The organism is Streptomyces sp. NPDC048254 (assembly GCF_043201895.1).
Classification (GTDB): Bacteria; Actinomycetota; Actinomycetes; order Streptomycetales; family Streptomycetaceae; genus Streptomyces.
Map to the genome: position 1 here is coordinate 457258 of NZ_JBICZJ010000004.1, position 115343 is coordinate 572600.

At 71.7% G+C, this 115343-nt stretch carries 93 protein-coding genes (2 of these 93 only partly in view); 61 read left to right on the top strand and 32 right to left on the bottom strand.

Annotated features, from left to right (window positions below; translation table 11 throughout):
- The 8 genes from ACGFZQ_RS14620 to ACGFZQ_RS14655 all read left to right on the top strand — a co-directional run.
- On the top strand, positions 1-6019 hold the end of the coding sequence (locus ACGFZQ_RS14620; RefSeq protein WP_393840653.1) for a type I polyketide synthase. 9872 nt of this gene lie to the left of the window's left edge; 6019 of the gene's 15891 nt are visible here — the last part of the coding sequence; its start codon lies off the left edge, out of view; its stop codon occupies positions 6017-6019.
- Positions 6019-11403: a type I polyketide synthase gene (locus tag ACGFZQ_RS14625; RefSeq protein WP_393840783.1), complete on the top strand. Its 5385-nt coding sequence runs from the start codon at positions 6019-6021 to the stop codon at positions 11401-11403. Before ACGFZQ_RS14620 ends, ACGFZQ_RS14625 begins: the two co-directional genes overlap by 1 nt.
- Entirely contained in the window at positions 11400-12896 is a 1497-nt protein-coding gene (locus ACGFZQ_RS14630; protein ID WP_393840654.1) for an FAD-dependent oxidoreductase, read from the top strand. The genes ACGFZQ_RS14625 and ACGFZQ_RS14630 overlap by 4 nt, the downstream gene beginning before the upstream one ends.
- Positions 12897-12944: 48 nt before the next feature.
- The gene (locus ACGFZQ_RS14635; protein WP_393840655.1) at positions 12945-14189 is read left to right on the top strand and encodes a cytochrome P450; all 1245 of its coding nucleotides are present in this window, start codon (positions 12945-12947) and stop codon (positions 14187-14189) included.
- A gap of 90 nt (positions 14190-14279) precedes the next feature.
- On the top strand, positions 14280-15512 hold the full coding sequence (locus tag ACGFZQ_RS14640) for a cytochrome P450 (protein ID WP_393840656.1): 1233 nt from the start codon (positions 14280-14282) through the stop codon (positions 15510-15512).
- A gap of 213 nt (positions 15513-15725) precedes the next feature.
- Complete coding sequence (locus ACGFZQ_RS14645) at positions 15726-16508, top strand: thioesterase II family protein (protein WP_393840657.1); 783 nt, start codon at positions 15726-15728, stop codon at positions 16506-16508.
- 50 nt (positions 16509-16558) lie between these two features.
- Positions 16559-17896 carry a crotonyl-CoA carboxylase/reductase gene (ccrA, locus tag ACGFZQ_RS14650; RefSeq protein ID WP_393840658.1) on the top strand — a complete coding sequence of 446 codons (1338 nt, stop codon included), beginning with the start codon at positions 16559-16561 and terminating at the stop codon, positions 17894-17896.
- A 99-nt stretch (positions 17897-17995) separates the two neighbouring features.
- Complete coding sequence (locus ACGFZQ_RS14655; RefSeq protein WP_393840659.1) at positions 17996-19240, top strand: ThuA domain-containing protein; 1245 nt, start codon at positions 17996-17998, stop codon at positions 19238-19240.
- A gap of 60 nt (positions 19241-19300) precedes the next feature.
- Here the strand turns inward: ACGFZQ_RS14655 and ACGFZQ_RS14660 are convergent, their stop codons facing one another.
- Complete coding sequence (locus ACGFZQ_RS14660) at positions 19301-20242, bottom strand: D-2-hydroxyacid dehydrogenase family protein (RefSeq protein WP_393840660.1); 942 nt, start codon at positions 20240-20242, stop codon at positions 19301-19303.
- Positions 20243-20490: 248 nt separating this feature from the next.
- On the opposite strand from ACGFZQ_RS14660, the gene ACGFZQ_RS14665 reads away from it, so the two are divergent.
- Both ACGFZQ_RS14665 and ACGFZQ_RS14670 read left to right on the top strand, forming a co-directional pair.
- Entirely contained in the window at positions 20491-20862 is a 372-nt protein-coding gene (locus ACGFZQ_RS14665) for a hypothetical protein (protein ID WP_351736813.1), read from the top strand.
- Positions 20859-21863 carry an RNA polymerase sigma factor gene (locus tag ACGFZQ_RS14670; protein ID WP_393840661.1) on the top strand — a complete coding sequence of 335 codons (1005 nt, stop codon included), beginning with the start codon at positions 20859-20861 and terminating at the stop codon, positions 21861-21863. Before ACGFZQ_RS14665 ends, ACGFZQ_RS14670 begins: the two co-directional genes overlap by 4 nt.
- A gap of 93 nt (positions 21864-21956) precedes the next feature.
- Here the strand turns inward: ACGFZQ_RS14670 and ACGFZQ_RS14675 are convergent, their stop codons facing one another.
- Positions 21957-22562, bottom strand: a complete 606-nt coding sequence (locus tag ACGFZQ_RS14675) for a GPP34 family phosphoprotein (protein WP_351736809.1) — start codon at positions 22560-22562, stop codon at positions 21957-21959.
- Between the two features lie 388 nt (positions 22563-22950).
- On the opposite strand from ACGFZQ_RS14675, the gene ACGFZQ_RS14680 reads away from it, so the two are divergent.
- On the top strand, positions 22951-23805 hold the full coding sequence (locus ACGFZQ_RS14680) for a PaaX family transcriptional regulator C-terminal domain-containing protein (RefSeq protein ID WP_393840662.1): 855 nt from the start codon (positions 22951-22953) through the stop codon (positions 23803-23805).
- A 2-nt stretch (positions 23806-23807) separates the two neighbouring features.
- Here ACGFZQ_RS14680 and ACGFZQ_RS14685 read toward each other — a convergent pair whose 3' ends face one another.
- Positions 23808-24221: a RidA family protein gene (locus ACGFZQ_RS14685; RefSeq protein WP_351736805.1), complete on the bottom strand. Its 414-nt coding sequence runs from the start codon at positions 24219-24221 to the stop codon at positions 23808-23810.
- 139 nt (positions 24222-24360) lie between these two features.
- On the opposite strand from ACGFZQ_RS14685, the gene ACGFZQ_RS14690 reads away from it, so the two are divergent.
- Genes ACGFZQ_RS14690 through ACGFZQ_RS14705 form a run of 4 tightly spaced genes read left to right on the top strand, consistent with a single transcriptional unit; the run spans position 24361 to position 29821 of the window.
- On the top strand, positions 24361-24843 hold the full coding sequence (locus ACGFZQ_RS14690) for a cupin domain-containing protein (protein WP_360496034.1): 483 nt from the start codon (positions 24361-24363) through the stop codon (positions 24841-24843).
- A complete protein-coding gene (locus ACGFZQ_RS14695; protein WP_393840663.1) occupies positions 24840-25739 on the top strand; it encodes an acyl-CoA thioesterase in 900 nt (299 codons plus the stop codon). The genes ACGFZQ_RS14690 and ACGFZQ_RS14695 overlap by 4 nt, the downstream gene beginning before the upstream one ends.
- 45 nt (positions 25740-25784) lie before the next feature.
- Positions 25785-27425: an AMP-binding protein gene (locus tag ACGFZQ_RS14700; RefSeq protein WP_393840664.1), complete on the top strand. Its 1641-nt coding sequence runs from the start codon at positions 25785-25787 to the stop codon at positions 27423-27425.
- 11 nt (positions 27426-27436) lie between these two features.
- The gene (locus tag ACGFZQ_RS14705) at positions 27437-29821 is read left to right on the top strand and encodes a bifunctional salicylyl-CoA 5-hydroxylase/oxidoreductase (RefSeq protein WP_393840665.1); all 2385 of its coding nucleotides are present in this window, start codon (positions 27437-27439) and stop codon (positions 29819-29821) included.
- Here the strand turns inward: ACGFZQ_RS14705 and ACGFZQ_RS14710 are convergent.
- The 3 genes from ACGFZQ_RS14710 to ACGFZQ_RS14720 all read right to left on the bottom strand — a co-directional run bounded on the left by ACGFZQ_RS14710 (position 29804) and on the right by ACGFZQ_RS14720 (position 33501).
- Entirely contained in the window at positions 29804-31141 is a 1338-nt protein-coding gene (locus ACGFZQ_RS14710) for a DUF3500 domain-containing protein (RefSeq protein ID WP_393840666.1), read from the bottom strand. The two genes, ACGFZQ_RS14705 and ACGFZQ_RS14710, sit on opposite strands and share 18 nt — an antisense overlap.
- Positions 31142-31288: 147 nt before the next feature.
- Complete coding sequence (locus ACGFZQ_RS14715) at positions 31289-32779, bottom strand: sensor histidine kinase (RefSeq protein ID WP_393840667.1); 1491 nt, start codon at positions 32777-32779, stop codon at positions 31289-31291.
- The gene (locus ACGFZQ_RS14720; protein WP_393840668.1) at positions 32776-33501 is read right to left on the bottom strand and encodes a response regulator transcription factor; all 726 of its coding nucleotides are present in this window, start codon (positions 33499-33501) and stop codon (positions 32776-32778) included. The genes ACGFZQ_RS14715 and ACGFZQ_RS14720 overlap by 4 nt, the downstream gene beginning before the upstream one ends.
- A 424-nt stretch (positions 33502-33925) precedes the next feature.
- Here ACGFZQ_RS14720 and ACGFZQ_RS14725 point away from each other — a divergent pair, with 424 nt between their 5' ends.
- On the top strand, positions 33926-34429 hold the full coding sequence (locus tag ACGFZQ_RS14725; protein WP_393840784.1) for a transglycosylase SLT domain-containing protein: 504 nt from the start codon (positions 33926-33928) through the stop codon (positions 34427-34429).
- Between the two features lie 13 nt (positions 34430-34442).
- Here ACGFZQ_RS14725 and ACGFZQ_RS14730 read toward each other — a convergent pair whose 3' ends face one another.
- Entirely contained in the window at positions 34443-35057 is a 615-nt protein-coding gene (locus ACGFZQ_RS14730) for a TetR/AcrR family transcriptional regulator (protein WP_393840669.1), read from the bottom strand.
- Positions 35058-35144: 87 nt separating this feature from the next.
- Here ACGFZQ_RS14730 and ACGFZQ_RS14735 point away from each other — a divergent pair, with 87 nt between their 5' ends.
- Entirely contained in the window at positions 35145-35801 is a 657-nt protein-coding gene (locus ACGFZQ_RS14735; protein WP_393840670.1) for an O-methyltransferase, read from the top strand.
- A 9-nt stretch (positions 35802-35810) separates the two neighbouring features.
- Here the strand turns inward: ACGFZQ_RS14735 and ACGFZQ_RS14740 are convergent, their stop codons facing one another.
- Complete coding sequence (locus tag ACGFZQ_RS14740) at positions 35811-37265, bottom strand: purine-cytosine permease family protein (RefSeq protein ID WP_393840671.1); 1455 nt, start codon at positions 37263-37265, stop codon at positions 35811-35813.
- Positions 37266-37504: 239 nt separating this feature from the next.
- Here ACGFZQ_RS14740 and ACGFZQ_RS14745 point away from each other — a divergent pair, with 239 nt between their 5' ends.
- Together ACGFZQ_RS14745 and ACGFZQ_RS14750 are read left to right on the top strand one after the other, a co-directional pair.
- Positions 37505-38311 (top strand): serine hydrolase, encoded by an 807-nt coding sequence (locus ACGFZQ_RS14745; protein ID WP_393840672.1) that lies wholly within the window; start codon positions 37505-37507, stop codon positions 38309-38311.
- Positions 38312-38418: 107 nt separating this feature from the next.
- The gene (locus tag ACGFZQ_RS14750) at positions 38419-39594 is read left to right on the top strand and encodes an AI-2E family transporter (RefSeq protein WP_393840673.1); all 1176 of its coding nucleotides are present in this window, start codon (positions 38419-38421) and stop codon (positions 39592-39594) included.
- Between the two features lie 15 nt (positions 39595-39609).
- Here the strand turns inward: ACGFZQ_RS14750 and ACGFZQ_RS14755 are convergent, their stop codons facing one another.
- On the bottom strand, positions 39610-41868 hold the full coding sequence (locus ACGFZQ_RS14755) for a nitrate- and nitrite sensing domain-containing protein (RefSeq protein ID WP_393840674.1): 2259 nt from the start codon (positions 41866-41868) through the stop codon (positions 39610-39612).
- A gap of 415 nt (positions 41869-42283) precedes the next feature.
- Between ACGFZQ_RS14755 and ACGFZQ_RS14760 the strand changes: the two genes are divergently transcribed.
- From ACGFZQ_RS14760 to purU, 3 genes are all read left to right on the top strand, one after another.
- Positions 42284-43627 carry an aminomethyl transferase family protein gene (locus ACGFZQ_RS14760; RefSeq protein ID WP_393840675.1) on the top strand — a complete coding sequence of 448 codons (1344 nt, stop codon included), beginning with the start codon at positions 42284-42286 and terminating at the stop codon, positions 43625-43627.
- Positions 43628-43700: 73 nt separating this feature from the next.
- Positions 43701-44573, top strand: a complete 873-nt coding sequence (locus ACGFZQ_RS14765; protein ID WP_393840676.1) for a methylenetetrahydrofolate reductase — start codon at positions 43701-43703, stop codon at positions 44571-44573.
- Positions 44570-45478 carry a formyltetrahydrofolate deformylase gene (gene purU, locus ACGFZQ_RS14770; protein WP_393840677.1) on the top strand — a complete coding sequence of 303 codons (909 nt, stop codon included), beginning with the start codon at positions 44570-44572 and terminating at the stop codon, positions 45476-45478. The genes ACGFZQ_RS14765 and purU overlap by 4 nt, the downstream gene beginning before the upstream one ends.
- A gap of 154 nt (positions 45479-45632) precedes the next feature.
- Here the strand turns inward: purU and ACGFZQ_RS14775 are convergent, their stop codons facing one another.
- Positions 45633-46532 (bottom strand): MBL fold metallo-hydrolase, encoded by a 900-nt coding sequence (locus ACGFZQ_RS14775; RefSeq protein ID WP_393840678.1) that lies wholly within the window; start codon positions 46530-46532, stop codon positions 45633-45635.
- Positions 46533-46682: 150 nt separating this feature from the next.
- On the opposite strand from ACGFZQ_RS14775, the gene ACGFZQ_RS14780 reads away from it, so the two are divergent.
- Positions 46683-47684, top strand: a complete 1002-nt coding sequence (locus ACGFZQ_RS14780) for a helix-turn-helix domain-containing protein (protein ID WP_393840679.1) — start codon at positions 46683-46685, stop codon at positions 47682-47684.
- A 6-nt stretch (positions 47685-47690) separates the two neighbouring features.
- A complete protein-coding gene (locus ACGFZQ_RS14785) occupies positions 47691-48707 on the top strand; it encodes a hypothetical protein (protein ID WP_393840680.1) in 1017 nt (338 codons plus the stop codon).
- On the opposite strand, the gene ACGFZQ_RS14790 is transcribed toward ACGFZQ_RS14785, so the two are convergent.
- Positions 48688-50025, bottom strand: coding sequence for a jacalin-like lectin (locus tag ACGFZQ_RS14790; protein ID WP_393840681.1), 1338 nt, complete (start codon positions 50023-50025; stop codon positions 48688-48690). The genes ACGFZQ_RS14785 and ACGFZQ_RS14790 overlap by 20 nt on opposite strands.
- 504 nt (positions 50026-50529) lie before the next feature.
- On the opposite strand from ACGFZQ_RS14790, the gene ACGFZQ_RS14795 reads away from it, so the two are divergent.
- Complete coding sequence (locus ACGFZQ_RS14795; RefSeq protein ID WP_393840682.1) at positions 50530-51153, top strand: lamin tail domain-containing protein; 624 nt, start codon at positions 50530-50532, stop codon at positions 51151-51153.
- A gap of 63 nt (positions 51154-51216) precedes the next feature.
- Here ACGFZQ_RS14795 and ACGFZQ_RS14800 read toward each other — a convergent pair whose 3' ends face one another.
- Positions 51217-52170, bottom strand: coding sequence for a ScbA/BarX family gamma-butyrolactone biosynthesis protein (locus ACGFZQ_RS14800; RefSeq protein ID WP_393840683.1), 954 nt, complete (start codon positions 52168-52170; stop codon positions 51217-51219).
- Between the two features lie 393 nt (positions 52171-52563).
- Between ACGFZQ_RS14800 and ACGFZQ_RS14805 the strand changes: the two genes are divergently transcribed.
- The 5 genes from ACGFZQ_RS14805 (at position 52564) to ACGFZQ_RS14825 (ending at position 56658) form a co-directional block, all read left to right on the top strand.
- Positions 52564-53295 (top strand): HAD family phosphatase, encoded by a 732-nt coding sequence (locus tag ACGFZQ_RS14805; RefSeq protein WP_393840684.1) that lies wholly within the window; start codon positions 52564-52566, stop codon positions 53293-53295.
- Positions 53292-54065, top strand: coding sequence for an SDR family NAD(P)-dependent oxidoreductase (locus tag ACGFZQ_RS14810; protein ID WP_393840685.1), 774 nt, complete (start codon positions 53292-53294; stop codon positions 54063-54065). Before ACGFZQ_RS14805 ends, ACGFZQ_RS14810 begins: the two co-directional genes overlap by 4 nt.
- Positions 54066-54206: 141 nt before the next feature.
- Positions 54207-54878: a ScbR family autoregulator-binding transcription factor gene (locus tag ACGFZQ_RS14815; protein WP_382538107.1), complete on the top strand. Its 672-nt coding sequence runs from the start codon at positions 54207-54209 to the stop codon at positions 54876-54878.
- 217 nt (positions 54879-55095) lie between these two features.
- Entirely contained in the window at positions 55096-55710 is a 615-nt protein-coding gene (locus ACGFZQ_RS14820; RefSeq protein ID WP_351736755.1) for a ScbR family autoregulator-binding transcription factor, read from the top strand.
- Between the two features lie 123 nt (positions 55711-55833).
- Complete coding sequence (locus ACGFZQ_RS14825; RefSeq protein WP_393840686.1) at positions 55834-56658, top strand: BTAD domain-containing putative transcriptional regulator; 825 nt, start codon at positions 55834-55836, stop codon at positions 56656-56658.
- Here ACGFZQ_RS14825 and ACGFZQ_RS14830 read toward each other — a convergent pair.
- Together ACGFZQ_RS14830 and ACGFZQ_RS14835 are read right to left on the bottom strand one after the other, a co-directional pair.
- Entirely contained in the window at positions 56642-57772 is a 1131-nt protein-coding gene (locus ACGFZQ_RS14830; RefSeq protein WP_393840785.1) for an MFS transporter, read from the bottom strand. The two genes, ACGFZQ_RS14825 and ACGFZQ_RS14830, sit on opposite strands and share 17 nt — an antisense overlap.
- Before the next feature lie 155 nt (positions 57773-57927).
- Positions 57928-59199: an NAD(P)-binding domain-containing protein gene (locus tag ACGFZQ_RS14835; RefSeq protein ID WP_393840687.1), complete on the bottom strand. Its 1272-nt coding sequence runs from the start codon at positions 59197-59199 to the stop codon at positions 57928-57930.
- 619 nt (positions 59200-59818) lie between these two features.
- Here ACGFZQ_RS14835 and ACGFZQ_RS14840 point away from each other — a divergent pair.
- Positions 59819-60676 carry a BTAD domain-containing putative transcriptional regulator gene (locus ACGFZQ_RS14840; RefSeq protein ID WP_393840688.1) on the top strand — a complete coding sequence of 286 codons (858 nt, stop codon included), beginning with the start codon at positions 59819-59821 and terminating at the stop codon, positions 60674-60676.
- Between the two features lie 316 nt (positions 60677-60992).
- Here the strand turns inward: ACGFZQ_RS14840 and ACGFZQ_RS14845 are convergent, their stop codons facing one another.
- A complete protein-coding gene (locus ACGFZQ_RS14845; protein WP_393840786.1) occupies positions 60993-62855 on the bottom strand; it encodes a glycoside hydrolase family 5 protein in 1863 nt (620 codons plus the stop codon).
- 107 nt (positions 62856-62962) lie between these two features.
- Positions 62963-63712, bottom strand: a complete 750-nt coding sequence (locus ACGFZQ_RS14850; RefSeq protein ID WP_393840689.1) for an alpha/beta hydrolase — start codon at positions 63710-63712, stop codon at positions 62963-62965.
- Between the two features lie 130 nt (positions 63713-63842).
- Here ACGFZQ_RS14850 and ACGFZQ_RS14855 point away from each other — a divergent pair, with 130 nt between their 5' ends.
- The gene (locus ACGFZQ_RS14855; protein ID WP_393840690.1) at positions 63843-64532 is read left to right on the top strand and encodes a DUF6215 domain-containing protein; all 690 of its coding nucleotides are present in this window, start codon (positions 63843-63845) and stop codon (positions 64530-64532) included.
- A 93-nt stretch (positions 64533-64625) separates the two neighbouring features.
- Here ACGFZQ_RS14855 and ACGFZQ_RS14860 read toward each other — a convergent pair whose 3' ends face one another.
- The 4 genes from ACGFZQ_RS14860 to ACGFZQ_RS14875 form a co-directional block, all read right to left on the bottom strand.
- The gene (locus tag ACGFZQ_RS14860) at positions 64626-65222 is read right to left on the bottom strand and encodes a hypothetical protein (RefSeq protein WP_351736741.1); all 597 of its coding nucleotides are present in this window, start codon (positions 65220-65222) and stop codon (positions 64626-64628) included.
- Positions 65223-65632: 410 nt separating this feature from the next.
- The gene (locus ACGFZQ_RS14865) at positions 65633-67666 is read right to left on the bottom strand and encodes an NAD(+) synthase (protein WP_393840787.1); all 2034 of its coding nucleotides are present in this window, start codon (positions 67664-67666) and stop codon (positions 65633-65635) included.
- Positions 67667-67849: 183 nt separating this feature from the next.
- Entirely contained in the window at positions 67850-68686 is an 837-nt protein-coding gene (locus tag ACGFZQ_RS14870) for a PaaX family transcriptional regulator C-terminal domain-containing protein (protein WP_393840691.1), read from the bottom strand.
- Positions 68687-68973: 287 nt separating this feature from the next.
- Complete coding sequence (locus tag ACGFZQ_RS14875) at positions 68974-69963, bottom strand: phospholipase D-like domain-containing protein (RefSeq protein ID WP_393840692.1); 990 nt, start codon at positions 69961-69963, stop codon at positions 68974-68976.
- 418 nt (positions 69964-70381) lie between these two features.
- On the opposite strand from ACGFZQ_RS14875, the gene ACGFZQ_RS14880 reads away from it, so the two are divergent.
- From ACGFZQ_RS14880 to ACGFZQ_RS14890, 3 genes are all read left to right on the top strand, one after another.
- Positions 70382-70765 carry a hypothetical protein gene (locus ACGFZQ_RS14880; protein ID WP_393840693.1) on the top strand — a complete coding sequence of 128 codons (384 nt, stop codon included), beginning with the start codon at positions 70382-70384 and terminating at the stop codon, positions 70763-70765.
- A gap of 190 nt (positions 70766-70955) precedes the next feature.
- Positions 70956-73340, top strand: coding sequence for an ATP-binding cassette domain-containing protein (locus tag ACGFZQ_RS14885; protein WP_393840694.1), 2385 nt, complete (start codon positions 70956-70958; stop codon positions 73338-73340).
- 125 nt (positions 73341-73465) lie between these two features.
- Positions 73466-73972, top strand: coding sequence for a MarR family transcriptional regulator (locus tag ACGFZQ_RS14890; protein ID WP_351736725.1), 507 nt, complete (start codon positions 73466-73468; stop codon positions 73970-73972).
- A 93-nt stretch (positions 73973-74065) separates the two neighbouring features.
- Here ACGFZQ_RS14890 and ACGFZQ_RS14895 read toward each other — a convergent pair whose 3' ends face one another.
- Positions 74066-74497, bottom strand: coding sequence for a universal stress protein (locus tag ACGFZQ_RS14895; protein ID WP_393840788.1), 432 nt, complete (start codon positions 74495-74497; stop codon positions 74066-74068).
- Between the two features lie 264 nt (positions 74498-74761).
- On the bottom strand, positions 74762-75985 hold the full coding sequence (locus ACGFZQ_RS14900) for a glycoside hydrolase family 88 protein (RefSeq protein WP_393840695.1): 1224 nt from the start codon (positions 75983-75985) through the stop codon (positions 74762-74764).
- A 241-nt stretch (positions 75986-76226) separates the two neighbouring features.
- Between ACGFZQ_RS14900 and mftR the strand changes: the two genes are divergently transcribed.
- Positions 76227-76856, top strand: coding sequence for a mycofactocin system transcriptional regulator (gene mftR / locus ACGFZQ_RS14905; protein WP_393840696.1), 630 nt, complete (start codon positions 76227-76229; stop codon positions 76854-76856).
- 50 nt (positions 76857-76906) lie between these two features.
- Here the strand turns inward: mftR and mftG are convergent, their stop codons facing one another.
- A complete protein-coding gene (gene mftG, locus ACGFZQ_RS14910) occupies positions 76907-78445 on the bottom strand; it encodes a mycofactocin system GMC family oxidoreductase MftG (RefSeq protein ID WP_393840697.1) in 1539 nt (512 codons plus the stop codon).
- 387 nt (positions 78446-78832) lie between these two features.
- Between mftG and mftA the strand changes: the two genes are divergently transcribed.
- The 6 genes from mftA (at position 78833) to ACGFZQ_RS14940 (ending at position 82785) form a co-directional block, all read left to right on the top strand.
- Complete coding sequence (gene mftA / locus ACGFZQ_RS14915; RefSeq protein ID WP_351736717.1) at positions 78833-78955, top strand: mycofactocin precursor MftA; 123 nt, start codon at positions 78833-78835, stop codon at positions 78953-78955.
- Positions 78956-78971: 16 nt separating this feature from the next.
- Positions 78972-79262 carry a mycofactocin biosynthesis chaperone MftB gene (mftB, locus tag ACGFZQ_RS14920; RefSeq protein ID WP_393840698.1) on the top strand — a complete coding sequence of 97 codons (291 nt, stop codon included), beginning with the start codon at positions 78972-78974 and terminating at the stop codon, positions 79260-79262.
- Complete coding sequence (gene mftC, locus ACGFZQ_RS14925; protein WP_393840699.1) at positions 79259-80497, top strand: mycofactocin radical SAM maturase; 1239 nt, start codon at positions 79259-79261, stop codon at positions 80495-80497. Before mftB ends, mftC begins: the two co-directional genes overlap by 4 nt.
- Before the next feature lie 89 nt (positions 80498-80586).
- Entirely contained in the window at positions 80587-81768 is a 1182-nt protein-coding gene (mftD, locus tag ACGFZQ_RS14930; RefSeq protein ID WP_393840700.1) for a pre-mycofactocin synthase MftD, read from the top strand.
- Position 81769: 1 nt separating this feature from the next.
- Complete coding sequence (mftE, locus tag ACGFZQ_RS14935) at positions 81770-82642, top strand: mycofactocin biosynthesis peptidyl-dipeptidase MftE (protein WP_393840701.1); 873 nt, start codon at positions 81770-81772, stop codon at positions 82640-82642.
- On the top strand, positions 82639-82785 hold the full coding sequence (locus ACGFZQ_RS14940; RefSeq protein ID WP_393840702.1) for a hypothetical protein: 147 nt from the start codon (positions 82639-82641) through the stop codon (positions 82783-82785). The genes mftE and ACGFZQ_RS14940 overlap by 4 nt, the downstream gene beginning before the upstream one ends.
- A 157-nt stretch (positions 82786-82942) precedes the next feature.
- Here ACGFZQ_RS14940 and ACGFZQ_RS14945 read toward each other — a convergent pair whose 3' ends face one another.
- From ACGFZQ_RS14945 to ACGFZQ_RS14960, 4 genes are all read right to left on the bottom strand, one after another.
- Complete coding sequence (locus ACGFZQ_RS14945) at positions 82943-83236, bottom strand: hypothetical protein (RefSeq protein WP_393840703.1); 294 nt, start codon at positions 83234-83236, stop codon at positions 82943-82945.
- Positions 83237-83256: 20 nt separating this feature from the next.
- Complete coding sequence (locus ACGFZQ_RS14950) at positions 83257-84300, bottom strand: glycoside hydrolase family 25 protein (RefSeq protein ID WP_393840704.1); 1044 nt, start codon at positions 84298-84300, stop codon at positions 83257-83259.
- Between the two features lie 95 nt (positions 84301-84395).
- Positions 84396-85301, bottom strand: a complete 906-nt coding sequence (locus tag ACGFZQ_RS14955; RefSeq protein WP_393840705.1) for a BTAD domain-containing putative transcriptional regulator — start codon at positions 85299-85301, stop codon at positions 84396-84398.
- A gap of 378 nt (positions 85302-85679) precedes the next feature.
- Complete coding sequence (locus ACGFZQ_RS14960) at positions 85680-87671, bottom strand: BTAD domain-containing putative transcriptional regulator (protein WP_393840706.1); 1992 nt, start codon at positions 87669-87671, stop codon at positions 85680-85682.
- A gap of 317 nt (positions 87672-87988) precedes the next feature.
- Here ACGFZQ_RS14960 and ACGFZQ_RS14965 point away from each other — a divergent pair, with 317 nt between their 5' ends.
- On the top strand, positions 87989-88687 hold the full coding sequence (locus tag ACGFZQ_RS14965) for an IclR family transcriptional regulator (protein ID WP_393840707.1): 699 nt from the start codon (positions 87989-87991) through the stop codon (positions 88685-88687).
- Positions 88688-88729: 42 nt separating this feature from the next.
- On the opposite strand, the gene sigJ is transcribed toward ACGFZQ_RS14965, so the two are convergent.
- Positions 88730-89713, bottom strand: a complete 984-nt coding sequence (sigJ, locus tag ACGFZQ_RS14970; RefSeq protein ID WP_393840708.1) for an RNA polymerase sigma factor SigJ — start codon at positions 89711-89713, stop codon at positions 88730-88732.
- Positions 89714-89871: 158 nt separating this feature from the next.
- Here sigJ and ACGFZQ_RS14975 point away from each other — a divergent pair, with 158 nt between their 5' ends.
- The 4 genes from ACGFZQ_RS14975 to ACGFZQ_RS14990 all read left to right on the top strand — a co-directional run bounded on the left by ACGFZQ_RS14975 (position 89872) and on the right by ACGFZQ_RS14990 (position 92880).
- Positions 89872-90501, top strand: a complete 630-nt coding sequence (locus tag ACGFZQ_RS14975; RefSeq protein ID WP_393840709.1) for an LUD domain-containing protein — start codon at positions 89872-89874, stop codon at positions 90499-90501.
- 531 nt (positions 90502-91032) lie between these two features.
- Positions 91033-91953, top strand: coding sequence for an NADP-dependent oxidoreductase (locus ACGFZQ_RS14980; protein ID WP_351736683.1), 921 nt, complete (start codon positions 91033-91035; stop codon positions 91951-91953).
- Between the two features lie 214 nt (positions 91954-92167).
- Positions 92168-92659 (top strand): DUF2975 domain-containing protein, encoded by a 492-nt coding sequence (locus ACGFZQ_RS14985; protein ID WP_393840710.1) that lies wholly within the window; start codon positions 92168-92170, stop codon positions 92657-92659.
- Positions 92659-92880, top strand: coding sequence for a helix-turn-helix domain-containing protein (locus ACGFZQ_RS14990; protein WP_393840711.1), 222 nt, complete (start codon positions 92659-92661; stop codon positions 92878-92880). Before ACGFZQ_RS14985 ends, ACGFZQ_RS14990 begins: the two co-directional genes overlap by 1 nt.
- A 53-nt stretch (positions 92881-92933) precedes the next feature.
- Here the strand turns inward: ACGFZQ_RS14990 and ACGFZQ_RS14995 are convergent, their stop codons facing one another.
- Positions 92934-93614, bottom strand: coding sequence for a lytic transglycosylase domain-containing protein (locus ACGFZQ_RS14995; RefSeq protein ID WP_393840712.1), 681 nt, complete (start codon positions 93612-93614; stop codon positions 92934-92936).
- A gap of 499 nt (positions 93615-94113) precedes the next feature.
- On the opposite strand from ACGFZQ_RS14995, the gene ACGFZQ_RS15000 reads away from it, so the two are divergent.
- The 3 genes from ACGFZQ_RS15000 to ACGFZQ_RS15010 all read left to right on the top strand — a co-directional run bounded on the left by ACGFZQ_RS15000 (position 94114) and on the right by ACGFZQ_RS15010 (position 97197).
- A complete protein-coding gene (locus ACGFZQ_RS15000; RefSeq protein ID WP_393840713.1) occupies positions 94114-94317 on the top strand; it encodes a hypothetical protein in 204 nt (67 codons plus the stop codon).
- Positions 94318-94349: 32 nt separating this feature from the next.
- A complete protein-coding gene (locus ACGFZQ_RS15005) occupies positions 94350-94532 on the top strand; it encodes a hypothetical protein (RefSeq protein WP_393840714.1) in 183 nt (60 codons plus the stop codon).
- Between the two features lie 268 nt (positions 94533-94800).
- The gene (locus ACGFZQ_RS15010; protein WP_393840715.1) at positions 94801-97197 is read left to right on the top strand and encodes a glycoside hydrolase family 65 protein; all 2397 of its coding nucleotides are present in this window, start codon (positions 94801-94803) and stop codon (positions 97195-97197) included.
- Positions 97198-97270: 73 nt separating this feature from the next.
- Here ACGFZQ_RS15010 and ACGFZQ_RS15015 read toward each other — a convergent pair whose 3' ends face one another.
- Positions 97271-97786: a CGNR zinc finger domain-containing protein gene (locus ACGFZQ_RS15015; RefSeq protein WP_393840716.1), complete on the bottom strand. Its 516-nt coding sequence runs from the start codon at positions 97784-97786 to the stop codon at positions 97271-97273.
- Positions 97787-97985: 199 nt separating this feature from the next.
- Between ACGFZQ_RS15015 and ACGFZQ_RS15020 the strand changes: the two genes are divergently transcribed.
- The 4 genes from ACGFZQ_RS15020 to ACGFZQ_RS15035 all read left to right on the top strand — a co-directional run bounded on the left by ACGFZQ_RS15020 (position 97986) and on the right by ACGFZQ_RS15035 (position 104822).
- Entirely contained in the window at positions 97986-98855 is an 870-nt protein-coding gene (locus ACGFZQ_RS15020; protein WP_393840717.1) for an alpha/beta fold hydrolase, read from the top strand.
- A 43-nt stretch (positions 98856-98898) separates the two neighbouring features.
- Positions 98899-99759: a DUF427 domain-containing protein gene (locus tag ACGFZQ_RS15025; RefSeq protein ID WP_393840718.1), complete on the top strand. Its 861-nt coding sequence runs from the start codon at positions 98899-98901 to the stop codon at positions 99757-99759.
- 34 nt (positions 99760-99793) lie between these two features.
- Positions 99794-100525 carry an SDR family oxidoreductase gene (locus tag ACGFZQ_RS15030; RefSeq protein WP_393840719.1) on the top strand — a complete coding sequence of 244 codons (732 nt, stop codon included), beginning with the start codon at positions 99794-99796 and terminating at the stop codon, positions 100523-100525.
- A 217-nt stretch (positions 100526-100742) separates the two neighbouring features.
- A complete protein-coding gene (locus ACGFZQ_RS15035; RefSeq protein WP_393840720.1) occupies positions 100743-104822 on the top strand; it encodes a beta-galactosidase in 4080 nt (1359 codons plus the stop codon).
- A gap of 24 nt (positions 104823-104846) precedes the next feature.
- On the opposite strand, the gene ACGFZQ_RS15040 is transcribed toward ACGFZQ_RS15035, so the two are convergent.
- Positions 104847-105752, bottom strand: coding sequence for an AraC family transcriptional regulator N-terminal domain-containing protein (locus ACGFZQ_RS15040; RefSeq protein ID WP_393840721.1), 906 nt, complete (start codon positions 105750-105752; stop codon positions 104847-104849).
- Positions 105753-106117: 365 nt separating this feature from the next.
- Between ACGFZQ_RS15040 and ACGFZQ_RS15045 the strand changes: the two genes are divergently transcribed.
- Positions 106118-106285 carry a hypothetical protein gene (locus tag ACGFZQ_RS15045; RefSeq protein ID WP_393840722.1) on the top strand — a complete coding sequence of 56 codons (168 nt, stop codon included), beginning with the start codon at positions 106118-106120 and terminating at the stop codon, positions 106283-106285.
- A 129-nt stretch (positions 106286-106414) separates the two neighbouring features.
- Here the strand turns inward: ACGFZQ_RS15045 and ACGFZQ_RS15050 are convergent, their stop codons facing one another.
- A complete protein-coding gene (locus tag ACGFZQ_RS15050; protein WP_393840723.1) occupies positions 106415-107296 on the bottom strand; it encodes a class I SAM-dependent methyltransferase in 882 nt (293 codons plus the stop codon).
- A gap of 343 nt (positions 107297-107639) precedes the next feature.
- Here ACGFZQ_RS15050 and ACGFZQ_RS15055 point away from each other — a divergent pair, with 343 nt between their 5' ends.
- The 6 genes in view from ACGFZQ_RS15055 to ACGFZQ_RS15080 are tightly spaced (at most 2 nt apart) and all read left to right on the top strand, a layout consistent with a single transcriptional unit that may run on beyond the window.
- Positions 107640-109223 (top strand): ABC transporter substrate-binding protein, encoded by a 1584-nt coding sequence (locus ACGFZQ_RS15055; RefSeq protein WP_393840724.1) that lies wholly within the window; start codon positions 107640-107642, stop codon positions 109221-109223.
- A gap of 2 nt (positions 109224-109225) precedes the next feature.
- Positions 109226-110182, top strand: coding sequence for an ABC transporter permease (locus ACGFZQ_RS15060; RefSeq protein WP_393840725.1), 957 nt, complete (start codon positions 109226-109228; stop codon positions 110180-110182).
- Entirely contained in the window at positions 110179-111078 is a 900-nt protein-coding gene (locus ACGFZQ_RS15065; protein ID WP_393840726.1) for an ABC transporter permease, read from the top strand. Before ACGFZQ_RS15060 ends, ACGFZQ_RS15065 begins: the two co-directional genes overlap by 4 nt.
- On the top strand, positions 111078-112832 hold the full coding sequence (locus ACGFZQ_RS15070; RefSeq protein ID WP_393840727.1) for a dipeptide ABC transporter ATP-binding protein: 1755 nt from the start codon (positions 111078-111080) through the stop codon (positions 112830-112832). The genes ACGFZQ_RS15065 and ACGFZQ_RS15070 overlap by 1 nt, the downstream gene beginning before the upstream one ends.
- Positions 112829-114838 carry a CocE/NonD family hydrolase gene (locus ACGFZQ_RS15075; RefSeq protein ID WP_393840728.1) on the top strand — a complete coding sequence of 670 codons (2010 nt, stop codon included), beginning with the start codon at positions 112829-112831 and terminating at the stop codon, positions 114836-114838. Before ACGFZQ_RS15070 ends, ACGFZQ_RS15075 begins: the two co-directional genes overlap by 4 nt.
- On the top strand, positions 114835-115343 hold the 5' portion of the coding sequence (locus ACGFZQ_RS15080) for a TetR family transcriptional regulator C-terminal domain-containing protein (RefSeq protein ID WP_351736645.1). The gene runs 160 nt beyond the window's last position; 509 of the gene's 669 nt are visible here — the first part of the coding sequence; the start codon lies at positions 114835-114837; the stop codon falls past the right edge of the window. Before ACGFZQ_RS15075 ends, ACGFZQ_RS15080 begins: the two co-directional genes overlap by 4 nt.

The following is a 115343-nucleotide window of genomic DNA, read 5'->3' on the forward strand; positions in this document are numbered from 1 at the left end:
CACGCTCGCCCTGCGCACCACCGGAGCCGTCGACGGCACCGACCTGGGCGCCGCAGCCGTCTGGGGCCTGACCCGCTCCGCCCAGTCGGAGAACCCGGGCCGGATCGTGCTCCTCGACAGCGACGGCAGCCTGCCCGACCCCGTCGGCATAGCCACCGGCGAGCCCCAACTGGCCGTCCGGGACGGCGTGGTGCGCGTACCCCGGCTGGTCCGCGCCGACGCCGGTGAGCCCGCCGTATGGCACCCGGAGGGCACGGTACTGATCACCGGCGGTACCGGCGCCCTCGGCTCGGAACTGGCCCGGCACCTCGCGGCCGAGCACGGCGTACGGCACCTGCTGCTCACCGGCCGCCGTGGCCTCGACGCCCCGGGCGCCGCCGAACTGGCCGCCTCTCTCGCCGAACTCGGCGCCACCGCCCGGGTGGTGGCCTGCGACGTCGCCGACCGGGACGCGCTGGCCGCGCTGCTGGCCGACATCCCCGAATCGCACCCGCTGACCGCGGTGGTGCACGCCGCAGGTGTGCTGGACGACGGGATGCTCGCCGCGCAGACCCCCGAGCGCATCGACCGGGTGCTGCGGCCCAAGGCGGCCGCAGCGCTGCACCTGGACGAGCTGACCCGCGGCCTGGACCTGGCCGCGTTCGTGCTGTTCTCGTCGGCCGCCGGGATCCTGGGCAGTCCCGGACAGAGCAACTACGCCGCCGCCAACGCGGTCCTGGACGGCCTCGCCGCCCGCCGCCGCGCGGCCGGCCTGCGCGCCGTGTCACTGGCCTGGGGCCTGTGGGCCGGGGGCATGGGCGACACGGCGGACGGCGCCGCCCGGCAGCGCATCGAACGCCTCGGTGTGGTGCCGCTCGAACCGGCCGAGGGCATGCGGCTGTTCGACGCCGCCGTATCCGGCGAGAGCGCCCTGGCCGTCCCGGTCCGGCTGGACCTGGCCGCGCTCCGCGAACAGGCCCGCACCGTCCCGCCGGCCCCGGTGCTGCGCGGCCTGGTCCGCGTCCCGGTCCGCCGCGCCGGCGGCACCGGCGCGCTCCAGGCGGCGTTCGCCGGACTCGACGAGGCCGCCCGCGGCCGACTGGTGCACGACACCGTACGCACCGCGGTCGCCGCCACCCTGGGCCACGGCAACGCGGCCGGCCTGGGCGACCGGCGCGCCTTCACCGACCTCGGCTTCGACTCGCTGACCTCGGTGGAACTGCGCAACCGGCTGGCCGCCGGCACCGGCCTCGCGCTGCCCGCCACCCTGGCCTTCGACCACCCGAGCATCGCGGCCACCGCCGACTACCTGCTGCGCAGGCTCACCGCGGCCGCCGCCCCGGCGCCCACCGCAGCCCGCCGCTCCGGACCGGCCGACGAGCCGATCGCCATCATCGGCATGGCCTGCCGCTACCCCGGCGGAGTGCGCTCCCCGGAGGACCTGTGGCGACTGGTGACCGCGGACGGCGACGGCATCTCGCCGTTCCCCGCCGACCGCGGCTGGCACACCGAACAGCTCTACGACCCCGACCCCGACCGCGCCGGGCGCACCTATCTCACCAAGGGCGGATTCCTGCACGACGCGGCCGAGTTCGACGCGGGCCTGTTCGGGATCTCACCGCGCGAGGCCCTCGCCATGGACCCCCAGCAGCGGCTGCTCCTGGAGACCTCCTGGGAGGCACTGGAACGCACCGGCATCGACCCGATGTCCCTGCGGGACACCGACACCGGCGTGTTCGTCGGCGTCATGTACCACGACTACGCCACCCGGCTCCCCAGCACCCCGCAGGACGTCGAGGGCTACCTCGGCGCCGGCACCGCGGGCAGCGTCGCCTCCGGCCGGGTCGCCTACACCTTCGGCCTCCAGGGCCCCGCGGTCACCGTGGACACCGCCTGCTCCTCCTCCCTGGTCACGCTCCACCTCGCGGCGCAGGCGCTGCGCGCGGGGGAGTGCTCGCTGGCGCTGGCCGGCGGCGCCACCGTGATGTCCACCCCCGGCACCTTCATCGAGTTCTCCCGGCAGCGCGGACTGGCCGCCGACGGCCGGGTGAAGGCGTTCTCCGCCGACGCGGACGGCACCGTCTGGTCCGAGGGCGTCGGCCTGCTGGTGGTGGAGCGGCTCTCCGACGCGCGCCGCAACGGCCACCGCGTCCTCGGCGTGCTGCGCGGCTCGGCCGTCAACCAGGACGGCGCCTCCAACGGGCTCACCGCCCCCAACGGCCCCTCCCAGGAACGGGTCATCCGCACCGCGCTCGCCGCCGCCCGACTGTCCCCCACGGACGTCGACCTGGTGGAGGCGCACGGCACCGGCACCGCCCTGGGCGACCCGATCGAGGCCCAGGCGCTGCTGGAGACCTACGGCGCCGATCGCGAACAGCCCCTGTGGCTCGGGTCGGTGAAGTCGAACATCGGGCACACCCAGGCCGCCGCCGGGGTCGCCGGTGTGATCAAGGTCGTACAGGCGATGCACCACGGGGTGCTGCCGCGCACCCTGCACATCGGCGAACCGACCTCGCACGTGGACTGGTCGGCCGGTGCGGTACGGCTGCTCACCGAGGCACGGCCGTGGCCGGAGCGCGAGGGGCCGCGGCGGGCGGCGGTGTCCTCGTTCGGGATCAGCGGCACCAACGCCCACGTGATCATCGAACAGGGCCCGGAGGTTCCGGCCCCGCAGCCGGCGCCCCGGCGGGTGGTGCCGGTGCCGCTGTCCGGCAACACCGAGGCCGCACTGCGTGCCCAGGCCGGCCGGCTGCGCACCTGGCTGGCCGCCGAACCGGCGCCCGCAATCACCGAGTTGGCCGCCGGGCTGACCACGGGGCGTACCGCGCTGACCCACCGCGCCGTGGTGGTGGCGGCCGACCACGAGGAACTCCTCACCGCACTGACCGCACTGGCCGCCGGGGACACCGCACCGCACATCGCCACCGGAACCGCCGGGGCCACCGGCCGCACGGTGTTCGTGTTCCCGGGGCAGGGGGCGCAGTGGACGGGGATGGCGGTGGAACTGCTGGACTCCGCGCCGGTGTTCGCGGAGCGGATGGCCGCATGCGCCTCGGCGCTCGGTGAGTTCGTGGACTGGTCGCTGCTCGGTGTGCTGCGGGGGGAGGCCGGACAGCCGTCCCTGGAGCGCGTGGACGTCGTACAGCCGGTGTCGTTCGCGGTGATGGTGTCGCTTGCCGCGTTGTGGCGGTCGTTCGGGGTGGAGCCGGACGCGGTGGTGGGGCATTCGCAGGGGGAGATCGCCGCCGCGTGTGTGGCGGGGGCGCTGTCCCTGCGGGACGCCGCGCTGGTGGTCTGCGTGCGGAGCGGGCTGATCGCGGGGCAACTGGCCGGACACGGCGGGATGGCCTCCGTGACCCTGCCCGCCGACGAGGTGACCGCCCTGCTGCCCCCGGGTGTGACGGTCGCCGCGGTCAACGGCTCCGCCTCGACGGTGGTCTCCGGCGACCCGGCGGCCCTGGACCGGCTGCTGGCCGACTGCGAGACGCGGGGCATCCGCGCCCGTCGTATCGCGGTGGACTACGCCTCCCACTCCCCGCAGGTCGAACGGATCCAGACGCGACTGGTCGAGGCGCTCGCGGAGGTGCGGCCGCGGGCGGCGGACGTGCCGATGTTCTCCACGGTCACCGCCGACTGGGCCGATACCGCCACGTTGGACGCGGGGTACTGGTACCGCAACCTCCGTCAGACCGTTCATTTCGAAGCAGTCGTACGCGCCTTGGCCGAGCAGGGCCACCGCGGCTTCGTCGAGGTCAGCCCGCACCCCGTGCTGACGCCCGGCATCGACCAGACGCTGGACGAGGTGACCGTCGTGGGCTCGCTGCGCCGCGACGAGGGCGGCCTCGAACGGTTCCTGCTCTCCGTCGCCGAGGCGCAGGTCGCCGGGCTCCCGGTACGGCTGACCGCCGCCTTCGACGGCACCCGGCCCGCCGCACCGGACCTGCCCACCTACGCCTTCCAGCGGCAGCGCTACTGGCTGGCCGCCCCGGAGCACACCGGCACCGACGCGGCGGACGGCACGTTCTGGGCGGCCGTGGACACGGCCGACCCCAAGGCACTGGCCGACCTGCTCGGCATGCCGGCCGAACCGCTCGCCGAGATCCTGCCCGCACTGGCCGCCTGGCGCACCGCCCAGGAGACGACCGCCACCACCGACAGCCGGCGCTACACCGTGGGCTGGCGGCCCGTCGAGGCCACCGACGCGGTGCTGAGCGGCACCTGGCTGGTGGTCGGCCCGGACGACCCGGCCCTGGCCGAGGACTGCGCCGCCGCGCTCGCACGCGCCGGGGCCGACGCCCGCGTGGCCGACCCGGACACCGTCGCGGCCGAGGCCGGCACGGCGACCGGGGTGGTCTCGCTGCTCGGCCTGACCGAGGGCCCGCACCCGGACCACCCCGCCGTACCCGCCGGACTGGCCGCCACCCTCGACCTGCTGCGCGCCCTGGCCGACACCGGTACCGCGCTGTGGCTGGTCACTTCCGGCGCGGTCGCCGCCACCCCGGCCGACCGGCTGCGCCACCCCGAGCAGGCCATGCTCTGGGGCCTGGGCCGCACCCTCGCGCTGGAGCAGCCGAAACTGTTCGGCGGCATCGTCGACCTGCCCGAGGACCCGGGCCGGGGACTCGACCGGCTCGCCGCGCTGCTGGCCGGCACCGAGGACCAGGCCGCCGTACGCGACACCGGGCTGCTGGTGCCGCGCCTCGCGCACGCCCCGCTGGGCGGGCGCACCCCGGCCCGGCCGTGGCAGCCCACCGGTACCGTACTGGTCACCGACGGCCTCGGCCCGATGGGGCTGCCGGTGGCCCGCTGGCTGGCCGCGGGCGGTGCACAGGCGCTGGTCCTCACCACCGAGGACCCGGCCGCCACCGCACCGGACGACCTCGGCGTCCCGGTCACCGTCAGCACCTGCGACCCGGCCGACGGGACCGCGCTCGCCGAACTGCTCGCCGCCGTCCCCACGGACACACCGCTGACCGCCGTGGTACACACCGCGGGCACCCTGCGCTCCGGCCCGCTGGCCGGCACCGACCTAGCCGAGGTCGCCGCCACCCTCGACGCCAAGGTGCGCGGCGCGGCCAACCTGCACCGGCTCACCGGAGAGCTGGACGCGTTCGTGCTCTTCTCCTCCGTCGCGGCCACCTGGGGCGGCAGCGAACAGGGCGCGTTCGCCGCGGCCAACGCCTACCTCGACGCGCTGGCTCAGCACCGGCAGGCCCGCGGGCTGCCCGCCACCGCCGTCGCCTGGGGCCCCTGGGAGGGCGCCGGGTTCGGCGCGGACGACGCCGGCACCGAGGCCCGGCGCCGGGAGGAACTGCGCCGCCGGGGCGTGCTGGCGCTGCCCCCGCAGGAGGCGCTCGCCGCGCTGGCCGAGGCGGTGCGGCACGCCGACACCACCGTGACCGTCGCCGACGTGGACTGGGCCGGCTTCGCACCCGCGTTCACCGCTGTCCGGCCCAGCCCGCTGCTGGGCGACCTGCCCGAGGTACGGGACGCGCTCACCGCCGTGACCGGCGAACCGGACGCCGCCGAGTCCCGGCTCGCCGACCGGCTCGGCGCACTGCCCGAGGCCGACCAGCAGCGCGAACTCGTCGAGCTGGTACGACGGGAGGTCGCCGTCGTCCTCGGGCACGGCGACCCGGAATCCCTGCCCACCGGACGACCGTTCACCGACCTCGGCTTCGACTCGCTGGCCGCGGTCAACCTGCGCAACCGGCTCGGCGCGGCCACCGGCGTACGACTGTCGGCCGGCGCCGTGTTCGACCATCCGACCCCCGCCGGACTCGCCGACCACCTGCGCCGGCAGCTGGTGGTGCCGGCCGCGACCGCCGTCGGCTCGCTGGACGAGGAACTCGACCGGCTGGCCGGAGTGCTGGCCGAGGTGTCCGGCGAGGACGACCGGCGGCGGGCACTGACCCGGCTGCAAGGACTGGTCGGCCGGCTGACCCCGCGCGCCGACGGCGGCCGCGAGTCGGTCACCGAACAGCTCGGGGCCGCCAGCGACGAAGAGATCTTCCGGTTCATCGACTCGGAGTTGAGCTGATCATGAGTGATGTCGACCGTCTCCGCGACTACCTGCGCAAGGTCACCGTCGACCTGCACGAGACCCGGCAGCGGTTGCGGGACTACGAGCAGCGCGACACCGAGCCGGTGGCCGTCGTCGGCATGGCCTGCCGCTTCCCCGGCGGCATCGCCTCGCCCGAGGACCTGTGGGAGGTGGTGGCCGAAGGACGGGACGTGATGTCGGCCTTCCCCACCAACCGGGGCTGGCCCCTGGACCGCCTCTTCGACCCCGACCCCGACCGGCCCGGCACCACCTACGTCAAGGAGGGCGGGTTCCTTTACGACGTGGCCGACTTCGACGCCACGTTCTTCGGTATCTCGCCCCGCGAGGCCCTCGCCATGGACCCGCAGCAGCGGCTGCTCCTGGAGACCTCCTGGGAGGCACTGGAACGGGCCGGCATCGACCCGCTGTCGCTGCGCGGCAGCCGGACCGGAGTGTTCGTCGGCAGCGGCGCCCAGGACTACGGGATGCTCGCCGCGCAGGCCGCCGAGGACCTGGAGGGCTACCTGCTCACCGGCAACGCGGTCAGCGTGCTCTCCGGACGGCTGTCGTACACCCTCGGCCTGGAGGGGCCCGCGCTGTCCGTGGACACCGCCTGCTCGGCCTCGCTGGTCGCCCTGCACCTGGCCCGCCAGTCGCTGGCCCGCGGCGAGTGCTCGCTGGCGCTGGCCGGCGGCGCGTCGGTGCTGTCCACCCCGGCCGGGTTCGTGGAACTGTCCCGGCAGCGCGGGCTGGCCCCGGACGGCCGCGCCAAGGCGTTCGCCGAGGCCGCCGACGGCACCGCCTGGGCCGAGGGCGCCGGGATCCTGGTGGTGGAGCGGCTCTCCGACGCGCGCCGCAACGGCCACCGCGTCCTCGCCGTGGTGCGCGGCTCGGCCGTCAACCAGGACGGCGCCTCCAACGGCCTGACCGCGCCCAACGGGCCCTCCCAGGAACGGGTCATCCGCGCCGCGCTCGCCGACGCGGGCCTGGCCGCCGCCGACATCGACGCCGTCGAGGCACACGGCACCGGGACCGCGCTGGGCGACCCCATCGAGGCCAACGCGCTGCTCGCCACCTACGGCCGCAACCGGCCCGTCGACCGGCCGCTGTGGCTGGGCTCGCTCAAGTCCAACCTGGGCCACGCCGGCGCGGCGGCCGGGGTCGGCGGCATCATGAAGACGGTGATGGCGCTGCGCGGCGACCGGCTGCCGCGCACCCTGCACGTGGACGCGCCCACCTCCGAGGCGGACTTCGCCTCCGGCGCGGTGGCGCTGCTCACCGAGGAGCAGCCCTGGCCGGAGACCGGCCGCCCGCGCCGGGCCGGCGTCTCCGCGTTCGGCATCAGCGGCACCAACGCACACGTACTGCTGGAACAGGCCGACGACTTCGAGGCGCCGGAGCCGGGAACGGCCGTGGCGGCCGACGCGACCGGCAGGCCCGGGCCGGTGCCCCTGGTCGTCTCCGCCCGCTCCCGCGAGGCCCTGCGCGCCCAGGCCGAGCGCCTATTGCCCCTGGTAGGGAGTGGTATCCCGCTGCCCGACCTCGCCGCGGCCCTGCTGCACTCCCGCGCCGCCCTCGAACACCGCGCCGTGGTCGTCGCCGCAGGTCCGGACACCGCCGCCGAGGGCCTGACCGCCCTGGCCGCGGGCCGGCCGCACGACACCCTGGTCAGCGCCACCGCCGCACCGGACGACCGGGTGGTGTTCGTGTTCCCCGGCCAGGGCTCCCAGTGGGCCGGCATGGCCGCCGAACTCCTCGACTCCGCCCCGGTGTTCGCCGCACACCTCGCCGAGTGCGACACCGCGGCCCGCGCCTTCGTGGACTGGTCCCTCACCGACGTGCTGCGCGGGGCGCCCGGCGCGCCCGACATGGAGCGCATCGAGATCCTGCAACCGGTGCTGTTCGCGGTGATGGTGTCACTGGCCGAACTGTGGCGCTCCTACGGCCTCACCCCGGCCGCGGTGGTCGGCAGCAGCCAGGGCGAGATCGCCGCCGCCTACACGGCCGGAGCCCTGTCCCTGCACGACGCGCTGAAGATCGTGGTGCTGCGCAGCCAGCTGTTCGCCGACGAACTGCGCGGCAACGGCGCGGTGGTGTCGGTGGCCGCGCCCGAGGAGCAGGTCCGCGCCCGGCTGGCCGCCCAGGGCGACGCGCTGCACATCGGCGGGGTCAACGGCCCGAACGCGGTCACCGTGGTCGGCGAGTCGGCCGGCCTCGATCGGTTCGTCGCCGAGGCCACCGCCGACGGGCTGCGCGCCCGGCTGGTCGCCTCCACCGTCGCCTCGCACTGCGACCAGGTGGACCCGCTGCACGACCGCATCGTGGACATGTTCGCGGACGTACGGCCCGCCGCCACCGAGGTGCCGTTCTGCTCCACCGTCACCGGCGCCTTGACCGACACCGCCGCCCTCGGTGCGGAGTACTGGTTCGACAACGCCCGTCGGCCGGTGGCCTTCGACCCGGCCGTGCGCACCCTGCTGGCCGCCGGGTTCCGGTACTTCGTCGAGGTCAGCCCGCACCCGGTGCTGGTCACCGCCGTGCAGGAGATCGCCGAGGACGCCGGGGCCGAGGCCGCCGCGGTCGGTTCGCTGCGCCGCGACCAGGGCGGCCTGGACCGCTTCCTGCGCTCGGCGGCCGACGCGTACACCCGCGGCGCCCCGGTCGACCTGGGCGCCGCCCTGGCCGGCCGGGACACCGCCTGGGTGGACCTGCCCACCTACCCCTTCCAGCGGCAGCGCTACTGGCCGGAGCCCGACCCCACCGCCATCACGGCGACCTCCGATCCGATGGAGTCCGGCTTCTGGGAGGCGGTCGAGAACGCCGACCTGGCCGGCCTCAGCGACGCCCTGGAACTGGACACGGCACCGCTGGCCGCCGTACTGCCCGCGCTGTCGGCGTGGCGGCGGCAGCGGCGGGAGCAGTCGGTCGTCGACTCCTGGCGTCACACCCTGGACTGGCGGCCGGTGCCCGACCCGGCGAGCGCCCGGCTGTCCGGGGACTGGCTGGTCGCCGTACCCCCGGGGCACACCGGTCCGGAAGCCGACGTCCTGGCCCGGCACGGCGCCCGGGTGATCCGGGTCGAGGTCACCGCCGGCCCGCCGGACCCGGAAGCCCTGCGCACCGCGTTGGCCGGCGCGCAACCCGCCGGTGTGCTCGCCCTGTTGGCCTGGCCGGCCGCCGTGACCCTGGTCCGCGCCCTCGTCGAGGCGGGCGTGGCCGCCCCGCTGTGGTTCACCACCACGCAAGCGGTGGCCCTGGACGCCGAGCCGGACGGCGACCCGGGCCGGGCCGGGCTGTGGGGCCTGGCCCCCACCGTGTCCCTGGAACACCCGGCCCTCACCGGCGGCATCGTCGACCTGCCCGCCGGGGCCGACGAACGGGCGCTGACCCGCTGGTGCGCGGCGCTGTCCGGGCGGACCGGCGAGGAACAACTGGCCGTCCGCCCCGCCGGGTTGTTCGCCCGTCGCCTGGTCCGCAGCCCGCTCACCGCCCCGGCGGGCGCCGTCTGGCGGCCCACCGGCACCACCCTGGTCACGGGCGCGGACACCGCCGTCGGCGCGGCCACGGCCCGCTGGCTGGCCGCCGCGGGTGCCCCCGCACTGCTGCTGACCGCCGACCCCGACACCACCGTGACCGCGGACCTCGTCACCGAACTGCGCGACCTGGGCGCCGAAGTACACACCGTGGCATGCGATCTGACGGACCGTGAGAAGGTCGCCGAGCTGCTCGCCGGGCAGCCGGTCACCGCCGTGCTGCACACCGCCGTACCGCTGACCGAGGCGCCGCTGACCGCCCTCGACGGCGGTGCCGCGCCCAACCCCGGGGTCACCGCCGCATGGCATCTGCACGACCTCACCCGCGACACCCCGCTCACCGCGTTCGTGCTGTTCTCCTCCGTGTCCGGCACCTTCGGCGGTGTCGGCCAGGCCGGCTACGCCGCGGCCGCCGCCGCACTGGACGCGCTGGCCGAACACCGCGCCGCCGCCGGGCTGCCCGCCCTGTCGGTGGCCTGGGCGCCCTGGGACGACCCGGCCGACACCACCGGGGTGGCGGCCACCCGCCGGGAACGGCTGGCCGGCCGGGGCATCGCGGTCCTCGACGAGCACCGCGCCCTGGCCGCCCTCGGCGCCGCGCTCACCGCCGGGGACACCCGGCTGCTGCTCGCCGACGTGGACTGGCCGCGGTTCCGCGCCGCGTACACCGTCACCGGACCGCGGCCGCTCATCGCCGAGTTCACCCCCGACCGCGGCCGCCGCGAGCCCACCGGCCCGGACACCCCGGACGCCGGCCGGCTGGCCGCCCTGCCCGCCGCCGAGCGGTACGGCGCGCTGCTGGCCGCGATCGCCGGGCAGGCCGCCGCCGTCCTGGGCTTCGCCGACGGCTCCGCGATCGACCCGGCCCGCCGCTTCCTCGAACATGGCTTTGACTCGCTGACCACCCTGGAACTGCGCAACCGGCTGTCGGCGGCCACCGGGTTACGGCTGACCGCGGCCACCCTGTTCGAGCACGACACCCCCGAGGCGCTCGCCCGGCACCTGCGGGGCGAACTCGGCCCGGACCCGGCCGCCACCCCCGAGACCGGGGTGTTCACGGGCCTGTGGCGTGCGGCGGCCGACGCCGGGAAGACCGGCGAGTTCGTCGAACTGCTCGGCGCCGCCGCCAAGCTGCGCACCACCTTCGGCTCCGCCGACGAGGCCGGTCCGCTGCCCGGACCGGTGGAGCTGACCGCCCACGACGACGGCCCGCTCCTGGTCTGCCTGCCCACCGTGCTGGCCACCTCCGGCCCGCACCAGTACGCCCGGTTCGCCGCCGGACTGCGTGGCCGGCGCGCGGTGTCGGCACTCGCCCTGCCCGGTTACCTCGACGGCGAACGGCTGCCCGCCGACCGGCCCGCCGCCATCGCGGCCGCCACCCGGCAGGTGGAGGCGGCGGCGGGGGAGCGGCCGGTGGTGCTGGTCGGCTACTCCTCGGGAGGCCTGCTGGCCGACGGCGTCGCCGCCGAACTGGCCGCGCGGGGTCGGGCCGCCGCCGGGCTGGTCCTCGTCGACACCTTCGTCTTCGGCCCCGAACTCCCCACCGAAGGCGCCGCCCTGTTCGAGCAGATGCTCGCCCGGCTGGCCGACAGCGGCGCGGTCACCGACGCCCGGCTCACCGCCATGGGCGGCTATCTCCGGCTGCTCACCGACTGGGAACCCGCCGACTCCGGCACGCCGGTCCTGGTGGCCCGCGCCACCGAGCCGCTCACCGGGTTCGACCGCCCGCCCGCCTCCTGGGCGTACCCGCACGACGTGGTGGAGCTGGCCGGCGACCACTTCACCGTCCTCGAAGAGCACGCCGACCGTACTGCCCAGGCGGTGCACGAGTGGTTGGAGAAACAGTGACACAACGACGCACCACCGTTCTGGTCGTCGGCGCGGGCCCGTGCGGCCTGGCCATGGCCGCTCAGCTCAGCCGGCTCGGCGTGCCGGTCACCGTGGTCGACGCGGCCGACCATCCGCACACCGGCTCCCGGGCGATCCTGCTCTGGCCGCCGGTACGGGAGGTGCTCGGCGAACTGGGGCTCGCCGAGCGGGCCGCCCGCGACAGCGTCCAGCCCGCCGCGCTCCACTATCACCTGGGCTCCGGCGGCAGCGTGCGCGTGCCGCTCAGCGAGGCCAACGCTCCCCTGGTGCTGCCTCAGGAGCACACCGGCCGGCTGCTCGCGGAGGCCCTGGCCGACCGGGGCGTCGACGTCGAGTGGGGCACCCGGGTCACCAAGGTCGCCCCGGACGCGCACACGGTCACCGTCACCGCGAGCCGCGCCGACGGCACCACCACCGAGATCGAGGCCGACTGGGTGGTGGGCGCCGACGGGCTGCACAGCCAGGTCCGCGCCCAGCTGGGCATCGACTTCTCCGGGGCCCGGTTCCCGGCCACCTTCCTGCTCGCGGAGGGACGTATCGCCGGCGAGCACGGCACCGCCGGGATCAGCACCGAGGAGATCCACTACTTCCTCGCCGACACCGGGGTCGCGCTGATCGCCCCGCTGCCCGGCGGCGAGTTCCGCATCTCCGGCGCGGTCCCGGACGGCACCGAGGCCACCGCCGAGCAGGCCCAGGCACTGCTGGACGAACGCGGGCCCGGCGGGCTCCGCTTCACCGAGGTGCGCACCGTGACCCTGTTCGCCAGCGACGAGCGGGTGGCCGGCGCGCTCCGCTCCGGCCGTTGCTTCCTCGTCGGCGACGCCGCCCACGTGCACAGCCCGATCGGCGGCCAGGGCCTCAACCTCGGCATCCCCGACACCCGCAACCTGGCCTGGAAACTCGCCGGCGTGGTGCACGGCCGACTCCACGAGTCGATCCTGGACACCTACGACCCCGAGCGCCGGGCCGCGATCGAGCAGACCCTCCAGGCCACCGGCCGGATGGCCCGGCAGGCCGTGGTCGGCCCGCTGGCCCGTCAGATCCGCAACCTCACCTGGCGGTTGCTCGACGCCACCGGCGTACTGGCCCGCGGCTACGCCCCGATGCTGGCCGGCTGGCGCAGCCACTACCCGGACGTGCTGTTCGGCGGCACGGAACGCGCCCGGCCGCGCCCCGGCACCCGGGACCCCGGGTGGATCCCCAAGCCGGCCGACGAACTGGCCGGCCGGTTCCAGCTGATCACCTACGGCGGCAAGGACACCCGACTGGCCACCGAGGCGGCGGAGTTGGCCGACCGACTGTCCGAACTGGTCGCACACTTCCCACTGGACGGCCCCGCCGAGAAGTACGTGCTGCTGCGCCCGGACGGCTATGTGGCCGCCGCCGGCCCCGCCGACCGGTTCCCCGGCGCCGCCGCGAAGCTCGCAGCACTGGTCCCCACCCTGTCGTCCCCGGCCGAGCCCGCCCGCTGACGGCCGAGCACCCCACGAGTCGAGCACCCCACGACGAGAGGACACGACATGCCCAACCCCGACGGCGCGCCGGCCACCGGCTGTCCCGTGCACGCCGACGCCACGGCGGCCCCCCGCCCCTGGGCGCCCGGACTGCCCGAACCCGGCCCGGTGGAGCAGCTGTTGCTGCCCGACGGCAACCCGGTCTGGATGATCACCCGATACGACGACGCGCTCGCCGCACTGAACAACCGCAAGCTCAGCAAGCACTTCGACAACGCGCTGCCCGAGCTGTGGCCCTCCGTGGGCTACGACGGCCGTAAGTCCATCCTCAACCAGCACATGAACCTCGCCGACCCGCCCGAGCACACCCGGCTGCGCAGACTGGTCTCCAAGGCGTTCACCCCGCGCCGGGTCGCCGACCTCGGCGAGCGGATCCAGCAGATCACCGACGAACTGCTCGACGCGGTCGCCGAGGCCGGCACCGCCGACCTGAAGGCCTCGTTCATCTCGCCGCTGATCTCCACGGTGCTCTACGAGATGCTCGGCGTGCCGCTCGCCGACGTCGAGGAGTTCGAGCGCAACACCTACATATTCGTCGGCCTCGGCAACTCCTCCAGCCCCGAGGAGGTCGTCGCCTCGGTCGGCTGGTTCGAGGAGTACCTGACCAAGCTGACCGCGCAACGCCGCGCCGACCCCGGCCCCGACCTCATCTCCGGTCTCGTGCAGGCCAACGAGGACGGCGACGCCCTCGCCGACCTGGAGATCCGCTCCACGGTCATGCTGCTGCTCCTCGCCGGTGCCGAGACCACCATCAACCTGCTGTCCAACGGGATCCTCGCGCTGCTGCGCAACCCGGAGCAGCTGGCCGAGCTCAAGGACGACCCCGAGGGCCTCGTCCCGGCCATCGAGGAACTGCTGCGGCTGACCAGCCCGGTGTTCACCGTGGTGTACCGCTTCGCCACGGAGGACATGGAGCTGGGCGGCGCACAGGTCAAGGCGGGCGAGCACGTGATGATCTCGCTGGCCGCGGCCAACCACGACCCGGGCCAGTTCAGCGACCCGGAGACGCTGGACATCCACCGTGACGCCTCCAAGCACCTGGCGCTCGGCCACGGCACCCACTTCTGCATCGGCGCCCCCCTGGCCAGGCTCAAGGCCCGGATCGCGCTGCGCACCCTGTTCGACCGCTTCGACGACCTCCGACTCGCCGTCCCCGACGAGAAGCTGACCTGGACCCCGAGCCTGGTGGCCAACAGCCTGGACCACCTGCCGGTGACGTTCACCGCGGTCACCCCGGCCGCCACGGGCTGACCTCTCCCGCGTATCCCTTGCCCCTCCCCATACCGAGACTCTTTTCCGCGCGGTGACCACCGTCCCCGCGCGGGGTTGGGAACGACAGCGATGACCGAGGCACCGATGCTCGACCCGGGCTTCATAGCCCAGCTGCTGCCCTTCGACCCCTTCGACCCGGCCTTCCTGGCCGACCCCTACCCGGTCTACGCGCAGATCCGGGAGAAGGGCCCGGTGACCCGCACCCCGCTGGGGCTGTGGGCGGTGACCGGGCACGAGGCCTGCTCGGCCGTACTGCGCGACCAGCGCTTCGGCTGGGGCGACGGCGCCACCGTCGCCGACCACTTCCGCACCGAGACCGACGGCACGGTGGTGCGGCCGTTCATCTTCTCCGACCCGCCCGAGCACACCCGGATCCGCGCCCTGGTGAGCAAGGCGTTCGCGGCCCGCCAGGTGGACCGGATGCGCAGCACCGCCGAACAGGTCGTGCGCGAGCTGATCGAGACCGCGCGCGCCGAGGCCGGCGACGGTCCGATCGACCTGATGAGCGCGGTGGCGCACCCGCTGCCCGGCCGGATGCAGAACGCGCTCCTGGACGTCCCGGCCGAACACGCGGCCCGTTTCGACGAGTTGTCCGGGGACATCGCCCGCGGCCTGGACCCGAGCTTCCTGCTCGGGCCCGAGGAGATCGCCAAACGCGACAACGCCCGCGCCGAGCTGTACCGGTACATCGGCGAGCTGGCCGAGGAGCGCCGGGCGAAGCCGGGCACCGACCTCATCAGCGAACTGGTCGCCGTTGAGGAGGGCGGCGACACGCTGACCCCGGAGGAGCTGGAGGTCACCTGCACCCTGCTGCTCTCCGCCGGGTACGCCACCACCGTGAACCTGATCGGCAACGGCATGCTCGCGCTGCTGGGCCGCCCCGACCAGCGGGACTGGCTGCGCGCCCACCCCGGCCAGGTGCCCGCCGCGGTCGAGGAGATGCTGCGCTTCGACACGCCGGTGCAGATGATCTCCCGGGTCGCCCTGGCCGAGGCCGAGATCGCCGGGCACACCGTCCAGCCGGGCGAGCAGGTCATGCTGATGATCGGCGCCGCCAGCCACGACCCGGACGTCTACGACGACCCCGACGAGCTGAAGCTGGACCGGCCCGCCGGCCGCAACCTGGGCTTCGGCCTCGGCATCCACTTCTGCGTCGGCGCTCCGCTGGCCCGGCTCACCGCACAGGCCGCGGTGTCCGCACTGGCCGCGCTGGACCTGGAGCCGGTCACCGACAGCCCGGCCCGGGTGCCCAACATCATCATGCGCGGCCTGGCCGAACTGCCCGTCCGGGTCACCGCCTGACCCGCACGCCGCCGGGCGGATGCCCACCGGAGCCCTCCGGTGGGCACGCACCGCATCCGCAGGGCGTCCCGCACGCGATCACAGGGCCACGGATTCATCGCACCGATCACACCGCCACGGCCGCATCGCACGCGACCACACGGCCACGGCCTCACCGCCCCCCGACCACACGACCAGACGGCCACGGCCCCACCGCACACGGAGAGTACGGGGATGACCGACACCCTGACCACACCAGAACTCTGGGTCCGCCGCTACCGGCCGGCGCCCCGGCACACCGACCTGTCGCTGGTCTGCTTCCCGCACGCGGGCGGCTCCGCCAGCTACTTCCGGCCGCTCGCCGACGCGCTGGCCCCCGTCGCCGACGTCCTGTCCGTGCAGTACCCGGGCCGCCAGGACCGGCGTGCCGAACCGCCCCGCACGGCGATCTCGCAACTGGCCGACGAGATCCTCACCGTGCTGGAGTCCCTGCCGCGGCGCCGGCTGGTGCTGTTCGGGCACAGCATGGGCGCCTGCGTGGCGTTCGAGGTGGCCCGCCGGATCGAGCGGGGTTCCTCGCTCGACCTGCTCGGGCTGGTCGCCTCCGGCCGCACCGCCCCGCCCAAGGTGCGCGACCGCGGGGTCCGTTCGATGGACGACGCCGGTGTCGTCGCCGAGATCCGCCGCCTCAACGGCACCGACGAGCGGCTGCTTCTCGACGACGACGTCATCCAGATGATCATGCCGGCCATCCGCGGTGACTACACGGCGGTGGAGTCCTACCGGTATCAGCCGGGGCCGCCGCTGCGCTGCCCGATCAGCGTGCTCGTCGGCGACGACGACCCGCAGGTCACCGTCGCCGAGGCCGAGGAGTGGCGCGACCACACCGCAGGCGCCTTCACCCTGCGCGACTTCCCCGGCGGCCACTTCTACCTGGCCGAACAGCAGGCCGGAGTGGTCCGGGCGCTGACCGAGGACCTGGCGGCCTTCCGCCGCGGCCCGGGACGCGACGCCTGACCGAACCGTCCCCGAGCACGCCCTCCCCAGACCGAAGGAAGCCTGTGGTGATGACCGACCTGGCCGCCGCGATCGAGTCACCCGACGCGCAGACACATGACTTCGCGTCCCTGCCGGTACCGGAGTCCTACCGGGCCACCGTGCTGCGCAAGGACGAACAGCACATGTTCGACGGTGTCCCGGTCGACGACCGCGAACCCGCCAAGGCCCTGCACATCGCTGACGTACCGACCCCGGAGCCCGGCCCCGGCGAGGCCCTGATCGCCGTCATGGCGAGCTCCGTCAACTACAACACGGTGTGGAGCGCGCTGTTCTCGCCCGTGCCGACCTTCGCCTTCCTCGAACGCTATGCCCGCACCGGCGGCCCGGCCGCCCGGCACGACCTGCCCTACCACGTGATCGGCTCCGACCTGTCCGGTGTGGTCCTGCGCACCGGGCCCGGGGTGCGCCGCTGGCAGCCCGGTGACCGGGTGGTCGCGCACTGCCTGTCCGTCGAGCTGGAGGACGCGGCCGGCCACGACGACACCATGCTCGACCCGGAGCAGCGGATCTGGGGCTTCGAGACCAACTACGGCGGGCTGGCCGAGCTGGCGCTGGTGAAGGCCAACCAGCTGATGCCCAAGGCCGGGCACCTGACCTGGGAGGAGGCCGCCGCCCCCGGCCTGGTCAACTCCACCGCCTACCGTCAGCTCGTCTCGCGCAACGGTGCCGCCATGAAGGTCGGCGACACCGTGCTGATCTGGGGCGCGGGCGGTGGTCTCGGCTCGTACGCCACCCAGTACGCGCTGGCGGGCGGCGCGATACCGGTCTGCGTGGTCTCCAGCGAGCAGAAGGCGGAGATCTGCCGGGCGATGGGCGTCGAGGCGATCATCGACCGCGGCGCGGAGAACTACCGGTTCTGGCGGGACGACGAGACCCAGGACCAGCGGGAGTGGAAGCGGTTCGGCAAGCGCATCCGCGAGCTGACCGGCGGCGACGACGTGGACATCGTCTTCGAGCATCCGGGCCGGGAGACCTTCGGCGCCTCCGTCTACGTGGCCCGCAGGGGCGGCACGATCGTCACCTGCGCCTCCACGTCCGGCTACCGGCACGAGTTCGACAACCGCTACCTCTGGATGCACCTCAAGCGGATCATCGGCTCCCACTTCGCCAACTACCGCGAGGCCTGGGAGGCCAACCGGCTCGTCGTCAAGGGCCGTATCCACCCCACCCTTTCGCGTACCTACCCGCTCATCGAGACCGGCCGGGCCGTCACCGACGTCCACCGCAACCACCACCACGGCAAGGTCGGCGTGCTGTGCCTGGCCCCGCGGGAGGGTCTCGGCGTCACCGACCCCGAACTGCGGGCACGGCACGAGCCGGCCATCCACCGCTTCCGCACGGCGTGAGTGTTTGGTCTGCACCATTGACATGCCCACGGACCAGGGCCTTCAATGCGGCACGTCTACGTATGTCTTCCGACGTTCACGTATGAGGAAGGTCCTGGCATGAACACCCCCCACCCGGACATGGCCTGGCCCCGCACCCTGTTAAGACTCCTCGCTCTGGTCGCCGTGGTGCTCGGCGTCCAGGCCGCACCCGCAGGCACCGCCCGGGCCGCCGCGCCCGTCAACGTGATCGCCTTCTACGACGGCACCTACGACGCGGCACACATCAGCTTCGACCACGAGGCCAACACCTGGTTCCCGCAGGCCGGCGCCCAGAACGGCTTCACCTACACCGCGACCACGGACTGGAGCCGGCTCAACACCGCGACGCTCGCCAACTACCAGGTGGTGATGTTCCTCGACAACTACCCGCACACCGCGTCGCAGCAGTCCGCCTTCCAGACCTACATGGCGGGCGGCGGCGGATTCATCGGCTTCCACGTCTCGGCGTACAACGACAACACCAGTGACTGGCCCTGGTACCACAACACGTTCCTCGGCACCGGCACCTTCAAGAGCAACAGCTGGGGTCCGACCGCGGAGACCCTTCAGATCGACGACCCCACCCACCCCGCGACCGCGAACCTCCCGGCCACCATCACGTCCTCGGTCAGCGAGTGGTACAGCTGGCAGAACGACCTGCGGCAGAACCCCGCCATCGACATCCTCGCCTCGATGGCGCCGTCCACCTTCCCGATCGGCACCGACCCCAACCAGACCTGGTACAGCGGCTACTACCCGATCGTCTGGTCCAACCGCAACTACAAGATGGTCTACAACAACTTCGGCCACAACGCGATGGACTACGCGACCAACACCACCCTGTCGTCGACGTTCGGGAGCGCCCAGCAGAACCAGCTCCTGCTCCAGGAGATCAAGTGGGCGTCCGGCCAGTCCGGTCCGGTCACCCCGCCCGCGAACACCACCGGTCCGATCCACGGCTACGGCGGCAAGTGCGTGGACGTGGCGGGCGCCGCCACCGCCAACGGCACCGCCGTACAGCTCTACGACTGCAACGGCAGCAGTGCGCAGAACTGGACGGTCTCCACGGCCGGGACCCTCAGCGCGCTCGGCAAGTGCATGGACGTGACCGGGGCCGCCACCGCCAACGGCGCCAAGGTGCAGCTCTACGACTGCAACGGCACCGGATCACAGGTCTGGCAGCCCGGCGCCAACGGCTCCCTGGTCAACCCGCAGTCGGGCAAGTGCCTCGACGCGACCGGTCCCAGCTCGGCCAACGGCACCCGGCTGCAGATCTGGTCGTGCTCGGGTTCCGCCAACCAGAACTGGACGCTGCCGTCCTGAGCCGCCTCCCGTGAAGGCCGGCATGCCGCGGCCGCGGCATGCCGGCCCGGGGACCGGGGGTCAGAACAGTGTGCGCAGGGGCGTTCCGGCGCTCCAGGCCGCGATGTCCTCGACCGCGTCCCGGTAGAAGACCTCGTACAGATCCCGGGCGACGTACCCGATGTGGGGAGTGACCACGGCGTTCGGCAGGGTGCGCAGCGGGTGGCCGGCGGGCAGGGGTTCCCGGTCGAAGACGTCCAGCGCCGCCGACGCGATCCTCTTCTCGGTCAACGCCCCGATCAGCGCCGCCTCGTCCACCAGGGGCCCGCGCGAGGTGTTCACCAGGATCGCCGTCGATTTCATGAGGCCCAGTTCGCGCTCGCCGACCAGGGCCCGGGTGCGGTCGCTGAGGACGAGATGAATGCTCAGCACGTCGGAGCGGGCGAACAGTTCGTCCTGCGAGACGTATTCCGCCCCCTTCGCCTGCGCGGCCGCGGGCGTCAGGTTCTGGCTCCAGGCGATGGTCCGCATGCCGAAGGCGCGCCCGATCTCCGCCACCGCGGTCCCGAGCCGGCCGAGACCCAGCACCCCGAGAGTGGTGCCCCTGAGGCTCGTCCCCAGACCCTCCTGCCAACCGCCCCGGCGCACGGAGTCCACCTGCTGCGGGACCATGCGGGCCGCGGAGAGGATGAGCGCCCAGGTGAGTTCGACCGTCGGGTACCCGAAATAACCGGTGCCGCATACGGTGATCCCCGCACGGCGAGCGGCCTCCAGATCGATCGCCGCGTTGACCGGCCCGGTGGTCACGAGCAGCTTCAGGCGCGGCAACCTGCCCAGGGTCGAGGACGGGAAACGCGTCCGCTCCCGCATGGCGACCACCACCTCGTACTCGGCGAGCGCCGCCACGACCGCCTCCTCGTCCTCGAAGGCGTCCCTGAAGACGTGCACCTCGGCCTGGAGCGAGTTCCAGTCGGCCAGACCCAGGGCCACGTCTTGGTAGTCGTCCAGGATCGCGATCCTCATACGGATTCCTCTCGCTCTCGGCAGCCGGGCCGACATACGGATGGGTGAGGCGTGTACCGAACGAGGGTACGGGGGCGAACCGCCGGGGCTCGTGTGGCAGGTGGGCCCCGTGACCGAAATGGTCGTCACCCGCGTGTGGTTTTTCTGCACACACCTCGAAAAGACCTGTCAAGCGCGATGTTCCTCACAGGAAAAAGCGGCCCCAGGGCGGCCGTCTGCGGCAGTTTTGCGGTGGTAACCTCAAATGAGTGGGCAATCGACTCCTCGTCAAAGGCGCAGGCCGACACGGCCTTCGCGATGTCTCCGCGAAATTTCGCGGGAAGCCGCGCTTCGTATTCGAGGGAGTTTCCGGTTCGGATAAGTCGAGCCGGGCGTCCGACAGCGTATTCACGGAAGGCCGGCCGAGGTATATGGAATCGCTGTCCGCATACGCAGGGAAAATCCTCGGACAGCTCGACGAACCCACCGCCGGTCCGCACGACCGGCTGATCGGCATGGGCCCGGAAGGGGGCCACCGGGGCGGACAGGTGATCGCCGCGGGCACCCCGGAACAGATCGCGGCCCACCCGGGATCGCACACCGGCGGGTATCTCGGTGCGTTGCTGGAGGAGACCCTATGAGCCTCGCCCACATGGAAGCCGCGACGACGCGGGCGCTGTCCCCGTTCGACGACGAGACCGACGGTCCTGAACCGCGGCTCCCGGCGGACGGCGGCAGCACCGACCCCGTGAAGGACTACCTGCGCCTCATCGCCCGGGTCAAGCTGCTCACCGCGGAGCAGGAGGTGGACCTCGCCCGGCGCGTCGAGGCCGGACTGTACGCGCAGCGGCTGCTGGCGGAGGGCGAGAACCGGCACCCCCGGGAGGAGCTGGTGCTGCTCGCCGAGGACGGCCACCGGGCGAAGTCCCACCTCACCGAGGCCAACCTCCGTCTGGTCGTCTCCGTGGCCAAGCGCTTCACGGGCCGGGGCCTGGACTTCCTGGACCTCATCCAGGAAGGCAACTCCGGTCTCATCCGCGCGGTGGAGAAGTTCGACTACACCAAGGGCTTCAAGTTCTCCACGTACGCGACCTGGTGGATCAAACAGGCGGTCACCCGCGCCCTGGCCGACCAGAGCCGCACCATACGGATCCCGGTCCACACCGTGGAGCTCATCAACCGGGTGGCCCGGGCGCGCCGGGAACTGATGCAGGACACGGGCGTCCTGCCCACCCCGGAGGATGTCGCCGCGAAGGCCGAGATCCCGGTCGCACGGCTCGTCGAACTCGACGCCTACACCAGGGAACCCGTCTCCCTGCACGCCACGCTCAACGAGGAGGGCGACGGCGAGTTCGGCGACCTCATCGAGGACACCGACACGCCTTCTCCCTGGGCGTCCGTCACCCACCACCTCCTCCAGGACAGCATCCGCGGTCTGCTCACCGGCATGACCGCCCGTGAGGCCGGCATCATCACGCTGCGCTACGGACTCACCGACGGCCGCCCGCACACCCTGGAGGAGATCGGCATCGTCTACGGCGTGACCCGCGAACGCATCCGGCAGATCGAGGCCAAGACGATGAGCAAGCTCCGTCACCCGTCCCGCTCCCAGGTACTGCGGGACTACCTCGACGACACCTGACCCGACCGGCCCGGGACCCGAAGGGAAGTGGTTCACGGTCGGGCCCCCCGGGGAGAGGGCGGCCCAGTGGCGGGCAGCCGTGTACGGCCGCCGTTACAGACCGCGCCACACGTTGTCGAACGCCGCGTCCTCGATCTCCCGCCGCTGCCGGACGGCGGCCAGCTCCGTCACGGCGCCGTCCACGGCGGCCACCACCGTCACGGTCGCGTCGGAAACGGCACTCGCGAGGTCCGCGGGCGTCTCGTCCTGGATGCCCACCGCGGCCGCGAAGGCGGAGAGCACGGGCTCCCCCGACGTCCAGCGCTCACGCGCCCGGGCATGCTCGGGCGAGTCGGCCGGCGCCGTCCGCCCGGTCGGCAGCGGCAGCCAGCGCCGCCGCTGCCGGGTGACCGTGCCGTCCTCCTCCAGTTCGGCGAGATAGGCGGCGGACAGGCCGCGCCCCCGGCGCCACAGCCAGTCCTCGACCGACTCGTAGGGCGTGTCGCGCTTCAGCGCCGCCACCGCCTGGTCAAGGAGCCGGTCGCCCGTCCCGCCCTCGGTGGCGGGCACGACGATCTCGTCGTCGAGGGTGGCCGTCCCGGCGTCGAGGAGATCGACCAGTTCGGCTCCCGCGAGCGCCAGTGAGAGGTCGCCCTGCTCGACGGGCCGGGCCGCGGCGTCGTACACGGTGACGATGAACAGGTCCCGGGGTGTGGTCATGTCGGACTCCCCAACAGAGATGGCGGCAGAGGCATCTGCGGCAATGGTGGCGCGGAAGAACACGGTGCCCGGTGCGGGCGCCACGCAGTCTCTCGCGCTTCGCCCGCGCAGGTCACTCGTTCCGCCTAGGCGAGAGGCGTGCCATGCCGCTTCCCGCGCCGTACCACCACGATGTGCCGCGACGAGCCGGCACGCAGCGCGACACGGGCGGGCGCGGGGCCGGGGAAGCGGCGATCGAGAGGGCCGGGGAGCAGGGACCCGCACGGGCGGGCCGGGGAGAGGGACCCGCACGGGCGGGGGCGGCGATCCACAGCGCCGGTGGAGTGCCGGCATGCGCGATAGGCTGCTTGGCGATCAGAAGGGTGGCATCGGCCGGAGGTGGGTGGACATGACAGCGGAGGTCGAGCCGTCGTCCGCCGTCGGCGTGGGCGGTCGGGACAGCCGGCTGGGTCCCCTGATCATCACCCTCTTCGGGCTGTACGCGCGCGGTGAGCACAACTGGCTCTCCGTGGCCTCGGTGATACGTCTCATGGCCGACCTCGGTGTCGAGGGTCAGGCCGTCCGCTCGGCGGTCTCCCGGCTGAAGCGGCGCGGGGTGCTGCGGAGCGAGCGTCACGGGGGAGCCGCCGGATACGCCGTCGCCGACACCGCGCTGGAGGTGCTGGCGGAGGGCGACATACGCATCTTCGAGCGGAACCGGGCCGCGGCCGGCGACGGCTGGCTCGTCGTCGTCTTCTCCGTGCCCGAGTCCGAGCGGGACAAGCGCCACGCCCTGCGCACGGCCCTGACCCGGCTGGGCTTCGGCACCGCGGCCCCCGGTGTCTGGGTGGCCCCCGGCATCCTCGCCGACGAGACCCGCCGCACCCTGCAACGCCTCGAACTGACCCCGTACGTCGACATCTTCACCGGCGACCATTTCGCCTTCGGCGACCTGTCGGCGAAGGTCCGTGAGTGGTGGGACCTCGACGAGCTCACCGCGCTCTACGCGGACTTCCTCGCGCGGTACGCGCCGGTGCGCGAGCGCGCGGCCACGGGCGGGATCGCGCCGCGGGAGGCGTTCGGGATCTATCTGCCGATGCTCACCGAGTGGCGTCGGCTCCCGTACCGCGACCCCGGCCTGCCGCTCTCCCTGCTGCCGCAGGGCTGGCGCGGCGAAACTGCCGGCGCGCTCTTCGAAGAACTCGACAGGACGCTCAGGGCGCCCGCCCGCGAACACGCCCTGGCGGTCATCCACACGTCCTAGGCCTACGGCCTGACCAGCCGTTCCTCCGGGATCACGGCCACGCCGAGGATCTCGATCAGCGCCTCCGGCTGCCAGAGCGCGGTGCAGCCGATGCCCGCCATCGCCGGGTACACCGGCCCCGCGAGCTCCCGCCACACCCTGCCGATCTCCTTGCCGTGGGCCTGGTAGTCGGGGATGTCGGTGAGATAGATCGTCACGCTCACCAGGTCCGCCGGCTCGCCGCCCGCCGCCCGCAGCGTGGTGAGCACATTGCCGAACGCCTGGCGGAACTGCTCCACGATCCCACCCGGAACGATCTTCATGTCGGCGTCGAGCGCGGTCTGGCCGCCCAGATGGAGCGTGTTCCCCGCGAGCGTTCCGTGCGAGTAGCCGCTCGGGGCGGGCAGCTCGGGCGGGTTCACGGCGACGGGAGTCATGAGGCCTCCGGTTCGGTGGTGTCCGGCTCCGGCCGCACGGCCGGTCGTATTGACAATAAATGACGACCGTGAAAAATACGAGATAGAGCGCGGTCCTCTTCCGGACCCCGGCAGCCTTCCAGGGAAACGGAGCCGTTCCATGGAGCCCGACCTCAGCAAGTACCGACTCGAAGGCGACAGCGAGATGTACCGCCTGCCCAGCGGCATCGTCGCGCCCGTCGTCACCCGGGCCGGTCAGGAGGACGTGAACACCGCCGACTCGGGCGGCGCCGTCCGCGTGTCGGGCGTCAGCGCCCAGCACACCCCGGCGCGCCGCCTCTGGTACGGCAAGGTCAGCAACGAGCCCGGCTACCGCTCGGTCACCCACCACCACGGCGAGGCCGAGACCGGCGGATACGTCCTCTCGGGCCGGGCCCGGATCTACTTCGGCGAGAAGTTCGAGGACTACGTCGACATGACGGAGGGCGACTGGGTCTTCGTCCCGCCCTTCATGCCGCACGTCGAGTGCAACCTCTCCCGGAGCAAGCCGCTGGTGTGGATGACCACCCGGACCCCGGAGAACATCGTGGTGAACCTGCCCGACGTGGCCGACACCGACCTGCGCGACTGGCTGAACCGATGACCGCCGCCCCGACCTCGGCGATCGTCACCGCGGCCCTCACCCTCAAGCCGGCCGCGCCCGAGCACTTCGACCTCGCGTTCACCGCCACCACCCAGCCCTGCCCCTGGCCCAAGGCCTACGGCGGCGACCTCGTCGCCCAGGCCGCCGCGGCCGCGATGCGCTCGGTGACCGACGGCAAGTCGCTGCACTCGATGCACAGTTACTTCCTGCGCCCGGCCGACATCGGCGCCGAGGTCCGCTACGAGGTGGAGGTGGTGCGCGACGGCCGCGGCTACAGCACCCGCCAGGTACGCGGCTACCAGAACGGCAAGGTGCTCTACGTCTGCCTCGCCAACTTCGCGGCAGGAGAGCCCGGCGCCTCCTTCCACGCCGAGTCCACCGGGGAGATCCCCGCTCCCGAGACGCTGCCCAGCTCGGCCGAGTACCTCGCCGAGCGCACCGGCGGCACCATGACCGCCGAGTCCAGGGCCTACTGGCGCGGCGGCCGCGGCTTCGACATGCGCCACGTCCCCGGCCCCGTCTACCTCACCGTCGAGGGCGAGCGGCTGCCCCACCAGGCGGTCTGGCTACGGCCGTTCGACGCGCTGCGGCCCGTCGAGGGTCTCACCGACGCCCAGCGCGACCTCGCCGCCCTCGCCTACGTCTGCGACTACACGATCCTCGAACCCGTCCTGCGGGTCCTCGGCCTGGCCTGGGCCGACCCCGGCCTGGTCACCGCCAGCCTGGACCACGCCATGTGGTTCCACCGCCCCGCACCGATGGACGACTGGCTGCTCTACGCCCAGGAAGCGGTGGCCGCCGACGCGGGCCGCGGCCTCGGCACCGGACGCTTCTTCACCCGCGACCACCGTCACCTGGCCACAGTCGTCCAGGAGGGCATGATCCGCCCCGCCTGACCGCCCGCCGCATTCCACCGGCGGGCTCCCGGAAGGAACCCCACGTTGGCTGTTCCGCTCTCACCGACCTCGCACCTGGACACCTTCGCCCGGGACCATCTCCCGCCCGCCGAACTGTGGCCCGTGATCGAGTTCACCACGCCCGAACTGAGCTACCCGGCCCGCCTCAACGCGGCCACCGAGCTCATCGACGCGGCCGTCGAACGCCACGGCCCCGACCGCCCCGCCCTGCGCACCCCGGCCGGGGAGCTGTGGACGTACGGCGAACTGCGCACCCGCGCCAACCAGGTCGCCCAGGTCCTCACCGAGGACCTGGGCCTGGTGCCCGGCCGACGCGTCCTGCTGCGTGCGCCGAACACCCCCTGGACGGTGGCCTGCTGGCTCGGCGTCCTGAAGGCCGGCGGGGTCGTGGTCACCACGATGGCCGCCCTGCGCGCCCGCGAGATCACCCCGATCGCCGAACGCACCCGGCCCGCCATCGCCCTGGTGGACCACCGCTTCACCGACGAGGTCCGTACCGTCCTGCCCGGCCTGACGCTGGTCGAGTACGGCGGGCCCGGCCCCGACGACCTGGTGGCCCGGTGCGCCGCCAAGTCCGGCGAGTTCAGCGACGTGGAGACGGCCGCCGACGACGTGGCGCTGCTCGGCCCCACCTCCGGAAGCACTGGCGTCCCCAAGATCACCATGCATTTCCACCGGGACATCCTGTCCATCGACAACACCTTCGGCCGCCATCTGCTGGGGTTGCGCGAGGACGATCTGGTGGCCTGCACCGCGCCGTTCGCCTTCACCTTCGGCCTGGGCATGCTGGTCGTCTTCCCGCTGCGGGCCGGCGCCTGCGCCCTGCTGACCGAGACGGCGACACCGGCCCAGCTCGCCGACCTCGTCGAGAAACACGGCGTCACCGTCCTCGCGACGGCGCCCACCGCCTACAAGGCGATCGTGCGCGACGGCAAGGAACGGCAACTCGGCAGCGTCCGGGTCGGGGTGTCGGCGGGCGAGCACATACCGCTCACCACCTGGCAGGAGCTGCGCGACCGCATCGGCCTGAAGGTGATCGACGGCATCGGCGCGACCGAACTGCTGCACATCTTCCTCTCCGCCGCCGGGGACGACATCCGGCCCGGCGCCACCGGACGTCCCGTGCCCGGCTACCGCGCCACGATCCTGGATCTCGACGGCGCGGAACTCGGCCCGGAGGAGCCGGGGCGGCTCGGCGTCATCGGTCCGGTCGGCTGCCGCTACCTCGACGACAAACGCCAGCAGGACTACGTCGTCAACGGCTGGAACGTCACCGGCGACATCTTCCACCGCGACGCGGACGGCTACTTCTACTACCACGCCCGCAGCGACAACATGATCGTCTCCTCCGGGTACAACATCGGCGGCCCCGAGGTGGAGGCCGCCATCGACACCCACCCGGACGTCGTCGAGTCCGCGGTCGTGGCCCGCCCCGACCCGGAGCGCGGCTCGGTCGTCTGTGCCTTCGTCGTCCTGCGCGAGGGAGTCACCGGGGACCCGGCCAAGGCCAGGGAGATCCAGGACCACGTCAAGCAGGTCCTGGCGCCCTACAAGTACCCGCGTGACGTCCGCTTCCACGCCGCCCTGCCGCGCAACACCAGCGGAAAACTCCAGCGGTTCGCGCTCCGCAAGATCATCGAAGCCGAACTGGCCGCTGAGCAGTGAGAGGAACTCCCTTGAAGATCGCGATCATCGGCGGTGGCCCGGGCGGGCTCTACCTCGCGGCGCTGCTGAAGCAGCTGGACCCCGCCCACGAGATCACGGTGTGGGAACGCAACGCCCCCGACGACACCTTCGGCTTCGGCGTGGTGTTCTCCGACGAGACACTCGGCGGCATCGAGAACGCCGACACCGTCTTCTCCGAGGCCATGTCCCGCCGCTTCGCCCGCTGGACGGACATCGACATCCACTACCGGGGCGAGAGCCACACCGTCGGCGGCCAGGGCTTCGCCGCCATGAGCCGCAAGGAACTGCTGCACCTTCTCCAGGAACGCTGCCGGGAACTGGGCGTCACCCTGCACTTCTCGACCCCGGCACCCGAGGTGGCCGCGCTGCGCGCCTCGCACGACCTCGTCGTCGGCGCGGACGGCGTCAACTCGGCCGTCCGGGCGGCCTACGCGGACGCCTTCCGCCCCTCCCTGGACCGGCGGCGCAGCAAGTACATGTGGCTGGGCACGGACCGGGTCTTCGAGGCCTTCCAGTTCTTCGTCAAGGAGACCGAGTGGGGGGTCGTGCAGGTCCACGGCTACCCCTACTCCGACACCGGCTCGACCTTCATCGTGGAGATGCACGAGGACGTCTGGCACCGGGCCGGCTTCGACGTCACGCAGGACACGGTGTTCGCGCCGGGGGTCTCCGACGAGCAGGCCGTGGATCGGATCCGGGAGCTGTTCGCCGACGAACTCGGCGGGCACCAGGTGTTCGCCAACAACTCCAAGTGGCTGAACTTCACCACCGTCCGCAACGAGCACTGGCACCACGGCAACCTCGTCCTCATCGGCGACGCGGCCCACACCGCCCACTTCTCCATCGGCTCCGGCACCAAGCTGGCCATGGAGGACGCCCTCGCCCTCGCCGCCTGTCTGCACGAACACCCCGACGCGGAAAGCGCGTTGACCGCCTACGAGAGCGAGCGCCGTCCGGTGGTGGAGTCCACCCAGCGGGCCGCGCAGGCCTCGCTGGAGTGGTTCGAGAACATCGGCATGTACGCCGGCCAGGAGGCCACCGAGTTCTGCTTCAACCTCCTGACCCGTTCGCGCCGGATCACCTACGACAACCTGCGCACCCGGGACCAGGAGTTCGCCGACCGCGTCGACGCCGCCTTCGCCGCGGCGCAGGGACTGGACACCGAGGCGCCCGCGATGTTCCAGCCGTTCCGCATCGGGCGGCTGGAACTGAAGAACCGGGTGATCGTCTCTCCGATGGACATGTACTCCGCCGTCGACGGCGTGCCCGGCGACTTCCATCTGGTCCATCTGGGTTCGAAGGCGATGGGCGGGGCGGGCCTGGTGATGACGGAGATGGTGTGCGTCTCGCCCGAGGGCCGTATCACCCCCGGCTGCACCGGCCTGTGGAACGACGAACAGCTCGGCTCCTGGCAGCGGATCGTCTCCTTCGTCCACGACCGCAGCACCGCCCGCATCGGCCTCCAGCTCGGCCACTCCGGCCGCAAGGGCTCGACCCGCCTGATGTGGGAGGGCATGGACGAACCGCTGCCCGACGGCAACTGGGAGGTCGTGGGCCCGTCCGGACTGCCGTACGGCCCCGGATCGCCCGTCCCCCGCGAGCTCACCCGCGCCGAACTCGACTCCGTCACCGCCGAGTTCGTCGAGGCGGCCCGCCGCGGCGCCGAGGCCGGCTTCGACCTCCTCGAACTCCACTGCGCCCACGGCTACCTGCTCTCCTCCTTCCTCTCGCCCCTCGCAAACCAGCGCACCGACGAGTACGGCGGCCCGCTGGAGAACCGGCTGCGCTACCCCCTGGAGGTCTTCGACGCGGTCCGCTCCGTGTGGCCCGCCGAACGGCCGATGACCGTGCGGATCTCCGCCACCGACTGGGCCCCCGACGGCAACACCGAACACGACGCCGTGGAGATCGCGCGCGCCTTCATCGCGCACGGCGCGGCCGCCATCGACGTCTCCACCGGCCAGGTCACCAAGGACGAGCGCCCCGCCTACGGCCGCTCGTACCAGACCCCCTTCGCCGACCGGATCCGCCACGAGGTGGCCGCCGAGAGCGGCGCGGCGGTGATCGCGGTCGGCGCCATCGCCTCCTACGACGACGTGAACTCGATCCTGCTGGCAGGCCGCGCCGACCTGTGCGCCGTAGGACGCACCCATCTGTACGACCCGCACTGGACCCTGCACGCGGCCGCCGACCAGGACTACCGGGGACCGGCCGCCGAATGGCCGGTCCAGTTCGGGGCCGGGCGCCGCAAACCGCCCACCGCACGCACCGACGCGGTGCGCCCCCGTCTGTCCCTGCTGCGGGCGGACGCGGCGGGGGAGAGCGTGCATCTGCGGTGGAAGCCCCTGGGGGAGGGGCTACCGGTGGTGGGGTGACGTCAGGTAGTGCTGGCGGATCAGCTCCTTGCCGTAGTCGTTGCCGTTGGGCGTGCGGATGACCGAGTGCACGTGCATCTGGGTCGGGCCGCTGCCCTGGCTCGCGCCGTACGCCCCGGCGAGCGGGCCGGGGCCCTGGCAGTCGACCTCGACCCAGACCACCGGGCTGTGCACCCGGACGTAGAAGGCGTCGTCGGCACCCGTGCCGCCGGCCCAGGTCACATATGTGTCGTCGAGGTGAGCCCGCACCTCGGCCAGGCGCACCCTGGCCGCGTCCGCCTTGGCCCGACCGGTGAACGCCTCGACGATGCCGAGCAGCTTCTGCTTCTGCACCCGGGTGAGGGCGCTGCCGCGGATGCCCTCGTAGGCCTGGACCGCGTTGTCGGAGAAGGCGCCCGCCTTCATCGACTCGTTGGTCTTGGTGGCCGAGGCGATCGCGACCGACTGCTGGTCGGCGGTGAGGGAGTTGACGAAGGCGAGGCTCGCGAGCACCTCCTCGTGACAGACGGTGACCGTCTCGCCGTCGATCTCCATCGAGGTCGGCTCCGAGCCCCAGAAGCAGGGGCTCATGACGACCTGGTCGCCGAGCACGAAGTAGTTGATGACCAGGTGGTGGCCGTCGAACTGGAAGCCCCAGGGCTCGGTGGCGGACGGGGTGCCCATGAGCGTCCAGTAGTAGGCGTCCTCGTTGAAGGACCCGGTGTTGCCGATCGCCTCGCCGGCCGCCTGGTTGATCTTCCGGATCTTCTCCGTGGTCTCCAGGCCGTCAGCGCTCAGCGCTGCCTTCAGCAGGGCCGTGCCCAGGTCCTTCTGCGTGTCGCTGAGATCGGCGAGCGAGACGCCCTGCCGGGTGTAGGAGTCCACGTTGCTCCACAGCCGCCACTCGGTGGAGTGGATCGTGAACTGGGTGGCGGTCTTCTGGGTGTCGGTCAGACCGGCCAGGAAAGCGTTCGCGGCGGAGATCACCGGGGCCGTGCCGACCTTGGTGGAGTGGATCGTGAACAGGTCGTCGATCCGCCTGCCGTCGGTCGTCAGGCCGAAGAACTCCTCGGTCAGCGACTGGTTGCCCGGACCACCGGCGCCGCCACCGCCCGGGCCGCCGCTCGGCGGGGCGCTGGGGGAGGGGCTGGCCGAGGCGTCGGCCGTCCCCGTGCCGTCGTCGGCGAGCGCCGTCCAGGCCCCGGCGCTGCCCATGGTCACCAGGGCCGTCGCCCCGGACGCCAAGAACACCTTGCGCATGAAATGACGACGACTCGCCTCGGTACGCTCCGGGGCTTCCGGCATCCGCGTCGCGTCTTCGCCGGCGTCGGTCTCGGACATGCGGCTCCCTTCGTCAGGGGCGCGTCCCTCGTGGACGGCCACCGGGCGACCAGCGTGGTGCGGCCAACTGAGGCTGCGCTGAACCGAGTTGCCCACAAAGGCCCGGAGAGCCCCGGTGACCTGGGGTCATATGAGGACGCTGAGGATTCATGGAACCTTCAGGGAGATCAGCGCGGCGGTGCCGGCGAGCGGCAGTGTGACGGTGAACTCGGTGCCACCGGGCGAGCTGTCCACCCCGACCCGGCCGCCGTGCGCCTGGGTGATCGCCGCCGCGATCGCCAGCCCGAGCCCCGCCCCGCCCTCGGTGCCGGGGGCCCGGGAGCGGGAGGCGTCGCCCCGCGTGAAGCGTTCGAAGACGGTCGGCAGCAGACCGGCCGGTATGCCCGGCCCGTCGTCGTGCACCCGGATCGCGCACTGCCCGTCCGCCGCCTCCACGGTGACCGTGATGCTGGTCCCGGCGGGGGTGTGCACCCGGGCGTTGCCCAGCAGGTTGGCCACCACCTGGTGCAGCCGGGACCGGTCGCCGACCACCGAGGCGGGCGCGTCCAGGCGCAGCACCAGCTGCCAGTGGTGGTCGGACCCGGCGGCCCGTGCGTCCCACACCGCGTCCCCGACCAGGGTGGCGAGGTTCACCTCGGCCGCCTCCAGCGGTCGGCCCTCCTCAAGGCGGGCGAGCAGCAGCAGGTCCTCGACCAGTCCGGTCATCCGCGCCGACTGGTCGGAGACGCGGCGCCAGGCCAGCTCCGGTTCGATCCTGCCGGTGTCCACGCCCATCAGCATCAGCTCGGCGTACCCGGCGATCGAGGCGAGCGGGGTGCGCAGCTCGTGGCTGGCGTCGGCGAGGAAGCGGCGCATGTGCTCCTCGGTGCGCTGGCGTTCGCGGAGGGACCACTCCACGTGGTCGATCAGCCGGTTGAGGGCGACGCCGACCTGGCCGACCTCGGTACGCGGATCGGTGTCCGCCGCGGGCACCCGGGTGAGCCCGCTCACCTCGCCCCGGTCGAGGGGCGCGTGCGAGACCTCCACGGCGGTGGTGGCGACACGCCGCAGCGGCCGCAGCTGACGCCGGGTCGCCACGGCCGACACGGATCCCGCCAGGACCAGCCCCAGGCCGGCGATGCCGGCCTCGACCACGACCAGGGAGTCGATCATGTGCTGCACGCTGCCCACGGGCAGCCCGGCCAGCATGGTGGTGCCGCCCTCGGCGACGGCGGTCAGTCGGTAGGCGCCCAGGCCGGGGATGGTCCGGGTGTGCAGGGTCCCGTCCGTGGGGAGGCCGCCGAGGGCGGCGCGCTCAGCGGTGGTGAGGGTGCGCGGGCCCTCGTCGGTCACCACCTCGGCCGTGGTGATCCGGGCCCCCTCGACAAGGGCGGCCAGGGTGCCGGTGTGCTGGCCCCGTTCGTTCAGGAAGCCGAGGCTCGCGCCGGGCGGCCCGTGCTCCCGGCCGCCCTGGCTGTGCTCGGCGGCGTCGGTCACCCGCTGGTCCAGGTCCCGGATCAGGTAGCAGCGCTGGACGAGCACGGTGGCGACGGCCATCGCCGTGCACACGACGGCCAGGGTGACGGCATGGACGAGGACCATACGGGCCCGCAGCGAGCGCCCGCGGAGACGGGCCAGGGCGCGGCGGACCGCCGTCATGCCTCGTCGTCCGCCGGTCTGAGGACGTATCCGGCACCCCGCACGGTATGGATCATCGGCCTGCGCTCCTTGTCGATCTTCGCCCGCAGGCCGTAGACATACACCTCCACCAGATTCCCGCCATCGTCGAACGAGCTGTTCCACACGTGGTCGAGGATCTGCGTCTTGCTGAGCACCTGGCGGGGGTGGCTCATCAGGAACCGCAGCAGGTCGAACTCCTTCGCGGTGAGCGAGATCGGCGTGCCGTCCCGGCGCACCTCGCGGGTCTTCTCGCCGAGCACCAGGTCACCGACGACCCGCACCCCTTCCTCCTCGGCGACCTCGCCCGCCCCGGAGCGGCGCAGCAGCCCGCGCAGCCGGAGCATCACCTCCTCCAGGGAGAAGGGCTTGGTCACGTAGTCGTCGGCACCGGAGGACAGCCCGTCGAGCCGGTACTCGACCGCGTCCCGGGCGGTCAGCATGAGCACGGGCAGCCTGGCGTTCTCGTACCGCAGCCGGCGCAGTACCTGGATCCCGTCCAGGTCGGGCAGCATGCCGTCCAGCACGACGGCGTGCGGGCTGTGTCTGCGGGCGGTGCGCAGGGCGCCGTAACCGTCCTGCGCCACGAACGGCCGCCAGCCCGCCGCGGTGACCGCCACCGAGAGCAGGTCGGTGAGCTCGGGTTCGTCGTCGACGATCAGCACTCGGATCGCGTCGGCCGCGCGTGTGGGGGTGTCAGACATGCCCCCGATGCTCTCCCGGCGGGCTGTACGCGAGCTGTGGAACGACCCCGCCGGGACCCCCTCGGGATCATGGCGAACCACTCGGTTTTCGCCCTCCGAAGGGCCCCGGAGGCGTGACGCCACCCATAGGAGCCAGATCACATCCTATCGGGGGTAGTAGACGGGAAACGCCCTGAACACGATGCAAGCCGTACGAAAAGGTGCATTTCGCCGGTTTATACGAAGTTACGTAGTACGTCACATCATTGCGTGCTGCTCCGGGCGCCGCTAACCATTGCTGTCGTCGCCGGGAGACGGGCGATGGACCGAGCGGATACCCGCCGGGCCCGCCCACTCCCGCCGGTTGTACGGGGCTCCGCCCCACGCCGCCGCACACAGCGGCCGGCGCCGACGCCGTCCCCACCGGAGATTCGCTCACATGACCATGACCACTCGCACCCGCATCGCCCGCCTCCGCACCATCGGCCTCACCGGCCTCGCCACCACCGGTGCCGCGGCGGCCGCCCTCACTCTGATGCCGACGACCGCGCAGGCCGCCGAGGCGACGCAGGCGCACACCTCCACCGCGGTCACGGCCTCCAGCAACGACAGCCACAAGTCCGGCTACTCGAACAACCTCGACGGCTGGATCAAGCAGTCCCTGCAGATCATGAAGTCCAAGGGCATTCCGGGCAGCTACGACGGCCTCAAGCGCAACATCATGCGCGAGTCCGGCGGCAACCCCTCCGCCCAGAACAACTGGGACGTCAACGCGCAGAAGGGCACCCCTTCCAAGGGCCTGCTCCAGGTGATCGACCCCACCTTCAACGCGTACCACGTCAACGGCACCGCGAAGAGCGTCACCGACCCGGTGGCCAACATCACCGCGGCCGCCAACTACGCCGCCCACCGCTACGGCTCGATCGACAACGTCAACTCCGCGTACTGAGCGCGGCGGTGACTCAGCGGGCCGATGCCGGCCCGCCGTGCCGCAGCAGGAACGCGTCGGCAAGGGCGTCGGTGAACTCCTCGCCGACCGGCCCGGCCGACACGAGCACCCGGTAGTAGAGCGGGCCCACCAGCTGGTCCGTCTCGGTCTCCAGGTCGAGCCCGGCGGGCAACCGGCCCGCCGCCACGGCCCGTTCCAGCAGGGCGCGGTCGCGCCGGCGCTGCGGGTCGAGGCAACGCGACCTGAACTCCCCGGCGAACGCCGGATCATGCTGGGCCTGCGCGAGCAGCGCCCGGAAGACGGCGCCGGAATCGGACTCGCCCAGAAACCCGGCGAGCCGGCGCAACCAGTCCCGCAGATCGGCCGCGAAGTCCCCGGAGTCGGACGGGGTCAGATCCTCGTCCGCGTCCTGGAGGAAGGTGTCCATCAGGACGTCGGCCTTCGTACTCCACCAGCGGTAGACGGTCTGCTTGGACACCCCGGCCCGCGCGGCGATGCCCTCCATGGTGACGCCCGCGAAACCCTTCTCGACGAGCAGGTCGTCGGCCGCCTCCAGCACGGCCAGTCGGGCCTCTTCGCTCCGGCCGTGCCGATTGCCGTGATGCCGTCGTTCCGCACCGGCTGTCATTCTCTCGCCCCCTCGGCAACGAGACCGCCTCTGAGAGCGGCCGGAAATCGCTAGAATAGACGCAACGTCACGTCTACTCTAGCGCTCATGACGCATACGCACACACTCGCCGACCCCCGGGTCGAGGACGCCCTGCGCCAAATGTTCGCGCAGGCCGAGCAGGACGACGCGGTCGCGGACCGGGTCGACTGGGGATCCGGGTCGGAGTCGATGTCTCCCCAGGAACACGCCGACGCCGCCGCGGAGATCTACATGCCGATCTCGGCCGCGGGCGGTGAACTCCTCTACAGCCTGGTCCGTGCCGTCCGCCCGGCCACGGTGGTCGAGTTCGGGATGTCGTACGGGATCTCCACGCTCTACCTGGCCGCCGCGGTGCGGGACAACGGCGCGGGGCGGGTCGTCACCACGGAGCTCAGCAAGGAGAAGATCGCCGCCGCGCGGCGCACCTTCGCCGAGACCGGCCTGGCCGATCTGATCACCGTGCTGGAGGGAGACGCCCGCGACAGCCTCGCCGGTCTCGACGCCCCGGCCGACTTCGTGCTCCTCGACGGCTGGAAGGACCTCTGCCTGCCCGTGCTCAAGGTGCTGGAGCCGGGCCTCGCCCCCGGCACGCTCGTCGTCGGCGACGACTCCACCTTCGCGAGCATGCGGCCCTACCTCGACTACGTCCGCGACCCGGCGAACGGCTACCGCAGCGTCGGCTTCCCGGTCGAGGACGGCATGGAGATCAGCTGCCGGCTGTGACGCGCCCGGCTAGAAGGGCTCCCGGTGCTCGTGCGCCGCCTGCTCCAGGGCCGCGGCCTCCGCCTCGGCGATGCGGGTCTCCGCCTCGACGTCGATCGAGCGGGTCAGCCACCAGTACAGCAGCGCCGAGACCGGCAGCCCGACGAACAGCGAGATGTCGGCGCCGTCGAGGGCCTTGGCGGCGGGGCCGACGAAGAGCGTGCCGACGGAGAAGAACGGGATCATGACCGCGAACCCGACCAGGTAGGAGATGATCCCCTGCCAGCCCCAACGGCCGTAGATGCCGTTCGGCTTGAAGATCTCGGCGATCGCGTAGTGGCCGCGGCGCACCACGTAGTAGTCCATCAGGTTCACCGAGGTCCACGGGATGAACAGATAGAGCACCAGCAGCAGGAAGTTGTTGAAGTTCGTCAGGAAGTTCGAGGTCGCCGCCAGCGCGCCGACCAGGGAGAGCGCCGCGGTCACGCCGATGGTGATCAGACGCACACCGAGCGTCGGCCGCACCCGCTTGAACGAGTCGATGGCGCTGATCAGCGTCAGTGAACCGCCGTACATGTTCAGCGCGGTGACGGAGATCAGGCCCAGGGCGGCGAACAGCAGCACGATCGCGCCGAAGCCGTCGAAGACCTTGTCGCCGGCGGCGTTGATCGAGGGGATCGTGTCGAAGCTGTCGCCCGCCCAGGCGGCCAGCAGCGTCCCGAGCACCATCAGCCAGATACCGCCGAGCGCCGAGCCGAAGTACGTCCAGTAGAACGTCTTGCGGACCGTCACGTCCGGCGGCAGGTAGCGCGAGTAGTCCGAGACGTAGATGGCCCAGCTGATCTGGTATCCGGCGACCACGCCGAACTGGGCCAGGAACGGCGTCCACTTGAAGGCGCCGAGGTCGAAGGAGCCCGGCGGATAGTGCAGGGTGACCAGGACACCGACGGTGAAGATCCCGAAGATGACGAGGAAGGCGTAGGTCAGGAACCGTTCGGCCTTGTGGATGATGTCGTAGCCCACCAGCGCGATGACGAACGCGACCGCGGTGACCACGATCACCCACAGCTTCACGCCGCCGTGGATCGTGGAGTCCAGCGCCTCACCGGCCAGGCTGGTGTTGAACACGTTGAACCCCGCGTACTGCACATACGCGAACAGCCACACCAGCAGCGCCCCGACATAGCCGAACTGGGGGCGCGACTGGATCATCTGCGGCAGCCCCAGCTGCGGCCCCTGCGCCGAGTGGAAGGCCATGAAGAAGGTGCCGATCACGGTGCCCGCGACGATTGCCAGCAGCGACCAGATCAGATTGCCGCCCTCCGTGATGCTGATCAGCCCCACGGCCAGGGTGGCGATCTGTGCGTTCGACATGAACCACAGCGGACCCAGATGCCACAGCTTGCCGTGCCGCTCGTCCAGCGGCACATAGTCGATGGACCTGACCTCCAGGCCGCTCACCCGCGGTTCCGCCGATGTGCTCATGGCACCTCCCAGGGGTCGGTCCGTCACTCTGGTCACATTCTTGCCCCGGAAAGGCCCGGATGAGGCCTGCGGAATCCCTGTTCCGTCCCCCGGAACGCCCGCCCCGCCTGCGGCCTTGTTGCTCTGCTCACAATGTGCCCGGAACCGCCCTTTTCGTGGCGGTGGTCACGTCGCCGATCGGGCATTTTGTCTATGTTCGCAGTTCTGTGTCCCTCCGACCTGAACTGCCGAGGCCCCGCATGCTCAACCGCCCCCTCGCCGTCGTGGCCACGGTGGTGACCCTTCTGGCCGGCGCCGCACCGGCGGCCCTGGCGGCCGGTGCCGCCCCAGGCTCGAGCCCCACGTTCCGTACGGCCGTACAGGCGCCGGCCGAGGTGCGCGTGACCGCCGCCGTCCTCGACCTGGACGGCACCGGCCGGGAACCCGTGGTCTACGGCGACGACACGCCGTACGACACGGCGAGTATCGTCAAGGTCGACATTCTCGCCTCGCTGCTGCTCCATGCGCGTGACCACCGGCGCGCCCTCACCGCGCGGGAGAGCGCCCTTGCGCAGGTGATGATCCGCGACAGCGACAACGACGCGGCCAACGCCCTGTGGCACTCCATCGGCGGTGCCCCCGGCCTGGCGTCGGCGAACAAGCGGCTGGGACTGACCTCGACCACGCCCGGTACCGCGGGCCGCTGGGGGCTCACCCGGACCACGGCAGGCGATCAGATACGACTGCTGAGCGCGGTCTTCGGCTCCGGCCCCACACCGCTCGACACGGCGTCCCGAAGCCGTATCGCAACGCTGATGACCGAGATCGCCGCCGACCAGTCCTGGGGCGTCTCGGCCGCCGCCGACTCCGGATGGGCGCTGAAGAACGGCTGGCTCATGCGCACCACCACCGACCTGTGGGACATCAACAGCGTCGGACGCGTCACGGCCGGCGGCCACCACTACCTCGTCGCGGTCCTCTCCAACGGCAACGCGTCCATGCCGGACGGCGTGCAACTGGTCGAGCGAGCCGCCCGTACGGCCGTCACCGCAACGGCGGCACACTGACCCCGTTGGCGCAACACCCCCCGCCCACCGCTCGCATTGCCCCTAACGTGCACTAGAGGTGCCCTGACGCGCACCCGAGGTGATGAAGGCCGGCAACGGGAGGCGCGGTGGCGGGTTCGGGCGGACCGGCGGCCGGGCGGGGCCGGGCGCGCCCGGCACGGGGCACGCCGCGGGGCACCCGGTCCGCCCGCGCGGTCTGGGTCCCGAAGCGCGCCCGCGATCCCCGTGCCTCCGCCTCCGTCAGCGCGGTCGTCGTCCCCGCCCTGCGGATCGCCGCCGCCTACGCCTGGCGGCTCATCGTGCTCGGCATCGTCGTCTACGGCGTCTTCATCGTCCTGGGCCGCTTCCAGCTGATCGCCGTCGCCCTGTTCCTGGGCCTGGTCGTCACCTCGGTGCTGCGCCCGTTCACCGACCTGTTGAGCCGCCGGCTGCCCAGACCCCTGTCGGTGGCCGTGAGCCTGGTCGGCAGCATCTGCGTGTTCCTGGGGCTGCTGGCGCTGGTCGGCAACGCGATCGCGCAGGAGTCGGCGACGCTGGCCGAGGAGTTCCGCGGCGGGATCCACCGCATCGAGGTCTGGCTGCAGCGCCCGCCCTTCCGGCTCGGCCCCGGCGCCCTGTCGCGTCTCCAGCAGCAGATCGTGGACTACATCCAGGCCCACCGCTCCAACCTGGCCAGCAGGGTGCTCAGCGGCTTCGGAACGCTCGTCGAAGTGGTCGCCGGGGGCGCGCTCGCGCTGTTCGCCTCGGTCTTCTTCATCAACTCCGGCGAACGGCTGTGGGCCTGGACCAGCCGAGAGCTGCTGCCCGCCGGCGCCCGGAGCGCATGGGACCGGGCAGGACACGCCGCCTGGCGGACGTTCGCCGGGTACACCCGGGGCATCATCATCGTGGCCGCCGCCAACGCCGTACTCGTCGGCATCGCCCTGCTGGTGCTGAGGGTGCCGCTCGCGCTGCCGCTCACCCTGCTGGAGTTCTTCGCCGCGTTCGTCCCCCTGGTCGGCTCACCGGTCGCCCTGGGCGTCGCCACCGTGGTCGCGCTGGCCGGGCGCGGGCCGCTTACCGCCGTGTGCGTCCTCGTGCTCATCGTCGTCATCGGCCAGCTGGAGGGACATGTGCTGCACCCCCTGGTGATGAGCTGGGCGGTGCGCCTGCACCCCCTCGTCGTCGCCGTCTCCGTCATCGCGGGCAGCATCGTCGCGGGGGTGATCGGCGCCGTCGTGGCCGTGCCGTTCATCTCCGTCGTCTGGGCGGTGGTGCGGGCCCTGCGGACCGCGCCGCCCTGACCCGGCTCCCGGGGCTCAGCCGTCCTTGGCGGTGCGACGGGTGCGCCTCGGGGCACGGCGGGACCGGCCGGACGGTGCGGGAACCCCGGACGGGGCGGCAGGCTCGGACGCCGGGGCCGGGGCCGGGGCCGGGGCGGCGGTGGGTGCCGGGATGCCGTCGTCCCACGCCTCGTGTGCGCCGAACGGGTCGGCGGCCCCCTCCGCGAGCAGCGCCTCGATGTCCAGGCCGGGCTTGGCGCGCGTCTTGACCGCGACCAGGGCCAGTGTGTCGGCGTCGGACTCCGCGCCGTCGCGCCACAGGACGGTGCCCGGGAGCATCACCAGCGAGGTCGTTCCGGACTCCGTGGCGGCCGGCCGCAGCTGGACCCGGACACCGTGCCGGTCGGCCAGCCTGCCGACCACGAACAGGCCCATGTGCTGGTAGACGCCGGCGTCGACGGTCGGCGGGTTCGCCAGCTTGTGGTTGATCAGCGCGAAGTCCTCGGGCATCAGGCCGATGCCCTGGTCATGGATCTCGATCATGGTCTGGGTGTCGGGCAGCCGGGTCGCCGTGACGCGGACCGTGGAGCGCGGCGAGGAGAACGCGGTGGCGTTCTCCAGAAGCTCCGCCAGCAGATGCACGAGGTCGGTGACGGCCCGGCCGTGGATCTGGGTCTCCGGGATGCCCGACAGCTCGATCCGCTCGTACTGCTCCACCTCGGAGGCCGCCGCCCGGATGACGTCGACCAGGGGGAGTGGGTGGTCCCACTGCTGGGTGGGCCGCTCGCCGCCGAGCACCAGGAGGTTCTCGCCGTTGCGCCGCACCCGCGTGGCCAGGTGGTCCAGCTTGAACAGGTTGGCCAGCTGCTCGGGGTCGGCCTCACGGCCCTCCAGGTCGGTGATCAGGGCCAGCTGACGCTCGACCAGCGACTGGTTGCGGCTGGAGAGGTTGGTGAAGACCGTGTTGATGTTGCCGCGCAGCAGGGCCTGTTCGGCGGCGAGCCGGACCGCCTCCCGGTGCACGAGGTCGAAGGCCCGGGCCACCTCGCCGATCTCGTCCGTGGTGGTGATCGGGATCGGCGTGACCTTGGTGTCCACCTCGCCGGGCACGGCCTGGGACAGCTGGGTGATCACCGCCGGCAGCCGCTGCTCCGCGATCTCCATCGCCGAGGCGCTCAGCAGGCGCATGCCCCGGCTCATCGAACGGGCCACCCAGGCCGCGAGCAGCAGCGCCGCGAGAACCGCGCCGAGCGCGAGCGAGCCGTTGGTGATCGCGTCCCGCTTCGCCTCGGCGGCGACGCTCCGGGCGTCGGCGAGCGCCGTGTCGGTGAGGCGGACCTCGATGCCCCGGCAGGCGTCGAAGGCGAGGGTGGACGCGGCGAAGAACGACTCCGGCGTGATGCCCTCGGCGGCCAGCTGCTCGGGCGGCTTCCCGGTGGCGATCTCACTGATCATCTTCGTCAGGTCGGGCGGCGCCACGAACGCCCGCCCGGCCGCCTTGGCCTCCTCGGCCGCCTTCGCGGTCTGCTCCGCGCCCTTCTTCTCCGCGTCCGCGAACGCCGCCCGCAGCCGGGTCATGTCCTGCGCGGTACCGGCGCCCGCGTACTCCTGGAGAGCCACCTGCTCCAGATAGGCGTATGAGCTGAACGAGCCGAGCTGGGTGGGGAGTTCGCCCTCCGCGAGGGCGGTGCGGTCCTCGACCAGCAGATGCGTGCCGATGGAACGGATCAGGGACTCGGCCGCCTGGGTCAGGGAGATGGCGTAGAGGGTGCGTCCGAAGCTCGCCTGGTTGTTGCTGCCGAAGCCCAGTTCGTTGGAGAGCTCCATCAGCGGGTGCTGGACGGCGTGATAGCTCTCCTCGGTCTGCACCCCCGTCAGCCGGCCCGTGAACGCGTTGGCCCGCACCACCGGAAGCTGTTTCTCGCCCGCCCGGACCAGCTCGATCCGCCTGGTGAGCCCCGTGGTCCTGGGCGCGCGGGCCACCGCCCGGTCGAACGCCTCGGCGTCCGCGTCGGTCGTCTTGCGCGCCGCCACCACCGCCGGCGCGTTCCGCTCGCCCTCCAGCAGCGGGGTGACCGACACGTCCCGTTCGTTGATCGCGTCACTGGCGTAGGCGTTCGCCGCCTGCACCAACTCCGCCACACGCACCGCGTCGTCGGCGTCCCGCAGGGTGTCGACGGAGTTCTTCACCCGGACACCGCCGAGACCGAGTGCGACCAGCACGGGGATGAACAGAATGGCCTGGAGCCGCCTTGCGACGCGCCAGTTGCCGGTCAGGGGTCTGAACTTGGGCAAGGTCGATCCACTTCACAACAGGGAGGGTGCGCAGGGCTGTGACAGCCCGACGTTCTGTGGCCAATTTCTAACACCCAGCGATCGGTTTCGACCGGTGTTTCTGGGAAGCGGTTTCCAGCGAAGTGGTACAAAGCTCAATCAAAACCATCGGTGGTCAACGCACGGACCATCGGCCGGATACCCTGCGCCGGGTGACCCGTACGGCCGGACGGACAGTCAGCGCTTGCCTCGGTGGAAGTACGGCGGGAGGCGGTGGCGCGGATGGTGGTCCGCGCGTGCCGTTCCACCGCCGTACGCAACCAAAGGGTGCGGATCCCGACGCTCGTCAAGCCGGGAGCGGCGCTGCTAGCGTCCGCGCTAGAACGTTTAAGTACTGCATCGCTACTAGAACGATTAAGTAATGGGAAGGAGCCGCATGACCATTCCCAGCCTCCAGGACGGCATCGACCAGGCCGGTTCGCCCGTCGCCCTGCTGTGGAAGCCCGGCGCCGAGCCGTGGACGCCCGAAGTCGTGGCGCGTGAGTACACGGGCTGGCGGCAGGAGCAGGCGGCCTGGCACGAGGGTGTCGCGCTGCTCGATCTCTCGCACCACATGTACGACCTGTGGATCGAGGGCCCGGACGCCACCCGGCTGCTGGCCGAGCACGGCACCAACAACTTCGAGCGGTTCGCGATCGGCCAGGCCAAGCAGTACGTGCCGGTGACCCGCGCAGGCCACATCGTCACCGACGGCGTCCTGCTGCGCGAGGACGGGAACCGCTATCTGCTCAGCGGTATCCCGGCCGCACAGCACTGGGTGCGGTACCACGCCGAGCAGGGCGGCTACGACGTCGCCTTCGTCACCGACCCCTCCAGCGCCTTCCGGCCCGGCGGGGGAGACCCGAGGCTCTTCCGCTACCAGATCCAGGGGCCGCTGGCACTGGAGGTGGTGGCCCGCGTCTTCGGCGGGCCGCTCCCCGAGACCAGGTTCTTCCACTCCACCCCGGTCACCCTGGACGGCCGTACCTTCAAGGCACTGCGCCACGGCATGGCGGGCCAGGCCGGTTTCGAGTTCGTCGGCCCCTGGGAGCACGCGGCCCACGTGCACGAGGCCTTCCTCAAGGCCGGTGAGCCGCTCGGGCTGATCCAGGTCGGGGCCCTGGCGTACACCACCCCGAGCGTGGAGAGCGGCTGGATCCCCTCCCCGGTACCGGGCATCTACACCGACCCCGAGCTGGCGGAATACCGACGGTACCTGCCGTTGTTCGGCATCGAGGGCCAGCGGCCGCTGGGCGGCAGCTGGTTCTCGCCCGACATCGAGGACTACTACGTCTCCCCCTACGAACTCGGCTACGGCAAGTTGATCCACTTCGGCCACGACTTCCTGGGCCGGGACGCCCTGCTGGAGGCGAAGGACGAGGAACTCCGCAAGAAGGTCACCCTGGTGCTCGACCCGGGCGACGTACGCCGGGTGCTCGGCGACGGCGCCGACCCCGGGTTCGTCCTCAGCTACGCCCGCCACCGGGTGGAGAACGGGGCCGGTCTGGTCGGCGTCACCATGCAGTCCGCCTCGATCGACCCGGTCGGCACCGTGCTGGCCCAGACCCTGATCGACCCCGCGCACGCCACGCCCGGCACCGAGGTGAGCATCGTCTGGGGCGAGCACCCCGGCCCCGGCACCGACCCCGGCGCCGACCTGGGCTTCCCGCGCATCCGGGCCACCGTGCAGCCGAGCCCCTTCGACCGGCACGCCCGCACCCGGTACCGCCGCGATGCCTGAAAGGTGAGTCCCGGATGCAACCCCCGCCCCCCGGTGTTCGAAAATCGGAGTTTGACGTTCGGCAAGGAGCACGATGACGACCCTCGACACGGCCTCGACGGCGGTGCGCACCGCACTGCTGGAGGACTTCTCCCTGGAGATGACCGGCAAGGACGTCCCCAGGCTGGAGGAGGCCCGCGACACCATCCCGCAGGGCACCCGCATCAACGTCACCTTCCTCGGCAACGAGGACCTGCGGATGCGGCTGGACGCGGCCCGCGCGGTCAAGCGGCTCGGCTTCGTGCCCGTGCCGCACGTCTCCGCCAGGCGGCTCGGCTCCCGCGCCGACTTCGAGCAGTTCCTCACCGGCCTGCACACCGACGGCACCTGCGACAACGTCTTCGCCGTCGGCGGCGACCCGGCGAGCCCCGAGGGCCCCTACGAGGACTCCCTCTCCCTGATCGAGTCCGGCCTGCTCCAGGAGTACGGCGTCCGGCACGTCGGCATCAGCGGCTACCCGGAGGGCCACCCCGCCATACCCGGGGACGTCCTGTGGTCCGTGCTCCGCGACAAGAGCGCCGCGCTCGCCGCGCAGGGCCTGGACGGCGGAATCATCACCCAGTTCGGCTTCGACGTCGATCCCGTCCTCGCCTGGATCGAACGGGTCCGCGACGAGGGCATCGCGGTCCCGGTCCGCATCGGCGTCCCCGGCCCGGCCGGCGTACGACGCCTGATGGCCTACGCGGCCCGGTTCGGCGTCGGCACCAGCGCCGCCATCGCCAAGAAGTACGGCCTCTCCCTCACCAACCTGATGGGCACCGCGGGACCGGACAGGTTCCTGCACGCCCTGGCCGAGGGTTACGACCCGGTCCGCCACGGCGAGGTGAAGATCCACTTCTATACGTTCGGCGGGCTGCGGGCCACCTCCGAATGGATCGCCCGGTTCAGGAAGGACCACCACGGATGAGCCTCGCCCAGGACACCCCGGCCCGCCCCGCCAGGCGGCGCGAGGAACCGGACCACCAGGCCTCGCTGATCGTCCAGGGCGCCGACGCCACCGGGATCGTCGCCGCGCTGACCGCGCTCCTCAGCCGGCACGGCGCCAACATCGTCTCCCTCGACCAGTACTCCGACAATCCGCAGGGCGGCGCCTTCTTCCAGCGCACCGTCTTCACCCTCCCCGGACTGCAGGCCAGCCTGCCCGCCCTGCGTGCCGACCTCGACGAGCACCTCGTCAAGGAGTTCGGACTGCGCTACACCCTGCGCGACCTGTCCGTGCCCAAACGTGTCGCGATCTTCGCCAGCAAGTCCGACCACTGCCTGCTCGACCTGCTCTGGCGGCACCGGCAGGGCCAACTCCCGGTCAGCATCCCGATGGTGGTCTCCAACCATCCCGATGTCGCCGAGGAGGTCCGCTCGTTCGGGATCCCGTTCTTCCACGTCCCCTCCATGGGCCCGGACAAGTCGGCGGCCGAGGCCGAACACCTGCGACTGCTCAGGGACAACGTCGACTTCGTCGTCCTCGCCCGCTACATGCAGGTCCTCTCCGGCGACCTCATCGAGAAGGCCGGCGTGCCGATCATCAACATCCACCACTCCTTCCTGCCGGCCTTCATCGGCGCCGGGCCGTACGCCAAGGCCAAGGAGCGGGGCGTGAAACTGGTCGGGGCCACCGCCCACTACGTCACCGAGGACCTCGACGAGGGCCCGATCATCGAGCAGGACGTGGTGCGCGTCACCCACGCGCACACCGCCGCCGACCTCACCCGCCGGGGCGCCGACGTGGAACGCGCGGTCCTCTCCCGGGCCGTCCTCTGGCACGCCGAGGACCGGGTGATCCGCGACGGCAACCACACCATCGTCTTCGCGTAGGCGGGTGGCCCCATGGCAGTCCGTTCCCCTCAGCCGCACGGCGACCGGCCTCCCGGCTCCCCACAGCACTGTGCGCAACGGCTTCCCGGTGGACGGCCGCCGCGAGGTGGCTCGTCTCGCGGCGGCCGGGTTCGGCTTCCGGCGGCCAGGCGGATCAGTAGCTGGGGAAGGGCCCCCAGTTCTTGATCTCGAACCCGCCGCCGTTGCGGGCCACCTCCAGCGCGGTACGGCCGCTGAAGTGGGCGGGCAGAACCAATGCGGTGTTGTCCGCCGCCCAGCCGAGCAGGTCCCGGCGCGTGGCCCGCGCGGTCGTCGGGTCCTCGCAGAAGCAGCTGCTGTGCTCGGGGTGGGCGACCTGGAGCGGGCTGTGCATCAGATCGCCCGCGAGCAGTGCCTTGTCGCCGCCCGAGCTCAGGACCAGGACGCTCGCACCCGGTGTGTGTCCGGGCGCCGCGAGCAGTCGCAGGTTGCCGTCCACGATGTGCTCGCTCTCCCACAGCCGGACCTGTCCGGCGGCGCGGACCGGCTCGATGCTGTCTTCGAAGGCGTTCTCGTTGACCCCTCCGGCGATGTTCGGGTTCTTCGCCGGGTCGAAGTGCTCGAAGTCGAGCCTGGGCATCAGGTATGTGGCGTTCGGGAACGTCGGCACCCATTGCCCGTCGACAAGGCGGGTGTTCCAGCCGACGTGGTCGACGTGCAGGTGGGTGTTGATGACCAGGTCCACGTCGTCCGGCTGGATGCCTGCCTTCGCGAGGTTCTCCAGGTATCCGAGGGACAGGTGGTCCCAGGCGTCGACCGCAGGGCGGGGCTTGTCGTTGCCGATGCCCGTGTCGACCAGGATGGTCCGGCCCTCGCTGCGCAGCGCCCAGGTCTGGAACGCCACCTGCACGATGTCGTCCTCGGCGCCGAGGTGGTCCGGTACCAGCCAGCCGCGGTTCTCCCGCCATGCTTCGTCGGTCCAGCCGGGGAAGAACTGCCCGGGTGTCATGCCCACCGGCCCGTGCATCTCCTCGACCCGGGCGACGGTGACGTCGCCGAGCATGATCTCGTTCATCGATGGTTCCTCTTCGATCGTCGTGGAAAGGCGCATGACCACTCTTGGGGTCGCCGATGCCCGTAACCACACCGCGCCAGGGTGCGCCTGGAGTTGCCGCACCCTGGCAGGGTGCGGCCGGCAGGGCGTTGAGACCGGAGAATGGAACGCATGGCTGATCGTGATCACGACGGAGGACTCGGCGCGTTCCTCAAGGCGTGCCGAGCGCGGCTCCGACCGGAGGACCTTGGGCTGACCTCGTACGGCGGCCGGCGACGCGTGGCGGGCCTGCGTCGTGAGGAACTGGCGCAGCTCGCGGGAGTCAGCACGTCCTATTACGCGCGACTCGAACAAGGACAGTCACGCCACGCTTCCCCCCAGGTACTCGACGCGATCGCGGCCGCCCTGGAGCTGACCGCACCCGAGCGTGGGCACCTGCACGCTCTCGCCGCCTCCGCCGGTCGGCGACGCGCCGTGCGGCCCACGAGCGTCGAGCACCCCGACCCGGCCCTGCTCGAACTGCTCGAGGCCATACCGCAGGTACCGGCGCTCATCCTCGGCCGACGCGGCGACGTACTCGCCTGGAACCCGATGGGCCACGCCCTGCTGGCCGGCAACCGGGACCGCGACGCCGTCTCCGTCCCCGGGCGCCGCGTCAACATGACCGAACTCGTCTTCCTCGACCCGGAGACCCGCGAACTGTACGTCGACTGGGACCGCAAGGCGCGCGCCGTGGTGGGCAATCTGCGGCTCGTGGCCGGAGCCCACCCGGGCGATCCCGCGCTTGCCGCCCTCATCGGCAGACTGACGATGGCAAGCGCGGAATTCAGCGCCCTGTGGGCCGACCACCGCGTCCAGGCGTGCGCCACCGCGCACTACGCACTCCACCATCCGCTGATCGGCGACCTCGCCGTCACCCAGCAGACCCTGCGCTCCATCGAAAGACCCGACCAGACCCTCGTGACCTGCACCGCTCCGTCCGGCTCTCCCTCGGCCGAAGCCCTGAGCATGCTGGCCCACGTGGCCTACCCGAGCGAACATCCCCGGCCACTCGGCGGCACCGAAGAGGGCTCGGCCGCCCGTAGTGAGCCGCTCCGGCTGGAGTTGGGTCCGCTGCTGGTGAACCAACTGCCGCAGCACGTCTCGAAAGAGAAGAAAAGGGAGATGAGGTGAGGTGAGGTGAGAACAGCGAACCCCACCACCATCGGCGAGCTGTGGAGGAGCGGCAAGGCGCCTGCGTGGGACGGGCTGTACCGCGCCGACGGGTCGGCTCGCAGCGCCCGGGTGGACGGCGGCGAACTGTCCTGGTTCGAACTCGGAGAACCACTCGACCTCGACGCCTTGCTGGCGGCGAGTCCGGATCACGTCGCCCAGGTCGGGGCGTCCCCCGACCGTATCGCGGCACTGCAGGACGGTTCCGGCTACGTCGGCCGCGGCGAAGGGGCCTTGGGCGCCGACGGGTTCTTCGCCCGGTTCGACATCCTTTCGAACAGGTTTTGTCGACGGCTCCCAGGCCACGTCCACCAACAACCTGGGCAAGTCGTTCACGGTGGATCTGGAGGACCCGGACTTCGCGCCCTGAGACGAGAGCGGGCGACCCTGCTGGGCGGCCCTCAGAGTTCCAGAAGCTCCCTGCCACGAGGAAGCTCCAAGCCCCGCCTGTACGAAGCCGAGATGGACTGGGAGACCGCCGTGGCGGAGTCCCTGGCCCCGGGCCTCGACGTTGTCCGTCCCTCGCTGACGGACAGCGACCGGGAAGTACGGTCCATGGCCGCGGCTCTGGTGGGTGACGCGTCCGTCGAGTGGACGGGACGCGCTCGCGCGTGCCTGGTTGGCGCCGAGGCGGCTGTGGCCCTCACCCTTGGTTCCCCGGCTGCCAGGCTCCCCGGCCGGGTGAAGCAGTGGCTGCGCGACCCCGAGGCCGCCGTGCGCTTCAGGGTCGCTCGCACCGCCAGAACCGCGCCGGCGGCTGAAGACGCGAGGCTCGTCGTTCTGGCCGTCGGGGTGTACGACACCGACCGCGGGGCCGTGGAGACGGTCTGGCCTGCCGAGGCGTTAGGAAGGTGTCGGCCCCGAACACATCCGGCCGGGCGACACCGTCATCGACGTCGGCGCGGCCGCCCGCTCGATACGGCCGGCGAGGCGTTCGTGACGTTCGCCGGCCGTACGGGCGAGGTCAGCGCTTGGTGTAGATGAAGCCGACCTTGTCGAGCTCGTCCCCGGAGCGGCCGTGGAAGCCGGCGATCTGCCAGCCCGACGGCGCGGTGCGGGTCACGCAGTCCGAGGTCGTCGTACCACCGGCGAGGGTGTTGCCCAGGTTGGTGGTGAACTTGGCGTAGAAGATGCGGGTGGTGTTGTTGTACTTGCTCTCACACAGGTACGCCGTGGTCACGTACTCGCCGCTGCCCAGCGTCAGCGAGGACGCCGTGCCGCCGGTGCCGCCGTGGGTCAGCGTGGTGCCGTTGCCCAGGGTGATGCCGACCTGGTCGACGCGGGAGCCGGAGCGCAGCGAGATGCTGGTCGCACGGGCGGCGGCCGGGACGCTCGGAAGGTCCTGGTAGTAGTCGCCGTGCGGACCGCCGAACTGGTCGCTGAGCTGGAAGTCCGGGTTCTGCGACCAGGAGAAGCCGACCGTGATCGGGTCGTGGTCGGAGAGCATCAGACCGTCGGCATTGAGGAACTTGGCGTGCTCGTTGTTGTACGAGGTCGCGTTGAGGGTGACCAGCTTGCTGCTGCGGTACAGGACCTTGTCGACGACCTCGCACGTGTTGGGCACAGTGGTCCCGGTCTGGTCGCAGACCAGGGCGTCACTGCCCTTGGCCGGCGCGCTGCCGCCACGGATCAGCTGGACCCAGGCGTCGGTCAGCCCGTTGTTCGAGGCGAACTCCGCGATGGTGTCGGCGGTGCGGGTGTAGCGGGTGTTGGTGTCACCCATGACCACGACGGCGTTCCCGGCCGAGTGGGTGCTGATGAACGACGTCAGCTGGCTGAGGTTGTCGGCCCGGGAGGCCTCGTCGCCGTCGTTCGTACCCGCGTTGGTGTGCAGGTTGTAGAAGTCGACGTAGACGCCCTCGGCGAGCCGCTCGCGCATGAAGGTGAAGCCCTTGGGGGTCAGGCAGTCACCCGAGTCGAGCTGGCAGGAGTTCCAGCCGACACGCTCGAAGTCGTCGCCGTCCCAGGCGTAGTCGGAGACGGTGTTGAGCCCGCTGCCGATACCCGCGCCGCCGCTGGTCGCGGTGCGGTACGGGTGGGTGTCCGTCGAGTACAGGTACGCGTGGTAGTTGAAGTCCTCCTGGACGTTGACGATGTCGTACGGCGCGATCCGCCTGCCGATCTCGGTGGTGCTGGTGTCGCGCGGTGTGGATGCGCTCGACAGCGACTCCGGAAGTCCGGCGACGTTGTACGTGAGCACACTGAACGTGCCCGAGCCGGCCGCCGCGGCCGGAGTGGCCGTCGCCGTGAGCCCGCCGAGGGCGGCAACCGCGGCCGCCAGACAGGCAACGAGTCTGCGCATGAGGGTGTCTCCTACGGGGAGGTGTGCGCCGAGAGGGTGTGAGCATGCCAAAAACGCAAGCCAAAACGTAGTGGCAAACGCTTTCTCTGCACCCCTGTCGCGGCCGACCAATCGGGGAATTCCATATGACGACCGGAAGATCGACTTCTGTCGGCGGTCCGATCGGCCGCTGACTGTTACTCACTTTCGGGTGAGAGGACCCTGTTTGCCGGGCGGCCCGTGGGTCGGAAGGGCGCCATGTACCCGCTGTCCTGCACGGCGGCCGGGCTTCGTAGCGGATCAAAATGGTGCATTCACTTAATAAATGGACATTACAGTCGAGAGTCATGACCACGCGAAAGATCGGTAACGGGCGTGGTGTGCGCCGCGCATGTCCCGCCGCCCGGTTGCAGGGTGTGGCTGCGCGGCCGCCCGGCCGTCGCCTCGCACCACACGCCCCCTCGCGAACCGCGGCTTCGCACCGCACGTGTCGGGGTGTGCCCGAACCCCGTAAAGGGGGACCTCGTGTCCGTATCCGTCTTCGCGACCGCCCGTCGTCTCGGGTCCGTCACAGCCGTGGCGGCCGTCCTGGTGGGCGCGGTGGCCCTGCCCGCCGCCGCCTCCGTCACGCACCCCGCCAATCCGACCCGCGACGCGGTCGTCATCAGCGCCGTCCAGCACGACCTGCAGGGACGCGCGGTCTTCTCCGGCCGTGCCCTGAACCGGGAGTGGGTGGACGTCACCAACACCGCTCGCCGGGACGTGAACCTGAGCGGCTGGACGCTGGCGGACGCCGACGGTCACAGCTACACCTTCCGTCACTACCGGCTGGCCGGCCACGCCACGGTCCGGGTCCACACCGGGCAGGGCCGGGACACCATGACGGACCTGTACCAGGACCGCCGCCAGTCCGTCTGGGACCACGGCGCCGACACCGCCACCCTGCGCAACGACCACGGGCGTTATGTCGACTCCGCGTCCTGGGGTCTGCACCACCGCCGGGACGCCGACGACCGCCACGCCTTCGACCACGGCCGGGTCGCCGACGACCGCCACGCCATCGACCACCGCCAGGTCTCCGACGACCGGCAGACCCTTGGCCACCGCCGGGATGCCGACGACCGCCAGGCCCCCGGCCACCGGCACTGACGAGCCCGACGGCCGCCGCCGGGTCCCGGTTCGGGGCCCGGCGGCGGCCGTTTCGCGGTGCCTTCAGTCGATGACGGGCCCGTGCACGGTGGAGGTGAAGACCGTCTCGCCGCCCTGCCGGCCGACGACCTGCACGGTCACCGTGCCGTCGCCCCCAGGGGTCACCTCGGTCACGTCCACCCAGCACGGGCTGTCGAGTTCGACGTAGCGGTCGAACGTCGTGGAGGTGCTCGCCGGTATCAGCGCACGGGGTGCCAGCCGGGCGCAGGCGGCCTGGCGGGCACCCTCCAGCAGGACCATGCCGGGCAGGTGGTCACCGCCGTGGTCGAACAGGATGGGGTGGGCCAGGTCCGGGGTGAGCAGCCACCGGCCGGGTCTGTCCGTGGGCGTCAGCACCACGTCGGCGGGGGAGGTGCGGCCCACGGCGGACGGCGGCATCGGGTCGGCCGCGACCATCTGGTCCGTCGAAGTCGCCTGCTTTGCGGGCCGGTTGGCCCGCAGCCGCGCGTAGACGGACGGCGTGACGATGGAGTACAGCCCGTCTCCGTGGGCCACGGGCCGGCCGTCCCGGCGCAGCGCGAACCCTATGCCCATCCGGCGCGCGGACGCCCTGCCGCGCGGCGCGGTGTCCGGGCACGTCACCTCCAGCTCGAAGTCGGTCGGCCGGGAGCCGATCCGCAGCTGCTCCAGATCGGCGTGGCAGCTGAGCGACCACAGGACGAAGTGATGCCCGAGCGGTACGCCGTGTTCGGCGTGCGTCACGAACATGCCGGCCTGGCGAAACGTCTCCGCGGCCTGCAGCGGATCGTGACTCGAACCGTCGGCACTGTTGAAGAAGGTGTGTGCCCGTGGCCACTGTCCGGTGAGAGAGAACCGCAGCCCGTCGTCCTGCGCGGTACACCCACTGAGGAACACCTCGGCCAGGGACGCCCGGTGGACGTACTCCTTGGGGACCGTGGTGGTCAGCCGGGGCAGTGCGGGCAGACCGACTCCGATCTCGCTGGCGGACAGGCTCATCGATAACCCCCCGTCGGAAAGCTCTTCGTTGGCTGAAGCTCTGTTCGACGCCTATAAGATACGGACCTACCGGTTTTCTCGGGTCGGCCACAAGGTAAAGGATTCGCCAAGCGTGGTTGGACTCCATCCATGCATGACTCCGCTCAGTGGTGGTTTGGCCAAGTATTTTCGCGCTCAATCAAGCCGAAGGCACGGCGAAAAACGGACTAACTGGCAGATGTCGGCGGCCGGTTATCGGCGGGTGACGAGCCCGGCTCGCCGCTGGCAAAACCTGTCCAGCGGTCTCTTTCGGCCATCTCCCGGGGGAGTTCGCGGTCCGCCGAGGCACCCGAGCCGCCCCCGGTCTCGACAGTCACTGCATGATTGTCGAACGGCCCGCGAGAGGGAGACCCGATGGAACCACTGCGCACCCTGCGCCTCGCCGCCGTCAACATCGACGGCGTCCTGCTCAACGACAGCTTCAGCCCCGTCCTGCACCGCCTCGTCCTCAAATACGGCGGAACGTACACCCGGGAGCTGGAACAGCGGCTCTTCTCCCAGTCCCGGCTCGCCGCCGCCCGGGTGCTGCTGGAGGAGACCGGCGCCGACGTGAGCGAGCAGGAGGCCATCGCCGACTACTTCGCCGAACGCGAGCACTACCTGCGCACCCACCCCGTCCGCATCCTCGACGGTGCCGAGGAACTCCTGCACCGGCTGCGCGCCATGGGCCTCGACGTCGTCTGCTACGGCGGCCTCGACGAGGACCACTTCCGCCGCCACCTCGGCGCCTGGGAACAGCTGTTCACCGTCCCGCACTACATCTGCACCGACGACTTCCGCCCCGGCATCCGGGAGATAGCGGAGGACCACTTCGGCCTCGACCGCCACCAGGTCCTCTTCATCGACGACGTGGCCCGTTTCGCCGGCCACGCCAGGGAACTGGACGTGCCGTTCGTCGGGCACCCCAGCACCTTCGAGCACGGCTTCCAGCGCGAGCTGATGCGCGAACTCGGCGTCCGGCACCTGGTCGGCGGCCTCGCCGAGATCGACGAACAGCGCCTGCGCACCCTCGACCGGGAGGCCGGGCTCGACATCTTCTGGCATGATGCCGACTCCCTCTCCACCGCCCCGGAGGTGGCCAAGTGACCACAGCAGAAGGAGCCGCGCTGGCCGGCCGGGTCGCCCTCATCACCGGCGCCAGCAGCGGTATCGGCGCGGCCGCCGCCCGGGTCTTCGCCCGGCAGGGCGCCACCGTCGTCCTGACCGCCCGCCGCGAGGACAAGCTGCGCGACCTCGCCGACGAGCTGCGCGCCGAGGGCGCCGAGGCGAGCCACCGCGCCCTGGACGTGCGCGACGGCGAAGAGGTGCGCCGGACCGTCGAGTTCGCCGTCGAGCGCTACGGCCGTCTCGACGCCGCCTTCAACAACGCCGGCGTCGCACTGCCGAAGACCCCGATGCACCTCATCGACGACACCGACTACGAGCGGGTCACCGAGACCAACGTACGGGGCGTGTGGAACTGCCTGCGCCACGAGATCACGGCCATGCTGGAGACCGGGGGCGGCTCGATCGTCAACACCAGCAGCGTGGGCGGCCTGGTCGCCTCCTCGACGGCCGCGCCCTACATCGCCTCCAAGCACGCGGTGATCGGACTGACCAAGGCCGCCGCCGTCGAGTACGCCCCGCACCACATCCGCGTGAACGCCATCGCCCCGGGCCTGACCCGTTCCGAAATGATCGACGACTGGTTCGCCAAGTCGCCCGAGAACGAGGCACGGGCCTACCGCTCCGCCCCGCAGGCACGCGCCGCCGACCCCGAGGAGGTCGCGGAGGCCGCCGCCTGGCTGTGCAGCGACAGAGCGAGCTTCGTCACGGGTGCCACACTTACCGTGGACGGCGGGCGCACCGCCTGGTGAACTGCCCGACGAGTCCCGCGCCGACGCCCCGGCGCCGCCGCGGGACCGGCCGGGAATCGGCCCTGTGCGGCCGAAATACCGACCCCCGATTGGGGTAAGGTACGTCACGTCCGGTTTTGTTTTGACCGAGGAGGGGTCCCCATGGCGCGTCAGGAGCGTGCGATTCGGACCCGCCGTGCTGTTGTCGAGGCCGCCGCCGCGGTCTTCGCCGAGCGCGGATACACGGCGGCGACGATCGCCGAGATCCTTGAGCGGGCCGGAGTGACCAAGGGGGCCCTGTACTTCCACTTCGACTCCAAGGAAGCCCTCGCGCGGGGCGTGATCAACGCCCAGATCAGCGATGACTACTGGGTACCGCGCGAGCTGAAGCTCCAGGAGTGGGTGGACATCGGCATGACGCTGGCCCACCGCATCCCCAAGGAGGTCATCCTGCTCGCCGGTATACGGCTGTCGGCGGACCTCCAGGGGCGTTCGCTGTTCGGCAGTGCCTGGCCCGCCTGGACCGAGGTGGTGACCGAGAAACTGGTGGAGGCCAAGGAACGCGGCGAGGTGCTGCCGCACGTCACGCCCCAGGAGACCGCGGAGTGCTTCCTCGGGGCCTGGATCGGGACCCAGTTCATGTCCGAGGTCGTCTCCGACTGGACGGATCTCAACGACCGTATCTCCGTCCTCTACAACCATGTACTGCCGTCCATAGCCACTCCCGCGGCCCTGATCCGGCTGGACACCGCGCCCGACCGGGGCGCCCGGGTCGTCGAGGAAGTCGAGCGTCGGCGACAGGAGCAGGAATCGCTGGTGGCCACCGAGGCCTGACCCGCCCCGGACCAAACCACCTTGCCGGTTTGTTGTGTGGAGGGCACTGTGCTCCCGATGATGCGGCAGGACCGCTGGGATCCTCCCGTCTACCCTCCGAACACTGGCAAACCTACCAATCATGCTGTTTGCTAGGGTTCTCGAATCGCAATGTTGCAGGCCCAGGGGGAATCGGACCGTCCAATTCCGGATTCACCCGGATCAACAGGGGGACGCGATGGTCAAGCAGCTCCGGGCGGCCCGAACCCGCCAGGCCCTCGTTCACGCCGCAGCCGAGATCTTCGCGGAGGACGGCTACGCGATGTCGTCGCTGCCCGCGATCAGCCGACGGGCCGGAGTGAGCGCCGGAGCGCTGCACTTCCACTTTCCCAGCAAGGACGCCCTCGCGGTCGAGGTCGAGGGCGCGGCCCAGCAGACCATCGAGCACATGGTCGCCGACCGGTGCCCGTCGGCCGCCTCCGCACTGCACCTGCTGATCACGGTCACCCGGGAACTGCTGGTCACGGTCGCCACCGATGCCGTCGTCCGCGCGGGCTTCAAGCTGAGCGTCGACCCCTCCCGAAAGAACGGCATGGGCTTCGGTTGCTGGTGGCGTACCTGGGTGTGCGAACAACTCGTGCGGGCCCAGCATCAAGGGGAGTTGGCCGAGGGGGTGGCGCCGGACCGGGTCGCCGCGGTGATAGTCGCCGCGACGGTCGGGTTCGAGGTGCTCGGCGCGGCGGACCGTGACCGGATCTCACCCCAGCACGTCGAGCAGTTCTGGTCACTGGTGCTTCCCCAACTGGCCGCGCACGACAGCGAGTTCGCGGGCGCCGTACTGTCCGACTCCTGACGCCGAGTCAAGAGCCGACAAAGTCGCCGGTGTTCGGTTTGACAAACCGTCCATGCCGTTTTTGACTCGGGTGCCCGGGACTCGCCTCGGAGCACCCGAGTGGCGGACGGGCAGGGGGACGGCGTGGACATCGGCATACTCGGCACGCTCGACGTGCGCGAGACGGGCGTCTCCATCACCCCGACCGCGCCCAAGCCGCGTCAGGTGCTCGCCCTGCTCGCCCTGCACGCCGACCGGGCCGTGACCGTCGCGACGCTCACCGAGGAACTGTGGGGGCAACGGCCACCGCGCAGCGCGCGCCCCACCCTGCAGACGTACGTCATGCACCTGCGCGAACTCATCGCCGGAGCGTCGGCGGGGACGGGCGGCGGCGCGGACGGACGTACCGCGAAACAGGTACTGCGCACCGTACCCGGCGGCTATCTGCTCGACAGCGGTGAAGGCACCAGTGATGTCCGGGAGTTCGAGCGGCTCGCCCGGAGCGGGTACCGGGCGACGGACGCGGGCGACCATCGCGAGGCCGCCCGGCTGCTGCGTACGGCGCTCGACCTGTGGACCGGTCCGGCGCTGGCCGACGTCCCCGCCGGAGACTGTCTGCGCGCGGAGATCAGGGGGCTGGAGGAGAGCCGGCTGTGCGCGCTGGACCGGCGCATCGAGGCCGATCTGCGGCTCGGCCGGCACCGCGAGCTGATCGCCGAACTCACCGTGCTGGTCAGCCGGCACCCCACCCACGAGAGCCTGTGCGGCCAGCTCATGCTCGCCCTGCACCGCTCGGGCCGCCGCAGCGAGGCCCTCGCCGCCTACCAGCGACTGCGCACCACCCTCGTACGCGACTTCGGCCTGGAACCCTCGGCCGTGCTGGGCAAGGTACGCCAGTCCGTCCTGGCGGCCACCGAGGACGGCACACCGGCGCCCGATGCCGCGGGCCCGCTCACCCAGGTCGGCTGACCGCCCGTCCGGCACGCGGCGGCCGGCCGCCGAGCAGCACCGCGCAGGCACCGGCGGTCAGCAGCCCGCCCGCCAGGAATACGGCCCGCACCCCGGCCGGCGGCAGGATCAGTCCGCCGAGCGCGGCACCCGCCGCGATACCGGCGTTGTAGAAGCCGGAGTTGGCCGCGAGCGCCATGTCCGTGCGACCCGGGGCGCAGTGCAGCATCGCGTTCTGGGCGGCCATGAACACCGGTCCGAGCGCACCCCCCATCAGGACCAGGGACACCACCTCCGCCGCAGGACGGCCGCCGGCCGCGTACAGGCCGAGCATGCCCACCGCCTGCACGGCCACGGCGGTGGTCAGCGCGGACTGCGGGAAACGGTCGAGGAGCGCCCCGGTGACGGCCACACCGGCCAGACACGCCACCCCGAAGACCACCAGCAGGGAGTCGACCGAGTCCGACGGGAATCCGCTCACGTCCCGCAGGAACGTCACGACGTAGGTGTAGCCCGCGAACGCCCCGGTGGCGGACAGCGTCCCGGCCGCCAGCACGGTGACGAACCGGCGGGTGTCCGGACGCGTTCCGTAGGCGGCGGGCGCCTCTTCCGGAGGCGAGGTCGGCAGCAGCACCGCGATCGTCACCAGGGAGACGAGCCCCGGCACCGCCAGCGCCGCCATCGGTGTCCGCCAGTCGCTGTGCCGGCCCAGCCAGGTCCCGGCGGGCACACCGAGGACGAGGGCGAGCGAACCGGCGACGGACAGTGCCCCGACGACCCGCCCCCGGACCCGGGGCGCGAACAGACCGACCGCCACCGGTCCCAGTACCGCCCAGAACAACGCCTGGGCGAGGGCGGTCAGCAGCCGGGCCACGAGGAGCTGCCAGTAGGAGGCGGCCAGGGCCGCGGCCGCGCTGGACACGACGAGCGCGGCCAGCAGCCCGGTGAGCACATGGCGCCGGGGCACGGCCCGGGTGACATGGGCGAGCGGCAGCGAGGCCACGGCCACCATGACGCCGTAGCCGGTGACCAGCAGGCCGGCCGCCGGCAGCGACACCCGAAGACCTGCGGAGATCACCTCCAGCAGGCCGACCGGCAGGTTCTCGGCGGTGTTGAAGGTGAACGCGGCCAGCATCAGGGCGGCGAGCAGCGCCGGCCCGTGCCACCGGGCCGGTCGCCGCGCACGCGGGCGGTCGCCGCCCGCCCTCGCCCGTCGCGCCTGCTCCACGGCACCGTCCATGGAACCAGCTCACCGGGCTCACCCGCCCCGCCGCAACCGAATTCCGCTGCTCAGGAGGTTGCGATGTGCCGGGCGATCCGGACGGCCGCGAACTCCGTGCCCGCCACGAACCGCATCATCGGCCCGAACATCGGCGCCGCGAGCGAGCCCGTGAAGTACAGCCCCGGCACCGACGACTCGAACGTCCCCCGCAGCGCGGGAGCCCTCGAACCCGGCACGCACGCCACGTCGCGACGCACCGTGGGGGACAGGAAGGGCAGCGCGTCCAGGTCCAGCCGGTAACCCGTGGCCGCCAGCACGTGGCCGACGGTGAGGGACTCGCGCTCACTCCCGGGACCGGCGACGTCCAGGCGTACCACCGGCCCGGAGAGCACGGCACCGGTGACCCGGCGTGAGGTGTGCACCGGAACGACACCCATCACCCGCTCCCGCAGCCACCAGCCGCCCGAGGGGCCGAGCGCCCGCCGGAAGAGCAGCAGCCGCGCGGGCGCCGGAAACCACCGCACACCGCCCGGTGCCGCGCAGACCCCGGCGAGGATCCAGCCGGTGCCCAGCGGCGAGGCCGGCTTGGCCAGCCGCTGAATCCAGGGCCGGGCCAGGTCCGGGGTCATGCCCCACAGCACCTTCCGCTCGCGCACCAGAACCTGCACCTCGGCGCCTGCCTCGTGCAGCAGCGCGGCACTCTCCAGCGCGGACTGGCCACCGCCGACGACCGCCACCCGGCGGCCCGCGTACGCGGACAGATCGGTGTGCTGGCTGGTGTGCGACACCGGCGCCCGCGGGCCGGGCCCCTCGGGCGCGAGGTGCCGCAACTCGTCCGGCACATGGGCGAGTCCGTTCAGACCGGTCGCCACCACGACGGCCGAGGCCGCCATCTCCTGCCCGTCGTCCGCCCGGACCACGAAGCCCGCTCCGGACCCGGGCCGCTCGACCGCCGTCACCCGGGCCGGCTCCACCTCGCCGACGTACCGCTTCTGGAACCACTGGCCGTACCGTACGAAGACGTCGCACGGGATCGGGGTCAGCTCGGTCAGCTCCGGCTCGCCGTGCTCGCGCCGGAAGTCCGCCAGCCGGCCGCCCGGCTCCGGCGCCGACAGATCGGTGGCGGCCGGCGTCGATTTCAGGAACATCCCGGTGGCCATGGCATGCCGCCAACTGCCCATCACATCACCGAAGACGCGGACCGGTGCCCCCGCCGCCCTTAAGTGGGCGGCCACCGACAGTCCGTACGGTCCGGCGCCGATCACGACGACCGGTGGCCGTCCGTGCCCGGCGAACGCCTGCTCCTGGGCAGGGCGCTGCCCCGGAAGCGACTCCGTCATGGATCCCTCCGCTGGTCTGCTCGCCGCCTTCCCCTGGGCGACGCGACACTGCGGGATGGCACGCCCGGCGTGACTCGGCCGTGCTCGTCCCCCCTCCGCGGGTGAGTCTGTCCCACGGGGCGGATCGCGGAAACGATATCTACTCACGTTGGCCAAAACTTGGTCGAATCATACGACAAGTGGGCCCAGCCACGTCATTGACGTGCGGCGTAGGGCTACCGATGATCACTGATCCGACAGGACCGGTCGGCGACGGCGGTCGCCCCAGGGGTGTCCCGAGGTGCGGACGCGCGGCGCGGTGCTGGGCGAGCGTCTACCGGCCGTCTCCTGGGACTGACCTGATCCACGGCCAAGTAACCGACCGAATGGCTTCGTTCAGGCTGTTCTCCGGTCTGGTCCTTTTACGGATCTCGGCTCGGTCCGAACCGCCCGGTCGGTGTAGTACCGCCCCGGGAGTCGTCGAAAAGAGGGCGCGGAGCAGCCGCTTCGGCGCTTCCCGGGGGCGGTGCGGCGCCCTGCGGCCGTCAACTGGAAGCAGGCTGACGGGTGGTCTGTTGACAGACCGCTTGTGCTGTTTTCTACTGGCGGTGTGTCAGGTGTGAGGATCAGGGAGACGCGTGTGGACATCGGGCTGTTGGGTGCACTGAACGTGCTGGAGAACGGGGTCTCCATCGCCCCGACCGCGCCGAAGCCCCGCCAGGTGCTGGCCCTGCTGGCGCTCCGCGCCGGCCAGGTGGTGCCCGTCTCCACCCTCATCGAGGAACTCTGGGCGGGCGCCCCGCCGCGCAGCGCCCGCACCACCCTGCAGACCTATGTGCTCCAGCTCAGGGAACTCATCGCGACGGCACTGCGCCGGAGCGCCGGTCCCGATGCCGCGGACGCGCCCTCCGCGAAGGACGTCCTCACCACCCTGCCGGGCGGCTACCTGCTCGCCACCGGAGGCGGCCGCAGTGACATCCAGGAGTTCGAGCGGCTCCGTGAACTGGGCTGCCGGGCCATGGACGACGAGAACTTCGCGGACGCCTCCCGTGCCCTGCGCCAGGCGCTGGACCTGTGGACCGGGCCGCCCTTCGCCGACGTGCACACCGGAGCCCATCTGGCCATGGAGGCGCGGCGGCTGGAGGAGAGCCGGCTGTGCGCCCTGGACCAGCGCATCGAGGCCGACCTACGGCTCGGCCGGCACCGCGAACTGCTCGCCGAACTCACCGTCCTGACCAGCCGCTACCGCACCCACGAGAACCTGCACGCCCAATTCATGCTCGCCCTCTACCGCTCGGGTCGGCGTGGCGAGGCGCTCCACGTCTACCAGCAACTGCGCACCCTCCTCGTCAGAGACCTCGGCCTGGAACCCTCGGCACGACTGCGCCGCCTCCAGCAGTCCGTCCTCACGGCCACCGCCGAGAACCCCGACTCGCCGGAACGCCACGACGACCTGGCGGTACCGACCCCGGGCGGCGGACTGGCGCGCGTGCCCTGAGCGGACCGGGATTGCGCCGGATCTTCGCACAGCCCCTTGTCGAATGGCCGGGCCGCGACCGAAAGACGAAGCGCCGGTCACCAAGCCGAAGCCGAGGAGCAGGGTGGGCGCGGTAGCACCGAGCCGGCCGGGCGCAGGAGCGGAAACGATCCCGACGACCGGCCTGGGGCGGTCGTCGGGATCGCTGCGGCTGCACCGGGGGACGCCGGGGAGGGCCCGTGGGAGTACCTCGACGACTTGCGGGACGCGCGCGACGACGAGCGCGCGGCCGGTGCCCCCGTCACCTGGGTGGAGGGGGGGCCGGTGACGGACGGGGTCAGGACGGCGCCGGCGCGCACAGCACGGCGGCGGGGCCGGGCGTGCTGCCCACCCGGGTCGTGAAGGCGACTCCGGCGATGTACTCGCCGGCGGCGCACTGGCCCTTGTAGGCGCCGGAGGCGAAGTCGTCGCCCGCCGCGTCCGCGGGGCGGTTGTCGGACCGGTCGAACCACACCGTGCGGCCGCTCGCGCTCAGCGCGGCGCGCGCGGGCGCGCACAGCAGCGCCGACACCCGCTCACCACGACGGCTGTAACCGATCGCGAACTGGCCCGCCGGGCACTGGAGTTTGGTGTATCCGGAGGCCCAGTCGCCGCCCGCCGGGACGTACCGCTCGTCCGTGACGGCCGTCTGGGCGTTGCCCGTGGCCCGCAGATCGCCCGTCGTCGCGTCGGTGCACAGGCCGCGTCCGCCGGAGTGGGCGAGGCCGATCAGCCGCAGTCCGTCGGGGCAGACCGCCTTGTAGGCGCCCGAGTCCCAGTCGCCGCCCGCCCGGACCCGCAGGGACTGGACCGCGTCGCCGTGGTCCGTGGCCAGCATCCGCCAGGTCGTCCCCGGTGTGATGTAGCCGGTGCGGCTGGGGGAGTTCACGAGGTGATCCCAGGCCGTGGCCCGCCAGTCGCCGCCGTCGAGGAGGCCGGACCGGTGCCCGGCGGTGTCGTAGCGCAGCAGCGCCCAGTCGTCGTGGCCCTCCCAGCCGACCAGCGGCCAGTAGGCGAAGTCGGTGTCGTGGTCGGCGAAGTAGTCGGTGATGTTGCCGAACCAGGTGCGGGCGGCCGTACCCGTCTCGCCGGCGCCGATGCCGAACTCGCTGATCCACACCGGCGCCGTGTAGTGCTTGCCCTCGGTGGTGACGAAGAAGGCCTGGTCGGCGAGGACCTGGTACAGCTCGTCGCGGCTCAGGTCCTGGTAGCGGGGGTCGCTGGTCTCGCCGATGCCGGTGGCGCCGCTGTGGTGGGGGCCGGTATAGCCGTAGAAGTGCGCGGAGTACACCAGCTTGTGGGCGTCCACCAGGGTGTGGGAGAGGGTGCGGACGGGGGCGAGGGTGGGGCGGTCGTGCGGAAGGCCGTCCACCGGCAGCCCGGTCCAGTTGACGCCCTCGATGACGATGAGCAGGTTCGGGGCGGCCTCGGTGAGGATGCGGTCGGCGGCGAGCTGGGCGGCCGCGTACCAGTCGTGGTCGTCGCCCAGCCCCCAGTTGGGGTCGTTGAGGACGTCACGGCGTACCTCGTTGTAGAGGTCGGCGCCCACGACACGGGAGTTGGCCGCGTAACGGCGGGCCATGAAGACGCAGTCGTCGGCCCACTGCTGGGTCGACTGGCTGCTGTTCCACCGCTCGTTGCCGTCGATGCCGCAGCACCAACGGGAGGTGTTGGTGTGGTTGTTGAGGATGACGGCGAATCCCGCGCCGGTCAGGGCGGTCACGACGGCGTCGTAGACCCCCAAGGGGGTCTTCCCGCGCAGCTGCGGATTCGCGGTGACCGCGGCGTCCGGTACCGGGGCCGTCGTATGGATCATCTCGTTCGAGAACGGGAGCCGGATGCTGTTGATGCCGAGTGCCTGGAAGTCCGACAGGAGCTGGGGGAGGGTGGCGCGGTCCAGGCCCAGGGGGATGCCGTAGGAGTCCTGCCCGGCATGGTGGTTGACGGGGTCGGTGATGCTGCCGCTTCCGGTCCAGGACCCCTGGGCGCCGTCCCAGTTTGCGGCCTTCAGACGGAAGCGGTTCCCGGCGGCGTCGACGATGTAGCGGCCCTGGGTGGACAGGGGCGGCTGCCAGGTGCCGGCGGCGGACACGGCCGGTGCCGAGGTGGCGGACCGTGGTGCGGCGGTCGCCGGGGCGGTGCCGGACAGGGCGAGAACCATGGGTATTGCTGTCAGGTACGTGACAAGCCTGACGAACTTCGTGATCGACATCAGCCGTCCTTGGAGTGGATGCCGCGTGGGGGCGCCGCAATTTATCAGGGCGCGCGTCAACGGAGAAGCGGCTCCTCGGCCCCACAGGCCTCGGCCGTCCAGCCTTCCAGATCACGTTCGGGGCGCAGCAGCCGGCGGACGGCGGCGGCCGCGGCCCGGTGCCAGTCGTGGCTGCGGCGGAGCATCGCGTGGTCGCCGCCCCTGAGCAGCACCATTCCGGCCTGCGCACCCGCGTCCCGGGCCTGCCGTACGTACGTGGCCGACTCGGCGGGCTTGGTGACCCGGTCACGGTCGCCGTGCAGAACGACGATCCGGGTCCCGGTGAGATCGTCCACGGGGTCCCCGGGCGGCCACCAGGGCGCCAGCGCGAGGACACCGCGTACCGCGGGGTCGGCCGCCGCGCGCAGCGCCGCCCGGCCGCCCATCGAGTGGCCGACCAGCACCACGGACACGTCCCCGGCCCGGCCGCGCAGATCGTCGAGGGCGCGCAGGGTGTCCTGGAGCGGGTCGGCGGCGTCGTTCCAGCCGCGGTACCGGTAGCGCACCTGGCCGACCAGGACGTCGCGGGGCGAGGAGACCGACGCGGCGGAGCTCAGGAAGGGGCGCATGCGCAGGGCCGCCGGCTGCCAGGGGCGCGCCGGCCGGCGCCCGTTCTCCTGCCCGCCGTGCAGGACCAGCACCGCCGCCCGGGTCCGGTCCCGCGGTGCGCGACGCACCACCAGGGCGCTCCCGCCCGCCTCGACGACCCGTCCGTCGGCCACCGCGCCCACCTCTGCTTCCTCCGGCCTGGAGCGTGCTGCCGTCATCAAACACCGCCGGAGGAAGCCGTAGCCACCGAAGGGGCTGAGCGGCCCGTGCCATCCCCGTGAACATCAGTACCGCGAACATCAGTTAGGCTCCACGCGCGCACAGGGGACGCACAGCGGGGGTGGGGACATGACCGAAGGTGTCGGCGAGCCTGAAAAGGAAGGCAGACCGGTCGTTCAGGCGATCGCCGCGGTGGCCGTGTTCCTGGGCGTGGTGGGCGTCCTGTGGGCTCAGAAGACGTTCGTCCACCCGCAGGACGCGAGCAGTGCACCGGCGGCCTGCTCGAAGTCGACCGACCGGCTGCCGGCCCGTTACGTCTCGGGCGCACGGCTGTGCAAGGCGCTGAACCGCCCGGATCTGCCGGTCCTGCTGGGGACGCCGCGGGAACAGGCCGAGTCCGCCAGCGGCAACGGGGACTGGATCACGCTCGCCGGAGGCACGAAGATCCCCTCGCCCGACGCCACGGTGACCCTGAAGACGTACTCCGTGAAGCTGTCGGCGTCCTACGACGACCTGTCCGTCGCCGAGGTGGGCCACCTGATGGGCGACGCACGCAAGACGACCGTCCTCGGTCACCCGGCCGTCCTCTACTCCAGCCCGACCATCTCCATCGGCTTCAACCTCGGCGGCGGGAAGGCGACCACGGGGCCCGGCGGCACGGCGCGCTGCCTCCTGGTGTCGAAGCACGCGAAGGACGACGGTGGGGGCACGTTCGAGGTCGCGATCTGGCGGCAGGACGACGTGCTGCCCGACGACACGGCTCTCGAACGGGTCACGGAGCAGGTGCTGCGGACGGTCCCGGGCTGGAACGGGAACTGACCCGACCGCCCCGGTACCGAACGGGCTCGCCGCCGCGGCGCCCGTGTTCCAGGGCGCCACGACGGCGAACCACGATTGCCGTGGGTCAGTTCCTCACGGTGCGACGGTCGTCGTCACGGTGGCGTCCGCGGCGGGCAGCGACGGCAGCGCGGGCACGGCCCCGAGGAGGCCCGTGACCGCGTCGAGAATGGACCCGAGCAGCCCGGTGACGGCGCCCAGCACCCCGCCGAGGTCGAGCGAGGTCAGCGAGCTGAGCAGGCTGTTGACGGCGGCCTGGATCGCGCTCAGCAGGTCCGAGACGGGGTCGGCCGCCCGGGCCGAGCGGTCGGTGCCGTCGGCGTCCAGTTGCCTCAGCCGCTTCTGGAGGGCGTCGCTCCACTCCTTTACTTCCCTGGCGTAGGCGGCGGCCCGAGCGGGGTCGAGGGCGGTGCCGTCCGCCGTGGTGAGGTTGGGCAGCGTGTCCAGGAGAGGGGCCAGGGCGTGGTGGTACCGCGTCGTGTCCATCGCCTCGATGCGGTGCAGCAGCGCGGCGACATCGGTACCGGGTGGGAGAGCCGGCTGTGCGACACCGGTTCCCGAGGCTTCTCGGCCGGCGTCGGCGGCGGCAGCGGTGGCGGCGGCCGGGCCGAAGACCAGGGCGGCACAGACCAGAGGGGAGACGAGGAGGCCGCGGGAGACTAGGGCGCGCATGGGGTTCCTTTCGACACTGCTGTCCTTGCGCCCACCCTGGAAAGCCGTGCGGGGCCCCGCAACCGGTGCTCCGGCCCATGACCTGCCCGCCGTCTCGACGAGTCCTCTCTGACCAGGTGCTTTGCCCTGCCCCAAGGCTCCTTCCGGGTGTTGGCGGGAGGTTCGCCCGTCAGGGTGTGTACGGCCGCCGCCGAGAGCCGCACATGCGAAGAGCCCCGCCCCCGACGGATCGGGGGCGGGGCTCTTCGGACGGAGCGCCGGGCAGGCCTTGCACCTGCATCTCCCCACAGGAAGTGGGGCGTCTTTCCTTGGACCACCAACGCATCGCGCGTTACCCGGATTTGGAGTGCCGCGCGCAAGATCAACCATAGCGTGGCCACAGGGCGGACACCAAATCGCGGGCAGGGACGCTACGCCTCCGGGACGCGCGCCAGGTCGTGCAGCCAGGCCTTCGCCGAACTGTCCGACGGGGCCCGCCAGTCGCCGCGCGGGGACAGGGAGCCGCCCGCCGAGACCTTCGGGCCGTTCGGCATGGCCGAGCGCTTGAACTGGGCGAAGGCGAAGAACCGGCGGCAGAAGTAGTCGAGCCAGTGCCGGATCTCGGCCAGGTCGTACGCCTTGCGGTCGGACTCGGGGAAGCCGGGCGGCCAGGCGCCCGCCTCCCGGTCGTGCCAGGCGTGCCAGGCCAGGAAGGCGATCTTCGACGGCCGGAACCCGTGCCGCAGCACCTGGTAGAGGGTGAAGTCGTGCAGCGCGTACGGGCCGATCTTGGACTCGGTGGACTGCAGCTCCTCGCCCGGCACCAGTTCGGGGCTGATCTCCGTGTCGAGGATCGCGGCGAGCGTCCTGCCGGTCTCCGGGTCGAACTGCTCGCTGCTGATGACCCAGCGGATCAGATGCTGGATCAGCGTCTTCGGCACACCGGAGTTGACGTTGTAGTGGCTCATCTGGTCGCCGACGCCGTAGGTGCACCAGCCGAGCGCCAGCTCGGAGAGGTCCCCGGTGCCCAGCACGATGCCGCCGCGCTGGTTGGCGAGCCGGAAGAGGTAGTCGGTGCGCAGGCCGGCCTGCACGTTCTCGAAGGTGATGTCGTACACCGGCTCGTCGGCCGCGAACGGGTGGCCCATCTCCTTGAGCATGAGCCGCGCGGTCGGCGTGATGTCCAGCTCGGCCGCGGTCACGCCGAGCGAGTTCATCAGCCGGTGTGCGTTGCCCTTGGTGTGCTCGCCGGTGGCGAAACCCGGCAGGGTGAAGGCCAGGATGTCGCTGCGCGGGCGGCCCGCGCGGTCCATCGCCCGGGCGGCGACGATCAGCGCGTGCGTGGAGTCGAGGCCGCCGGACACCCCGATGACCACCTTCGGGCCGCCGATCGCCGCCAGCCGCTGCTGGAGCGCCGCGACCTGGATGTTGTACGCCTCGTAGCAGTCCAGGGCGAGCCGCTCGGGGTCGGCGGGCACGAAGGGGAAGCGTTCGACCCTGCGGCGCAGGCCCAGGTCGGCGGCCGGCGGGTCGAGCCGGAAGGGGACGGTGCGGAAGCCGCCGGTGCGTGCCGCGTGCGTGCGCCGGTTGTCGTCGAACGAGCCCATCCGGGCCCGCTCCTGGCGCAGCAGGTCCAGGTCCACGTCGGCCACCGCGTACTGGTCGTCCAGCGGGAACCGGTCCGTCTCGGCGAGCAGCGCGCCGTTCTCGTAGATCATGGTCTGGCCGTCCCAGGACAGGTCCGTCGACGACTCACCCAGCCCGGCCGCCGCGTAGACGTACGCGGCCAGGCAGCGCTGCGACGCCGAGCGGCACAGCAGCTTGCGGTCCTCCGCGCGGCCGACCGTGATCGGGCTGCCCGAGAGGTTCACCAGCACGGTCGCGCCGGCCAGCGCGGCCTCCGCGCTCGGCGGCACCGGCACCCACATGTCCTCGCAGATCTCGGCGTGCAGCACCAGACCGGGGACGTCCTCCGCGTCGAACAGCAGGTCGACCCCGAACGGCACCGGCTCGCAGCCGATCCGGATGGTGCCGCCCCGCTCGTCGTCGCCCGAGGCGATCTGCCGGCGCTCGTAGAACTCCCGGTAGTTCGGTGGGTACGACTTCGGTGCGACACCGAGGATCCGGCCCCGGTGCACGAACACCGCGCAGTTGTAGATCCGGTTGCGATGGCGCAGCGGGGCGCCGACGACGAGGACCGGCAGCAGCCCGGCCGAACCGGCCGCCACCGTCGCGAGGGCCTCCTCGACCTGGTCGAGCACCACGTCCTGGAGGAGCAGGTCCTCGATCGAGTAGCCGGTCAGGCCCAGCTCCGGGAAGACGGCCACGGCGACCCCGTCCTCCGCGCAGCGGCGCGCCTGGCGCAGGACCGCCTCGGCGTTGGCGCGCGGGTCGGCGATGACGGTGTGGCCGGTGCACGCGGCGACACGCGCGAAGCCATGCTCATAGATCGACCAGAAGTTCAACGGGGCTTCCTCGGGAGAGACGGACACGGTGCGGATGCCGGAGGGAGGGCGTCGCCGTACTCGGGCACCCTCTCCTTCGACGGTCCGGCGAACCTCCTGCTCCAAGAAGCATAGATCGGCGGTGATCCGTGCTGACCAGGGGATTCCGGGCGAGCCGCGGGGCCTCCGACCGGGCGGCAGGGGTCACAGGGGCATGGTGTCCAGCAGATCCGTGGCCATCCGGCGGGCCGGGGCCTCGGTCTCGGCGGCGACCCGGTGGAACGTGGCCTCCGCCCGGTGGGCCGGCCAGTCGGTCGGCAGATGCCGGACGGGCAGCCGGGGGTCGGTGCGGATGACGCCAAGCCACTCACTGACCAGGCGCAGCCGGGTGACGACCGGGTCGTCACCGGGTCCGGCGCGCCAGGCCTCCCAGCGGGTGTGGAAGTCCTCGTAGCGGGCGGCGACCGACGCCAGGTCCCAGGTGTCGCGGACCATGAGGCCGATGTCCGTCGCCTCGTCGGCATGCGCGTGGAAGATCTTGACGTGCGCGGAGAGCCCCAGCTCGGCGACGACGGCGGAGACGTCCACCCGGCCGGGCGCGATCCACAGCCCGCTGTACAGCGGCCCGAACCCCGACCACCCGAGCTGCGAGCGCAGATCGTGCCGCTGGCGCTGCCAGGACTCCGGCAGCGAGAAGCCGAGCAGGGTCCAGGAGCCGTCCCAGTCGTCGTTGACCGCGCCCGTCTGCCAGATGCGCCGCCGGCCGTCGTGCAGGATCTGCGTGGCGAGCGGCGTCAGGCCGAAGTACGTCTTGCGCCCCTGCCGTTGCCGGCGCAGCAGGTTCCTGTTGACCATACGGGTCAGCGTGGAGCGCACGGCCTGTTCGCCGACATCCGCCCGGCCCAGGACCGTGATGATGCTGCCCGAGTAGACGCCCAGCGGGCCCCGCTCCAGCACATGGTTGCCGAAGAAGGCGAGCAGCAGCGACTGCGGACGGGGCTGCGGGGAGTCCAGGGGCTCTGGCACGGTCTCGGCGTTCACGTGCGCAAGATTACGGCCACCGGGCGGGCGTACGACGGGCCGCGCGATCTCGCTTCCGGTACTGGTCACAGGGGTGGGCCGGGTCGAGCCGCGGCCGTATGGCGGGACCGTGCCGTTCCCGCGCCGTCGGGCATGGGGAGGGCCTCCGCCGCGCTGTGCGGGTTCCTCGCGGCCGGGGCGAGGCCCGCCGTCTCCCGAGCAGGCCGCGTCGCCCTGCTGGTCTCACCGCGTGGGCCGGCCTCCGCCCCGGCCGCGCGCACGCGCCGCCGGGGCGGAGGTCCGGTCCGCTATGCGGCGGTGCCGCCGTTGTAGTCGCTGTTGAACGTGGTCTCGATGGTCGTGGCCACCGACTGCGCCACCCCCGTGCCGGTGAGGATGATGCCCAGCTCCCGGTTGTTGGACAGGGAGTTGCTGCTGATGTTCATGGAGCCGGCCTCCACCTCCTGGGTGGACAGGCCGTAGTCGGCGACCATGGCCTTGGCGTGGATGTAGAAGCCGTCGGGGTCGGAGTAGCCGACGACCGTGCCGCCGGCGTCCTCGATGTCGGAGACCTCGCTGGAGTAGTCGTCGGGTGTCTCCAGGACCACCCGCACCTTCACGCCCGCCTCGGCCCGGGCGACGATCGCGTTGACCACCGTGCTGTCGCTGAACTCCAGTTCCTCGACGTCGAGCGTCTTGGTGGCGGCGTTGATCACGGACAGCAGCCGGCTGCGGGAGTCGGTGGGGGACCAGAGCAGGTGGTCGCCGTCGGTGGGGGTGACCGAGGTGCCGGCGTAGTCGGCGGCGAACACCTTCTCGATCGCGGCGACATCGCGGGTGTCGTCGGTGAACACCCCGTAGTCCCGGCCGGTCGAGTAGTACTGCGAGGTCAGGTTGCCGGTCAGGACCAGCGACTTGGTGGCGTCCACCGTGATGGTCTTCTGGTGCGTGTAGACGAAGCTGGACGGCGACCACACCACACCCACGCCCGCCTTGGTCAGGGCGCTGTACGCGGAACCGTTGGCGCTCTGGTGCGCCCGGTCCAGGACCACCCGCACAGTGACGCCCTTGTTCTTGAGGGCGATGAGATCGTTGACGGCCGTGGTGTCCTCCAGCTCGTACATCGTCATGTCGAGCGAGCTGGTGGCCGAGTTGATGAAGTCGTAGATCGTGGGCTCGCTGCTGCTGAGCGAGAAGGCGAACGCGGTGTAGCTCGCGGCGTTCGCGGGGACCGCGGCGGCGACCACGGCCGCGCCGGCCGCCAGGGCGACACCCGCGCGACCGAGAAGCTTCAGCATGCCTGACTCCTAGTCGAGTTGACGCTCACGTGGGGGGTGGGTGAGCGTGGGCATGACACCACGCGCGTAGACTGCCGAGGAAGAGAAGCCCGGTGAACTCGCCGTTACCTGTGGGCCGTACGGGCGGACAAAGCGGACTCCGGGCAGGTCGGGGCCGGTTCATGGGCGTCCCGCGAGAACGCAAAATCTTCGTAGCGGAGCCTGGTCGGCAGGGCGCGGCCGCGCGGAGTGCGGTCGGTGGGAGTGCGCCGCCCGGGGGCAGCGGCGGTCGGCGTTCCTCTGGAACACCGCGTCACCCGCCACCGAAAGCCGCTCGCAGGGTTCGTCACCGGGAAGCGTTCACGCAGGGCCGCCGGGGACGGGCCGGTGAACTCCGTCGGACGAGTGGCGACCTGGACGTCTGGAGAACTCCCCGGGTTTGCGAACCGGTAGGGGCCCTACCTTTCCGCTGGGCGGGACGGTCGCGGCACTCGCGGCGACGGCGTGTGCACCGGGGTCCCCGGCGTCCTCCGGGGACCGGCCGACGACTCCCGCCAAGATCGACTGGAAGAGCTTCAAGGGTAAGGAGCTCACCTACGTCTACTTCACTGACGGTGCCGCGGACGAGAAGGCGACCCGCTCCGCCATCGCGCGCTTCGAGTCCGAGACCGGCGCGAAGGTCAACCTGCGGATCGTCCCCTACGCCAACCTCGACACCTCGCTGCAGGCCTTCGGCGACGGCTACCCGAGCCAGTTACCTCCGGCGCGGCGAAGACGGCGCAGGACGCGAGCGGCCACATGCTCGCCGTGCCCAGCGGCCTGACCGTCAACGGGCCGTTCGTCAATGTCGTCCCTGACCAGGCAGCTCACCGCACTGACAGCCGATCCCCGCCGCCCGTGGCCGGGCGGGCGGCGGGACCGGTCAGTAATGGAGAAGCGCTAGTGTTCCACCCCGGCTAGCGTGGCGGCCGTCGACGGAGGCCCCGCGCAGCGGATGGAGACGGGTTTTGAGCATGGCCAGAAAGACCGAGACGCAGGTGTCCGCGCCGCACGTGGCGGACAGCCACGACCTGATCCGTGTGCACGGCGCGCGAGAGAACAACCTCAAGGACGTCAGCATCGAGATCCCGAAGCGCCGGCTGACGGTCTTCACCGGAGTCTCCGGCTCGGGCAAGAGCTCGCTGGTGTTCGACACCATCGCCGCCGAGTCGCAGCGGCTGATCAACGAGACCTATCCCGCCTTCGTCCAGGGCTTCATGCCCAACCTGGCCCGCCCCGAGGTCGACGTCCTCGACGGACTGACCACCGCGATCATCGTCGACCAGCAGCGGATGGGCGGCGATCCCCGCTCCACCGTCGGCACCGCCACCGACGCCAACGCGCTGCTGCGCATCCTCTTCAGCCGCCTGGGCAAGCCGCACATCGGCTCGCCCAAGGCGTTCTCCTTCAACATCGCCTCCATCAGCGGGGCGGGCGCGGTCACCGTCGAGCGCGCCGGACAGCAGGTCAAGGAGCGCCGCAGCTTCAGCATCACCGGCGGCATGTGCCCGCGCTGCGAGGGCCGCGGCGCCGTCACCGACCTCGACCTCGGCCAGCTCTACGACGACACCAAGTCCCTCAACGAGGGCGCGATCACCGTCCCCGGCTACAAGGGCGGCGGCTGGAACTCCCGCCTCTACGCCGAGTCCGGCTTCTTCGACCCGGACAAGCCGGTCAGGAAGTTCACGAAGAAGGAGCTGTACGACTTCCTGCACCGCGAGCCGACCCGGATGAAGATCGCCGGGATCAACATGACCTACGAAGGTCTGATCCCGCGTATCCAGAAGTCGATGCTCTCCAAGGACAAGGAGTCGATGCAGCCGCACATCCGCGAGTTCGTGGAGCGGGCGGTCACCTTCGCCACCTGCCCCGACTGCGACGGCACCCGCCTGAGCGAGGGCGCCCGCTCGTCGAAGATCGCCGGGATCAGCATCGCCGACGCCTGCGCGATGCAGATCAGCGACCTGGCCGCCTGGGTCGAGGGCCTCGACGAGCCGTCGGTGGCACCGCTCCTCAGAACGCTCCACGACACCCTGGAGTCGTTCGTGGAGATCGGCCTCGGCTACCTCTCGCTGGACCGGCCGGCCGGCACCCTGTCCGGCGGCGAGGCACAGCGCACCAAGATGATCCGCCACCTCGGCTCCTCGCTCACCGACGCCACCTACGTCTTCGACGAGCCCACCACCGGCCTGCACCCGCACGACATCCAGCGGATGAACGGCCTGCTGCTGCGACTGCGCGACAAGGGCAACACCGTCCTCGTCGTCGAGCACAAGCCGGAGGTCATCGCGATCGCCGACCACGTCGTGGACCTCGGCCCCGGCGCCGGTGCGGGAGGCGGCACCGTCTGCTTCGAGGGCACCGTCGAAGGCCTGCGCAAGGCCGGCACCATCACCGGCCGCCACATCGACGACCGGGCCACCCTCAAGGAGAGCGTCCGCAAGCCCACCGGGGCGCTGGAGATCCGGGGCGCGAGCACCCACAACCTCCAGGGCGTCGACGTCGACGTCCCGCTCGGGGTCCTGACCGTCGTCACCGGCGTCGCCGGCTCCGGCAAGAGCTCCCTCGTGCACGGCTCGATCCCGGCCGGCGCCGGGGTGGTCTCCGTCGACCAGGGCGCCATCCGCGGCTCCCGGCGCAGCAACCCGGCGACGTACACCGGGCTGCTCGAACCGATCCGCAAGGCCTTCGCCAAGGAGAACGGCGTCAAGCCGGCCCTGTTCAGCCCCAACTCCGAGGGCGCCTGCCCCACCTGCAACGGCGCCGGCGTCGTCTACACCGACCTGGCGATGATGGCCGGCGTCGCCACCACCTGCGAGGACTGTGACGGGAAGCGGTTCGAGCGATCGGTGCTCGACTACGAACTCCACGGCCGCGACATCAGCGAGGTGCTGGCCCTGTCGGTGAACGAGGCCGTGGTGTTCTTCGCGGCGGACGAGGCGAACGTCCCGGCCGCCCAGCGGATCGCCCAGCGGCTCCAGGACGTCGGCCTCGGCTACCTCACCGTCGGCCAGCCGCTCACCACCCTGTCCGGCGGCGAGCGGCAGCGCCTCAAGCTGGCCACGCACATGGCCGACAAGGGCGGCGTCTACGTCCTCGACGAGCCGACCGCAGGCCTGCACCTCGCCGACGTCGAGCAACTCCTCGGTCTGCTCGACCGGTTGGTCGACGCCGGCAAGTCCGTCATCGTCGTCGAGCACCACCAGGCGGTCATGGCCCACGCCGACTGGATCATCGACCTGGGCCCCGGCGCCGGTCACGACGGCGGCCGGATCGTCTTCGAGGGCACCCCCGCCGACCTGGTCGCGGCCCGCAAGACCGTCACCGCCGAGCACCTCGCGGAGTACGTCGGCGCCTGACACACCCCCAGCCCGCCGCGGTGCCGCGCACCGCGGCGGGACACCGTGGAGAGCTCGGCCGCGGCACGGAAACGCGCACCCACAAGAGGTTTGAACATTCAAACGTCAATGGTTACAGTGCGCGCATGACCACGACGCCACGCTGGCTGAACCCCGAGGAACGACGGGCGTGGCTCGCCTATGTCCAGTTCTCCACGCACCTGTCCGACCACCTGAACCGCCAGCTCCGGCGCGACGCGGGCATGACCCACGCCGACTACACCCTGCTCGTCCACCTGTCGTCGGTCCAGGACCACAGCCTGACCATGTCCGAGCTGGCCGAACGTCTGAAGATCACCCGAAGCCGGCTCACCCACGCCGTGACCCGGCTCCAGGAGACCGGGTACGTCGACCGCCGCGAGGACCCCGGCAACCGCCGCAACCAGTTCGCCGTCCTCACCGAGGAGGGCATGCGCCTCCTGGAGCGCGCGGCCCCCGGCCACGTGGAGGCGGTCCGCCGAGCCGTCTTCGACGCCCTCACCCCTGAGCAGGTGACCCAGTTCGCCGCGATCGGTGAGTCGATCAACACCGCGCTCCAGCGCATGGACGCCGACGGCGACGAGCAGGAGGCGCTGCCCTGGCGCCGACGCTAGGAGACGGCGTCCGCCACGCCGAGGGGCCCGCATGCGTGAGCCCGGAGCCCCCGCGGACACGGGCATCCGCGGCGGCCCCGGGGCTCATGCCGGTCAGTCCTGGTCCTGGCTCTCCGGGGCGAGCAGGATCGCGGTGTGGGTGCGGTGCGCGACGGCATCGCTGACCCGCGGGTCGAACAGCGCCTGAGCGGCGCTGCGGTGGTGCGGGCTCAGCACGATGAGATCGGCGTCGAACTCCTCGGCGGTCTCCGAGATGGCGGTCGCGATCTGGGTGGTGAGCCCCCTCAGGAGGGTTCCCTCGGCCTTGACGCCCCTGTCCCGGAGGGCGGCGAGCGCCTCGTCCAGAACGGCCTTGGCCTCGGTGTCCTCCTCCAGCGGGACGATCGCCGCGACGGAGGCGGCGGAGGCGATGACGTGTACGACGCGGACCTCGGCGTTCGTGAGCCGCGCCAGCTCGCCGGCCAGCCGTACGGCGGAGCGGCGGGCGGGGCTGGGATCGACGGCGACGAGGATGCGCTGGAACACGGACACGGTACTTCCCCTTTCGGGGTGCGGAAGGTCGACTCGGTGGTCTGGGACGCCGGATGCCGGCGTGACGGCTCGGCGCGTCCGGCGCCGAACGAGTTCTTCCGTCCCCATGCTGTGATCATCTCACCGGTCGCCGGCGCGACGGACAGCGGTCCATGTAACAGCCACTGAACTGCGGGAAGCCGACCGGTGCCGGCCCGGCGGCCGAACACCGCGTCCTGCTGTCGTCGCGGCTGCGCACCGTCGCACCTCCGCCGTCGGTCAGGGCATCGTGAGGTCGATGGCACGGTCGAGGGCCTGGGGGTGGAGGACCCGGTGGATGCCTTCGAGGAGGTAGTAGTCGGCGTAGGGGAGGGAGACCTCGACGCCGTCCTCGGCCGGCCGGTTGCGGGTGCAGCGGGCGACGACGGCGTCCGCTCGGGCGGAGGCCCTGGTCAGGCAGGTCCCTGCGAGCGCGGTCAGCAGTCGCAGGGCGACGTCGCGGTACTTCTGGCGGCCGGTCGCGGCGGCCAGGTCGAGGAGCCCGCAGGCCATGACGGCTCCGGCGGACGCGTCCTTGATGTCGTGGGGGTGCTGGGGCGCCCGGTAGTCCCAGACGGGGACGTGGTTGGGGGTGAGCACGCCGATGGCGTACTCGGCCAGGCGCGTCGCCGTGGTGAGGAACCGGGCGTCGGCGGTGCGGCGGTAGAGGGTGGTGAATCCGTAGATCCCCCAGGCCTGTCCACGGGACCAGCAGGAGGTGGGGCTGTAGCCCTGGACGGTGTTGGGGCCGACGGGGGCGCCGGTGGCCGGATCGAGGTCCCAGACATGCGGGGTGGAACCGTCGGCCCGCGGGAAGAGGCGCTGGGTGGTCTCGGCGTGGGCGACTATGTCGAGGTAGGCGGTGTCGCCGGTCTGCTGCGTGGCGAAGACGAGCAGGTCGAGGTTCATCATCGTGTCGATGATGATGCGCCCGGCGTTGGCGGGGTCGTCCAGCGCGCCCCAGGCCCGCAGGAACCGGCCGCGGGGGTTGTAGCGCCGGATGAGGGAGTCGGCCGCCTGGACGGCGCCGGTGCGCCACTGGTCGTCTCCGGTCAGGCGCCAGGCGGTGACCCAGGAGGGGGTGAACAGGAAGCCGAGGTCGTGGGTGGTGGTGTCGGTGCGGCGGGGGGCGAGTTTGCGTGCGGAGTCGAGGGCGAGGGCGCGGAACCGGTCGTCGTCGGTGTGGAGCCAGCACATCCACAGGGTGCCGGGCCAGAATCCGCCGACCCAGTCGCCGTTCTGGGAGTAGGTCCACTTCTCGAACTTGGTCGCGACGGGGAAGCCGGTGACGCCGGGTGCGACGGCGCGGACCTTCTCGACCGCGTAGTCGGCGGCGGCTCTGAGGACGTGCGTGGTGGCGGCCGGCACGTGCCCGGCCTCGGCGTGCGCGGGCAGAGGTGCGCTGGCGTAGGCGACCGCGGCGCCGCCTGCCGTGGCCAGCACGGCCCGCCGGGAGATGGACATGACTGCCTGCCTCTCCAACTGGACTGAGGTGCACGGGAGTTGAAGGAGTGTGGCATGCCCGCTCGGACCATGTACACCCATGTGCATGATGTTCGCGTATATGAACGCTCATCGTGCGCGTCCGTACCCAGAATGCTTCGGGCAGGGTGACATGGACGTCGTTCGCGGCGTCTCACCGGCGACGCGTATCGTGTGATGCCCTGGGCCGTCGCCCGAGGTCCGCCCGGGAGAGGGAGAGCCCGTGGAGCAGGCCACCAGCGCGCGAGCGGACGCACCTGGCCGGATCGGGAGGCCCCGCGTCACCTCCCGCGCCGACCTGGAACGCATCGGCTTCGAGCTGTTCTCCTCCCAGGGGTTCGACAGCACGACGGTGGACGACATCGCCGGCGCCGCCGGCATCGGGCGCCGTACCTTCTTCCGCTATTTCGCTTCGAAGAACGACCTGGTCTGGGGCGACTTCGAGAACCAGCTGGCGGGCCTGCGCAAACTGCTCGACGCCGTCGACCCGGACGTCCCCTTCGCGGATGCGCTGCGCGAGGCGGTCGTCGAGTTCAACCGGTTCGACCCCGAGGAAGTGCCCTGGCACCGGCAACGGATGCAGCTCATCCTCACCGTGCCGACACTCCAGGCCGACGCCACACTGCGGTACAACGCGTGGCGTGCCATCGTGACCGAGTTCGTGGCGGCACGCACCGGCCTGTCGACGTCCGATCTGCTGCCGCGACTCGTCGGCCACGCCTCCCTGGCCGCCGCCATCGCCGCCTACGAGCACTGGCTCGCCGACGAACGCCGACTTCTCGCGCCACTGATCGACGCGACGTTCCGTCAACTGGCCGGCGGGTGGGACTCGTTGACCCACCTCCCAGGCTGATCCCCAACCACGGGCCGGAGCGGAGACGTGTGCTGCGGTAGCCGGGAACGTCAGCGCAGCTCGCGGCGCATGGCGTCCGCGACCACCTCGCCCACCAGGACGGCCGTGGCGGCGGGACCGCGCAGGGGAGCGTCCGGGAGGATCGAGGTATCGGCGACGCGTAGCGCGCGGATGCCGTGAAGACGTCCGTACTGGTCTACGGCGGCACGGCCGGGTTCGTCGGCAACACCCATCGGCACGGTGCCGCAGGTGTGCTGCGCGGTGCCGAGGTTGTCGGCGACCCACCGGTCGAGCGCCCTGTCCGCCGCCAGCACGTCAGGGGCCGGGCCGGCACGTCCGGCGGCGAGATCCGCCATGGGCGGTGACGCCAGCAGCGCGGCCGCGGCGCGCACTCCCTCGCGCAGCCGGCGTCGGTCGTCCGGTGTGCTGAGGAATCCGTAGTGGATGCGGGGCGGCGTCGCGGGATCGGAGCGGACCAGGCTCAGCCGGCCGGTTCGCCGCGGTGCCTGCGCGGCCACCAGGAACGGCAGCGGTTCCCCCGGCGCGCCGGTCCGGCCGCTGGTCAACCCCCGCATCGGCACGAGGGACTGGAGTATCTCCAGGTCGCCGGGACCGTCGCGGCCGCCGGACTCGCCGACGCCCGAGGCCAGATGCAGGCACCCGCCGAGCCAGGATCCCCGCGGTGCGGGCGGGTCGTGGCGGAGCGTCCAGTCGAGGACCACCTGAGGATGGTCGCTCAGGTGCGCACCGACCGCGGGCGTGTCCCGGACCACGGGTATGCCGAGCCGCTCCAGGTCGGCGCGGGGGCCGATGCCCGACAGCAGCAGCAACTGGGGGGAGCCGATGGCCCCGGCGCTCAGCACGACCTCGCCCGCGCGGACGAGTGTGCCGTCGACGAGCACCACGCCGACGGCGCGGCCGTGTGCCACCGCGACCCGGACGACGGGACTTCCGCCTCGTACGGTGAGATTGGGCCGGGCACGGACCTTCGGCGGCAGGTAGTTCAGGGCGGTGTTGCGGCGTACGCCGTCCACGGAGTTGGTGGGTACCGGTCCGAAGCCGGGCGCCGCGTCGAGGTCGTTCTTGTCCGGCTCCACGGCGTATCCGCAGCTGCGCGCCGCGTCGCGGAAGGCCCTGGCCGCGGGGTGGTCCGTCCGCACGCGCCGGACCCGTACGGGGCCCTGACCGCCGTGCATGGGCCCGGCGCCGAGGTCGAGGTCGTTCTCCAGCGCGCGCAGGAAGGGCAGGACCCGGTCGTAGGCCCAGGCAGGGTTGCCCAGGGCGGACCAGCGGTCGAAGTCCTGGCGGCGGGCGCGTACGAAGTACCCGCCGTTGACGGTGGTGGAGCCGCCGAGCACCCGGCCGCGAGGCACCGCCCACGGGCGCTCGGGGGTGAGGTGGACGGGGTAGACACAGGTGCCGGGGTGATCCGGCTGAGCACCGGGGACCAGCCGTGCGTCGAGCAGCCGGTGGCCGAACTCCTCTTCGGTCGCGGGGGAGGGGCCCGCCTCCAGCAGCAGGACGGTGCGGTCGGGATCCTCACTCAGGCGGGCGGCCAGTACCGCACCCGCGGCGCCCGCGCCGACCACGAGCACATCATGAGATGCGCCGGACAGGGGTGCCGAACTCACGGGAGAGGCCCGGGGCGGACGAGCAGGCGGATCTCTGTCATGGCTCAGGGATCAAAGCCGAGTCCCGGCACGAGCGCAAGCCCCCGGCCAACGTATCGCTGGTGCACCGATCGCCCCGTCAGGCGCAGTTGAACGCCGACGCCTTCCTTTTGGCACCAAGTGCCGTTAGTCTCCTGGCTGCAAGCAGGGATCCGTCCGCTGTTCTCCGTCGGCCCGGCACGTGAACGGACCGTGACACGCGCCAGTTGCCGCCCGCCGATTCCGACGGCGGTTGCCCTTCCTTTCCGCTCCGCCCCCCACACGCTCCGGCGCGAGCCCGCCGGAGCCAAGCCCCGGGAGGACCGCATGAACGAGTTCGACACCGTTTCCGCCGACGAGCAGGCCACCGAGGTCGAGCCCGAGGCCCTGGTCGAGACGGACACGCTGATCGAGGAGGTCTCGATCGACGGCATGTGCGGCGTCTACTAGACCGCCGCGACGACCCATGAACCCGATCGATCCCCCGATCGACCTGGACCGCGCCTGGGACCTGCACCCGCAGGTTTCGGTGCGGCCCGAACCCTTCGGCGCACTGCTTTACCACTTCGGCACCCGCAAGCTCACCTTCCTCAAGGACCCCCGTCTGCTTGCCGCCGTCCAGGCTCTGGCCACGGCGCCCACCGCGCGGGCCGCCTGCTCGGCCGCCGAGGTCACGGAGAGCGAACTGCCCGGCTTCGGGCGAGCGCTGGGCGCACTGGCCCGCGCCTCGATGGTCGTCGAAAGGAGTACGTCATGACTGCCCGAGCACCCCGGTCGGCCGGGAGCCGTCTGGTCGACCTCTTCGAATACGGCCTGGACGCCCCCATCTGCCTCACCTGGGAGCTGACCTACGCCTGCAATCTGTCCTGCACCCACTGCCTGTCCAGCTCGGGGCGGCGTGACCCGCGTGAGCTGACCACCGCCGATGCCAAGGCCGTCATCGACGAACTGGAGGCCATGCAGGTCTTCTACGTCAACATCGGCGGCGGCGAACCCACCGTCCGCGCCGACTTCTTCGAACTCCTCGACTACGCCACCGCCCACCGCGTCGGCGTCAAGTTCTCCACCAACGGAGTGCGGATCACTCCCGAGGTGGCCCGCCGCCTGGCCGCCAACGACTACGTGGACGTCCAGATCTCCCTCGACGGGGCAACCCCCGAGGTCAACGACACGGTGCGCGGAGCAGGTTCGTACGACACCGCGCTGCGCGCCATGCGGAACCTCGCCGACGCCGGGATGAAGAACTTCAAGCTCTCCGTGGTCTGCACCCGCCACAACATCCCGCAGATGGACCAGTTCAAGGCCATCGCCGACCGCTACGGCGCGCAGCTCCGGCTCACCCGGCTGCGCCCCTCCGGGCGCGGTGCGGATGTGTGGGACGAACTGCACCCCACCCAGGCCCAGCAGCGCGAGCTGTACGACTGGCTGGTGGCCCATGGCGACCAGGTCCTGACCGGTGACTCGTTCTTCCACCTGTCCGCCTACGGCCAGGCCCTGCCGGGCCTGAACCTGTGCGGCGCAGGGCGGGTGGTCTGTCTGATCGACCCGGTCGGCGACGTCTACGCCTGCCCGTTCGCGATCCACGACGAGTTCCTGGCCGGCAACGTGCGCGACGGCGGCGGCTTCGCCCGCGTGTGGCGCGAGTCCGAGTTGTTCCTGGGCCTGCGGGAGCCGCAGACAGGCGGGGCGTGCGCCTCCTGTTCCTTCTACGACACCTGCAAGGGCGGCTGCATGGCCGCCAAGTTCTTCACCGGTCTGCCGTTGGACGGCCCCGACCCCGAGTGCGTCCGTGGCTACGGGGAGCAGCTGCTCGCGCAGCGCCCCGAAGGGCGCGGTCACCTTCCCAGGCCGTCCGCCGACCACACCCATCGCACCGCACCCGCGGGGCGCCGAGGCCCGGTCGACCTGGTGCTGACCCGCCGCCGGGATGTCGACCGGCCGCCGGTCAGCGCCTGTGCCGAGGACCCGCTGGCCGGACTGAGCCTCACATGACGCCGTGTCCCACGGTGTTCGCGGTACCCGCGCCCGTCGTCCGGCAGATCCCGTCCGCATAACAGTCCTTTTCGAGGAAGAGTCGCCGTATGGGCAGGAACCCCTGGTTCGAGACGGTCGCGGAAGCCCAGCGCCGCGCCAAGAAGTACCTCCCCAGCACCGTGTACGACGCCCTCGTGGCCGGCTCGGAACGGGGCCGGACCATCGACGACAACCTGGGGGCCTTCGCCGAACTGGGCTTCGCACCCCGCATCGCGGGCCACCACGCCGAGCGTGATCTCACCACCACCGTGCTGGGCGTGGAGACTTCCATGCCCGTGGTGATCTCACCGACCGGCGTCCAGGCCGTCCACCCCGACGGCGAGGTCGCCGTGGCCCGCGCGGCGGCGAACCGCGGGGTGATCATGGGACTGAGCTCGTTCGCCTCCAAACCGGTGGAGGAGGTCACCGCGGCCAACGCGAACACCTTCTACCAGATGTACTGGACCGGCACCCGCGAGAGTATGAGCCGGCGCATGGAACGGGCCCGCGCCGCCGGTGCGAAGGCCCTGATCGCCACCCTCGACTGGTCCTTCTCCGTCGGCCGGGACTGGGGCAGCCCGGAGATCCCGGAATCGATCAACCTCAGGACGGCGATGAAGCTCGCGCCCGACGTGATCACCCGGCCACGCTGGCTGTGGTCCTTCGCCAGAACCGGCCGGATACCCGACCTGACCACCCCGAACCTGCAACCGCCCGGCGGCAGCGCCCCCACCTTCTTCGGCGCCTACTACGAGTGGATGCAGACCCCTCCGCCCACCTGGGACGACGTCAAGTGGATGCGCGAGGAGTGGGGCGGCCCGTTCCTCCTCAAGGGCGTCACCCGGGTCGACGACGCCAGACGCGCCGTGGACGCCGGCGTCTCCGCCGTCTCCGTCTCCAACCACGGAGGCAACAACCTGGACACCACGCCCGCGACCATCCGGATCCTGCCCTCCGTCGTGGAGGCCGTCGGCAGCGACATCGAGGTACTCCTCGACGGCGGTGTCCGCCGCGGCGGCGACGTGGCCAAGGCACTGGCCCTCGGCGCCCGCGCCGTCCTGATCGGCCGCGCCTACCTGTGGGGCCTCGGCGCCAACGGCCAGGCCGGTGTGGAGAACGTACTGGACCTGCTGCGCGGTGGGCTCGACTCCGCCGTCCTGGGGCTGGGCCGGGCCTCGGTCCACGAGCTGTGCCCCGACGACCTGGTCATCCCCGCGGGCTTCACCCGCACCCTCGGCACAAGCGGCTGACATGCCAGGTCAGCGTGGACGCGGAGAGAACGAGTTGGGGCGAGCGGTGTGGCCGGAGATCACCGGCGCGCCGCTGGTGGTCGTCGCCGTCGGGTCGACCGAACAGCACGGGCCGCACCTGCCGCTGGACACCGACACCGTCGTGGCCACCGCGGTGGCCCGTGCGGCCGTCCAACGGCTGGCGGACCGGGACCGGACAGAGGAGTGTTCCGGTGCGCGGGTGCTGCTGGCACCCGCACTCACCTTCGGCGCGAGCGGTGAGCACGCCCACTTTCCCGGCACCGTGTCCATCGGTCACGAGGCACTGCGGACGGTGCTGGTCGAGATGGTGCGGTCGCTGTCGCTGTGGGCCGGACAGTGCGTGTTCGTCAACGGCCACGGCGGCAACGTGGCCACCCTCGACGCGGCTGTGGCCCAACTGCGTGCCGAGGGACACGACACCGCGTGGCTCGGCTGCGGCGTCCCCGGCGGAGACGCGCACGCCGGGCGCACCGAGACGTCACTCATGCTCCACCTCGCCCCCGACGACGTACGACTCGACGCCGCCGTCCCCGGAGACACCCGACCGATCGCTCAGCTCATGCCGGAGCTGACGGCGCACGGTGTCCGGGCCGTCGCACCGAACGGCGTCCTCGGCGACCCCACCGGCGCCACCGCGCAGGAGGGCCGTGCTCTGCTGCGCGCCCTGGCGGACAGCGCCGCCCGGCGCATCCGCGCCTGGCGGCCCAACCCGCGCGGGCGACTCGGCGAGCCCCCGGCGTCCGCGCAGACGCCGACCGCGGCCCGGCGGACGGCCGCGCACGGCGCGGCAGCAACGGCGTCCGGCACCCGCGCCACCACGAACAACTCCGCCCGAGAACGGCCGGCCCCATGACCCTCCCCAACGGTTTCACCGTCACTCTCGACCGAGGCACCCGGGTCCTTGACGACGGCGGGGCCCTGCTGGGCGGACAGCCCACCCGGCTGCTGCGGCTCACCCCACGGGCCCGGGCCATGCTGGCCGGCCGCAGCCCCTGACGGTGGCTCCGCCGCTCAGTCGGCGGCCGTGGCGGGGCGCGCCTGCCCGCCGCCCGCCTCCGGGCCCTGTACCGACCCCGCGTCCTTGGCCGACCGGACTCGTCGGACCAGCACGTCCAACGCGAGGGCGGCCGTGGTGCTGCCCTGACAGGCGAGGTCAGGAACTGTGCTCGGTGGTGGTCTGCGCCGGGTGCACCGTACCCGCGTAGTCGGGCGGAGCCGCCCAGCCGAGGAGGATTCCGGCGACGGTGGCGAGCGGCCGGGAGTGGAGCTTCACGGCGAGGCTTTCGAGGAGCCGGAACGTCGTGTAGTACGCGCCGGTGAGAACCGTGGTGACCACGCTCGCCACGGACGCCGAGTCGAAGTCGACGCCGATGCGGACCAGCAAGGTCAGCAGGAGCCCGGCGACGATCGGCACGACCGTGCGCATGAAGCTGGCGAAGAGGTTCACGGGTACAACCCTCCGGGGTCTCAGGATGCGGGGTCGAGGTGGATGACGACCTTGCTCACGGCCGTCTCGATCGCCGTGGTGATGGAGGCGACGAGCGCGGCGGGGTCGATGTTCTTGTCGAACGTCGCGAGAGCGGCGGCGAGTTGTGCGATGACCGCGCTCTGGGCCGCCTCCGTCGCCTGTACGAGGCGCACCCGGGCGTTGGTGTCCTTGATGTAGGACTGGAGGGCCCAGTACGGGTTGGTCTTCGCGTCCGGGGCATCGGCAGGGGCCTTGATCACTCCGTCCATGGTCAGGACCTCCTTCGCCGCCGCGGCCGCGACCTCTCTGACGTCCGCCGTCTCCAGCACACCGCCGCCGGCGACGAGCTTCGCGACAACCGCGGCCGCGACCTTGTTGATGTCGTCCGTGGTGAGCGCCATGTCTTCGGTTTCCTCTCCGGCGGCCCAGGCGCGCAGCGCGGACTCGCTCAGGTAGCAGATGGATCGGTCGAGGGGGGTCGAGGTGAACTGCCAGAACAGCGGAGACCTGCCGGACGGGCTGGGCTTCGGGTGTGCCTCGGCCTGTGCGTAGGTCGCCGCACCGGACCAGGGGTAGGCGGGGTACCACAGGGGGACGGTGGCGGGCGCGTGGCCGGCCGCCAGGTCACTCCCCGCCGTGTACAGGCCGACCCGCTGATGGGGAAACGCGGCTTGCACCCTGGCGATCCAGGCTGTGGCGTAGGCCCTGATCCCGGCGGCTGTGACGCCCCCGTAGTTGGCGCCGTCGGACCTGCGTTCCAGGTCCAGCCAGTGCACGAAGCCCGGGCCCGCGTGCGGTTTCACGGCGGCGATGTAGTTGGCCGCCTCGGCGCCGGCGTCCTGGTTGGGCCAGCCGAAGTGGTAGGCACCGGGGACGAGCCCGGCCTTGGCGATGCCCGCGATGTGCGTGGTGAAGTGTGCGTCCCGGGAGTGCTCGCCCTCGCTTGCCTTGGCGAAGGCGAAGACGACGCCTTCCGCCTTGCGGGCGTTCCAGTTCTGGGCTCCCTGATAGACCGAGAGATCGACTCCCCGGCATGTGGCCATGTCGGCGCCCCCCTTTTCCTTGTCGAACAAATGCCGGCCCTGCGTGGGCACGGAGACGATGGCAGGCCCCCCGTGACCGGGACGTCAACGCCGCGTCAACCCCGTATGGGACCGGGCGCCTTCACTCCGGCCGACGGCGCCCTCCCGGCAGCCGAGACCGCGGGCGACGGTATCCGCGTACCGCCCTTGACCTGGTACGGGAACATGCCGGCCAAGCGCGCCGACGGTTCGAGTCCGAGCTCCTCGCGAAGCAGCCGCCGGAACGCCTCGTAGTGCCGGATCGCCTCCACGACGTTGTTCTCGGCCAGGTGGACGGCCACCACCGCGCAGTGGGCACTCTCGCGCAGGGGCTCGATCGCCACGCACCTGAGGGCCGCCTCCAGCGCGAGCGCGTAGCAGCCGCGCACGGTGAGCCGGACGCTCAGCGCTTCGAGTGCGTGCAGGCGGAGTTGGCGCAGCCGCTCCCGCTCCGGGCGGATCCACTCCTCGTCCCAGCCGGGAAGCAGCTCACCGTTCTCCAGGAGGGTCAGCGGAGGTGGCGCATCACCCGAAGCCTGTTGCGAGGAACCGGTCAACCGCAGCGCCGCCCGGGTGAAGTCGTCGACGTCGACGGACACGCCGTCCGCCAGGCACAGGCTGTCGCCGTCGCTGCGGACCGCCGGCTGCCGCATCCGGCGCAGCCGCCACAGGACCGTACGCAGACTGCCGAGAGCGTGCTCCTCGGCGACGTCGGGCCACAACGTCCCGGCGACGACCGAACGGGGCGCCCGTCTGTGCAGTCCGAGATAGGCCAGCAGTCGCTGTGCGCTCGCCGGAACGGCGATCGACCCGTTCGCTCCCTCCAGGCGGAAGGCGCCAAACAGGCGCAGCCCGACAAGGTCCTCTTCCCGTCCAGCGGTACGGTCTCTTCGCGGTTCCGCCGTCAACTCGTTCCAGACCATCACCATTCGCCGTTCCCCCGTGTCGAGGCCGCCGGTTGAGCGGCCGGTCCCGTGTGCCATGCCGTTCGCATATACCTGAGGCGGCCAGCGTGAACAGGCCGAAGGTGTCTGTCATGCCCCTTTCCGCTCAGCGGACCACGTGGTCACGGACCCGGCGGCACGGCACAGCCCACGGCCGGCGTGCCACGGCAGCCGCGAGGGCCGACTTCAACTGCGGATCAAGGGGCGGTTCCAGGACGCCGGTGACGCGGCCCAGGGGGCACCGCACTGCGGGTCAACACGCGTGCTGCCGCAGGCACCCGGTTCGAGTCGCTCGGTGTCGAGCACCGCACCCGGCTCTCGGACGACTTCACGCCCGGCACCCGGCCGTGACCATGGTTTCCGGACGAACGGCCGGCTCACGCCTGCCTGGCCGGCTTCTGCACCAGGCGTCCTGTCTCAGGCCGGTGCCGGGCGTGACTCGGCAGTGGTGGCGTCGGCGGTCGCGCGGCGATGCCGTTCGAGGAGCCGGGCGCGGAGCGGATCCGTGTCCGGGAGGCCGAGTTCGGCGGTGATGGCCAGGGCCTGGGCCCACGCGGCGCGGGCCGGATACGGGCGGCCGGTGACGTCGTGGATGTCGCCGAGACAGAGCAGACCGCTGGCCTCGCTGTGGCGGTCGCCCGTCTGATGGAACAGGTCGAGGGCCTGCTGATAGCGGTCGACGGCCTCGGCGTGCTCGCCGAGCCCGTGGTGGAGGTAACCGAGACTGTCCTGGATATTCGCCTGCCCGTTGAGATCGCCGGTCTCCAGCGCCAGATCGAGGGCCTGCCGACAGTGCGTCAGGGCCTCTTCGTGGTCACCGCGTTGGGCGAGGATCCAGCCGATGTGGTTCAGGGCGGCGGACTGCCCGGCCCGGTCGCCGGCGGCGCGGTGGTGCGACAGGCTGTCCTGGGCGTGGCCGAGCGCTTCCTGGTGCCGGCCCTGCGCCTCGGACATCCGGGACAGGTGCTGATGGATGCGGGCCTGACCGGCGTGGCTGCCGACCTCGCCGTCGGGAGCGAGCATGCCGACGGTCAGCAGCTGGGCGCCCTCGGTGGCGGCGAGACCGGTCAGGGATCTTCGGCTGGTGATCAGTGCAAGACAGCCGGGCGCTCCGGGCAGCAGCGGACGGACCTGTTCGGCGTCGCGGGCGTTGTCCAGCACCACCAGCACCCGGCGCCCCGCCAGCAGGCTGCGGTACAGCCCGACCTGCGCCTCCAGCCCGGCCGGGATGCGGGCCGGGGGCACTTCGAGGGCGTCCAGGAACCCCCGTACCGCCTCCGCCGGGCTCGTCGCCGACCCGCCGGGCGCGAACCCGTGCAGATTCACGTACAACTGGCCGTCGGGGAAAGCCTGTTGCGCCCGGCGAGCCCAGTGCACGGCCAGCGCGGTCTTGCCCACCCCGGCCGTGCCCGACACCGCTGTGATCACCACCGCCGAGGGCTGCTCGGCCGAGGCGGCGAGGATGTCCTCGAGCCGGGCGAGTTCCTCGCCGCGCCCGGTGAATCCACGTACTCCCATGGGTAGTTGGCCAGGTGCCGGGCCGGGCCAGGGGGTCGTCACCGCCGGCCGTCGCGCCGGGGGAGCGGCCCGGACCGGCGTCCGGGACACCGGCCGTGCGACGGACTCGGCCAGGCCTCCCCGCAGGATCGCCTGGTGGACCTTGCGCAACTCCGCGCCGGGGTCGGTGCCCAGCTCCTCGGTGAGCCGCTTACGGACGGTCGAGTAGCAGTCCAGCGCCTCCGCGCTGCGGCCGGCGGCGTGCAGCGCCCGCATCAGCGCCTCGGTCAGCGGTTCCACCAGCGGGTAGGCGTCGAGGAGTTCGGTCAGCGGGCCGATCACGGCGACCGGGTCGCTGACCCGCGACTTCACCCGGGCCCAGGCGACCGAGGCGTCCACGTGCTGCCGCCGCCAGGCCTCGCGGACCTGTGCCGCCCACTGCCCGCCGAGCCCGGCCAGCGGTTCCCCGTGCCACAGTCCGAGCGCCTCGCGCAGCAGCGCCGCCCGTGTCTCGTCCGACCGCTCCGTCTCCCGGGCCCGGCCGACCAGTTGGCGGAACCGGTGGATGTCCACCTGGTCCGGGCGGGCCTCCAGAAGGTATCCGGCCGAGCGGCGCACCAGGCGCAACCGGGGATGTCCCGGGTCCTCGGTCCGCTCGCACAGCCGACGCAGCCGGGCGACATGGGCGTGCAGCGCGCGCCGCGCCCCGTCCGGCGGATCGGCACCCCAGACCCGTCTGATCAGTACATCGGCCGGGACGGGCCGGCCGGCGTCCACCGCCAGCGCGGCCAGCACCGTGCGGCGCTGCGGCGGCCCGACCTCGACGGTCCGGCCCTGCACCGAGAGCTCCACGGGACCGAGAAGGTGCAGTTCCACCACGATGTCCACACTCCCCGCACAGATCTTCTTCACTCGATGCACACAATCTCGTGCCGGGCGACAACCTATCGACAACGTTCCGGCCCACACTCGAACTTCAGTCTGATGAGGCGGACTTCAGTCTGCTGGGGCGGAGCGACTCCGCGCACGGCGGCGCACCGCGCACGGGGAGCGGCGCCGCGGGGGAGCCGGTCCGGTGGCATCCGGGGGAGAGACACGTGAACCACCAACGGGGAGCGACAGCAACGAGATCGGCGGAATCGACGGCGCGGCGGCCGGACCACCCGTACGAGCCACAGGCCCGGTACGTCGCACCGCAGCCGCAGCCGCAGCCGCAGCCTCGGCCACAGGTGTCGGACGGCGGAGGCCGGAGTGTGCTGGAGGGCGCCTTCGCTCTGCTGGGGGCGGTGGAGCGGGTCGAAGAGGCCGGACTGACCAGGCTCGCGGCCGAGTGCGGACTGCCCAAGACGACCGCCTACCGGCTCCTTGAACAGCTGGTCGAACTGGGCGCCGTCGAGCGAAGCCGCCGGGGCTACCGCATGGGACCGCGGATCTTCCGGCTCGGGCAGGGCTGGCAGCCGTACCCCGGTCTGCGCGCCGCCGCCCGCGCACCGGCCCGCCACCTCGCGCGCATCACCGGCGCGTCGGTGGGGCTCAACGTGCTGCGCGAGGGACAGACACTGGTCCTGGACTGGACGCCCGGCGAGCATGCCGGGGCGCTCGGCCGAACACTCGACAGCGGGGCCTGGCCATGGTTCACCGCGGCGGGCAAGGTGCTGGTCGCCGGGGTGTATCCGCGGCTCCCGCTGGGCCCGTTGCCGGGGTCCTGGCGCCGGGAGGCCGAGGCGATCCGGGACCTGGGCGTCGCCTTCGACCGGGAGGACGTGGCGGCCGGCGTGTGCTGTGTGGCCGTACCGGTGCGCGGACCGCACGGCGCGCCGCCGGCGTCCCTGAGCGTCGTGACCGATCCCGCGCACAACCTGGACCGGTTGGTGGGCGTGGTGCAGCAGACGGCAAGGACCATCAGCGCGGCCCTGCGCGGCCGGTGAACCGGCCCGCGGACCGGACGCGCGTACCGCCCGAAAGCCCGCTCAGGATCGGGCGTCCGGGGCCGCGTTCCGCCACCGATGGGATACACGTGCCGTCGTCCAGCGACGGAGTTTCTCGGGGTTGCGTACGACCCAGATGCGCGTGATCCGGTCGCCCGCGACGTCGAACGCGAACACCGTCACGGTGGCCCCTGCCTGCACGGCCACCAGACCGGGCTGACCGTTGACCGTACGCTCCAGGAGCGCCATGTCGCCGGGCCTGCGGCGGGCGATCTCCATCCAGGCGTACGCGATCCGCTCGCTGCCCTCGATGGGGTGCAGGAAGGTCGCGGCGAGGCCACCGCCGTCCGCGATCGCCGTGGCATGGGGGTCGAGCAGGCCGATGAGCGCGTCGATGTCCTGGGCCTCCCACGCCTGCTTGAAGTCCCTGATGGTGCCGGCGCGCTCGGCAGCCGGCGTCGCGGAGGGGCGCGAGGCCCGGATACGGCGGCGGGCCGAGGAGGCCAGCTGGCGGCATGCCGCCGGGGTACGGCCGACGATCTCGGCCACTTCGGCGAAGGAGTGGCAGAAGACGTCGTGGAGGATGAACGCGACGCGTTCGGCCGGGGTCATCGATTCGAGCACGACCAGGAAAGCCAGGTTGACCGACTCGTCCAGGGTGACCCGGTCGGCCGGGTCGGCGGTGGTGCCGCCGGGGCGCCCGGTGGCCCACTCCGTACGGTCGGGCAGCGGCTCGGGGAGCCATTCGCCCACGTAGGTCTCTCGCCGGGCCCGGGCGGAGCCGAGCAGGTTGAGGCAGATGCGGCTGGTGACCGTCGTCAGCCAGGCGCCGGGGGACTCGACGGCGTCCCGCTGCTGCGGGGACATCGTGTACCAGCGGGTGTAGGTCTCCTGGACGGCGTCCTCGGCCTCGGCCAGGGAGCCCAGGAGCCGGTAGGCGATGTTCATCAGCTGACGCCGCTCGCTCATGATCGCCTCCAGGCCCGGATCGGCCGGTGCGTTTCCTTGCCCGGATCGGGTGGTCATGGTGGCGACGGCTCCCTCGGTCGTGTCTGCCCTCATCGGTTCGACAAGACGGCGCATCGGAATGTGAGGCCCGAGCGCCACCTCACATTCCGGCGGGCTGTGTTGTCGAACCGACGGGACGAACACATCATCCAGCGAACAGGAAGCGCGCAGACACCATGACCACCTCCATGCCGGCAACACCGTTCACCGACCCGGCGCCCGCGCAGCGCCTGGAGCGGGCGGCCACCGCGCTGACCGCACAAGGCTTCACCGTGGAGATCCTCGACGACGCCGCTGCCGCGCGCACCCGCGTCAAAGAGCTGATACCGGAGGGCGCCAGTGTGTTCACCGGGGCCAGCGAGACCCTCCGGCTGTCCGGGATCGACGAGGACATCAACGCCGGCGGACGGTACCAGGCCATCAAGCCACGCGTCCTGGCCATGGACCGGGTCACCGGCGCCGACGACATCCGGCGGCTGCTGGCCGGCCCCGACGTCATCGTCGGCAGCGTCGCCGCGGTCACCGAGACCGGCTCCCTCGTGGTCGCCTCGGGCAGCGGAAGCCAGCTGCCCGGCTACGCCGGCGGCGCGGCGCGCGCGATCTGGATCGTCGGGGCGCAGAAGGTGGTACCCGACCTGGACACCGCGCTACGGCGCGTCGAAGACCACTGCCTTCCGCTGGAGAGCGCCCGCACCCGGGAGGCCTACGGGTGGCCCAGCGCCGTCAACCGCCTTCTCATCCTCAACGCGGAACATCAGGCCGGCCGCGGCACCGTCCTGCTGCTCCGCGAAGCCATCGGTTTCTGAACCACCGGGAGCCGTCGCCGCCGCGTGCCGCACCAGGCTTTGAGCCGGGCGGGGCGTCTCCTCGGTTCGTCAGTGATCATGTAGGGGATGTCACCCGCGACCGGCCCATCGAGGCCGGCCGGCTCATCACCCCCGACGGCTACGTCCTCGCCGTCAAGTACTGCTGGCACGGCTACGACCAAGCGGGTGAGCCGGTCGGGGGCGTCGAGGTCACGGAGTGCGGACGTAGCGGGCCGGTGTGGTGGCCGGCTCCTCCCGGAACAGCCGCGTCAGATGGCGGGGGCTGAGGTTGAGCTGCAGGGGCACCGGTGGCTTCCGGCCGTTGCCGTTGCCGTCCTGGCCGGCCGGGCACCTTCACTGTGCCGGTGTTCGGCCGCCCCTGATCGCCCTCGTCCAGGTCGGAGGGTCACATGCCTACGGAACCGCCGGTCGCCTGATGCGATGGATATGCGCACTTTGTGGGAAACCAGACAGAGGCCAGTGGCGGACCAGCCGGCCGGCCAGTTCACCGATCAGACAGGAAGAACGCTCATGCAAGCCATCACCGCCTCCGACCGCGACGCCGGAGTCAGCGGGCTGACCCTCACCGACCGGCCATATCCCCATGCCGCCGAGAACGACGTCGTCGTGCGGGTGCATGCCGCGGGATTCACCCGGGGGGAGCTCACCTGGCCCGGAACGTGGACCGATCGCACGGGCCGCGACCGGACGCCGAGCGTGCCCGGGCACGAGGTCTCGGGTGTCGTGGCCGAACTCGGCTACGGAACCACCGGTCTCACGGTCGGCCAGCGGGTCTTCGGTCTGACCGACTGGGCCCGCGACGGCTCGCTGGCCGAGTACGTCGCCGTTGAGGCCCGCAACCTCGCGCCGCTGCCCGCGGATGTCGACCACACGGTGGCGGCCGCGCTGCCGATCTCCGGTCTGACGGCCTGGCAGGGCCTGTTCGACCACGCGCGGATCGTGACCGGCCAGACCGTCCTGATCCACGGTGCCGCGGGCGCCGTCGGCTCGCTCGCGGTGCAGCTCGCGCGGGAGGCGGGAACCCGCGTGATCGGCACCGGCCGGTCCGCCGACCGGGACACCGTCCTCACGCTCGGCGCGCACACGTTCCTGGACCTCGACGCCGGCCGACTGGCGGACGCCGGCGAGGTCGACGTGGTGTTCGACGTGATCGGCGGCGACGTCCTCGATCGTTCGGCCGCGCTCGTACGGGCCGGCGGCACGCTCGTCTCCATCGCCCAGCCGCCCACGGTCCGCCCCGAGGACGGGCGGGCCCTGTTCTTCGTCGTGGAGCCCGACCGCGCACGCCTCACGGACCTGGCGCAGCGTCTGCGGGACGGACGGCTCCGGGTGCGCGTCGGCGCGGTCCGCCCGCTGGCCGAGGCGGCCGCGGCCTTCGCCCCTGGACAACGCGTCCCCGGACGGACCGTCATCCGGATCGCGGAGGACTGAGGACCAGGGTGCCTCCCGGCCTGTCCGGCGCAGCGTTCTGGGCCGACTCCTGTCTGGTGCCGGCACACGATGGCCACAAGGGTGTTTCCTGGCAGCTCGGGGGCTGCGGCGTCCCGCCACGGTGCGAACCCTCCGCCCCGCCCTCCCTTCCGCCCCTTGCCCAGTCTATCGAAACTCGATAGATTCCCATCGTAACTCGATGGAAGGATGGGCTGTGGGGAAACTGACAGTGCGTGCGCTGCGCGCCGTGCTCGCGGTGGTGCTCGCCGGCACCGTGTTCGTACAGGCAGGGATGGTGTGGACGTTGGTCAGTGGGAGTGACCCGGAGGACGGATCGCTCCCGTTGACCCCGCTGCGCGTGATCACGATCCTGGGCATGGTGTCGGCCCAGGTCGCCCTGGTCTGCGTATGGCGGCTGGTGACGATGGTGCGACGCGGAACCGTGTTCTCCCACGCCGCCTTCCGGTACGTGGACTACGTGATCCGCGCGATCGTGGCGGCTGCCCTGTTGTGGTTCGCGGTCACGGCCATCAACGCGCCGGGCCAGCGGGACGACCCCGGCGTCACTGTGATCATGGGCGGGGTTGGCGTGGCCATCCTCGGGGTCGCGCTCATTGTGCTCGTGCTGCGGATGCTGCTCGCCCAGGCTGTCGCGCGCGAGGTCGAAGCGGCGGAGATGCGGGCCGAGTTGGACGAGGTGATCTGATGCCGATCGCCGTCGACATCGACGTGATGCTGGCCAGGCGGAAGATGTCCGTGGGCGAGCTCGCGGACCGGGTGGGAATCACGCCCGCCAACCTGGCGGTACTCAAGAACGGCCGCGCCAAGGCAGTACGTTTCGCTACGCTCGCCGCGCTCTGCGAGGTGCTCCAGTGCCAGCCGGGCGACCTGCTGCGCTGGGAGGACGAGGACGCCGCCGGCGGATGACGTGACATGCCCCAGGACGGGCGTCAAACGCCTGGCACCACCGGACAGGGCCGTCAGTACGCGTGGTGGACTTGCCAGAAGGCCCAGGCCTGGCAGGGGCTGCCGTAGGTGGTGTTCATGTAGTTGAGGCCCCACTTGATCTGGGTGGCCGGGTTGGTCTGCCAGTCGGCGGCGACGGAGGCCATCTTGGAGCCGGGCAGGGCCTGGACGAGTCCGTAGGCGCCGGAGGAGGGGTTGACGGCGAGGTAGTTCCAGGTGGACTCGTGGTCCACGATGTTGCTGAAGCACTGGAACTGGCTGCTGCCGACGATCTGTGCGGCCATCGCCTTGAGCTGCGCCACGGTGTAGGAACTCTGCACCGGGAAGGTGGCGGTGGAATCGCCGGCCGCGGTCCTGGCCTCTTCACGGTCTTTGGCGGCCTTGTCTGCCGCGGCCTTCTTGGCCTGTGCGGTCTTGGCTGCCGCCGCCCGGGCAGTCTGCTCGGCGTCCTTCCTGGCGCTCGCGTCCGCCTGGACGGCCACGGCGTCGGCCTGCTGCGTCAGGGACGCGGTCTGCACCTGCGCCTGCTGGCCCGCGGGCAGGTCCGCGAGGAGGGTGGCATCGGTTGCCGGCGCCTGGGCGTCGTTGTTCTGCGCGCTGCTGCCGGAGGCAACACCGACGACGCTTCCGACAGCGGTGACCGCGGTGGCCGACGCCACCGCGAACCCCCTCAACGGCATTGGGCTCACGTGCATCCCATCCTCTTCGCCCGCGCCACCGTGTGCGGTGCCCGACGGAAGCATCTCGCTGGCTGGGTTCGGCAGTTGGAACACTCTTGCGTGCCGGCCCGGCCGACGCAATCCCGGAGGAAGTGTGGATCCTCACACCCGCCCGAGAGCCGGTCCGGCCGACCGCGACCGTAGTCGGACGGGATGCAGGGGAAGGAATGCGGCTGCCCTGCGGGTCGTTGTCCGCCGCCGTGCTGCCGGGTCCTCTCGCCGTCTGCCCATGCTGCTGGGCCGGCGGCTCCATGGGGCACGAAGAGACCAATGCTGCTCCACCACAGGCATTAAGCGTCCTATCACACAGGTGCGCCGTGGTCGTTTCCGCCCCGGGAATTCATAGCGTGGCGGCGCTGCGCAAGGACCGGCTCAGCGCCCGTCCTGCTCTCGTATCGACCACGGAAGGAGTGAGCGTGAACGCTCGCTTCGGCATGAAGCGGAAAGTGGCGCTTGGGTTAACGGCACTGTAGCGGTGGCTGCCTCCGCTGCCCCGGGATGCGCCTTCAAGGACCTGAAATCCGCGCTCGACGACGGCGGCGCGCGGCCGACCATCTACACCGCCGCGGTGGGCAAGGGCCGCGACCACATGTGGATCGGCGCCGTCGACGGCCTGCGGATCAACGGGACCGTCTACGACTTCGAGGCCGACGGAGTCAGAACGCGTCGGGTCGGCTGAGCGAAGCGCCCGGCAGGGCGGGCCCGAGCACCGTGAGCAGCGGCCTCCTCGCCGGCGACCACGGTCTGACCGGACTCGATGGCCGTCGCCGTCTGTGGCCCGTTCGAGTGCACGACCTGATCGGCGCCTCGGTCGCCGTGCGCGCCTCGACCGAGCGGGTGCCTTCCGGCGTGCCGGGCAGTGTGTGCGGACCGTCGGCGGTGGGCACCGCCTAGCCTCGGCGCCGTACCCACCCGGACCGTGAAGACGAACGCGGCTGCCCGGAACAGGATGTTCGAGGAATGTCTCCGCAAACGCGTCACAAGCGAGGCGACTGACTTTGTGCCCTTCGAGGTGGTGGACGAGCGGATCGGGTGCGCGGAGGAGCAGTCTGGTGCTGCGCCGGATCCGTGAGGACGGGGCGGAACCCCACCAGGGCTCGTTCCGCTACGTCCGTGCCGCGGACGTCGTGCTCCGCGGTCCGGCCGAGATCCTGGAGTCGCGGTGATCATTCATCCCAGTTTCACGGTGGAGCCATGGTGCCTGCGTGAAAACGAGCTGAACCTGGACCTGCTCGCCCAGAGCGAGTCGGTGTTCGCCCTGTCCAACGGGCACATCGGATGGCGCGGAAACCTCGACGAGGGGGAGCCCCACGGGTTGCCCGGCGCTTACCTCAACGGCGTGTTCGAGCGGCATCCGCTGCCCTACGCGGAGGCCGGCTACGGGTATCCCGAGTCCGGTCAGACGATGATCAACATCACCGACGGCAAGATCATCCGGCTGCTGGTCGACGATCACCCGTGCGATCTCCGCTACGGCAAGCTGTTGGAGCACGAGCGGGTTCTGGACTTCCGTACGGGTGTGCTCAGCCGTACCGCGAGGTGGACCTCGCCCGGCGGCCGTACGGTCCGGATCACCTCGCGGCGGCTGGTCTCCTTCACCCAGCGGGCGGTGGCCGCGGTGGTGTACGAGGTCGAACCGGTCGACGGACCGGCCACGGTGGCCGTGCAGTCCGAACTCGTCGCGAACGAACAACTGCCCAGCCTGGTGGGCGATCCGCGAGTCGCCGCGGCGATCGAGTCCCCATTGACGTCGGAAGACAGCTTCGCGCAGGGAACCCGGCTGCGGCTGCTGCACTGCACCGACCGCAGTGCGCTCAGGGTGGGAGCGGCGGCCGACCATCTGATCGAAGGACCGGAGAGCACCCGCTGGACGGCGGAGAGCGAGCCCGACGTCAGCCGACTGACGGTGACGGCGGACCTGACGCCCGGACAGCCGCTGCGGCTGTTCAAGTTCGTGGCCTACGGCTGGTCCGGGGAGCGTTCGCTGTCGGCCGTGCACGATCAGGTGGACGGAGCGGTGGCGGCCGCGGTCAGCACCGGCTGGGACGGGCTGGTGGCCGGGCAGCGGGCCTATCTGGACCGTTTCTGGGCCGGAGCGGATGTGGAGGTGGAGGGGGATGCGCAGATCCAGCAGGCGGTGCGCTTCGCTCTCTTCCACGTGCTCCAGGCGGCCGCCCGTGGCGAGAACCGGGCGATTCCCGCGAAGGGGCTGACCGGGACCGGGTACGACGGGCACTCCTTCTGGGACACCGAGTCCTACGTGCTCCCGGTACTGACGTTCACCGCTCCGGAAGCCGTCGCGTCGGCGCTGCGATGGCGGCACAGCATGCTGCCGGCGGCGCGGGAACGCGCCCGTGAGCTGAATCTGGCGGGGGCCATGTTCCCCTGGCGGACGATCGACGGTTCGGAGTCCTCCGCCTACTGGCCGGCCGGGACGGCTGCCTTCCACATCAACGCGGACATCGCCATGGCCGCCGTCCGATATGTCATGGCGACCGGTGACGAGGAGTTCGAGCGGGGCGAGGGGCTCGACCTCCTCGTCGAAACCGCCCGGCTGTGGCGTCGTCTCGGCCACCACGACGCGGACGGTGTCTTCCATGTCGACGGCGTCACCGGACCCGACGAGTACAGCGCGATCTCGCGGGACAACCTGTACACCAACCTGATGGCCCGCCAGAATCTGCGGGCCGCCGCGGAGGTGGCCGCGCGCCATCCGGACCGGGCCGAGGAACTCGGGGTCGACGACGAGGAGACCGCCGGCTGGCGCGAGGCCGCGGCCCGCATGGCGGTGCCGTACAACGCGACTCTCGGCGTGCACGAACAGTCGGCCGGATTCACCAGCCTCCAGCACTGGGACTTCGACGCCACCCCGCCCGAGCACTACCCGCTCCTGCTGCACTACCCCTACTTCGACCTGTACCGCAAACAAGTGGTGAAGCAGGCCGACGTCGTACTCGCGATGCTGGAGTGCGCGTGGGCGTTCACCGATGACGAGAAGGCACGCAACTTCGCCTACTACGAGGCGCTGACCGTCCGTGACTCCTCCCTGTCGGCGTGCTGCCAGGCGGTGCTCGCAGCCGAGACCGGGCACCTGCGACTGGCCTACGCCTACCTCGCCGAGGCCGCGCTGATGGACCTCGACGACCTGGAGCACAACACCCGTGACGGTCTGCACATCGCCTCCCTCGCCGGGACGTGGATCGCCTTGGTCGCCGGCTTCGGCGGCATGCGGCGACACCTCGACGACGACGGGAGGCCGGGCCTGCTGGGGTTCGCACCGCGGCTGCCCGAGGCGCTGTCCAGGGTGGCCTTCACGGTGCAGACGCTTGGGCAGAGGCTGAAGGTCGACATCGGGCAGACCCATGTGCGCTACCTGCTGGTGGAAGGCGAACCGCTGACCCTGCTCCACTTCGGGGAGCCGCTGACCGTGACCGTCGACGAGCCGGTGGACCGCCGGGTCCCGCCCGCGCCCGTCAACCCCGAGCCCCAGCAGCCCCGGGGCCGCCGCCCGGAGGGCCTTCCGGACGAGGAGGAGCCCCACGAAGAGCCCCAGGACTGACCTCCTCACCCTTGGCCCGGCTTCGTCGCGGCGACGGATGCGACGTGGTGCGTGCGGTCCGGCGGCGTGGGTGTCACCCGGCCGCGGCGTCGCGGGTGCGCTGGTAGTGGCGCCGTGCCTTCATCCGGTTGCCGCAGACGGCCATCGAGCACCAGCGGGCCCCGTTGGTCTTACTGCGGTCGATGAGGAACAGGCGGCACTCCGGGTTGCCGCACGCGCGCAGCCGGCCCGGCATGGTCTCCTGCAGCGCGCTCCAGGTCAGGACGGCAGCCACTGCCATCCGGCGTTCCGCGGGTGCGTCCAGCTCCCACGCCACCCCCGCCGCCGACAGCCGCGGCCGCGAGGTGACGTCCTCCAGCAGCGGGGCCAGTGAGGCGGCGGGCCGGTCGCCGCTCACCACGTCCCGCAGGAGATCGCGCGCCTGGAGCAGCTGTCGGTGCTCCTCCACGCTGCCCGTACCCCCGTGGCCCAGCTGCCAGGACCTGGCGGCCTCCGGATCGGCCAGGAGGTCCTGGACCGCGCCGTTGACCACGGGCGTGCTGTTGAGGAGCTCCAACAGCGTGTCCTGCTGTTCCCGGCCGGTCACCATGGCAGGCAGCCTCCTAACCGCATCGATTGATTTGACAGGTTACATCAATGCGAGCTCGTGGCCGTATGTCGAGATATCGCCTGCGTGTCGGCCTCCGTGTCCGTTGCCATGTCTAACCATCAAAGTCGCCTTGACGGGTTAGATGTCCTGTGCTCGACTGAAGACATAACCAGTGAAGGTTTACAGAAGGGTTAGATCCATGGTTCCCGTAGTCCACCACCGCACCGCCACCGTCAACGGCCTCGACGTGTTCTACCGGGAGGCCGGTGATCCGCAGGCACCCGTCGTGGTCCTCCTGCACGGCTTCCCGACCAGCTCGCACATGTTCCGCAATCTGATCCCGGCGCTCGCCGACCGCTACCACGTGATCGCCCCCGACCACATCGGCTTCGGCCAGTCCGCCATGCCGAGCCTCCAGGACTTCCCGTACACCTTCGACGCCCTCACCGACGTCACGGCCGGACTCCTCGACCAGCTCGGCGTCACCCGGTTCGCGATGTACGTCCAGGACTACGGCGCCCCCATCGGCTGGCGTCTGGCCCTGTGGACCCCGGACCGCATCACGGCGATCGTCACCCAGAACGGCAACGCCTACGAGGAGGGCTTCGTCAAGCCGTTCTGGGACGGCGTCTTCGCCTACACCGATGCACCGGGACCCGAGACCGAAGCCGCCATGCGCGGCGCGCTCACCCTGGAGAGCACCCGCTGGCAGTACCTGAACGGAGTCGCCGACCCCAGCCTGGTCAGCCCGGACAACTGGGTGCACGACCAGGCTCTGCTGGACCGTCCCGGCAACGACGAGATCCAGCTCAAGCTCTTCCGCGACTATCCCACCAACGTCGACCTCTACCCGCGGGTCCACCAGTACTTCAGGGACTCCCAGGTGCCGCTCCTGGCCGTATGGGGCGCCAACGACGAGATCTTCGGCCCCGACGGCGCCCGGGCCTTCACCCAGGACCTGCCCAAGGCCGAGGTCCACCTCATCGACTCGGGGCACTTCGCCCTGGAGAGCCATCTGGAAACCATCGGCGAGCTCATCCGCGACTTCCTCACCCGCGCCCTCGCCTGACGCCTCCGTCCAGCACCCCCCCGGCACCCGGAAGGAAAGCCCCATGGGACTGTCCTGGCAACAAGGCCCCCTCTCCACCGGCGCGATCGGACACTTCCTCACCCCCGAACCGCTGCCCGAGCGCCTGCTGTTCGCCGAGCGGCTGCGCCGCCGCATGCGCGTGAAGTTCAACGGAACCTGGATCGCCGACAGCGAGGACGTCGTCCTGCTGCACGAGCCCGGCCGTTACCCGGTCGCCTACTTCCCCCGCGAGGACGTCGAGGAGACGGCCCTCGTCGACGGCGGCAAGGTCACCCGGCACAAGGACCTGGGCGACACCGCCTGGTACTCGGTGAGCGCCGGCGACCGCACCACCGAACGCGCCGCCTGGGAATTCACCGCACTGCCCAAGCACGCCGGTGATCTCGACGGCCGTATCGCCTTCGCCTGGCGCGCCATGGACGCCTTCTACGAGGAGGACGAACGCATCCTCGGACACGCCGCCGACGCCTACCACCGCATCGACATCCGCACGACCTCGCGCACGCTGGAGGTCCGCGTCGGCGGCAAGGTGATCGCCCGCTCCGAACACCCCGTCGTGCTCTACGGGTCCGGGTTCGCCCCGCGCTGGTACATCCCCCGCGCGGACATCGACGGGACCTGGCTCCGGCCCGTCGAAGGCCAGACCTTCTGTCCCTACAAGGGCCTGTGCGACTACTACGACATCGGCGACGCGCACCGCGCCGCCTGGACGTACCGCGACGCCTACCGCGAGGTGGACCGGATCGGCGATCTGGTGTCCTTCGAGGCGGACAAGGTCGAGGTCCGCCTGGACGGCGAGCGCCTGCGTCCCGAGCCCGGGCAGGGCGTCGTCCCGCACGGCGCCGACCGCGGCCTGGACGCCGACGAGGTCAAAGCCCGCTGACATCACACCGGCAATCGACGAACGAGGAGCTCTCATGTCCACGAACCTGAAGGACAGGACCGTTCTCGTGGTGGGCCGCGGCAGCGGAATCGCCCGAGCGGTGAGCGACGCGGCCCTGGCAGAGGGCGCCCGGGTGGTCGCGGCAGGCCGCGACCGGGCGGCACTGCAGGAGAGTTACGGGGACACCGAGGTCACGGTCGCCACCGTCGACCTGACCGACGAGGGGTCGATCAAGGCCCTGGCGGCGGAGCTGGGGGCCGTGGACCATGTGGTCTCGACCGCCTCCGCCCGGGCCCGCGGGTTGGTCTCCGAACTCGAACCCGAGGCGATCGTGCGGTCGTTCCACACCAAGGTCGTCGGGCCGATCATGCTCGCCAAGCACTTCGCACCCACCATGCCGGCGGGCGGCTCCTTCGTCCTGTTCTCCGGGGTGGCCGCGCTCGAACCCGACCCCGGCTATCTCGGGGTCGCCGCGACCAACGGTGCCGTCAACACCGTCGTACGGTCCCTGGCCGTGGAACTGGCGCCGATCCGGGTCAACGCCGTCTCGCCCGGCACCATCGACACCGGCGCGTGGGACCCCCTGGGTGAGCGGAAGAAGGCCGAACTGTTCGCCAGGCTCTCCGCGGGCAACCCCTCGGGACGCATCGGCACCCCCGAGGACGTGGCCCACGCGGTCCTCTTCGCCCTGACGAACACCTTCCTGACCGGCACCTGCCTGGCCGTCGACGGCGGCCAGCCCCTCAGGGTCGCCACGGGCACCTGACCCGGAAGCCTCGGTCATGTCCTCCCGACCCATTGTGTTGGACCTTGTGTCCCCTTACTGTTCGGCTTTGCCTGAGTCTGTTTGATACTGATTGCTCAGGCGGATGGAGGCCGCAGTGCGAGGCAGTGGGATCCGTTCAGAGGTCGCGAGACCCGGTCGCCGTCGGTGGGGGAGAGCGCTCCTCGCGGCGGCCGCGACCATCGCTCTGGCCGTGGGCATGACCGCGCCCGCCGCGGCGCGGGACTCCGACAGGCAGACACCCGCCGCGCCCGCCGACGCACCTGCCGTCAGTCCGCAGGCGCACACGGTGAGTCTCGACGGCTACTCGTTCCTCGTCGACGGCAAGCGCACCTACCTGTGGTCAGGCGAGTTCCACTACTTCCGGCTCCCGAGCCAGGACCTGTGGCGTGACATCTTCCAGAAGATGAAGGCCGCCGGCTTCAACTCCACCTCCCTGTACTTCGACTGGGGATACCACTCGCCGAAGCCTGGGGTGTACGACTTCAGCGGGGTGCGGGACGTCGACAAGCTCCTCGACATGGCCCAGGAGGCCGGCCTCTACGTCATCGCCCGCCCGGCGCCGTACATCAATGCGGAGGTGGACAGCGGCGGCCTGCCCGGCTGGCTGACCACCAAGGCCGGGAACAACCGCAGCGACGACCCGCGGTTCCTGAAGTACGCGGACGAGTGGCTGACGCAGATCGACCGGATCATCGCCCGCCACCAACTCACCAACGGCACCGGGTCGGTCATCGCCTACCAGGTCGAGAACGAGTACTACAACGGCTCGGCCGCCGGCCGCTCCTACATGCAGCACCTGGAGGACAAGGCCCGCGCCGACGGCATCACGGTACCGCTGACCGGCAACAACAACGGCACCTTCAACTCCGGTACCGGCGCCCTGGACGTCGACGGCCCGGACTCCTACCCCCAGGGCTTCGACTGCTCGAACCCCTCGAAGTGGAACGGCGTCCCCGACATCAGCTACGACCACCCGGCCGGAAAGCCGCTGTACTCGCCGGAGTTCCAGGGCGGCGCCTTCGACCCCTGGGGCGGACCGGGCTACGACAAGTGCGCCCAGCTGATCAACGACCAGTTCGCCAACGTGTTCTACAAGCAGAACATCGCCGTCGGCGCCACCGCGCAGAGCTTCTACATGACCTACGGCGGCACCAACTGGGGCTGGCTCGGCATGCCCGAGAACTACACCTCGTACGACTACGGGGCCGCGATCCGCGAGACCCGCCAGCTCGATCCCAAGTACTACGAGGACAAGCTGATCGGGTACTTCACCCAGTCGGTCGCCCCACTGACCGAGACCGAGGCGATCAGGGCCACCCCGCCGGACGACTCCGCGATCGTCGACACCGCCCGGATGAACCCCGGCACCAAGACACAGTTCCACGTCCTGCGGCACGGGAACTCCACGTCCACGGCCGTCGACAAGACTCACATCTCCCTGGACTTCGACGCCCAGCCGGCCGGGGACACCACCTACACGTGGGACGACCCCGACTCCGCGCTGCAGTACACCGGTTCGTGGTCGCACGTGGCCAACACGAGCTACACCGGCGGCGACTACAAGCACACCGAGTCGTTCTCCAACAAGGCCGGCGACTCAGTCGCCGTCCCCTTCGACGGCACCGCGATCCGCTGGATCGGATCGAAGACGAACAACCACGGCAACGCCGACGTCTACCTCGACGGCACCAAGGTGGCGACGGTCGACGACTCCGGCAGCGAGAGCCAGGCGGTGCTCTTCCAGAAGACCGGCCTGGCACCCGGCGCGCACACACTGAAGATCGTCGTCGCCGGGAACCACAGCTCGGGGTCCACGGACGACTACGTGGCCATCGACGCCATCGACGTACCGACGGCCGCCGCCGCGGAGCCGACCTACCCGGTCGTGCCGCAGCAGCCGGGCACCGCGATCACGCTCGACGGGCGCGACTCGCACGTCATCGTGGCGAACTACCGGCTCGGGGACGCGCAGTTGCAGTACTCGACCTCCGAGCTCATGACCAGCGCGACCATCGGCGACCGGGACGTGGCCGTGCTCTACGGCGACCCGGGCAGCGACGGTGAGACCGTCCTTCGCTACGCGTCCAAGCCCACCGTGACCGCCACCGGCGGTACGGTCGCCACCACCTGGGACGCTGCCACCGGCGACCTGCGGCTGAACTACACGCACAAGGGCCTCCTCCGCGTCAGCATCAGCGGCGGCGGACAGCGCCCGCTGCTGCTGCTCGTGGGCGACAAGGCCACGGCGGAGACCTTCTGGCGTCAGGACACGGCGTCCGGCCCGGTGCTCGTACGCGGCACCCACCTGCTGCGCACGGCGACCAGCCTGGACGGCGGCCACACCGTGGCGCTCACCGGCGACAACGCCGACGACAAGAACATCGAGGTGTTCACCTCGGCCGACCGGGTCACCTGGAACGGCAGGACGGTGCGCGGTGAGGCCACCGACACGGCGAGCCGCACCGGGTCGATCCCGACGGCCGCCCCGGTCCACCTGCCGGAACTGACGAACTGGAAGCACGCCGAGGAGTCGCCCGAAGCGGCCCCCGGCTTCGACGACTCCAGCTGGCAGGTGGCCGACAAGGCGACCACCAACAGCGTCTCCGGCATCAACTCACTGCCGGTGCTCTACGCGGACGACTACGGATTCCACACCGGCAACACCTGGTACCGCGGCCGCTTCCGCGCCACCGGCAAGGAGACCGGCATCCACCTGGTCTCGGACTCCGGTGGAGACGCGCAGGCGTTCTCCGTCTGGCTCAACGGCACCTTCCTGGGCAGTTCCACCACGGGCAGCGGCGACTTCACCTTCCCGGCCGGCGCGGTGAGGTCCGAGGGCGACAACGTCCTCTCCGTGCTCACCGTGAACATGGGGCACGAGGAGGACTACAACTCCACCAACGGCAACAAGAGCGCGCGCGGCCTGACCAGCGCCTCCCTCGTCGGGGCGCCGCTGACCTCCGTCACCTGGCGGCTCCAGGGCGTACGGGGCGGCGAGGAACTCCAGGACACCGTGCGCGGCCCGCTCTCGACGGGCGGCCTGTACGGCGAACGGGCCGGCTGGTCCCTGCCGGGCTACCCGGACCGGAACTGGAACCAGGTCTCCCTGCCGACGACCGACACCCGTCCCGGCGTCTCCTGGTACCGCACCGACGCCGACCTGGACCTGCCGCACGGTCAGGACACCTCGCTGGGCCTGACGTTCACCGACGACCCGGCGCGGAAGTACCGCGCCACGATCTTCGTGAACGGCTGGCAGGTCGGCAACTACGTCAACTACCTCGGCCCCCAGCACACCTTCCCGGTCCCCGACGGCATCCTGAACCCGAACGGGCACAACAGCATCGCCATCGCCGTCTGGAACCTCGACGGCAGCACCGGCGGCCTCGGCAAGGTCTCGCTCACCGACTACGGCAGCTACGCCTCGTCCCTGCGCGTCGCGCAGAACGACAGCCCGCGCTACGACGCCCGGACCTACGCCATGCCGAAGCGCCCCGGAGCGGACGTCACCCTGAACGTGCCGGACACCGCCCAGCCGGGACAGACCTTCACGGCCAAGGCGACGGTCGAGGTCCCGAAGGACCGGCCGTCCGCCTCCGGGCTGACGGCCGCGCTCTCCGCGCCCGACGGCTGGAGCGTGAGCGCCACGAGCCCCACATCGGTCGACCGCCTGCGACCCGGCACGTCGGCCACCTTCACCTGGCAGGTCCAGCCGCCGGCCGGGACGCTGCCGTCCGCCTCGGCGCTCACCGCCACGGTGCGCTACCGGCAGAGCGGACGGCAGGCCACCGGCGCTGACGAGCGCATCGTAGGCGGGATCCCGCCTGCCCCGCCGGCCGGCCAGAGCGAGGTGAGCGACCTGCCGTTCCTGTCGTCCACCAACGGGTGGGGCCCGGTGGAGCGGGACAGCAGCGTCGGCGAGCAGGCCGTCGGCGACGGGCGTCCGATCACCATCGCCGGTGTCGGTCACGCCAAGGGCCTGGGCACCAACTCCGTCAGCGACGTCCAGCTCTACCTCGCCGGACAGTGCTCGCGGTTGACGGCGGACGTCGGCGTCGACGACGAGACGGGCGGTGCCGGCACGGTGACGTTCTCCGTGATCGCCGACGGCAGGACCCTGGTGACCACGCCGACGATCCACGGCAAACAGGCCGCCGTGCCGATCGACGTCGACGTCAGCGGTGCCCAGGTGATCGACCTCAAGGTCGGTGACGCGGGCGACGGCAACGGCAACGACCACGGAGACTGGGGGACACCGACACTGACGTGCGGCTAGGCCGTCGACATCACCTGCCACACCTCAGGGCAGGACGCTCGCGGGTTCGCGGGTGGTGCCGCGCAGCCGGGCGGCGTCCCGGCTCGGGGGCGCGCCGAACTGGCGGCGGTACTCCCGGCTGAACTGCGAGGCGTTGTCGTAGCCGACGCGCCGGCCGACACCGGTGACGTCGCCGGGGTGGGTGGCCAGCAGCAGCCGGGCCTCCTGGAGCCTGATCTGCTTCTGGAACTGGATGGGGCTCATCGCCGTCACCGCCTGGAAGTTGCGGTAGAAGGCGGAGACGCTCATGCCGGACATGCGGGCCACGTCCTCGACGCGGAAGGACTGCGCGTAGTGCTCGCGGATCCAGCGCACGGCCCGGGAGACATGGCTGAGGCCGCTGTCGGCCAGGCCGAGTTCGCGCACCGTCGCGCCCTGCTCGCCGGTGATCAGGCGCCACAGGATCTCGCGCTTGACCAGCGGCGCGAGCACGGCCCGGTCGCGGGGCTCGTCGAGCAGCCGCAGCAACCGGACCACCGCGTCGAGCAGCGCGGCCGGAGCGTCGCTGACGGCGATCCCCGACGGAACACCTCCGCCGGCCCGGGGGAGATCGCCGGGACCGGCCTGCAACAGCAGTTCGGCGACGGCGGACGGCTCCAGGGCGAGACCGAAGCCGAGAGCCGGGTGCTCGGGACCGGCCTGGGTGAACTGCCCCGTGACGGGCAGGTCGACGGAGGCGACCAGGTACTGCCCGGCGCCGTACTCGTAGACCCGTTCGCCCAGGGCGAGGCGTTTGGCGCCCTGGGCGATGACCGCCAGTACCGTCCCGGACATGGAGGGCGCCGGCGGGTCCGGGCGGTCGACCTTCGAGATGAGGACGCCGTCGATGGCGGTGGTCCAGTCGGACCGGGCGTGCCGGTCGAGCAGGCTGCGCAACTCTTCGAGAGGCATGCGCCCATTGCACCACCCCTCTGCCGCCCTGCTCCCACGGCCGAGAGGATCGTGCAAGTACACGCGAGGATCAATCCAATGTTCGTGCAGGTCAGGGCGCTTGAAGGGAACTGGAACCCTCGCTGCCCCTGCCGGTCTGCCGTGCCCCCGCAGGGCACGGCAGGTCCGGTGGTCACCTCGTGCTCTGGGCCCAGGGCACTCCGCGCGTCTCCGCCCACTCCGTCCCCCGTGACCAGAGCCCGGCACCGCCCACGGAGCCCGCTCCGCCGCCCCACGTGCCGGATCCCGCGACGGCGCCGTCACCTCCGGCCGCGACCTGCCGGTGGTCGCGGTCCGCGGACTGGAACCCGACCGTGTAGGTCCGGGTGACCGCACCGTTGGCCGAGGTCACCTTGATGGTGCGGGTGGTCAGCCGGGACCCGGTCGACGAGAGGACCGAACTGCCGTCGGTGACCTTCACCCGCGCGCCGGACCGGGCCGGTACGGCGGAGACGGCCGGGATTCTCGTGCCCTTCGGCCAGTCGACGACGTAGGTGGACGTCTCCGCTCTCGCGAATGCCCCGGCAGGCCGAGTGTGTTCGAGTCCGTCGACCACAGGAACCGCAACGCCGTCGGACACCCTCCGCGCGACGGCGTGGTCCCGCCGGCCCGCACCGGCGGGCTCACCCGCGGTGGCACTCCGCGACCGCCACGCGACCGGACCGCAGGGACGACCGCCGCTGTTCCGGGCTGCCCAATGTGTGCGCGAGCGTGAGGAGATCGTCGTCCGACTCCACCCGCAGGCCGTACTCCGCCAGCAGCGCGGCCATGTGCGCCGGCCGCCACAGCGAGCGCCACGGCTCGCCCGACGTCATGGAGCTGCGGAGCACGCGTGCCAGCAGCCGGCCCACGGCCGCCCTGGCCGACGGCGCCTGGTAGTTGACGACGAGCGCGCTGCCCGGGGCCGACCGCGCGGCGAGCGCGGCGACCGTGGCCCGGACCTCGTCGCGCCTGAGGTACGGCACGACTCCCTCCCACAGCCATGCCGTCGGGGCGGACGGGTCGTGCCCGGCCGCGTCCAGTACCGCACCGAGATCGTCGACGGCGAAGTCGACCGGCGTGAACCGTACGGAACGGGCGACGGCCGGCAACTCCTCGGCGGTGGCAAGGCGGGCGCGCTTGTCCTGCTGGGAGGCCGGATGGTCGACCTCCCACACATCCGTCCGCGCCAGCTCGGGCAGCCGCCACGCGCGGGTGTCCAGACCGGCGCCGAGGATCACGAGCTGGCCGGTCGGGCGGGCGCGCAGAGCCTCGTCGATCGCGACCGTCCGTGGCACGACCACGTCGGCACACGCTCGCACGCCCTCGTACCCGACGCGCGCCTGCCAGCCCTCCGGCACCGCGCCCGCGCGCACCTCGTCCACGGGCGCGCGCTCCGCGGCGCGCAGCAGCCGTACCGCCACCGGATCCGCGAACCGGCCCGCGGCGATCCTCCCGTCCGCCGCCGCCCGCCCCTGGCAGACCAGGACCGCCGTCCGGCTCGCCGTACGCCCGCTCTCGCTCATGGAGCCGTATTCAACACCACCCCCCTGCGCACCTCGCCCGGCGTCCGAAAGCGGCGGACGGCGAAGTTCCCGCCCGGCTGGGCGAGTGCGAGCCGGCTGAGTCCCTTACCCGGCGATTCCATCGTCCGGCGACGTCTCGGCGACGGCCCGCCCGACGCGCCTCGTCCACGCCGAGCGGCCGTGCCGTCCGCAGACCCCTCGCCTCGCGTGATCTCGTTACCGATCCGTTTCGCGAGGTTAATTTCCACGTCCGAAGGGTTGGCTGGAAGTCGTCACCTGGTTATCGTTCACGAACTTCACTCAATCGTTCCGGTGAACGAATAACGAGAGAGACGGTCGGTCCATGTCCGACATCCACCTGCCGAGGCGCCGCTCGGTGCTTGCCGCGGGCGTGGCCGGCGCGGCCTCGCTCGGCGCGTCCTGGCTGCTCACCGGCTGTACGGGGGCAGCCGCCGCCCCCGACCTGACGGCTGCCGCCCTGAAGGGCACCCCCGACGCCGGCGGTACCCTGCGCATCGCCCGGCCCCCGGCCTCCGACGCCGAGACCCTCGATCCCGCCAGCTCCCTGTCGGCGTACGAATATCTCGGCGCCCTCTACAACCGGCTGGTCCGCGTCGGCGCGGACGGCGAACTCGCCCCCGACCTCGCCGAGTCATGGGAGTCCGACAGCAAGGCCCGTACCTGGACCTTCCGGCTGCGCAAGGGCGTCACCTTCCACGACGGACGTGCCTTCACCTCCGCCGACGCCGCCTACACGCTGCGGCACATCCTCGCCAAGGCGACCGCCTCGCCCCAGGCCGCCGTCCTCGCCCCGCTCGTCGACCCGGGCACCCTGCGCACCCCCGACGCCCACACCCTCGTCGTCCCCCTGAAGACCCCGAACGCCGAGTTCCCGAGTCTGCTGACGCACTACAACTGCTATGTCGTCCCGGACGGCAGCGCCAAGGGCATCGGCCGCACCGGCATCGGCACCGGCCCCTTCAAGCTGGAGTCGTTCACCCCGGCGGGCCCCGGCCGGGTCACCGCGTTCCGGGACCACTGGGCCGGCCGCCCGGTCCTCGACACGATCTCCTTCTACTCGGTCGCCGACATGTCCGCCCGCTCCAACGCCCTGCTCGCCGGCCAGGTGGACCTGCTGTCCCAGACCAACCTCGACTTCGCCACCGCCCGGGTGGTCGCCGCCTCCGACCGGGCCACCATCGCCCGGGTGAAGGACGCGCAGTGGTACGTGCTGCCGATGCTCACCACCGAGAAGCCGTTCAACGACGTACGGGTCCGGCAGGCGATGAAGCTCGCCTACGACCCGGAGCACGTCGTGAAGGTCGCGCTCCAGGGAGCGGGCAGCGCCGGCTGGGACAACCCCGTACCGCCCACCGACCCCGTGCACATCGCCGCGCACCCCGCGCACGATCCCGAGCAGGCCCGCCACCTCCTCAAGCAGGCCGGACACGAGGACCTGGCCGTCGACCTCTACACCTCCTCCTACGACCCGCTGTTCACGCCGATGGCCCTCGCCTACCAGGACTCCGCCAAGCGCGCCGGCATCCGGGTCCGGGTCAGGACGGCCGCCGCGGACTCGTACTACACGCAGATCTGGATGAAGAAGCCGCTGATGGCCACCTACTGGTTCACCGGGCGGCCCGTCGACCAGCTCTTCACCCAGATCTTCCGCAGCGGCTCCTCCTACAACGAGACCGCCTGGTCCGACAAGGAGTTCGACGCCGTCCTGGACCGGGCCCGCGCCGAGACCGACGACACCGAGCGCCGTGAACTGTACGGCGAGGCGCAGCGGCTGGTCATCGAGCGGGGCGGGGCGATGACCCCGATGTTCGCCGACCGGCTGGTCGGCATCTCCCGCAAGGTCCGCGGCTACGCCGAGCACGGCTTCGAGTTCGACTACCTCAACATCGGCGTGAAGGGAGCCTGAGCATGCTGTCGTTCACCCTGCGCCGGCTGGCCTCGGCCGTCGGCACGCTGTTCCTCTCCTCCGTCCTCGTCTTCCTCGCCGTCCAGGCGCTGCCGGGCGACGTCGCCACCCAGATCCTCGGCAAGGACGCCACCCCGGACGCCGTCGCCGCCCTCCGCGACCAGCTCGGCCTCGACCGGCCCGCCTGGGAGCGCTACCTCGACTGGGTCGGGGGCGCCCTGCACGGCGACTTCGGCACCTCCCTCGTCTCCGGCAAGGGCGTCGGCGGCGAAGTCGCCCAGTACCTCGGCAACTCCGCGCTCATCGCCCTCGTCACCATCGTGTTCGCGGTGACCGGCTCCCTCGTCCTGGGCATCCTGGCCGGCCTGTACCGGGACCGCTGGCCCGACCACCTCATCTCCACCGTCAGCCTGGTCGGCATGAGCGTCCCCGAGTTCGTGGTCGCCACCGTGCTGGTGCTGTGCTTCTCCGTCGCGCTGCCGTGGTTTCCCGCGGTCGTCCTCTACGGCCCCGAGGCGAGCGTCGGCCAGCTCCTGCCCGCCGTCTGGCTGCCCGCACTCGCGCTCGCCGTCGTCATGGCCGCCTACATCGTGCGGATGGCCCGTACCTCCGTCATCGACGTGCTGGCCGGCGACTACGTCACCACCGCCCGCCTCAAGGGCCTGTCCACCTGGCGGGTCGTCACCCGGCACGCCCTGCCCAGCGCCCTGCTGCCCACCCTGCACGTGATCGCCCTCAACGTCGCCTGGCTCGCGGGCGGGGTCGCCGTCGTCGAGAACGTCTTCAACTACCCCGGCATCGGAAAGCTGATGCTCTCCTCCGTACAGAACCGCGACCTGCCCGTCATCCAGGCCATCGCCCTCGTCAGCGCCGTGATCTACGTCGTCTGCAACCTCGCCGCCGACCTCGGCGCCATGGCCCTCAACCCCAGGCTCCGCACCCGAGGGAGGACCCGATGACCGCGCTCGACACCACCCCGGCCGCCCCGGCCACCGCTCCGGCGGCCCCGCGCCCCGCCGCCCGCGCCTGGCGCGGCCTGCGCTCCTCCCGCACCGCCCTGGTGGGCCTGGCCGTAGTCGCCGTCCACATCGTGGTCGCGCTGCTCGCCCCGCTCCTCACCTCCTACGACCCCATCGCCAACGACGCCTCGCACGCCCTGCTCGGCTCGAGCTGGGAGCACTGGGCGGGCACCGACCAGTACGGCCGCGACGTCCTCGCCAGGGTGCTGTACGGCGGCCGGTACGCGCTCGGCGTCTCCGTCGCCGCCACCCTGATCACCGTCGCCCTCGGCACCGTGATCGGCTGCGCGGCGGCCCTGCGCGGCGGCTGGTTCGACGACCTGCTCGGCCGGGTCCTCGACGCGATCCTGTCCGTGCCGTCGATCCTCGCCCTGCTCGTCGTCGTCACCGCGCTCGGCACCGGGCCCGCCGTGATCGTCCTCGCCATCGCCGTCGTCTACGTCCCCCAGGTCGTCCGCGTGGTGCGCGGCGCCGCGCTGGCCGTGGTCCCCATGGACTACGTCACCGCCGCCCGCGCCCGCGGGGAGAGCACCTGGGCGATCCTGCGCCGCGAGGTCCTGCCGAACATCACCGACGTGGTCTGCGTGGAGTTCGCGATGCGCGCCTCCTGGGTGGTGCTGCTGATCTCCTCGCTGTCCTTCCTCGGCTTCGGCGCCGACCCGCCGACCCCCGACTGGGGGCTGATGGTCGCCGAGAACCGCACCGCCATCACCGTCGTCCCGATGGCGAGCCTCGCGCCGATCTTCGCCCTGGCCACCCTCGTGGTCGGGCTCAACCTCGCGGCCGACGGCCTGTCCAAGGCGTGGGGCGTGGACCGGATCAGGGAGGGTTCCTGATGACCTCTGTCGTTTCCGCCGACCCCGTCGCCCCTGTCGTCTCCGTCGACTCCCTCTCCGTCGCCTACCGTTCGGGCGGCCGCGACGTCCCGGTCGTGCACGAGGTGTCCCTGGAGGTGACGCCGGGCCGGACCCTCGCCCTCGTCGGCGAGTCCGGCAGCGGCAAGTCCACGGTCGCCGCCACCCTCCTCGGCCATCTGCGGCACGGCTCCCGGATCACCGGCGGCAGCGTCCACGTCGACGGACAGGACGTGTTCGCCCTGCCCGCACCGCGGTTGCGGCGGCTGCGCGGCGGGACCGTCGCCATGGTCTCCCAGAACGCCGGGCAGGCGCTCACCCCGACCATGCGGATCGGGCGGCAGATCGAGGAGGCGGGCGGCGCGGTACCCGTCGTCGAACTCCTCGAACAGGTCCGGCTGCCGCGCCCCGCCGAACTCGCCCGCCGCTACCCGCACGAGCTGTCCGGCGGCCAGCAGCAGCGCGTCGCCATCGCCATGGCCGTCGCCGCCCGCCCCAAGGTCCTGGTCCTCGACGAGCCGACCACCGGTCTGGACGTCATCACCCAGCGCAGCGTCCTGGACCTGATCGCCGCCCTGCGCGACGAACTCGGTCTGGCCGCCGTCCTGGTGAGCCACGACCTCGGCGTCGTCGCCCACCTGGCCGACGAGGTGTGCGTCCTCAAGACCGGCCGGGTGGTGGAGTCGGCGGCCACCCGGCGGCTGTTCGCCGCGCCCCAGGACCCGTACACGAAGCGGCTGCTGGCGAGCGTGCCGCGGCTGGACGACGCCGGTCTCGCGGTCGTGGACGAGGCGGGGGAACGCACGGTCCGCGCCAAGGCCGTGGTCCCGGACGGCTCACCGGTCGCGGTCGCCGCGAGCGACGTCACCATCGACTACGGCAGCACCCGCGCCGTGCACGGGGTCTCCTTCGACGTCCGCCGCGGCGAAGTCCTCGCCCTCGTCGGCGAGTCGGGCAGCGGCAAGTCCACGCTGGCCTGGACCCTGGCGGGCCTGCGCACCCCCTCCGGCGGCACCATGACGCACGAGGCCGGGGACCTGGCCCGCCCCGCGCCCAAGCGGCCCCTGTCGCTGCGGCGCAGGGTCCAGCTGGTCTTCCAGAACGCGGACACCTCCCTCAACCCCCGCCGCTCCGTCGGCGACGCCGTGCGCCGCCCGCTGCGGTTCTTCGGCACCGCGACCGGCCGCACCGAGACCGCCGAACAGGCCCGCCGGCTCATCGCCGACGTACGCCTGGACCCGGCCTTCGCCGACCGGCTGCCCGCCCAGCTCTCCGGCGGACAGCGCCAGCGCATCGGCATCGCACGGGCGTTGGCCGGAGAACCGGACGTCCTCATCGCCGACGAGATCACCACCGCCCTGGACGTCTCCGTCCAGGCCGAGGTGCTGCGCCTCCTCGACGACCTGCGCCGCGAACGCGACCTGGCCTGCCTGTTCATCAGCCACGACCTCGCCGTGGTACGCGGCATCGCCGACCGTGTCGTCGTCCTGCGGCACGGAGTCGTCGTCGAGGAAGGCCCCACGGAAGCCGTCTTCGACGCACCCGGCCACCCCTACACCCGCCGGCTGATGGCGGCCGCCCTCGAACCCGACCCCGACGCCCCGCCCCTGACCGGCGACGCCCCCGACTGGGCGGACGCCGCCGAGGCGGACGACATCTGGACGGACCTCGGCGACGGCCATCGCGTCCGCCGCTGGCAGCCCGTCGACACCCCCGTGGCCGAAGGAGTTTCGTGAAGTACCGCGACCAGTTCGAGCGCCGGGTCGTCCGCGAGGACGTCTGGATCCCCACCCGGGACGGCGCGACCCGGCTGCACGCGCGCATCTGGCGGCCCGCGGACGCCGGGTCCGACCCGGTGCCCGCGCTGCTCGAATACCTCCCGTACCGCAAGAGCGACTGGACCGCGCCCCGCGACGCCCAGCGCCACCCCTGGTACGCCGGTCACGGCTACGCCTCCGTACGTGTCGACATCCGAGGCCACGGCGACAGCGAGGGCACCGCCGGCGACGAGTACGACGCCCAGGAACTCGCGGACGGCGTCGACGTCGTCAACTGGCTTGCCGCACAGCCCTGGTGCACCGGCAAGGTCGGCATGTTCGGCATCTCCTGGGGCGGCTTCAACGCCCTCCAGATAGCGGCCCTCGCCCCGGAGCCGCTCAAGGCGGTCGTCACCGTCTGCTCCACCGACGACCGCTACGACAACGACGTCCACTACACCGGCGGCGCCGTCCTCGGCATCGACATGCTCGCCTGGGCCGGCACCATGCTCGCCTTCGCCGCCCGCCCCCCGGACCCGGCGAGCGTCGGCAGCGACCGCTGGCTGCCCATGTGGCGCGAACGCCTCGACGCCCTCCAGCCCTTCCTGCACACCTGGCTCGACCACCAGGAGCGCGACGCCTACTGGCGGCACGGCAGCGTCTGCGAGGACTACACCGCCATCGACGCCGCCGTCCTCGCGGTCGGCGGCTGGCACGACCCGTACCGCGACACCGTGCTGCGCCTGGTCGAGCACCTCCCGGCCGACCGGGTGCGCGGCCTGATCGGCCCCTGGTCCCACCAGTACCCCGACCGCGGGCTGCCGCCGGGACCGGCGATCGGCTTCCTCCAGGAGACCCTGCGCTGGTGGGACCAGCACCTCAAGGACACCGACACCGGGGTGCTGCGCGAACCGCTGCTGCGCGCCTGGATCAACGACCCGGTCCCGCCCGCCACTTCGTACGACGTGATGCCGGGCCGCTGGGTGGGGGAGACCGACTGGCCCTCCCCGCGGGTGACATGGAGCGAGCGCGTCCTCGCTCCCGGCTTGCGTACCCCGGTCCTGGTCCGTTCCCCGCTCCACACCGGCCTGGACGCCGGCCGGTTCTTCCCCTTCGGCAACGCGAGCGACCTGCCGCCCGACCAGCGCGAGGAGGACGGCCGTTCGGTGTGCTTCGACTCCGAACCCCTCGCCGAGCGCGTCGAGATCCTCGGCCGGCCGCGCGTCCGGCTGCGCCTGGACAGCACCACCCCGCGCGCCCACGTCATCGTCCGGCTGTGCGACGTCGCTCCCGACGGTTCCTCGACGCTGGTCACCCGGGGGGTGCTCAACCTGCTGAGCAGGCACGGCCGCGACAAGGCGGTCGAGTGGATTCCGGGAACCTACGAGGACGTCGAGGTCGAACTGACCGCCATCGGCTACGCCTTCCCGCCCGGCCACCGGGTCCGGGTCGCCGTCTCCGACGTGTACTGGCCGTGGGTGTGGCCGCACGGTGAGCGCGGCGAGCTGCGGGTCGTACCCGCCGACAGCGCCGTACTCCTGCCCGTGCGGGCGGCCGTCGAGGAACCGCCGATCGTCTTCGAGGAGCCGGAACAGGCGCCACCGCTGCCGGTCACCTACGACCGGCCCGCCGAGCCGCGACCCGAACGACTCGTCACGCACGACGTGGCGGCGGGGGAGTGGACCCTGGAGGTCGACCCCAACTACGGGGGATCACGGACGTATCCGGACGGGCTCCGCTACGAGGAGAGCGCGCGCGAGACGTACCGTGTCCGCGGCGACGACCCGCTGTCGGCGAACGCCGTGTCCCAGTGGCGGATCCGGCTGCGGCGCGGCGACGACTACGACGCTGAGATCATGACGCGTACGGAGCTGCGCGCCACGGCCGCGGACTTCGTCATGGACAGCCGTATCGAGGCACGGGCGAACGGAGAGACAGTGGCCAAGCGCTCCTGGCACCACACCAGCGCGAGGACGTCGGGATGACCGCCGCCAAGCCGCAGCGCGCCGCGAAGACCCCGCGCCGTGCCGTCGCCGCCGCCGACCGCACCCGCCAGCCCACCGAGGTCCGCCGCCGGCTGATCGTCGAGGCGGCCGTCCCGCTGATCGCGGAGCGCGGCTACGCCTCGGTGGGCGTCCGGGACGTGGCGGCGGCGGCCGGGGTCTCCGTCGGGACGGTCACCTACCACTTCGGCAGCGTCCAGGAGATCCTGTCCGAGGCCATGGTCCTGCACATCGAGCGGTACTACACGGCGCTCAGCGAGGCCGCCGAGCAGGCCGGCAGCGGTGCCGAGGCACTGCGGCTGCTCGTCGACGCGCTCTTCACCGAGGACACCGACCGGCACTGGCGGATGTGGTTCGACTACTGGAACGCCGGTGACCCGGACACCGACGAGGCGTTCACCCGTGGCCAGGCCCAGCGCTACACGGCCTGGCACCAGCAGATCCGTGCCCTGGTCGAACGGGGTGTCGCGGACGGGGAGTTCGCCGT

Bases quoted from the DNA above. Each gene is read 5' to 3' on its own strand.
- ACGFZQ_RS15020 (WP_393840717.1), top strand. From the start codon at position 97,986: ATGGTTCCCGTAGTCCACCACCGCACCGCCACCGTCAACGGCCTCGAC.
- ACGFZQ_RS14850 (WP_393840689.1), bottom strand. From the start codon at position 63,712: ATGACGGCAGCACGCTCCAGGCCGGAGGAAGCAGAGGTGGGCGCGGTG.
- ACGFZQ_RS15060 (WP_393840725.1), top strand. From the start codon at position 109,226: ATGCTGTCGTTCACCCTGCGCCGGCTGGCCTCGGCCGTCGGCACGCTG.
- ACGFZQ_RS15040 (WP_393840721.1), bottom strand. From the start codon at position 105,752: ATGCCTCTCGAAGAGTTGCGCAGCCTGCTCGACCGGCACGCCCGGTCC.
- ACGFZQ_RS14900 (WP_393840695.1), bottom strand. From the start codon at position 75,985: ATGTCCATCTCCCGGCGGGCCGTGCTGGCCACGGCAGGCGGCGCCGCG.
- ACGFZQ_RS14975 (WP_393840709.1), top strand. From the start codon at position 89,872: ATGACCACCTCCATGCCGGCAACACCGTTCACCGACCCGGCGCCCGCG.
- ACGFZQ_RS14740 (WP_393840671.1), bottom strand. From the start codon at position 37,265: ATGAGCACATCGGCGGAACCGCGGGTGAGCGGCCTGGAGGTCAGGTCC.
- ACGFZQ_RS14780 (WP_393840679.1), top strand. From the start codon at position 46,683: ATGGCTGATCGTGATCACGACGGAGGACTCGGCGCGTTCCTCAAGGCG.
- ACGFZQ_RS14675 (WP_351736809.1), bottom strand. From the start codon at position 22,562: ATGACCACACCCCGGGACCTGTTCATCGTCACCGTGTACGACGCCGCG.
- ACGFZQ_RS14820 (WP_351736755.1), top strand. From the start codon at position 55,096: ATGGTCAAGCAGCTCCGGGCGGCCCGAACCCGCCAGGCCCTCGTTCAC.
- ACGFZQ_RS14710 (WP_393840666.1), bottom strand. From the start codon at position 31,141: ATGTCCGAGACCGACGCCGGCGAAGACGCGACGCGGATGCCGGAAGCC.
- ACGFZQ_RS14745 (WP_393840672.1), top strand. From the start codon at position 37,505: ATGCTCAACCGCCCCCTCGCCGTCGTGGCCACGGTGGTGACCCTTCTG.
- ACGFZQ_RS15055 (WP_393840724.1), top strand. From the start codon at position 107,640: ATGTCCGACATCCACCTGCCGAGGCGCCGCTCGGTGCTTGCCGCGGGC.
- ACGFZQ_RS14680 (WP_393840662.1), top strand. From the start codon at position 22,951: ATGACAGCGGAGGTCGAGCCGTCGTCCGCCGTCGGCGTGGGCGGTCGG.
- ACGFZQ_RS14855 (WP_393840690.1), top strand. From the start codon at position 63,843: ATGACCGAAGGTGTCGGCGAGCCTGAAAAGGAAGGCAGACCGGTCGTT.
- ACGFZQ_RS14765 (WP_393840676.1), top strand. From the start codon at position 43,701: ATGACGACCCTCGACACGGCCTCGACGGCGGTGCGCACCGCACTGCTG.
- ACGFZQ_RS14720 (WP_393840668.1), bottom strand. From the start codon at position 33,501: ATGTCTGACACCCCCACACGCGCGGCCGACGCGATCCGAGTGCTGATC.
- ACGFZQ_RS14940 (WP_393840702.1), top strand. From the start codon at position 82,639: ATGACCCTCCCCAACGGTTTCACCGTCACTCTCGACCGAGGCACCCGG.
- ACGFZQ_RS14805 (WP_393840684.1), top strand. From the start codon at position 52,564: ATGGAACCACTGCGCACCCTGCGCCTCGCCGCCGTCAACATCGACGGC.
- ACGFZQ_RS15025 (WP_393840718.1), top strand. From the start codon at position 98,899: ATGGGACTGTCCTGGCAACAAGGCCCCCTCTCCACCGGCGCGATCGGA.
- mftD (WP_393840700.1), top strand. From the start codon at position 80,587: ATGGGCAGGAACCCCTGGTTCGAGACGGTCGCGGAAGCCCAGCGCCGC.
- ACGFZQ_RS14815 (WP_382538107.1), top strand. From the start codon at position 54,207: ATGGCGCGTCAGGAGCGTGCGATTCGGACCCGCCGTGCTGTTGTCGAG.
- ACGFZQ_RS14955 (WP_393840705.1), bottom strand. From the start codon at position 85,301: ATGGCACACGGGACCGGCCGCTCAACCGGCGGCCTCGACACGGGGGAA.
- ACGFZQ_RS14875 (WP_393840692.1), bottom strand. From the start codon at position 69,963: ATGCTGAAGCTTCTCGGTCGCGCGGGTGTCGCCCTGGCGGCCGGCGCG.
- ACGFZQ_RS15050 (WP_393840723.1), bottom strand. From the start codon at position 107,296: ATGAGCGAGAGCGGGCGTACGGCGAGCCGGACGGCGGTCCTGGTCTGC.
- ACGFZQ_RS14670 (WP_393840661.1), top strand. From the start codon at position 20,859: ATGAGCCTCGCCCACATGGAAGCCGCGACGACGCGGGCGCTGTCCCCG.
- ACGFZQ_RS15030 (WP_393840719.1), top strand. From the start codon at position 99,794: ATGTCCACGAACCTGAAGGACAGGACCGTTCTCGTGGTGGGCCGCGGC.
- mftC (WP_393840699.1), top strand. From the start codon at position 79,259: ATGACTGCCCGAGCACCCCGGTCGGCCGGGAGCCGTCTGGTCGACCTC.
- ACGFZQ_RS14715 (WP_393840667.1), bottom strand. From the start codon at position 32,779: ATGACGGCGGTCCGCCGCGCCCTGGCCCGTCTCCGCGGGCGCTCGCTG.
- ACGFZQ_RS14835 (WP_393840687.1), bottom strand. From the start codon at position 59,199: ATGACGGAGTCGCTTCCGGGGCAGCGCCCTGCCCAGGAGCAGGCGTTC.
- ACGFZQ_RS14885 (WP_393840694.1), top strand. From the start codon at position 70,956: ATGGCCAGAAAGACCGAGACGCAGGTGTCCGCGCCGCACGTGGCGGAC.
- ACGFZQ_RS14890 (WP_351736725.1), top strand. From the start codon at position 73,466: ATGACCACGACGCCACGCTGGCTGAACCCCGAGGAACGACGGGCGTGG.
- ACGFZQ_RS14845 (WP_393840786.1), bottom strand. From the start codon at position 62,855: ATGGTTCTCGCCCTGTCCGGCACCGCCCCGGCGACCGCCGCACCACGG.
- ACGFZQ_RS15070 (WP_393840727.1), top strand. From the start codon at position 111,078: ATGACCTCTGTCGTTTCCGCCGACCCCGTCGCCCCTGTCGTCTCCGTC.
- ACGFZQ_RS14760 (WP_393840675.1), top strand. From the start codon at position 42,284: ATGACCATTCCCAGCCTCCAGGACGGCATCGACCAGGCCGGTTCGCCC.
- ACGFZQ_RS14695 (WP_393840663.1), top strand. From the start codon at position 24,840: ATGACCGCCGCCCCGACCTCGGCGATCGTCACCGCGGCCCTCACCCTC.
- ACGFZQ_RS14660 (WP_393840660.1), bottom strand. From the start codon at position 20,242: ATGAGGATCGCGATCCTGGACGACTACCAAGACGTGGCCCTGGGTCTG.
- ACGFZQ_RS14655 (WP_393840659.1), top strand. From the start codon at position 17,996: ATGAACACCCCCCACCCGGACATGGCCTGGCCCCGCACCCTGTTAAGA.
- ACGFZQ_RS14980 (WP_351736683.1), top strand. From the start codon at position 91,033: ATGCAAGCCATCACCGCCTCCGACCGCGACGCCGGAGTCAGCGGGCTG.
- ACGFZQ_RS14995 (WP_393840712.1), bottom strand. From the start codon at position 93,614: ATGCACGTGAGCCCAATGCCGTTGAGGGGGTTCGCGGTGGCGTCGGCC.
- ACGFZQ_RS14725 (WP_393840784.1), top strand. From the start codon at position 33,926: ATGACCACTCGCACCCGCATCGCCCGCCTCCGCACCATCGGCCTCACC.
- sigJ (WP_393840708.1), bottom strand. From the start codon at position 89,713: ATGACCACCCGATCCGGGCAAGGAAACGCACCGGCCGATCCGGGCCTG.
- ACGFZQ_RS14690 (WP_360496034.1), top strand. From the start codon at position 24,361: ATGGAGCCCGACCTCAGCAAGTACCGACTCGAAGGCGACAGCGAGATG.
- purU (WP_393840677.1), top strand. From the start codon at position 44,570: ATGAGCCTCGCCCAGGACACCCCGGCCCGCCCCGCCAGGCGGCGCGAG.
- ACGFZQ_RS14800 (WP_393840683.1), bottom strand. From the start codon at position 52,170: ATGAGCCTGTCCGCCAGCGAGATCGGAGTCGGTCTGCCCGCACTGCCC.
- ACGFZQ_RS14950 (WP_393840704.1), bottom strand. From the start codon at position 84,300: ATGGCCACATGCCGGGGAGTCGATCTCTCGGTCTATCAGGGAGCCCAG.
- ACGFZQ_RS14640 (WP_393840656.1), top strand. From the start codon at position 14,280: ATGACCGAGGCACCGATGCTCGACCCGGGCTTCATAGCCCAGCTGCTG.
- ACGFZQ_RS14735 (WP_393840670.1), top strand. From the start codon at position 35,145: ATGACGCATACGCACACACTCGCCGACCCCCGGGTCGAGGACGCCCTG.
- mftB (WP_393840698.1), top strand. From the start codon at position 78,972: ATGAACCCGATCGATCCCCCGATCGACCTGGACCGCGCCTGGGACCTG.
- ACGFZQ_RS14635 (WP_393840655.1), top strand. From the start codon at position 12,945: ATGCCCAACCCCGACGGCGCGCCGGCCACCGGCTGTCCCGTGCACGCC.
- ACGFZQ_RS14730 (WP_393840669.1), bottom strand. From the start codon at position 35,057: ATGACAGCCGGTGCGGAACGACGGCATCACGGCAATCGGCACGGCCGG.
- ACGFZQ_RS14685 (WP_351736805.1), bottom strand. From the start codon at position 24,221: ATGACTCCCGTCGCCGTGAACCCGCCCGAGCTGCCCGCCCCGAGCGGC.
- ACGFZQ_RS14860 (WP_351736741.1), bottom strand. From the start codon at position 65,222: ATGCGCGCCCTAGTCTCCCGCGGCCTCCTCGTCTCCCCTCTGGTCTGT.
- ccrA (WP_393840658.1), top strand. From the start codon at position 16,559: ATGACCGACCTGGCCGCCGCGATCGAGTCACCCGACGCGCAGACACAT.
- ACGFZQ_RS14990 (WP_393840711.1), top strand. From the start codon at position 92,659: ATGCCGATCGCCGTCGACATCGACGTGATGCTGGCCAGGCGGAAGATG.
- ACGFZQ_RS15065 (WP_393840726.1), top strand. From the start codon at position 110,179: ATGACCGCGCTCGACACCACCCCGGCCGCCCCGGCCACCGCTCCGGCG.
- ACGFZQ_RS14775 (WP_393840678.1), bottom strand. From the start codon at position 46,532: ATGAACGAGATCATGCTCGGCGACGTCACCGTCGCCCGGGTCGAGGAG.
- ACGFZQ_RS15015 (WP_393840716.1), bottom strand. From the start codon at position 97,786: ATGGTGACCGGCCGGGAACAGCAGGACACGCTGTTGGAGCTCCTCAAC.
- ACGFZQ_RS14790 (WP_393840681.1), bottom strand. From the start codon at position 50,025: ATGCGCAGACTCGTTGCCTGTCTGGCGGCCGCGGTTGCCGCCCTCGGC.
- ACGFZQ_RS14830 (WP_393840785.1), bottom strand. From the start codon at position 57,772: ATGCTGGCCGCGTTCACCTTCAACACCGCCGAGAACCTGCCGGTCGGC.
- mftE (WP_393840701.1), top strand. From the start codon at position 81,770: ATGCCAGGTCAGCGTGGACGCGGAGAGAACGAGTTGGGGCGAGCGGTG.
- ACGFZQ_RS15035 (WP_393840720.1), top strand. From the start codon at position 100,743: ATGACCGCGCCCGCCGCGGCGCGGGACTCCGACAGGCAGACACCCGCC.
- mftA (WP_351736717.1), top strand. From the start codon at position 78,833: ATGAACGAGTTCGACACCGTTTCCGCCGACGAGCAGGCCACCGAGGTC.
- ACGFZQ_RS14645 (WP_393840657.1), top strand. From the start codon at position 15,726: ATGACCGACACCCTGACCACACCAGAACTCTGGGTCCGCCGCTACCGG.